Source organism: Halomonas sp. PGE1 (assembly GCF_013000985.1).
GTDB classification, from domain to species: Bacteria; Pseudomonadota; Gammaproteobacteria; order Pseudomonadales; family Halomonadaceae; genus Halomonas; species Halomonas alkalicola.
On the sequence record NZ_CP053032.1, the window covers coordinates 3,659,597 to 3,774,436 of the forward strand.

The 114,840-nt window shown below is 69.0% G+C and carries 92 protein-coding genes, 3 tRNA genes and 4 pseudogenes (2 of these 99 only partly in view); 31 read left to right on the forward strand and 68 right to left on the reverse strand.

Annotation, left to right across the window (positions count from 1 at the left end; translation table 11 throughout):
* Positions 1-1,745 carry the 3' portion of a bifunctional tRNA (5-methylaminomethyl-2-thiouridine)(34)-methyltransferase MnmC2/FAD-dependent 5-carboxymethylaminomethyl-2-thiouridine(34) oxidoreductase MnmC1 gene (gene mnmC / locus HIR79_RS17125; RefSeq protein ID WP_169959272.1) on the forward strand. 271 nt of this gene lie to the left of the window's left edge, so only the last 1,745 of its 2,016 coding nucleotides appear in the window; its start codon lies beyond the left edge, outside the window; it ends in the stop codon at positions 1,743-1,745.
* A gap of 35 nt (positions 1,746-1,780) precedes the next feature.
* Here mnmC and HIR79_RS17130 read toward each other — a convergent pair whose 3' ends face one another.
* The 13 genes from HIR79_RS17130 to ccmA form a co-directional block, all read right to left on the reverse strand.
* On the reverse strand, positions 1,781-2,050 hold the full coding sequence (locus HIR79_RS17130) for a YheU family protein (RefSeq protein ID WP_119021568.1): 270 nt from the start codon (positions 2,048-2,050) through the stop codon (positions 1,781-1,783).
* The gene (ligA, locus tag HIR79_RS17135; protein WP_110068855.1) at positions 2,047-4,122 is read right to left on the reverse strand and encodes an NAD-dependent DNA ligase LigA; all 2,076 of its coding nucleotides are present in this window, start codon (positions 4,120-4,122) and stop codon (positions 2,047-2,049) included. Before ligA ends, HIR79_RS17130 begins: the two co-directional genes overlap by 4 nt.
* Before the next feature lie 142 nt (positions 4,123-4,264).
* The gene (gene zipA / locus HIR79_RS17140) at positions 4,265-6,004 is read right to left on the reverse strand and encodes a cell division protein ZipA (protein ID WP_169959273.1); all 1,740 of its coding nucleotides are present in this window, start codon (positions 6,002-6,004) and stop codon (positions 4,265-4,267) included.
* Between the two features lie 226 nt (positions 6,005-6,230).
* The gene (gene smc, locus HIR79_RS17145; RefSeq protein WP_169959274.1) at positions 6,231-9,716 is read right to left on the reverse strand and encodes a chromosome segregation protein SMC; all 3,486 of its coding nucleotides are present in this window, start codon (positions 9,714-9,716) and stop codon (positions 6,231-6,233) included.
* 19 nt (positions 9,717-9,735) lie between these two features.
* A complete protein-coding gene (ccmI, locus tag HIR79_RS17150; protein WP_169959275.1) occupies positions 9,736-10,986 on the reverse strand; it encodes a c-type cytochrome biogenesis protein CcmI in 1,251 nt (416 codons plus the stop codon).
* A complete protein-coding gene (locus HIR79_RS17155; protein WP_169959276.1) occupies positions 10,983-11,456 on the reverse strand; it encodes a cytochrome c-type biogenesis protein in 474 nt (157 codons plus the stop codon). The genes ccmI and HIR79_RS17155 overlap by 4 nt, the downstream gene beginning before the upstream one ends.
* Entirely contained in the window at positions 11,447-11,980 is a 534-nt protein-coding gene (locus HIR79_RS17160) for a DsbE family thiol:disulfide interchange protein (RefSeq protein WP_169959277.1), read from the reverse strand. The genes HIR79_RS17155 and HIR79_RS17160 overlap by 10 nt, the downstream gene beginning before the upstream one ends.
* Complete coding sequence (locus HIR79_RS17165) at positions 11,977-13,995, reverse strand: heme lyase CcmF/NrfE family subunit (protein ID WP_283241842.1); 2,019 nt, start codon at positions 13,993-13,995, stop codon at positions 11,977-11,979. Before HIR79_RS17165 ends, HIR79_RS17160 begins: the two co-directional genes overlap by 4 nt.
* A gap of 12 nt (positions 13,996-14,007) precedes the next feature.
* Positions 14,008-14,529 (reverse strand): cytochrome c maturation protein CcmE, encoded by a 522-nt coding sequence (ccmE, locus tag HIR79_RS17170; protein WP_169959644.1) that lies wholly within the window; start codon positions 14,527-14,529, stop codon positions 14,008-14,010.
* Position 14,530: 1 nt separating this feature from the next.
* Positions 14,531-14,770 (reverse strand): heme exporter protein CcmD, encoded by a 240-nt coding sequence (gene ccmD / locus HIR79_RS17175; protein WP_169959278.1) that lies wholly within the window; start codon positions 14,768-14,770, stop codon positions 14,531-14,533.
* A complete protein-coding gene (locus tag HIR79_RS17180) occupies positions 14,770-15,510 on the reverse strand; it encodes a heme ABC transporter permease (RefSeq protein WP_169959279.1) in 741 nt (246 codons plus the stop codon). The genes ccmD and HIR79_RS17180 overlap by 1 nt, the downstream gene beginning before the upstream one ends.
* A gap of 14 nt (positions 15,511-15,524) precedes the next feature.
* The gene (gene ccmB, locus HIR79_RS17185; protein ID WP_169959280.1) at positions 15,525-16,268 is read right to left on the reverse strand and encodes a heme exporter protein CcmB; all 744 of its coding nucleotides are present in this window, start codon (positions 16,266-16,268) and stop codon (positions 15,525-15,527) included.
* Positions 16,255-16,902: a cytochrome c biogenesis heme-transporting ATPase CcmA gene (gene ccmA, locus HIR79_RS17190; protein WP_169959281.1), complete on the reverse strand. Its 648-nt coding sequence runs from the start codon at positions 16,900-16,902 to the stop codon at positions 16,255-16,257. The genes ccmB and ccmA overlap by 14 nt, the downstream gene beginning before the upstream one ends.
* Positions 16,903-17,128: 226 nt before the next feature.
* Here ccmA and lexA point away from each other — a divergent pair, with 226 nt between their 5' ends.
* Positions 17,129-17,614: a transcriptional repressor LexA gene (lexA, locus tag HIR79_RS17195; RefSeq protein WP_169959282.1), complete on the forward strand. Its 486-nt coding sequence runs from the start codon at positions 17,129-17,131 to the stop codon at positions 17,612-17,614.
* Positions 17,614-18,231, forward strand: coding sequence for an IMPACT family protein (locus HIR79_RS17200; protein WP_169959283.1), 618 nt, complete (start codon positions 17,614-17,616; stop codon positions 18,229-18,231). The genes lexA and HIR79_RS17200 overlap by 1 nt, the downstream gene beginning before the upstream one ends.
* Before the next feature lie 72 nt (positions 18,232-18,303).
* On the opposite strand, the gene HIR79_RS17205 is transcribed toward HIR79_RS17200, so the two are convergent.
* From HIR79_RS17205 to HIR79_RS17215, 3 genes are read right to left on the reverse strand one after another with little or no spacing between them, the layout of a single operon-like run.
* Positions 18,304-19,626, reverse strand: a complete 1,323-nt coding sequence (locus tag HIR79_RS17205) for a sodium ion-translocating decarboxylase subunit beta (protein ID WP_169959284.1) — start codon at positions 19,624-19,626, stop codon at positions 18,304-18,306.
* Positions 19,627-19,637: 11 nt separating this feature from the next.
* A complete protein-coding gene (gene oadA / locus HIR79_RS17210) occupies positions 19,638-21,461 on the reverse strand; it encodes a sodium-extruding oxaloacetate decarboxylase subunit alpha (protein WP_169959285.1) in 1,824 nt (607 codons plus the stop codon).
* Positions 21,462-21,517: 56 nt separating this feature from the next.
* Complete coding sequence (locus tag HIR79_RS17215) at positions 21,518-21,769, reverse strand: OadG family protein (protein WP_169959286.1); 252 nt, start codon at positions 21,767-21,769, stop codon at positions 21,518-21,520.
* 180 nt (positions 21,770-21,949) lie between these two features.
* On the opposite strand from HIR79_RS17215, the gene HIR79_RS17220 reads away from it, so the two are divergent.
* On the forward strand, positions 21,950-22,909 hold the full coding sequence (locus tag HIR79_RS17220; protein WP_169959287.1) for a tRNA dihydrouridine synthase: 960 nt from the start codon (positions 21,950-21,952) through the stop codon (positions 22,907-22,909).
* A gap of 170 nt (positions 22,910-23,079) precedes the next feature.
* Here the strand turns inward: HIR79_RS17220 and HIR79_RS17225 are convergent.
* From HIR79_RS17225 to HIR79_RS17265, 9 genes are all read right to left on the reverse strand, one after another.
* Positions 23,080-23,156 (reverse strand) — tRNA-Arg (locus HIR79_RS17225).
* 48 nt (positions 23,157-23,204) lie between these two features.
* Positions 23,205-23,281: transfer RNA gene (locus HIR79_RS17230), tRNA-Arg, on the reverse strand.
* A 53-nt stretch (positions 23,282-23,334) separates the two neighbouring features.
* Positions 23,335-23,427: transfer RNA gene (locus HIR79_RS17235), tRNA-Ser, on the reverse strand.
* 80 nt (positions 23,428-23,507) lie between these two features.
* The gene (gene csrA / locus HIR79_RS17240) at positions 23,508-23,705 is read right to left on the reverse strand and encodes a carbon storage regulator CsrA (RefSeq protein WP_119023335.1); all 198 of its coding nucleotides are present in this window, start codon (positions 23,703-23,705) and stop codon (positions 23,508-23,510) included.
* A 196-nt stretch (positions 23,706-23,901) separates the two neighbouring features.
* Complete coding sequence (locus HIR79_RS17245; RefSeq protein WP_169959288.1) at positions 23,902-25,152, reverse strand: aspartate kinase; 1,251 nt, start codon at positions 25,150-25,152, stop codon at positions 23,902-23,904.
* A 106-nt stretch (positions 25,153-25,258) separates the two neighbouring features.
* Positions 25,259-27,871 carry an alanine--tRNA ligase gene (gene alaS / locus HIR79_RS17250; protein WP_169959289.1) on the reverse strand — a complete coding sequence of 871 codons (2,613 nt, stop codon included), beginning with the start codon at positions 27,869-27,871 and terminating at the stop codon, positions 25,259-25,261.
* 134 nt (positions 27,872-28,005) lie between these two features.
* Positions 28,006-28,494: a regulatory protein RecX gene (locus tag HIR79_RS17255; protein ID WP_169959290.1), complete on the reverse strand. Its 489-nt coding sequence runs from the start codon at positions 28,492-28,494 to the stop codon at positions 28,006-28,008.
* Between the two features lie 3 nt (positions 28,495-28,497).
* A complete protein-coding gene (recA, locus tag HIR79_RS17260; RefSeq protein ID WP_169959291.1) occupies positions 28,498-29,559 on the reverse strand; it encodes a recombinase RecA in 1,062 nt (353 codons plus the stop codon).
* Positions 29,560-29,666: 107 nt separating this feature from the next.
* On the reverse strand, positions 29,667-30,179 hold the full coding sequence (locus tag HIR79_RS17265) for a CinA family protein (RefSeq protein ID WP_169959292.1): 513 nt from the start codon (positions 30,177-30,179) through the stop codon (positions 29,667-29,669).
* Positions 30,180-30,285: 106 nt separating this feature from the next.
* Between HIR79_RS17265 and mutS the strand changes: the two genes are divergently transcribed.
* Positions 30,286-32,868, forward strand: a complete 2,583-nt coding sequence (gene mutS, locus HIR79_RS17270; protein ID WP_169959293.1) for a DNA mismatch repair protein MutS — start codon at positions 30,286-30,288, stop codon at positions 32,866-32,868.
* Positions 32,869-33,191: 323 nt separating this feature from the next.
* Positions 33,192-33,515, forward strand: a complete 324-nt coding sequence (fdxA, locus tag HIR79_RS17275; protein ID WP_102627034.1) for a ferredoxin FdxA — start codon at positions 33,192-33,194, stop codon at positions 33,513-33,515.
* A gap of 507 nt (positions 33,516-34,022) precedes the next feature.
* Here fdxA and eno read toward each other — a convergent pair.
* The 12 genes from eno to pilM form a co-directional block, all read right to left on the reverse strand.
* Positions 34,023-35,315 (reverse strand): phosphopyruvate hydratase, encoded by a 1,293-nt coding sequence (eno, locus tag HIR79_RS17280; RefSeq protein ID WP_110068885.1) that lies wholly within the window; start codon positions 35,313-35,315, stop codon positions 34,023-34,025.
* 33 nt (positions 35,316-35,348) lie between these two features.
* Complete coding sequence (kdsA, locus tag HIR79_RS17285; protein ID WP_169959294.1) at positions 35,349-36,200, reverse strand: 3-deoxy-8-phosphooctulonate synthase; 852 nt, start codon at positions 36,198-36,200, stop codon at positions 35,349-35,351.
* Between the two features lie 4 nt (positions 36,201-36,204).
* Positions 36,205-37,860, reverse strand: a complete 1,656-nt coding sequence (gene pyrG / locus HIR79_RS17290; protein WP_169959295.1) for a CTP synthase — start codon at positions 37,858-37,860, stop codon at positions 36,205-36,207.
* Positions 37,861-38,162: 302 nt separating this feature from the next.
* Entirely contained in the window at positions 38,163-39,581 is a 1,419-nt protein-coding gene (locus HIR79_RS17295; protein ID WP_169959296.1) for a glutamate synthase small subunit GltD family protein, read from the reverse strand.
* Between the two features lie 103 nt (positions 39,582-39,684).
* Positions 39,685-44,136: a glutamate synthase large subunit gene (gene gltB / locus HIR79_RS17300; RefSeq protein WP_169959297.1), complete on the reverse strand. Its 4,452-nt coding sequence runs from the start codon at positions 44,134-44,136 to the stop codon at positions 39,685-39,687.
* A gap of 457 nt (positions 44,137-44,593) precedes the next feature.
* On the reverse strand, positions 44,594-45,700 hold the full coding sequence (gene aroB, locus HIR79_RS17305; RefSeq protein ID WP_169959298.1) for a 3-dehydroquinate synthase: 1,107 nt from the start codon (positions 45,698-45,700) through the stop codon (positions 44,594-44,596).
* A 5-nt stretch (positions 45,701-45,705) separates the two neighbouring features.
* The gene (gene aroK / locus HIR79_RS17310) at positions 45,706-46,248 is read right to left on the reverse strand and encodes a shikimate kinase AroK (protein ID WP_169959299.1); all 543 of its coding nucleotides are present in this window, start codon (positions 46,246-46,248) and stop codon (positions 45,706-45,708) included.
* Positions 46,248-48,329, reverse strand: a complete 2,082-nt coding sequence (locus HIR79_RS17315; protein ID WP_249322200.1) for a type IV pilus secretin PilQ — start codon at positions 48,327-48,329, stop codon at positions 46,248-46,250. Before HIR79_RS17315 ends, aroK begins: the two co-directional genes overlap by 1 nt.
* 99 nt (positions 48,330-48,428) lie before the next feature.
* Entirely contained in the window at positions 48,429-48,959 is a 531-nt protein-coding gene (locus tag HIR79_RS17320; RefSeq protein ID WP_169959301.1) for a pilus assembly protein PilP, read from the reverse strand.
* Positions 48,956-49,579 carry a type IV pilus inner membrane component PilO gene (locus HIR79_RS17325; protein ID WP_110068894.1) on the reverse strand — a complete coding sequence of 208 codons (624 nt, stop codon included), beginning with the start codon at positions 49,577-49,579 and terminating at the stop codon, positions 48,956-48,958. The genes HIR79_RS17320 and HIR79_RS17325 overlap by 4 nt, the downstream gene beginning before the upstream one ends.
* A complete protein-coding gene (locus HIR79_RS17330; protein WP_169959302.1) occupies positions 49,576-50,154 on the reverse strand; it encodes a PilN domain-containing protein in 579 nt (192 codons plus the stop codon). The genes HIR79_RS17325 and HIR79_RS17330 overlap by 4 nt, the downstream gene beginning before the upstream one ends.
* Positions 50,151-51,212: a type IV pilus assembly protein PilM gene (pilM, locus tag HIR79_RS17335; protein WP_169959303.1), complete on the reverse strand. Its 1,062-nt coding sequence runs from the start codon at positions 51,210-51,212 to the stop codon at positions 50,151-50,153. The genes HIR79_RS17330 and pilM overlap by 4 nt, the downstream gene beginning before the upstream one ends.
* A 257-nt stretch (positions 51,213-51,469) precedes the next feature.
* On the opposite strand from pilM, the gene HIR79_RS17340 reads away from it, so the two are divergent.
* Positions 51,470-53,998 (forward strand): penicillin-binding protein 1A, encoded by a 2,529-nt coding sequence (locus tag HIR79_RS17340; RefSeq protein ID WP_169959304.1) that lies wholly within the window; start codon positions 51,470-51,472, stop codon positions 53,996-53,998.
* A gap of 101 nt (positions 53,999-54,099) precedes the next feature.
* Entirely contained in the window at positions 54,100-54,849 is a 750-nt protein-coding gene (locus HIR79_RS17345; protein WP_169959305.1) for a DUF481 domain-containing protein, read from the forward strand.
* A gap of 93 nt (positions 54,850-54,942) precedes the next feature.
* On the opposite strand, the gene HIR79_RS17350 is transcribed toward HIR79_RS17345, so the two are convergent.
* Both HIR79_RS17350 and rpmE read right to left on the reverse strand, forming a co-directional pair.
* Positions 54,943-56,211 carry a malic enzyme-like NAD(P)-binding protein gene (locus HIR79_RS17350; protein WP_169959306.1) on the reverse strand — a complete coding sequence of 423 codons (1,269 nt, stop codon included), beginning with the start codon at positions 56,209-56,211 and terminating at the stop codon, positions 54,943-54,945.
* A gap of 237 nt (positions 56,212-56,448) precedes the next feature.
* Positions 56,449-56,661: a 50S ribosomal protein L31 gene (rpmE, locus tag HIR79_RS17355; protein WP_110068898.1), complete on the reverse strand. Its 213-nt coding sequence runs from the start codon at positions 56,659-56,661 to the stop codon at positions 56,449-56,451.
* Positions 56,662-56,850: 189 nt separating this feature from the next.
* Here rpmE and HIR79_RS17360 point away from each other — a divergent pair.
* The 13 genes and pseudogenes from HIR79_RS17360 to tatC all read left to right on the forward strand — a co-directional run bounded on the left by HIR79_RS17360 (position 56,851) and on the right by tatC (position 69,141).
* A pseudogene (locus HIR79_RS17360) lies at positions 56,851-59,089 on the forward strand (primosomal protein N').
* Positions 59,090-59,244: 155 nt separating this feature from the next.
* A pseudogene (argS, locus tag HIR79_RS17365) lies at positions 59,245-60,931 on the forward strand (arginine--tRNA ligase).
* Between the two features lie 3 nt (positions 60,932-60,934).
* Positions 60,935-61,669 (forward strand): SPOR domain-containing protein, encoded by a 735-nt coding sequence (locus HIR79_RS17370; protein WP_169959307.1) that lies wholly within the window; start codon positions 60,935-60,937, stop codon positions 61,667-61,669.
* A gap of 204 nt (positions 61,670-61,873) precedes the next feature.
* The gene (gene hslV, locus HIR79_RS17375; protein ID WP_119022368.1) at positions 61,874-62,392 is read left to right on the forward strand and encodes an ATP-dependent protease subunit HslV; all 519 of its coding nucleotides are present in this window, start codon (positions 61,874-61,876) and stop codon (positions 62,390-62,392) included.
* 11 nt (positions 62,393-62,403) lie between these two features.
* The gene (hslU, locus tag HIR79_RS17380; protein WP_119022369.1) at positions 62,404-63,726 is read left to right on the forward strand and encodes an ATP-dependent protease ATPase subunit HslU; all 1,323 of its coding nucleotides are present in this window, start codon (positions 62,404-62,406) and stop codon (positions 63,724-63,726) included.
* Complete coding sequence (locus HIR79_RS17385; protein ID WP_169959308.1) at positions 63,723-64,106, forward strand: gamma-butyrobetaine hydroxylase family protein; 384 nt, start codon at positions 63,723-63,725, stop codon at positions 64,104-64,106. Before hslU ends, HIR79_RS17385 begins: the two co-directional genes overlap by 4 nt.
* Positions 64,107-64,199: 93 nt before the next feature.
* On the forward strand, positions 64,200-64,967 hold the full coding sequence (gene ubiE / locus HIR79_RS17390; protein ID WP_119022371.1) for a bifunctional demethylmenaquinone methyltransferase/2-methoxy-6-polyprenyl-1,4-benzoquinol methylase UbiE: 768 nt from the start codon (positions 64,200-64,202) through the stop codon (positions 64,965-64,967).
* A 7-nt stretch (positions 64,968-64,974) separates the two neighbouring features.
* The gene (locus tag HIR79_RS17395) at positions 64,975-65,625 is read left to right on the forward strand and encodes a ubiquinone biosynthesis accessory factor UbiJ (protein ID WP_119022372.1); all 651 of its coding nucleotides are present in this window, start codon (positions 64,975-64,977) and stop codon (positions 65,623-65,625) included.
* Positions 65,625-67,247 carry a ubiquinone biosynthesis regulatory protein kinase UbiB gene (ubiB, locus tag HIR79_RS17400; RefSeq protein ID WP_169959645.1) on the forward strand — a complete coding sequence of 541 codons (1,623 nt, stop codon included), beginning with the start codon at positions 65,625-65,627 and terminating at the stop codon, positions 67,245-67,247. Before HIR79_RS17395 ends, ubiB begins: the two co-directional genes overlap by 1 nt.
* 33 nt (positions 67,248-67,280) lie before the next feature.
* The gene (locus HIR79_RS17405) at positions 67,281-67,616 is read left to right on the forward strand and encodes a phosphoribosyl-ATP diphosphatase (protein ID WP_169959309.1); all 336 of its coding nucleotides are present in this window, start codon (positions 67,281-67,283) and stop codon (positions 67,614-67,616) included.
* Positions 67,617-67,666: 50 nt separating this feature from the next.
* Positions 67,667-67,927 (forward strand): Sec-independent protein translocase subunit TatA, encoded by a 261-nt coding sequence (tatA, locus tag HIR79_RS17410; protein WP_119022374.1) that lies wholly within the window; start codon positions 67,667-67,669, stop codon positions 67,925-67,927.
* Between the two features lie 6 nt (positions 67,928-67,933).
* On the forward strand, positions 67,934-68,374 hold the full coding sequence (gene tatB, locus HIR79_RS17415; protein WP_169959310.1) for a Sec-independent protein translocase protein TatB: 441 nt from the start codon (positions 67,934-67,936) through the stop codon (positions 68,372-68,374).
* Positions 68,371-69,141, forward strand: a complete 771-nt coding sequence (tatC, locus tag HIR79_RS17420) for a twin-arginine translocase subunit TatC (RefSeq protein ID WP_169959311.1) — start codon at positions 68,371-68,373, stop codon at positions 69,139-69,141. Before tatB ends, tatC begins: the two co-directional genes overlap by 4 nt.
* Positions 69,142-69,250: 109 nt before the next feature.
* Here the strand turns inward: tatC and elbB are convergent, their stop codons facing one another.
* A complete protein-coding gene (gene elbB / locus HIR79_RS17425; RefSeq protein WP_169959312.1) occupies positions 69,251-69,913 on the reverse strand; it encodes an isoprenoid biosynthesis glyoxalase ElbB in 663 nt (220 codons plus the stop codon).
* Between the two features lie 220 nt (positions 69,914-70,133).
* Between elbB and hemB the strand changes: the two genes are divergently transcribed.
* The gene (gene hemB, locus HIR79_RS17430) at positions 70,134-71,132 is read left to right on the forward strand and encodes a porphobilinogen synthase (RefSeq protein WP_502708680.1); all 999 of its coding nucleotides are present in this window, start codon (positions 70,134-70,136) and stop codon (positions 71,130-71,132) included.
* A gap of 43 nt (positions 71,133-71,175) precedes the next feature.
* Positions 71,176-73,386: a polyphosphate kinase 1 gene (gene ppk1 / locus HIR79_RS17435; protein ID WP_169959314.1), complete on the forward strand. Its 2,211-nt coding sequence runs from the start codon at positions 71,176-71,178 to the stop codon at positions 73,384-73,386.
* 50 nt (positions 73,387-73,436) lie between these two features.
* On the opposite strand, the gene HIR79_RS17440 is transcribed toward ppk1, so the two are convergent.
* From HIR79_RS17440 to rho, 10 genes and pseudogenes are all read right to left on the reverse strand, one after another.
* The gene (locus tag HIR79_RS17440; RefSeq protein ID WP_119022380.1) at positions 73,437-73,949 is read right to left on the reverse strand and encodes a DUF3087 family protein; all 513 of its coding nucleotides are present in this window, start codon (positions 73,947-73,949) and stop codon (positions 73,437-73,439) included.
* A gap of 420 nt (positions 73,950-74,369) precedes the next feature.
* Positions 74,370-75,371 (reverse strand): annotated as a pseudogene (locus HIR79_RS17445) (IS110 family RNA-guided transposase); the annotation flags it as partial.
* Between the two features lie 9 nt (positions 75,372-75,380).
* Positions 75,381-76,829: an IS66 family transposase gene (gene tnpC / locus HIR79_RS17450; protein ID WP_154487592.1), complete on the reverse strand. Its 1,449-nt coding sequence runs from the start codon at positions 76,827-76,829 to the stop codon at positions 75,381-75,383.
* 309 nt (positions 76,830-77,138) lie between these two features.
* Complete coding sequence (locus tag HIR79_RS17455; protein WP_169959646.1) at positions 77,139-78,188, reverse strand: 3-deoxy-7-phosphoheptulonate synthase; 1,050 nt, start codon at positions 78,186-78,188, stop codon at positions 77,139-77,141.
* A 367-nt stretch (positions 78,189-78,555) separates the two neighbouring features.
* A complete protein-coding gene (locus tag HIR79_RS17460) occupies positions 78,556-78,696 on the reverse strand; it encodes a hypothetical protein (protein ID WP_169959315.1) in 141 nt (46 codons plus the stop codon).
* A gap of 71 nt (positions 78,697-78,767) precedes the next feature.
* Positions 78,768-78,896, reverse strand: coding sequence for a hypothetical protein (locus HIR79_RS18720; RefSeq protein WP_276110390.1), 129 nt, complete (start codon positions 78,894-78,896; stop codon positions 78,768-78,770).
* 58 nt (positions 78,897-78,954) lie between these two features.
* Entirely contained in the window at positions 78,955-79,668 is a 714-nt protein-coding gene (gene folM / locus HIR79_RS17465; RefSeq protein ID WP_169959316.1) for a dihydromonapterin reductase, read from the reverse strand.
* Complete coding sequence (locus tag HIR79_RS17470; RefSeq protein WP_169959317.1) at positions 79,665-80,444, reverse strand: NAD(P)H-flavin reductase; 780 nt, start codon at positions 80,442-80,444, stop codon at positions 79,665-79,667. The genes folM and HIR79_RS17470 overlap by 4 nt, the downstream gene beginning before the upstream one ends.
* An 18-nt stretch (positions 80,445-80,462) precedes the next feature.
* On the reverse strand, positions 80,463-81,950 hold the full coding sequence (gene ubiD / locus HIR79_RS17475; RefSeq protein ID WP_169959318.1) for a 4-hydroxy-3-polyprenylbenzoate decarboxylase: 1,488 nt from the start codon (positions 81,948-81,950) through the stop codon (positions 80,463-80,465).
* Positions 81,951-82,164: 214 nt separating this feature from the next.
* Entirely contained in the window at positions 82,165-83,424 is a 1,260-nt protein-coding gene (gene rho / locus HIR79_RS17480; RefSeq protein WP_169959319.1) for a transcription termination factor Rho, read from the reverse strand.
* Between the two features lie 422 nt (positions 83,425-83,846).
* On the opposite strand from rho, the gene ppx reads away from it, so the two are divergent.
* Positions 83,847-85,361 (forward strand): exopolyphosphatase, encoded by a 1,515-nt coding sequence (ppx, locus tag HIR79_RS17485; RefSeq protein ID WP_169959320.1) that lies wholly within the window; start codon positions 83,847-83,849, stop codon positions 85,359-85,361.
* Between the two features lie 30 nt (positions 85,362-85,391).
* On the opposite strand, the gene tilS is transcribed toward ppx, so the two are convergent.
* The 18 genes and pseudogenes from tilS to rpsB all read right to left on the reverse strand — a co-directional run bounded on the left by tilS (position 85,392) and on the right by rpsB (position 106,610).
* Positions 85,392-86,684 (reverse strand): tRNA lysidine(34) synthetase TilS, encoded by a 1,293-nt coding sequence (gene tilS / locus HIR79_RS17490; protein WP_169959321.1) that lies wholly within the window; start codon positions 86,682-86,684, stop codon positions 85,392-85,394.
* Positions 86,685-86,824: 140 nt separating this feature from the next.
* Positions 86,825-87,778: an acetyl-CoA carboxylase carboxyl transferase subunit alpha gene (gene accA / locus HIR79_RS17495; protein ID WP_169959322.1), complete on the reverse strand. Its 954-nt coding sequence runs from the start codon at positions 87,776-87,778 to the stop codon at positions 86,825-86,827.
* A 285-nt stretch (positions 87,779-88,063) separates the two neighbouring features.
* Positions 88,064-91,570 (reverse strand): DNA polymerase III subunit alpha, encoded by a 3,507-nt coding sequence (dnaE, locus tag HIR79_RS17500; RefSeq protein ID WP_169959323.1) that lies wholly within the window; start codon positions 91,568-91,570, stop codon positions 88,064-88,066.
* A 203-nt stretch (positions 91,571-91,773) separates the two neighbouring features.
* Positions 91,774-92,400 (reverse strand): ribonuclease HII, encoded by a 627-nt coding sequence (rnhB, locus tag HIR79_RS17505; protein ID WP_169959324.1) that lies wholly within the window; start codon positions 92,398-92,400, stop codon positions 91,774-91,776.
* Positions 92,397-93,611, reverse strand: a complete 1,215-nt coding sequence (lpxB, locus tag HIR79_RS17510) for a lipid-A-disaccharide synthase (protein ID WP_169959325.1) — start codon at positions 93,609-93,611, stop codon at positions 92,397-92,399. Before lpxB ends, rnhB begins: the two co-directional genes overlap by 4 nt.
* Positions 93,612-93,613: 2 nt before the next feature.
* Positions 93,614-94,381: an acyl-ACP--UDP-N-acetylglucosamine O-acyltransferase gene (gene lpxA / locus HIR79_RS17515; RefSeq protein WP_169959326.1), complete on the reverse strand. Its 768-nt coding sequence runs from the start codon at positions 94,379-94,381 to the stop codon at positions 93,614-93,616.
* Entirely contained in the window at positions 94,378-94,821 is a 444-nt protein-coding gene (gene fabZ, locus HIR79_RS17520; RefSeq protein WP_169959327.1) for a 3-hydroxyacyl-ACP dehydratase FabZ, read from the reverse strand. Before fabZ ends, lpxA begins: the two co-directional genes overlap by 4 nt.
* A gap of 105 nt (positions 94,822-94,926) precedes the next feature.
* On the reverse strand, positions 94,927-95,964 hold the full coding sequence (lpxD, locus tag HIR79_RS17525; protein ID WP_169959328.1) for a UDP-3-O-(3-hydroxymyristoyl)glucosamine N-acyltransferase: 1,038 nt from the start codon (positions 95,962-95,964) through the stop codon (positions 94,927-94,929).
* A 23-nt stretch (positions 95,965-95,987) separates the two neighbouring features.
* Positions 95,988-96,470, reverse strand: coding sequence for an OmpH/Skp family outer membrane protein (locus tag HIR79_RS17530; RefSeq protein WP_169959329.1), 483 nt, complete (start codon positions 96,468-96,470; stop codon positions 95,988-95,990).
* 60 nt (positions 96,471-96,530) lie between these two features.
* Positions 96,531-98,870 (reverse strand): outer membrane protein assembly factor BamA, encoded by a 2,340-nt coding sequence (gene bamA, locus HIR79_RS17535; protein WP_249322201.1) that lies wholly within the window; start codon positions 98,868-98,870, stop codon positions 96,531-96,533.
* 258 nt (positions 98,871-99,128) lie between these two features.
* Complete coding sequence (gene rseP, locus HIR79_RS17540) at positions 99,129-100,487, reverse strand: RIP metalloprotease RseP (RefSeq protein ID WP_169959330.1); 1,359 nt, start codon at positions 100,485-100,487, stop codon at positions 99,129-99,131.
* 40 nt (positions 100,488-100,527) lie between these two features.
* Positions 100,528-101,734 (reverse strand): annotated as a pseudogene (ispC, locus tag HIR79_RS17545) (1-deoxy-D-xylulose-5-phosphate reductoisomerase).
* A gap of 1 nt (position 101,735) precedes the next feature.
* Positions 101,736-102,536: a phosphatidate cytidylyltransferase gene (locus HIR79_RS17550; RefSeq protein WP_169959331.1), complete on the reverse strand. Its 801-nt coding sequence runs from the start codon at positions 102,534-102,536 to the stop codon at positions 101,736-101,738.
* Positions 102,529-103,317: a polyprenyl diphosphate synthase gene (gene uppS, locus HIR79_RS17555; protein ID WP_283241843.1), complete on the reverse strand. Its 789-nt coding sequence runs from the start codon at positions 103,315-103,317 to the stop codon at positions 102,529-102,531. The genes HIR79_RS17550 and uppS overlap by 8 nt, the downstream gene beginning before the upstream one ends.
* 66 nt (positions 103,318-103,383) lie before the next feature.
* On the reverse strand, positions 103,384-103,941 hold the full coding sequence (gene frr, locus HIR79_RS17560; RefSeq protein ID WP_110068933.1) for a ribosome recycling factor: 558 nt from the start codon (positions 103,939-103,941) through the stop codon (positions 103,384-103,386).
* Between the two features lie 4 nt (positions 103,942-103,945).
* On the reverse strand, positions 103,946-104,707 hold the full coding sequence (pyrH, locus tag HIR79_RS17565; protein ID WP_169959333.1) for a UMP kinase: 762 nt from the start codon (positions 104,705-104,707) through the stop codon (positions 103,946-103,948).
* Positions 104,708-104,817: 110 nt separating this feature from the next.
* A complete protein-coding gene (gene tsf, locus HIR79_RS17570; RefSeq protein WP_110068935.1) occupies positions 104,818-105,687 on the reverse strand; it encodes a translation elongation factor Ts in 870 nt (289 codons plus the stop codon).
* Between the two features lie 176 nt (positions 105,688-105,863).
* The gene (gene rpsB / locus HIR79_RS17575) at positions 105,864-106,610 is read right to left on the reverse strand and encodes a 30S ribosomal protein S2 (RefSeq protein WP_169959334.1); all 747 of its coding nucleotides are present in this window, start codon (positions 106,608-106,610) and stop codon (positions 105,864-105,866) included.
* Between the two features lie 298 nt (positions 106,611-106,908).
* On the opposite strand from rpsB, the gene map reads away from it, so the two are divergent.
* The 7 genes from map to HIR79_RS17610 all read left to right on the forward strand — a co-directional run.
* Entirely contained in the window at positions 106,909-107,700 is a 792-nt protein-coding gene (map, locus tag HIR79_RS17580) for a type I methionyl aminopeptidase (RefSeq protein WP_169959335.1), read from the forward strand.
* Between the two features lie 4 nt (positions 107,701-107,704).
* On the forward strand, positions 107,705-110,389 hold the full coding sequence (locus HIR79_RS17585) for a [protein-PII] uridylyltransferase (RefSeq protein ID WP_169959336.1): 2,685 nt from the start codon (positions 107,705-107,707) through the stop codon (positions 110,387-110,389).
* A 330-nt stretch (positions 110,390-110,719) separates the two neighbouring features.
* Entirely contained in the window at positions 110,720-111,937 is a 1,218-nt protein-coding gene (gene dapC / locus HIR79_RS17590; RefSeq protein ID WP_169959337.1) for a succinyldiaminopimelate transaminase, read from the forward strand.
* The gene (locus HIR79_RS17595) at positions 111,937-112,281 is read left to right on the forward strand and encodes an arsenate reductase (RefSeq protein ID WP_169959338.1); all 345 of its coding nucleotides are present in this window, start codon (positions 111,937-111,939) and stop codon (positions 112,279-112,281) included. The genes dapC and HIR79_RS17595 overlap by 1 nt, the downstream gene beginning before the upstream one ends.
* Before the next feature lie 78 nt (positions 112,282-112,359).
* Positions 112,360-113,385 carry a 2,3,4,5-tetrahydropyridine-2,6-dicarboxylate N-succinyltransferase gene (dapD, locus tag HIR79_RS17600; RefSeq protein WP_169959339.1) on the forward strand — a complete coding sequence of 342 codons (1,026 nt, stop codon included), beginning with the start codon at positions 112,360-112,362 and terminating at the stop codon, positions 113,383-113,385.
* The gene (gene dapE / locus HIR79_RS17605; RefSeq protein WP_169959340.1) at positions 113,372-114,544 is read left to right on the forward strand and encodes a succinyl-diaminopimelate desuccinylase; all 1,173 of its coding nucleotides are present in this window, start codon (positions 113,372-113,374) and stop codon (positions 114,542-114,544) included. Before dapD ends, dapE begins: the two co-directional genes overlap by 14 nt.
* A gap of 7 nt (positions 114,545-114,551) precedes the next feature.
* Positions 114,552-114,840 carry the 5' portion of a hypothetical protein gene (locus tag HIR79_RS17610; protein WP_169959341.1) on the forward strand. Its footprint extends 113 nt past the window's final position, so only the first 289 of its 402 coding nucleotides appear in the window; its start codon is at positions 114,552-114,554; its stop codon lies off the right edge, out of view.

The following is a 114,840-nucleotide window of genomic DNA, read 5'->3' on the forward strand; positions in this document are numbered from 1 at the left end:
CCTGCTTCGACGCCCATGCCCCGGCGCAGGCGCGGCTGCACCTGGTCTCCACCGAGAAGTTTCCGCTCTCCCGCGAGGACCTGGCCCGGGCGCTGGCCAGCTGGCCCGACCTGGCCCACCGCGCCGAGGCGCTGCTGGCCCAGTGGCCCGAGCCGGTGGCGGGCGTCCACCGGCTGTGGCTCGACCCGCGGGTCACCCTGGACCTGCACTTCGGCGACGCCGCCGAGCGCCTCGCCCTGCTCGATGGCCGGGTCGACGCCTGGTTCCTGGACGGCTTCGCGCCCGCGAAGAACCCCCAGATGTGGCAGCCCGAGCTGTTCGCGGCCATGGCCGCCCGCTCGCGCCCCGGCACCACCTTCGCCACCTTCACCTGCGCCGGGGTGGTCAAGCGTGGCCTGGCGGCGGCGGGCTTCGCCTGGCGCAAGGTGCCGGGGTTCGGGCGCAAGCGCGAGATGCTGGCCGGCGATATCACAAGCCCCCCCGAGGATCCCCGCCGCACCCGCGCCTCCTGGTTCACGCCGCCTGCGGCTCGGCCGCCGCGTCATGTGGCGGTGATCGGCGCCGGCATCGCCGGCGCCAGCGTGGCCGCCGCCCTGTCGCGGCGCGGCATCGAGGTCACCCTCATCGACCGCTTCGACCGGGCGACCCTGGGCGAGACCCACCTGCAGGGGGCGCTCTACGTCAAGCTGGCCGTGGAGACCAACCTCCAGAGCCGGGTCTACCTGGCCGGGCTGCTCCACAGCCGGCGCTGGCTGGCGTGGCTCGACCCGGACCAGCGCCTGTGGCGCCCCACCGGCGTGCTGCAGCTGGCGCTGAGCGAGAAGGAGCAGGCACGCCAGGCGCGCTTCCTGGCGGGACACCCCCTGCCGGAGAGCGTGGTGCGCGGCCTCGACGCCGAGGCGGCCAGCGCCGTCGCCGGCGTCAGGGTCACCGCCCCCGCGCTCGACTACCCGAATGCCGCCTGGGTCCGCCCCCTGGAGCTCTGCGTTCGCCTCGCGGCAAGCCCGGGCGTGCGCTTCCGCCAGGGCGAGGTCAGGGCCCTGCAGGCGGAGGACGACGGCTGGGCGCTGACCCTGGCCGACGGCGAGCGCCTCGCGGCCGACCAGGTGGTGGTCGCCGGGGCCAGCGAGGCCGCCGCCTTCGCCCAGACCGCCGGCCTGCCGCTGCAGCCGGTACGCGGACAGGTCAGCCAGCTCGCCCTGCCCGAGGGCGCCCCCGCCCTGGAGCGGGTGGTGTGCGCCGGCGGCTATGTGCCGCCCGCGGCGGACGGGGTGCTCAATTTCGGCGCCACCTTCGGCCCCGGCGAGACCGACCCCACCGAACGCGAAGCCGACCACGCGGCCAACCTGGCCGAGCTCGCCCGCGGCCTGCCCGATTTCGTGGCGGGCCTGCGCGCCGCCGGCGCCGACCTCGCGCCCGAGCGCCTCACCGGCCGGGTGGGCGTGCGGGCGGCGAGCCCGGACAAGTCACCCTACGCCGGCCCGGTGCCCGACGCCGAGGCGTGGCGGGAGGCCTACGCCGTGCTGGCCAAGGACGCCACTCGCGTCCCCGATGTCCACGGGCGCCACCATGCCGGCCTGTGGATCAGCAGCGCCCACGGCTCCCGGGGGCTCGCCAGCGCCCCGCTCTGCTCGGAGCTCATCGCCTCGCGGCTCTGCGACGAGCCGCTGCCCCTGGAGCAGCCGCTCGCCGACCACCTGCACCCCGGCCGGCGGCTGATCCGCGACATCATCCAGGGGAAGTAAGCGAGAGGCGTCGGGAACGGCTCGTGGAGGGGGCTCTACCCCTCCTCCTCGTCATCGGCCAGGTCCCGCCCAAAGGCCCGCCACTGGGCCAGGGTCATCACCTCGGTGGTCTCGGTCTGCAGGTCGTGGGCGATGATCAGCTCGTCGCGCTCGAGCTGGCGCCGGAGCTCCCCCACCCAGCCGCGCATCCCCTCGCCGGTATCGCTGGTGTCATAGCCCTGGCGGGTGACGAAGACCTCCAGCAGCGCCTCCAGGGTCTCGGCGGGCAGCATGCGGTAAGGCACCTCGATAAAGCGTCCGCTCATGCTTCGCCCTCCTCGTCGCTACCCTGGTGGCTGTCGCGTTCGCCGGCCTCCCAGGCGGCCAGCCGCTCGAGGAAGGCCGCCTCGTCGAGCACCGGCACGCCGAGCTGCATCGCCTTCTCCAGCTTGCTGCCGGCGGCCTCCCCGGCCACCAGACCCGCGGTCTTCTTGGAGACGCTGCCGGCCACCTTGGCGCCCAGCGCCTGCAGCCGCGCCTTGCCCTCGTCGCGGGTCATGCTCGCCAGGGTGCCGGTCAGCACCCAGGTCTGGCCGGCCAGCGGCTGCGGCCGTTCGCCCACCGCCTCCTCCTCCCAGCGCAGGCCGCAGGCGATCAGGTCGTCGACGGTCTCGCGGTTGTGGGGCTGACGGAAGAAGGTATGCACGTGGGCGGCGACGATGGGGCCCACGTCCTCCACTGCCTCGAGATCGGCCTGCTCGGCGCTCATCAGCGCCTCCAGGGTGCCGAAGTGGCGCGCCAGGTTGGCCGCCGTCGCCTCGCCCACCTCGCGGATCCCCAGGGCATAGATGAAACGCGCCAGGGTAGTGGCCCGGGCCTTGGCCAGGGCCGCCACCAGGTTCTCCGAGGACTTCGTCCCCATGCGCGGCAGCTCCGCCAGGCGCTCGGCCTCCAGGCGGAAGAGATCCGCCGGGGTGGTGACCCAGTCGCGCTCGACCAGCGCCTCGATCAGCTTCTCGCCGAGCCCGTCGATATCCAGCGCCCGGCGCGAGGCGAAATGCTTGAGCGCCTCCTTGCGCTGGGCGGCGCAGTAGAGTCCGCCGGAGCAGCGTGCCACCACCTCGCCCTCGAGGCGCTCGATCTCGGCATCGCACACCGGGCAGCGCTCGGGAAAGACGATCTCCCGGGCATCGGAGGGCCGCAGCTCCTTCATTACCCGCACCACCTGGGGAATCACGTCGCCGGCGCGGCGAATGGCCACGGTGTCGCCGATCATGACGCCGAGCCGGGCGATCTCGTCGGCATTGTGCAGGGTGGCGTTGGAGACGGTGACCCCGGCCACCGACACCGGCTCGAGGCGGGCCACCGGGGTGATGGCGCCGGTGCGTCCCACCTGGAACTCCACGTCGTTGAGCCGGGTGGTCTGCTCCTGGGCGGGAAACTTGAAGGCGATGGCCCAGCGCGGCGCCCGGGCCACGAAGCCCAGTTCGCGCTGCAGGCGCAGGTCGTCGACCTTGATCACCACGCCGTCGATGTCGTAGCCCAGCCCGTCGCGCTTCTCGCCGAGGCGCCGACAGTAGTCGATGATCCCGCCCGCGCCCCTGACCACCTCAAGCTCCCGGCTGGTGCGAAAGCCGAAGTCGCCGAGGTGGGCCATCAGCGCGCTGTGGGTGGCATCCCCCTGGGGCGGTTCGATGCGTGCCACCTGGTAGGCGCTGAAGGTCAGCGGGCGGGTGGCGGTGACCCTGGGGTCGAGCTGGCGCAGGCTGCCGGCGGCGGCGTTGCGGGGGTTGGCGAAGACCTTGGCCTCCTCGGCCCGGGCCCGGGCATTCATCGCCTCGAAGCTGGCGTGATCGATGGTCACCTCGCCGCGCACCTCGAGCAGGGCCGGGGGAGCGTCGCCGCGCAGCCGCAGCGGGATGGAGCGCAGGGTGCGCAGGTTGGAGGTGATGCCCTCGCCGGTGCGGCCATCACCGCGGGTGGCCCCGGTGATCAGCACGCCCTCCTCGTAGACCAGGGAGACGGCGGCACCGTCGAGCTTCGGCTCGCAGCAGAAGGCGATCGCGTCGCCCTCCACCTCCAGCCGCTCCGCCACCCGGGCAACGAAGGCGGCCAGTTCCTCCTCGCTGAAGGCGTTGTCCAGCGACAGCATCGGCACCGCGTGCTCGATCTCGGGAAATCCCGCGTCCGGCGGCGCCCCGACCCGCTGGGTGGGCGAGTCCGGGGTCACCAGCGCCGGATGAGCCGCCTCGAGCTCCTGCAGGCGCCGCAGCCGGCGGTCATAGTCGGCGTCGGTGAGGCTCGGGTCATCGAGCACGTAGTAGCGATGGTTGGCGTCATCGAGTTCGGCGCGCAGGCGCGCCACCTCGTCGAGAAGCGACTGATCGGCGTTGGTCATGGAAAGCGGTGTCTCGATGGTTGGCAGGGCGTCGAGGCGGATGGCCCGCAGCGGGAAGCAATCAAGGCCTGCAAGCTTACCAAAGCAACACCCCCCGGTGGGATGCCGGGGGGTGTCGATGGGGCCTGGCCGATGCCGCTGGTCAGTTCACCTGATAGCGGTGCAGGCGATGGCGGCGCACGAACTCCTGCACGCGCTGACGGGCGAAGCCGACGGTCTGGGCGGTCATCACGCTGTGATTCTCGTCCTTCAGCTCGCCGCCCAGATGACGCACGATCACCATGGCGGTCTCCACCATGGCCTCGAAGGCGGCCGAGGGGTCGTCGGCACCGGGCAGCGGCATAAGCAGGGTGATGCCCGGGGTGCGGAACTCATCCATGGCCTTGATGGGGAAGCTGCCCGGCTTGACCACATTGACCATGGAGAACTGCAGGCGGCTCTCCGGGTCCTCGGTCTCGAAGCGGTGGAAGACTCCCATGTCGCGGTCATAGCGCAGGCCACAGGCCAGCATCAGATCCAGCAGGGCGGCGCCGGAGAAGCCTTCCTCATCACGCGACATCACGCTGATGACGATCAGCTCGCTGGCGGCGCTCAGGGTCTCCCTGGCATGCTCGGCGCTGACATCGTGGCGGAGCGCCTTCTCCAGCACCGGGTGCACGCGCACCTTGTCGCTATTGAGCGCAGGCGCCAGGTCGGGTTCGGGCTCACGGAAGTCATCCGCCTGGGCAGTGTCGTACTCGTACTCGACGTCGGCGGGCTCGGTGCGGCGGGCGCGGGGCGGGGCGAAGAGCGGGTCGTTGTCGTCGGCCTCGGCGATGGCCTGGGCCTCGAGGCGACGGCGCTCGGCCTCCCGTGCCGCCCGCTCCGCTTCGGCCTGCTCCCGAGCCAGGCGCTGACGCTCGGCGTCGAGGGCGGCCTTCTCGGCCTTCTCCTTCTCGCGACGCGCCTTCTCCAGGCGCTTCTGCTCCCGGCGCTCGGCCAGGGTCTTCTGCAGGGAGGCCCCGAAGCGCTGGACGGAGGCGCCCACGCGTCTGGAGCCGCTCTTCAGGGAGTCCCCCATGCCTTCCAGGTCCACCAGCCGGTAGCGTTCGTCATCCTGCGGATGGCCGTCATGATCGTCGGGATCGGCGGCCAGGGGCTCGTCGGTGTCGACCGCCAGGACGGCGTCATCGTCCAGGGCAGAGAGGCCCGGCTCGCGGCGCTCGGCCTGAACGGGCTCTGCTTCAACGGACTCGGCCTGAGCGGGCTCTGCCTTGACGGTCTCAGCCTGAGCGGGCTCGGCCTGAACGGATTCGGTCTTGGCGGGCTCGGGCTGAACGGCATCCGGCGGTGCGGATTCGGCCTGAACGGGTTCAACCGGTGCCGCCGCGGCTGGCTCGGCCGATGCGACCGAGGCCGCGGCCCCGGCAACCGGCTCGTCCTTCCTGGCCTTGGTGACCTTGACCTTGGCGGCCTTGGCATCGGCGGCCTTGGCATCGGCAGCCTTGGCATCGGCAGGCGTGTCGGCAACCCCTTCGCCGACGCCGAGCCCGGGCTCGCGCTTCGCGGCCGGCGCCTCGCCATCGCTACGGAAGGCCTCGGCCTTGCGGCGGAAACTGGCCAGCACGCGGGATGGGCCAGGATGTTCCTGGCGCTCCAGCTTGGGCTTGGGCTGCACCTGGCTGTAGTCCGCGGGCCTGACGACTCGCGCCCCTCCATTGGGCAATTCCCAGTTGATCTCGGCCTCGCGGGCCTGCTCGTCGGGGTCGGTGCCGCGAGTCTCTTCCGCTACCTCATCGAGGCGGGGAACTCGCCGCTGGCGCTGAAGGCGACGCACCCCATCCACCACGATGAGGGTCACCAGCGCCAACCCCAGGATGATCAGCCACTCTCTAAGTTCCATGGGTCGTCAGCCTTTCGCTTAGGCGCCATGCCTGATGGTTGTCCGTCCATAGCATAGCGCGATCGCCAAAAAAGGGGCCACTTTTTTTATTTGTCAACCCTCCGGGTTTTCCTGCCCTGAGTCGACGATGCCCCACGCAATCGCCCTTCGATGATCCCCTCGCATCCATGCAATGCAGCATTACCACTCTCCTTGTTACCCCTTTTATTACTCGGCATCAAGCCCGTCAGGCTTCGGCCAGGGCGGCGGCTTCCTCGACATCCACCGATACCAGCCGCGATACCCCCGGTTCCTGCATGGTGACACCCATCAGTCGATCGCCGGCTTCCATGGCGATCTTGTTGTGGGTGATATAGATGAACTGGACGCTCTCCGACATCTCCTTCACCAGCTTCGCATAGCGACCCACGTTGGCGTCATCCAGCGGCGCATCCACTTCGTCCAGCATGCAGAAGGGGGCCGGGTTGAGCTGGAAGATGGCGAAGACAAGCGACAGGGCGGTCAGCGCCTTTTCGCCACCGGAGAGCAGGTGAATGGTGCTGTTCTTCTTGCCAGGCGGGCGCGCCATGATGGCGACCCCGGTCTCCAGCAAATCCTCCCCGGTCAGGGTCAACCATGCGGTTCCGCCGCCGAAGACCCGGGGGAAAAGCGACTGCAGGCCGGCGTTGACCCGCTCGAAGGTGTCGCGGAAACGGGCCCGGGTTTCCTGGTCGATGCGCCGGATCGCCCGGTCGAGGGTCTCCAGCGCCTCGCTGAGCTCGGCATGCTGGGCCTCCAGGTAGTCGCGGCGTTCGGCCTGCTGGTCATACTCCTCGATGGCCGCGAGGTTGATGGCGCCGAGGCGGCGGATGCGCTCGCCGAGCTCCTCCAGGCGGGTCTGCCAGGCGGACTCGGTGGCGTTGGGGTCGAGCCCCTCGGCCAGCTCGCGCTCCTCGAGGCCCAGTTCGCGCAGCTGCTCGTCCTGGGTCTCGGCCTTGAGGTGCAGGGCCTGAACCTGCATGCGCGCCTCCTGGAGGCGTTCGCGAATGCCCTCCAGGCGGCGCTCATGGCCCTGGCGCGCCTGCTCGTCCTCGCGCAGGCGCTCCACCAGCTCGGCGGAGCGGGCACGCACCGCGTTGAGGGCGCGCTCCTCGCGCTCGCGGCGGTCGAGCAGCTCGTCGAGGCGTTCGCGGCGCTCCTCCTCCGGCTCGCGCAGCAGCTCGCGCTCCTCCTCGAGCTCCTCGCGGCGCCCCTGCAGGCGTTCACGGGCCTCGGCGGCGCGCCCCTGCTGTTCGGCGAGGCCGGTGCGCTCGGCGGCCAGGCGCTCCTGCTCAAGGGCCAGGCGCTGCAGCTGTTCGGCCAGGGGGCGCTGGCGGGCCCGCAGCGAGGCGAGCCGCTCTCGGGCGGCCTGCCGCTCGCGCTCGAGCCGCTCGCGGCGCTCGGCGCCCTCCTCGAGCCGCGTCATGGCCTGCTGCCAGCGGTCGCGCGCCTCCTCGATGTCGAGCCGCGCCTCCTCACGCGCCTCGGCGAGGCCAGCGAGCTCCTCGGCCAGTTCGGCGGCGCGGCCCTCCAGGTGCTCCAGGCGGCTGGCCAGCCCGCTCTGCTGCACCGCCAGCTGCTGGCGCTGCTGATCCAGGTCGCGCTCCTCGAGGCGGCACGCCTCCAGGTCCCGCTCGGCCTGCTCGGCGCGTTCCAGCTGCTCGGCCAGCCGCAGCTCCTGCGCCTCCAGGCGAGACTCGACGGCCGCGAAGGCGGCCTCGGCCTCGGCCTGGCGGCGACGGCTCACCAGCAGGGCATCGGGGCCATCGCCCAGCCCGCGATGGCGCATCCAGCCCGCGCCCAGCCAGAGGCCGTCGGGGGTGATCAGGCTCTCGCCGGGAGCGAGGGTCTCGCGCTCGGCCCAGGCGGCCTCGCGGCTCTCGACGCAGCGGATGGTCGCCAGCCAGCGGGCGGCGGCGCCCGCGCCCCGGACGCGGCTCGCCAGGGTGCCGGCGGGCGCCTCGCTCTCGCGCGCCTCGACCAGCCCCAGCTCCGCCGGAGGCGCCGTCAGGGCGGCGGGGTCCAGGGAGGCCAGTCGGGCCCGCAGCCAGGGCGCCAGCACCCAGGACACCGCGGCCTCCCAGCCGTCATCGACCGAGAGGCACTCGCCGAGGCGCGGAGCCTCGGCGAGGCCCAGCCCGGCCAGGTAGGCATCCAGCGCCTCGTCGTGATCGGCCAGCCCGGCCTGGATCAGCGCCTCCAGGGAGGCGAGCTCCCCCTGCAGTTCGCTGCGGCGCTGACGCTGCTCCTCGCGGGCGGCCTCGCTGTCGCGGGCGGCCTCCCGGGCCGCGTCGCGGACCTGCTGCAGGCTCTCGCGGCGCGCCTCCAGGGACTCGCGCCTGAGCTCCAGCTCGGCCAGCCGCTCGGCGAGCTCGGCCTGCTGCTCGGTCAGCGCCGCGATGTCGGGCAGCTCCGCCTGCTGCTGGCGGCGGCGCTGTTCATCGGCGCCGAGGCGCTCCAGGCGTGACTCCTGCTCGCGCAGGCGATCCTGGCCGCGTTCGGCCTCGCGACTCGCCTCGCGCCACTGCTCACTGAAGGCCTCCCAGGCGGCGTCGGCCTCCTCCGCCTCGGGCTCAGCCTCCTCGAGGGCCGCCTCCAGCTCCTCGAGCTGCTCGGCCAGGGCCTCGCGCTCCGGGGTGAGGGTCTCCAGGCGCTCCTCCAGGCGCGCCAGCCGCTCGCCGTCGTCCTCGCCCAGGCGCGCCAGCTCCCGGAGGTCGCGGTGGGCGGCCTCCAGGTCGCGGGCCAGCTGGGCATCGCGGGCGCGGGCATGCTCGAGATCCTGCTCCAGCCTGGCGATGGCGGTGGTGGTCTCGAAGAAGCGCGACTGCTCGGCGTCGAGCTCGGCGGCCAGGCGGTCGTGGTCGACCCGGGCCTCCTCGAGACGGGTCTCGCACTGGCGCAGCCCCAGCACCTCGCGCTCCACCGCGGTCTCGAGCTCGCCGACGCGGCTCTCCTCCTCGCCCTGGCGGGCGCGCAGGGCCCGGGCGCGCAGCAGTGCCAGCTCACCCTTGACCCGATGCTCCTCGTTCTTGAGCTGCTGGTAGCGGCGCGCGGCCTCGGCCTGGCGCCGGAGGCGCTCGAGCTGCTTGTCGAGCTCCTCGCGGATATCCTCCAGGCGATCCAGGTTCTCCTGGGTGCGGCGCATGCGGCTCTCGGTCTCGCGGCGGCGCTCCTTGTACTTGGAGATGCCGGCGGCCTCCTCCAGGGTGGCGCGCAGCTCCTCGGGGCGCGCCTCGATCAGGCGCGAGATCATGCCCTGGCCGATGATGGCGTAGGAGCGCGGGCCGAGGCCGGTACCGAGGAAGAGGTCGGCGATGTCGCGGCGGCGACACTTCTGGCCGTTGAAGAAGTAGGAGGACTGGGCGTCGCGGGTCACCACCCGCTTGACGGCGATCTCGGCGTACTGGGCGTAGATACCGCCCATGGCGCCGTCACGGTTGTCGAAGAGCAGCTCGATGGCGGCCTGCCCCACCGGCTTGCGGCCGGTGGAGCCGTTGAAGATGACGTCGGTCATCGACTCGCCGCGCAGGGTCTTGGCGGAGGACTCCCCCATGACCCAGCGCACCGCGTCGATGATGTTGGACTTGCCACAGCCGTTGGGCCCGACGATGGCGGTCATGTTGCCATCGAAGGGCACCGTGACCGGGTCGACGAAGGACTTGAAGCCAACCAGGCGGATCGACTTGAGGCGCATCGGCGACTATCCGCCGAGGCTAGTCGAAGACACGGTCGACCACCACCTCGACGGGCTCGCCGTCGGTGGCGCCCACCGGCACCCCCTCCAGATCGCCGAACAGGTCGCCGGCCTGGGGGGCCGCGTCGCCGCTGGCCGAGACGCGCACCATCAGCCGCGCCTCGCGCACCTGGGCGAGGCTCGCCTCCGGCGACATGGCATGGCGCTCGTCGAGGACCACCTCGGTGGGCAGCTCGCTGACCGGGAAGCGGGCCACGGCCAGGGGCGCCAGCTCGCCCTCCATGTCGCGCGCCACCACGAACACCGTGGCCTGCTCGCCCAGGCGCCCCTCGAGGGCCTCATCCAGGCTCACCCGGACGCGGATGCCATCCCCCTGGGCCTCGCCCATGGTCGGCTCCCGGGCCTCGGGCTCGACGCCCAGCCGCTCCTGAGCGACGCGGATGCCTTCCCGCAGCGCCTGGCCGGAGGAGGCATCCGACATGCCCGCGATGGCGCGCCGCCAGTAGTCGATGGCGCCCTCGTAGTCGCTGCGGTCGAAGGCCTCGATGCCCAGCACCCCGAGCACCGTGGGCTGGCTGGAGTCGCGCTCCAGGGTCTCGTCCACCAGCGCCTGCACCCGGGGGGTCAGCTGGCGGTCGGCGACGAAGAACTCGATCTGGGCCAGCTGGCCAAGCAGCGAGGGATGGCGCCCTTCGAGCTCGATCAGCCGCTCCAGGGCGTGGATCGCCTCGCGGCCCTGGCCCATGTCCCGATAGAGCGGGAACAGCGAGGACCAGACGTTGGGGTTGCCGGGCTGGCGCACGGCCTGCTCCTCGAGGCGTTCGACCAGCATCTCGATGGAGCCATCGGGGTGGTTCTGCACCTCCTGCTGCAGCGCGAGCAGGGTGAGGTCGCCCTCGGCCCCCTCGCGCTGGTACCAGAGCACGCTGGCTGCCACCACCAGCACCATCACGATCGGCACGACCAGGCGGCCGGAGGCGGAGGCCTTGAGCGGCGCCCGCTTAAGGCCCTCGGTGTCCTCAAGCAGGCCGCGCTCGAGCTCCAGGCGATCCTCCTCGAAGCGGGCCTGGTCGATATCGCCACGCTCGAGGGCCGCCTCCAGCGACGCCAGGCGCCGCTGGAAGATCGCCACGTTCTGCTCCGCGGTACGGTCGTTGATCTCGTGGTCGCGCTGAGCGTCATGCACGGCACGCGCCCGGCGCAGCGGAGCGACCAGCAGCCAGAGTGCCGGCAGCAGCAGGACGGCGAAGGCAATCCATAACAGGGTCATTCGGTTCTCTCGCGGTTGATCAGGGCTTGCAGGCGGGCACGCTCCTCGGCAGAGAGCGCCTGCGCGGAGGCGTTCTGGCGGGACCGCACGATCAGCACCACCAGCAGGGCAGCGAGCAGCACCAGGCCGGCCGGCAGCCCCCAAAGCAGGAAGGTGCGGCCCTCCAGGCGCGGGTTGTAGAGCACGTAGTCACCGAAACGCTGCACCATGTGGTCGCGGATCTCGATGTCGGAAATGCCTTCATGCAGCAGCAGGTAGACGCGGTCACGCATGTCGCCGGAGACCGGTGCATCGGAGTCGTTGATCGCCTGGTTCTCGCAGGTGGGGCAGCGCAGCGAGGCCGTCAGGCTTCGGTAGCGCTGCTCCAGCACCGGGTCGTCGAACTCGCGCACCTCGATGGCCCCGGCCTGGGCCAGGCCGGCCACCAGCAGCAGGGCGAGCGTCGTGATCAGGTTTCGCATCAGCGCCATCTTTCCACCTCCGGCAGGATCTTTTCGCGCACCTCGCCCGGCGAGATGTAGCCCACGTGGTGATAGCGAATCACCCCGTCGGCATCCACCAGGAAGGACTCCGGCGCACCGAACACGCCGAGCTCGAAGCCCAGCTCGTTGTCCGGGTCGAAGATATTGATCTCGAAAGGATTACCGAACTCCTCGAGGAAGCCGAGGCCCTTCTCGCGGGTGTCCTTCCAGCTGATGCCGACCATGCGGACATCGTGGCGATGGGAGAGGTCGAGCAGCTGCGGCATCTCGCGCTTGCACTCCGGACACCACTCGCCCCAGACGTTGACCAGGGTGAGCTCGCCGGTAGTCAGCAGCGAGCGATCCACCCGGCGCTCCGGGTCCTCCAGGGTGGGGAGGTCGAACTCCGGGAAGTCACGGGCCATCAGCGCCGATTCCCGGTGGAAGGGGTTCAGCGAGAGCCCCTGGTAGAGGAACAGCGACAGCGCCAGGAAGCCAACCAGCGGCAGCAGCAGCAGCAGGCGACGATTCATGCAGTCGCCTCCTTGCCGGGGGCACCCGAGGCGGCCTTGAGCGCGGCCTCCTCGGGATCCGGCGCGGTGGCCAGGCGGCGGTAGCGCTTGTCGGCCACGGCCAGTACGCCGCCGATGGACATCAGCAGGCCGCCCAGCCACAGCCAGCGCACGAAGGGCTTGTACTGCACCCGCATGGCCCAGCTGCCGTCGCCCAGGTCCTCGCCCATGGCGACGTAGAGGTCGCGGAACAGGCCGGGGCGCAGTGCCACCTGGGTCATCGGCATGCCGGTGGCGATGTAGAGGCGCTTCTCGGGATTCATGGTGAAGCTGCGCTCACGGTCGCCACGCTGCACCTCGATCACCGCGCGGTCGGCCAGGAAATTGGGGCCGCGACGATCGGTGAGCTCGATCATGGTGAAGGTGTAGCCGGCGACCTGGACGCTGTCGCCCGGCCCCATGCGCACATTGCGCTCGATGTTGTAGTTGGAGACGATCGCCACGCCGACGATGGTCACCGCCACGCCCAGGTGGCCGAGCTGCATGCCCCAGTAGGCCAGCGACAGCTTCTTGAGCCCCGCTCCGAGGGAGCTGGCGTGGCGGGTCTTGTCATAGAGATCGCGAAGCATGGGCAGCACGATCCACAGCGCGGCGATCAGGCCGATGGCCACCGGCGCGCTCCAGCGCTCGGCGAAGATCAGCGGCAGCGCCGCCCCCAGCACCACGGCCACCGCGGCGGAGAGCCACAGCCGCTGGATCAGCAGGCTCGGCGCGGTGTCCTTCCAGCGGGCGATCGGCCCGAGCCCCATGAACACGCACATGATCAGGGTCAGCGGCACGAACAGCGCATTGAAGTAGGGAGGCCCCACGCTGATCTTGCCCAGGTCCAGGGCATCCAGGATCAGCGGATAGACGGTGCCCATCAGCACGGTGATGGTGATGATCACCAGCATCAGGTTGTTGATCAGCAGCAGGGCATCCCGGGAGAGCCAGCCGAAGCCCACCTTGTGGCTGACCCGCGGGGCGCGCAGCGCGAAGATCAGCAGCGACAGGCCCACGGTGATCCCCAGCAGCATCAGGATGAAGAAGCCGCGGGAGGGGTCATTGGCGAAGGCGTGCACCGAGGTGAGCACCCCGGAGCGCACCAGGAAGGTGCCGAGCAGCGACAGCGAGAAGGTGGAGATCGCCAGCAGCAGGGTCCAGCTCTTGAAGGCGCCGCGCTTCTCGGTGACCGCCAGGGAGTGCATCAGGGCGGTGCCGGTCAGCCAGGGCAGCAGGGAGGCGTTCTCCACCGGATCCCAGAACCACCAGCCGCCCCAGCCCAGCTCGTAGTAGGCCCACCAGCTGCCCAGCGCGATGCCCACGGTGAGGAAGGCCCAGGCCAGGTTGGTCCAGGGGCGCGCCCAGCGCGCCCAGGCGGCATCCAGGCGCCCGCCCAGCAGGGCGGCGATGGCGAAGGCGAAGACCACCGAGAAGCCCACATAGCCCATGTAGAGCATCGGCGGATGCAGGATCAGGCCGATGTCCTGGAGCAGCGGATTGAGGTCCGCGCCGTCCGCCGGCATGTGCGGCAGGATCCGCTCGAAGGGGTTGGAGGTGACCAGGATAAAGAGCAGGAAGCCCACGCAGACCAGGCCCATCACGCCCATCACCCGGGCGACCATGTCGCGGGGCAGCTCCCGGGAGTAGCGCGCGGCGAAGTAGCCCCAGCCGGCCAGCATCAGGCTCCACAGCAGCACCGAGCCCTCGTGGTTGCCCCACACCGCGCTGAACTTGTAGTACCAGGGCAGCATGGAGTTGGAGTTGTTGGCCACGTTCATCACGCTGAAGTCGTCCAGCATGTAGCTCGTGGTCAGGCAGGCATAGGCGATGGCCACGAACAGAAACTGACCGGCCGCCATGGGCCGGGCATAGGCCATCCACAGCGGGCGACGGGTCGCCGCACCGGCCAGGGGCATCACCGCCTGCACCATCGCCAGCAGCAGGGCGATGACCAGGGCGTAGTGGCCGATCTCGGGAATCATCTTGGTCAGCATGGGCACTCCTGATCAGTACGAGCTGCTGGTGGCGCCGTCGCCGTTGGCTTCCTCGGCCTCCAGGCGCTTGGCCACCTCGGCGGCCTTCTGCTGGAAGTCCTCGGGCTTGTAGCCGGCGTCCACCAGCGCCTGGGCTACCTCGGGCGGCATGTAGTTCTCGTCGTGGCGCGCCAGCACCTGGTCGGCCTTGAGGTAGCCCTCGTGCTGCAGCTGGCCGACCACCACCACGCCCTGCCCTTCCCGGAACAGGTCGGGCAGGATACCGCTGTAGTGCACGCGCAGGTCGTCCACATAGTCGGTCACGTAAAATTCCACGTCCAGGCTGTCGGGGTTGCGTACTACCGTCCCCTCCTTGACCATGCCGCCGGCGCGGATCTGGCGCTCGAAGGGCGCCTCGCCGGCGGCAATCTGGATAGGGCTGAAGAAGAGGTTGATGTTGGCGCGCAGGGCATAGAGGGTCAGGCCCACGGCCACGGACGCCAGGGCGATCAGGCCCAGGATCACGTAGAGCTTCTGCTTGCGCTTCGGTGTCAGGCTAAGTGTCATGGCGATTACCACCCGTGTGATGTGAAACTCCAGCCATCTCGTTCTGGTTGGCACCCAGGCGCTCCTCGCGCCGCACCCGGCGCTGCAGGTTGCGCAGCAGCTGGCGACGCTCGGCGCGGGCGTGCAGGACGATCGCCACCAGCAGTGCGCCGGTCACGCCCCAGGCGGCCCAGACGTAGGGGGCATGGCCCCCCATGGCAATAAATTCGTTGAAGGATTCGAAGGCCATCAGCGTTCCTCCCCGGCCAGGTCACGCACCCAGCGCTTGTTGGACTCGCGGCGCAGGATCTCGCTGCGGGTGCGCATCAGGGTCAGGGCAATGAAGAAGCTGTAGAAGCCCAGCACCATGATCAGCAGCGGCGCCCACATCTCCATCGGCATGCCGACGCGCCCGGTGATGGTGAAGGTGGCCGGCTGGTGCAGGGTGTACCACCAGTCCACCGAGTACTTGATGATCGGGATGTTGATCACCCCCACCATGGCCAGCACCGAGGCGGCCCGGGAGGCGCTGTCGCGGCTCGTGAAGGCGCCGCGCAGGGCGATCACCCCCAGGTAGAGGAAGAGCAGGATCAGCATCGAGGTCAGGCGGGCGTCCCACATCCACCAGGTGCCCCAGGTGGGCACGCCCCACACCGCGCCGGAGAAGAGCGACACGAAGGTCATGGCCGCGCCCAGCGGTGCCATCATGGCGGCGGCCATGTCGGCCACCTTGATCTTCCAGACCATGTAGACCAGGCCACACACCGCCATGCTGACGAAGATGGACTGGGCCAGGAAGGCCGACGGCACATGCACGTAGATGATGCGGAAGCTGTTGCCCTGCTGGTAGTCGGCGGGGGCAAAGGCCAGGCCCCAGACGGTGCCGACCAGGATCAGCGCGGCCGCGGCGAGCCAGAAGAACGGCTGCAGCCTGGCCCCGATGGCGTAGAACCACTTGGGGGAACGCAACTTGTTAATAAAGGCCCACATGCTTCTTCCACCTCTCAACCGTTGATGCTGATACGCAGTGACGCCGCGATGGCCCAGGGGGCCAGCATCAGCGCCAGGGCCAGCAGGGCGCCCAGGATTGCCAGATGGGCGACGGCTCCGTCGCCGAGGATTGCCGCCTGTACCGCACCGGCGCCGAAGATCAGCACCGGGATATAGAGCGGCAGCACCAGCAGCGACAGCAGCACGCCGCCGCGGGAGAGCCCCACGGTCAGCGCCGCGCCGATGGCGCCGATCAGGCTCAGGCTGGCCGTGCCAAGCGCCAGCGAGAACGCCAGTGTCAGGTAGCTGCCGGCCGGCAGCGACAGCATGATCCCCAGCACCGGCGCCATCAGCGCCAGGGGCAGGCCGGTCAGCAGCCAGTGCACCGCCACCTTGGCCAGCGCCAGCATCGGCAGCGGCTGCGGCGTCAGCAGCAGCTGCTCGAGGGAACCGTCGTCGTAGTCACCGCGGAACAGGCTGTCCAGGGAGAGCAGCGCCGCCAGCAGCGCCGCCACCCACAGCAGGCCCGGGGCGATGGTGGCCAGCAGCTGCGGATCCGGCGAGATGCCGATCGGAAACAGGGTGATCACCAGCGCGAAGAACACCAGCGGGTTGAGCACCTCGCTGCGCCGGCGCATCAGCAGGACCAGGTCACGGCGTAGGGTCGCCCAGAGTGCGACCCCCAGGCCGCCGCCAGGTTCCCCGTGCCGTGACTCGCGGCTCTCGGCGGCCGCCAGCCGGGTCTCAGAGCCCGCCATGCGGCTGCCCTCCTCTGCCCAGGTGCACACGGCGCAGCTCGGCGGTCTGCCGGAGCTCATGGTGGGTGGTGACCAGCACGCAGCCGCCGGCGCGGGCATGCACGATCAGCCGCTCCTCCAGCGCTGTCACCCCGTCGCGGTCGATGGCGGTGAAGGGCTCGTCCAGTACCCACAGCGGGCGCGGCGTCAGCTCCAGGCGCGCCAGCGCCACCCGACGCTGCTGCCCGGCGGAAAGCTGCCCGGCGGGCACGTCCTCGAAGCCCACCAGCCCCACCGACTCCAGAGCGGCCAGGCGCGCCGCCTCGTTGCCGCGCTCGCCAGCCAGGGCCTGGTACCAGGTCAGGTTCTCCAGCGGCGTCAGGGCCCCCTTCACCCCCGGGGCATGGCCCAGGTAGAGCAGGCTCTCGAGAAAGGCCTGGCGCGATTCACGCATCGGCGCGCCGTTCCAGTAAAGCTCGCCCTGATAGTCGGCGAGCTGGCCGGAGAGGATCTTGAGCAGCGTGGTCTTGCCGCTGCCGTTGGGGCCTTCGATGCGAACGATCTCGCCCGCGTGGATATCCAGATCGAGATCCTCGAAGAGCCAGCGATCATCCCGCTCACAGGCCAGCTTTCGGGCTTGCAGGCTCAGGGTCAAGGCACACTCCGGGATGGGTAATTTGGCTCGAGACTCTACACGGAAAGCGGTTTTGCTGCCAGATTACCGCCTGCGTCAGCCGGTCGCGGTTGACCGGTGTCAAGCCTTCCGCCGCTAGCCGAATTTCCTTCCCCTTGCGAACTGACCCGCCGCTGCTATGCTGTTCACGTACTGTATATCCCGACAGTATGCAGCCCCCAGGGGCTGCCGACAGGAGACAGCCACCATGCCAGAGTTCCAGACCCGCTTCCTGCTTCGCCGCCCCAACCTCCCCCTGGCCGAGGCCTGGGCCCTTCTCGATGGCCCGGAGCCGGCCATCGACGACCTCGTCGAGATCCCCCTGCTCGGCAACGTCTCGGCGGGGCTGCCCATCGAGGCCTGTGCGGATGCCGCCACCATCCGCGTACCCAGCTGCATGATACGCCGCAACACCTACGCCCTTCGGGTACGCGGCGACTCCATGATCGATTGCAACATCTTCGACGGGGATGTGATCATCATCGAGCGTCAGGAGAGCGCGGAGAACGGCGAAACCGCCGTGGTGATGATCAACAATCAGGAGGTCACCCTGAAGAAGCTCTATATCGACCGCGCCGGCGTGCGCCTGCAGCCGGCCAACGAGCGCATGGCGCCGATCTTCCTGAAGAACAGCGACATCCAGGTGCTGGGGCTGGTGATGGGCGTCGTGCGCCAGGAGGAACTGGCCGCCTGATGCGCTACCCCGTCCCCGACCTGCCCGGCGGCACCTGGCAGGAGAGCGAGCTGGAGGTGGAGAGGAGCCGCTTCCTTACCTGGCTGTGCCACGCCCCCGACGCAGCCGCCTTCGAGGCGCTGCTGGTCGAGGCCCGGAGGCGCCACCCTGCGGCGAGCCATCACTGCAGCGCCTTCATCGCCGGCCCGCCCGGCGAGCAGGCCGCCATCGGCTTCTCCGACGACGGCGAACCCGGCGGCACCGCCGGGCGCCCCATGTATCAGGTACTGCAGGGCTCGGGGCTCGGCCAGGTGGGCTGCGTGGTGACCCGTTACTTCGGAGGCACCAAGCTGGGCACCGGCGGCCTGGCCCGCGCCTATGCACAGGCCGTGACCCAGGGCCTGGAGAGCCTGCCTCACCGCCAGGTAGTGGAGCGCACGCCACGTCGGCTGCAGGTGGCCTTCGCCGGCGAGGCCGAGGCCCGCAGCTGGCTGGCCAGCCGGGAGATCCCCGTGGAAGCCGCCGACTACGCCGCCGACGGCGTGGTGCTGACCGTGGGCTGGCCCAGCGACACCCCCATCGACCTCGGCGAGCTCGAATCGCGACTGCGCGGGCGGCTCACTCTGCTGGAGAGCTGACGCCCCCCTCGCGTACCCACCGCGCAAACGGCGCCCCGCGGGGCGCCGTTTGCGTGACGGTACCGACGAGCCTCAGCCCAGGTACTTGATCATCACCCCCGCGGCCACCGCCGAGCCGATGACGCCGGCCACGTTGGGCCCCATGGCGTGCATCAGCAGGAAGTTGTGCGGGTTGGACTCCAGCCCCACCTTGTTGGCCACCCTGGCTGCCATGGGCACCGCGGAGACGCCGGCGGCGCCGATCAGCGGGTTGATCGGCATCTTGCTCATCACGTTCATCAGCTTGGCCATCAGGATGCCGGCGGCGGTGCCGATGGCGAAGGCCACCATGCCCAGCGCCATGATCCCCAGGGTCTCCAGGGCCAGGAAGCTCTCGGCCATCAGCCGCGAGCCCACGGCCAGGCCCAGCACGATGGTGACGATGTTGATCAGGGCGTTCTGGGCGGTGTCGGTCAGGCGCTCGACCACGCCGCACTCGCGCATCAGGTTGCCGAAGCAGAACATCCCCAAGAGCGGCGCGGCGTCCGGCAGGAACAGCGCCACCAGCATCAGCAGGGCCAGCGGGAAGACGATCTTCTCGAGCTTCGACACCGGACGCAGCTGCGTCATGGTGATCTCGCGCTCCTTCTTGCTGGTCAGTAGCTTCATGATCGGCGGCTGGATCATCGGCACCAGCGCCATGTAGGCGTAGGCGGCCACGGCGATGGCGCCCAGCAGCTCCGGGGCCAGTACGCTCGACACGTAGATCGAGGTGGGACCGTCGGCGCCGCCGATGATGCCGATGGCGGCGGCCTGCTCGATGGAGAAGTCCATCCAGCCCAGGGCCGACAGGCCCACCGCCCCGAACACCGTGGCGAAGATGCCGAACTGCGCCGCCGCGCCCAGGAACAGGGTGCGCGGGTTGGCCAAGAGCGGCCCGAAGTCGGTCATCGCCCCCACGCCCATGAAGATCAGCAGCGGGGCGATGCCCGAGGCGACCGCGACCTGGTAGAAGGTGTAGAGCAGGCCGTCGCCGTAGCCGACGTTCATGGCCACGTCCTTGGCGGCACGCAGCTGGTCCGGCGAGGCGCCGTTGTCGACCAGCGCCTTGAGGGTGGCCCGCCAGGCCTCCTCGCCGGCCAGCGGGTCCAGGGTCGCCCCCAGCGCCATGGCCATCTGGTGGAGCACCGCGGGGCGCGCCACCTCGATGGCCTGGTCCAGGGCCGAGATGGCCAGGCCCGCCTCGGGAATGTTGGCCAGGATGCCGGCGAAGCCGATCGGCACCAGCAGCAGCGGCTCGAACTTCTTGGCGATGGCGAGATACAGCAGCCCCAGCCCGACCAGGATCATCACGGCCTGGCCCGGGGTCAGGTTATAGGCCCCCGAGCCATACCATAGGGTTACCAGCTTATCCATGGTGAGGCCCCTTAGAGCTCGATGAGGACGTCACCGACGGCGACGCTGTCGCCCTCGCCGACCTTGACCGCGGAGACGGTACCGGCGCTCGCCGCACGCACCTCGGTTTCCATCTTCATGGCCTCGAGGATGATCACCACGTCGCCCTCCTTGACCGCATCGCCCGGGCGCACGTTGACCTTGAAGATGTTGCCGGCCAGCGGCGCGCTGATCACTTCACCGGTGGAGGCCGGCGCGGCCTCGGCGGCGGGCTGGGCGGCAGCGCCCTGCGCCTGAACGTCGGCGATCTCGCCGCCCTCGGCGACCTCGACCACGTAGGCCTTGCCGTTGACCTTGACGGTGTAGGTCTCTGGGCCGGCCGGCGCGCCTGCGCTGACGGCAGGCGACTTGGCCTGCGGCGAAGCGGCCGGCAGGTTGGCGCTCGCGTCGGGCGCCTGGGGCGCCGGCTCGAAGGCGTCGGGGTTGTCGCGGTTCTTGAGGAACTTCAGGCCGATCTGCGGGAAGAGCGCATAGGTGAGCACGTCATCGATCTCGCGCTCGCCCTCGGCCAGGCGGATGCCGTCGGCCTTGGCCTTCGCCTTGAGCTCCTTGGTCAGCGCATCCATCTCCGCCTCGAGCAGGTCGGCGGGGCGGCAGGTGATGGGCGCCTTGCCCTCCAGCACGCGGGCCTGCAGCTCCTTGTTGAAGGGGGCAGGCGCGGCGCCATACTCGCCCTTGAGCAGCGCCTGGACCTCCTTGGAGATCGACTTGTAGCGCTCTCCCATCATCACGTTCATCACCGCCTGGGTGCCGACGATCTGGGAGGTGGGGGTGACCAGCGGGATGAAGCCCAGGTCCTCGCGCACCCTGGGGATCTCCTGGAGCACGTCGTCGAGCTTGTCGCCGGCGCCCTGCTCCTTGAGCTGGCCTTCCATATTGGTGAGCATGCCGCCCGGCACCTGGGCGATCAGGATGCGCGAGTCGATGCCCTTGAGTGAGCCCTCGAAGGCGGCGTACTTCTTGCGCACCTCGCGGAAGTAGGCGGCGATCTCCTCGAGCAGCTCGAGGTCCAGGCCGGTGTCGCGCTCGGTGCCCTGGAGGATCGCCACCACGGATTCGGTGGGGCTGTGGCCGTAGGTCATCGACATCGACGAGATGGCGGTGTCGACGTTGTCGATGCCCGCCTCGGCGGCCTTGACGATGGTCGATGTGGAGAGGCCGGTGGTGGCGTGGCACTGCATGTGGATCGGGATGTCCACCGCGGCCTTGAGCTTGGTGACCAGCTCATAGGCGTCATAGGGCTTGAGCAGGCCGGCCATGTCCTTGATGCACAGGGAATCGGCGCCCATGGCGGCGATGGTCTTGCCGAGCTCGACCCAGCCGTCCAGGGTGTGCACCGGGCTCACCGTGTAGGAGAGGGTGCCCTGGGCGTGGCCCTCGACGTTGCGCACCGCCTGGATGGCGCGCTCCAGGTTGCGCGGGTCGTTCATGGCATCGAAGACGCGGAAGACGTCGACGCCGTTGGTCTTGGCGCGCTCGACGAATCGGTCCACCACGTCGTCGCCGTAGTGGCGATAGCCGAGCAGGTTCTGACCCCGCAGCAGCATCTGCTGGGGGGTGTTGGGCATGGCCGCCTTGAGCTCGCGGATACGCTCCCAGGGATCCTCGCCCAGGTAGCGGATGCAGGCGTCGAAGGTGGCCCCGCCCCAGGACTCCAGCGACCAGAAGCCGACGCGGTCGAGCTTCTCGGCGATGGGCAGCATGTCATCGAGGCGCAGGCGGGTGGCGAACAGCGACTGGTGGGCGTCACGCAGGACGACGTCGGTGATACCGAGCGGGCGAGCGGTGTCAGTCATTGGCTTGACCTTGTCGTAATAGTGAAGGGAACGTCGGGAAAGCGGGGAAGCCGGCGTCAGCGGCGATGGCGCTGACGGTAGCGATGCAGGGCGGCGCCGATCACCGCCATCAGCTCGTCATCCTGGCGGGCGGGTGCCGGCGAGCGCGCGGGCGTGGCGGCGGGCGCGGGCGGCTCGGGGGCGAAGCGCCGGATCACCAGCGACATCAGGGTGGTCACGATCACCAGAACGGTAAGAAAAACAAAAACGAAGCCCATGCCGAGCCCCATCAGGGCCAGGCCCTCCTCCAGCAGTTCCACATCCTGCATGCCGTGCCTCCGTATCAATCGTCAGCCACCGTGCCGCCAACACTCAGCAAGATAGCGTCTTGCGCAAATTTTCCGATGGTATAACCTGCCACACTCCCGTCAGATTGCAATGAGGGCATGGTGGAAGTCAGCGTTGTTAATTTACTACAAGACTGTAGCGGACGGCTCGGACTGGCGCCCATGGAAGGCGTCATCGACGCCCATACCCGTGACCTGCTGACCCGCCAGCCGGGCTTCGACTGGACGGTCACCGAGTTCGTGCGCGTCGTCGATGCCCGGCTGCCGCCGCGGGTCTTCCACAAGCACTGCCCGGAGCTGCTCGGCCCCAGCGTCACGACCCCGAGCCGGATACCGGTCCATCTTCAGCTGCTGGGCTCCGACCCCGCGACCCTGGCCGCCAACGCCTCCCAGGCGCTGAGCCTCGGCGCCGTGAGCCTCGACCTGAACTTCGGCTGCCCGGCCAAGCTGGTCAACCGCCACGACGGTGGCGCCTCGCTGCTGCGCGACCCGCGCCGCGTCTATGCCGCCGTGGCCGCCGTGAACGATGCCGTGGGCCACGCGATCCCGGTCACCGCCAAGGTCCGCCTGGGCTTCGCCGACAGGCGCCTGGCGCTGGCCTGCGCCCTGGCCGCCGAGGCCGGCGGCGCGCGCCAGTTGGTCGTCCACGCCCGTACCCGCAACGAAGGCTATCGGCCCCCGGCCCACTGGGAGTGGATCGGGCGCATCCGCTCTCGCCTGTCGATCCCGGTCGTCGCCAATGGCGACATCTGGACCCTCGAGGACTACTGGCGCGCCCGCACCCTCTCGGGCTGCCGCGACGTGATGATCGGCCGCGGCGCCCTGGCCGACCCCTGGCTGGCCCCGCGCATCCGCCACTGGCAGCTCACCGGCGAGCGCCTGCCGGCGACGCCCTGGTCGGCGCGGGCCGAGATCCTGACCCGCTTCGCCGAGCTTCGGCGCAGCACGCTTCCCGAGCGGGTCGTGGCCTCCCTGATCAAGCAATGGCTGAATCACATGCGCGTCAGGGACCCGGAGGCCGCCCGCCGCTTCGAGCGCCTCAAGCGGATCAATGACCTGGAGGCTCTGCTGGAGGGGCTGGCGACTCGGGAGGAAGCCGCAGGTGCCGCGGCAGGCGCATAAGCCGTAAACAAGCCATAAACCATAAAAAAGAGGCGCACGTCGCAATGGCGACGGCGCCTCAAACGATCGCGGAGTCACGCTCGAACTCGGGCGACTCCGGCTAGCAGAAAACGAAGGGGGCGACCCCGGAAAGCAGAAGACCCGCCCTCCTGAGAGGACGGGTCCAGATCTGGCGCGCCCGGGAGGATTCGAACCTCCGACCACCTGATTCGTAGTCAGGTACTCTATCCAGCTGAGCTACGGGCGCGTGGTGCGATGATTAGCGTGATCGCCATCACGTGGAAATGTTCTGAAGTGGCGCGCCCGGGAGGATTCGAACCTCCGACCACCTGATTCGTAGTCAGGTACTCTATCCAGCTGAGCTACGGGCGCCCTGTCTTCAATAGTGTCGACCCTATGATTGCGAGACCTGAGCCTTGCGGTCATGGCGGAGAGGGAGGGATTCGAACCCTCGATGAGGCTATAAACCCCATACTCCCTTAGCAGGGGAGCGCCTTCAGCCACTCGGCCACCTCTCCCTCATCGACACGGGGCGTATCCTACCGTTTATGAAGCGCTTTGTCCAGCGACGCCTGTTTCTTTTTTCATGGGCGCGGGATCAGTCGTCGTGGCCGGAGGCGGCCTCCTCGCCCTTCTCGCGCTGGATGCGCTGGTAGATCTCCTCGCGGTGCACGGCGACGTCCTTGGGGGCATTGACGCCAATCCGGACCTGATTCCCCTTGACGCCCAGCACCGTCACGGTGATGTCGTCTCCGATCATCAGGGTCTCGCCGACTCGGCGGGTCAGGATGAGCATGGCTGATCTCCTTCTCAGGCTTGTTCTGAAACTCGGCGGCGGCATGTTCGCCGCGGGAAGCACACCGAGTCATTATGTGGCACAGCGTCGTCCGTGACCAATTCGGCAGCCGATGACACCTGACCTCCCCGCTGAAGGGAAGCCCCGTCACGGGCCTCCCTGTCAGCGTAGAAGGTGTCGGTCGCCCGGGGCAGCCTTATTCGCTCTCGATATCGCTCTTGTCGAGGCCGAAGGCGGTATGCAGGGCGCGCACGGCGAGCTCCATCTGCTTCTCGTCGATCACCACGGAGATCTTGATCTCGGAGGTGGAGACCATGCGGATATTGATGCTCTCGTCGGCCAGCACCCGGAACATCTTGGAGGCCACGCCGGCGTGGGAGCGCATGCCGACACCCACCAGGGAGACCTTGGCGATGTTCTCGTCGCCGCGCACCTCACCGCCGCCCAGATCGGGGATCACCTGCTCCTCGAGGATCCGCAAGGTCTTCTTGTAGTCGCCCTTGGCCACGGTGAAGGTGAAGTCGGTGTAGTCACCGGCCGGCGCCACGTTCTGGACGATCATGTCCACTTCGATGTTGGCATCGGCGATCGGGCCCAGGATGCGCGAGGCGACGCCCGGCACGTCCGGGGTGTTGAGCAGGGTCAGCTTGGCCTCGTTGGCGGTGAAGGCGATACCGGAGATCAGCGGTTCTTCCATGGAGTCCTCGTCTTGGTCGGAGTCTGCAACGATCAGGGTGCCGGGGCCATCCTCGAAGCTGGAGAGCACGCGCAGCGGCACGTTGTACTTGCCGGCGAATTCGACGGAGCGAATCTGCAGCACCTTGGAGCCTAGGCTGGCCAGTTCCAGCATCTCCTCCACGGTGATGGAGTCCAGGCGCCGGGCCTTGCTGCAGACCCGCGGGTCGGTGGTGTAGACGCCGTCGACGTCGGTATAGATCTGGCACTCATCCGCCTTCAGCGCGGCCGCCAGGGCCACACCGGTGGTATCGGAGCCGCCGCGGCCGAGGGTGGTGATGTTGCCCTCTTCATCCACGCCCTGGAAGCCGGCGACCACCACCACCTTGCCCTCGTCCAGGTCGTCCTGGATCTCGTCGGTCTCGATGCGCTGGATGCGCGCCTTGGTGTGGGAGCTGTCGGTGAGGATGCCCACCTGGGAACCCGTGTAGGAGGTGGCCGGCACGCCCAGCTTGTGCAGCGCCATGGCCAGCAGCGAGATGGTGACCTGCTCGCCGGTGGAGACCAGCATGTCCATCTCGCGCGGCGTCGGCTCGTCGTTGATCTCGTTGGCCATGCCGATCAGGCGGTTGGTCTCGCCGCTCATGGCGGAGACCACGACCACGACCTGATGGCCGTTGTCGCGGAACCCCTTGACCTTCTCGGCCACGGCCTTGATGCGCTCCACGGAGCCCACCGAGGTGCCGCCGAATTTCTGTACGTATAGTGCCATATGCCAGTTTTCCCTCGTGAGTCGAGCGCCAGGGGCGCCCGGATGAGTGAAAGGTGAATCCCTGCAAACAGGGCCGGTACCTTGCGGTCACCGGCCCTGTCGATCGTTACTGGAGGCGCGACTCCACCCAGGCGGGCACGCCCGCCAGGGCCCCCGGCAGGGCGGCGACATCGCTGCCCCCGGCCTGGGCCATGTCGGCGCGGCCGCCGCCCTTGCCGCCCACCTGGGAGGCCACGTGGTTGACCAGCTCGCCCGCCTTGACCCGGCCGGTGAGGTCATCGGTGACACCGGCAATCAGGCTCACCTTGCCGGCGGCCTGGTCCGCCACGCCGAGCACCACGATGCCGGAGCCCAGCTTGTTCTTGAGCTGGTCGAGGACGTTGCGCAGCTCCTTGGCGGAGACCCCCTCCAGGCGGGTCGCCAGCACCTTGACCCCGGCGACCTCGGTGGCCTGGCTCAGCATGTCGCTGCCGGCGGCGCTGGCCAGCTTGGCCTTGAGCCGCTCGAGCTCCTTCTCCAGGCTGCGGTTGCGCTCCACCAGCGACTCGACGCGCTCCTCGACCTGCTCGGGCTTCGCCTTGAGGCGCTCGCCGATGCGGGTCAGGCGCGCCTCCTGTTCGTGGAACCAGGCCAGCGCCCCCTCGCCGGTGATCGCCTCGATGCGACGCACCCCGCTGGCGATGCCCTGCTCGCTGACGATATGGAAGCAGCCGATGTCGCCGCTGCGCGCCACGTGAGTGCCGCCGCACAGCTCGATGGAGAAGTCGTCGGCGCCGATGGTCAGCACCCGCACGTTGTCCGCGTACTTGGCCTCGAACAGCGCCGCCGCCCCCTTGGCCTTGGCCTGGTCGAGGGTCATCTGCTCGATCTGCGTGGCCGCGTTGGCCAGCACCTGCTCGTTGACCAGGCGCTCCACCTCGGCCAGCTGCTCCGCGCTCATCGGCTCGAAGTGGCTGAAGTCGAAGCGCAGGCGCTCCGGGGTCACCAGCGAGCCCTTCTGGGCCACGTGGTCGCCCAGCACCAGGCGCAGCGCCTTGTGCATCAGGTGGGTGGCGGAGTGGTTGCGGATGGTGGCGGTACGCAGCTCGGCGTTGACCTCGGGACGCACCTCGGCGCCCACGGCGAGCGCGCCCTCGAGCAGCACACCGTGGTGCAGGTGGTGGCCGGACTGCTTCTGGGTGTCGGTGACCAGGAAGCGGCTGCCATCGGCGAGGTGCAGGTAGCCGGTGTCGCCCACCTGGCCGCCGGACTCCCCGTAGAAGGGGGTGCGGTCGAGCACCACGATGCCGCGCTGCTCGGGCGCGAGGCCCTCCAGGGCATTGCCCTCGCGGTCGACGATGGCGGTGACGGTGGCGCGATCCTCGAGCCGGTCGTAGCCGGTGAAGGTGGTCTCGCCCTCGAGGTCGAGCGCCGCCCCGTAGTCGGCGCCGAACTGGCTGGCCGCCCGGGCGCGCTCGCGCTGGGCCTCCAGGGCTCGCTCGAAGCCGATCTCGTCGAGGGTCACGCCGCGCTCGCGGCAGACGTCGGCGGTCAGGTCATAGGGGAAGCCGTAGGTGTCGTAGAGCTTGAACACCGTCTCGCCGGGCAGCACCTCGCCGTCGAGGCCGGCCAGCGCCTCCTCGAGCAGGCCCATGCCGTGCTCCAGGGTGCGGGCGAACTGCTCCTCTTCCTTGAGCAGCACGCGCTCGATCTGGTGGCGCGCCTCGCGCAGCTCGGGGTAGGCGTCGCCCATCTCGACGTCCAGTGCCCCCACCAGCTTGTGGAAGAAGTTGCCCTGGGCGCCCAGCTTGTGGCCGTGACGGATGGCGCGGCGGATGATCCGGCGCAGCACGTAGCCACGCCCCTCGTTGGAGGGCAGCACGCCGTCGGCGATCAGGAAGGCGCAGGAGCGGATATGGTCGGCGATCACCCGCAGCGAGGGGTTGCGGGTGTCGGCATGGCCGGTGTGGCGGGCCGCCGAGGCCAGCAGGTTCTGGAACAGGTCGATCTCGTAGTTGGAGTGCACGCCCTGCATCACCGCGGCGATGCGCTCGAGGCCCATGCCGGTGTCGATGGAGGGCTTGGGCAGCGGATGCAGGGTGCCCGCGGCGTCGCGCTCGAACTGCATGAAGACCAGGTTCCAGATCTCGATGTAGCGGTCACCGTCCTCCTCGGGGCTGCCGGGAGGCCCGCCCCACACCTCGGGGCCGTGATCGTAGAAGATCTCGGAGCTGGGGCCGCAGGGACCGGTATCGCCCATCTGCCAGAAGTTGTCCTCGTCGAGCTTCGAGAAGCGTGCCGGGTCGATGCCCATCTCCTCCTTCCAGATCGCCTCGGCCTCGTCGTCGCTGATGTGGACCGTCACCCAAAGCTTCTCCTTGGGCAGGCCCAGGGTCTCGGTGAGGAAGGTCCAGGCGAAGCGGATGGCGTCGCGCTTGAAGTAGTCGCCGAAGCTGAAGTTGCCCAGCATCTCGAAGAAGGTGTGGTGGCGGGCGGTGTAACCGACGTTGTCCAGGTCGTTGTGCTTGCCGCCGGCGCGCACGCAGCGCTGGGACGAGGCCGCCCGCACGTAGGGGCGCGGGTCACGGCCCAGGAAGACGTCCTTGAACGGCACCATGCCGGCATTGGTGAACAGCAGGGTCGGGTCGTTGCCCGGCACCAGGGAGCTGGAGGGCACGACGGTGTGGCCGTGCTCCTCGAAGTAACTCAGGAAGGCCTGTCTGATGTCTGCGCTTTTCATGGGGTATCCGTGGCGATGGGCAGGGTGACCGTCGGCAACGAGGCCACCCGGGGCGTTCGCAAAGGGAGACATTATAGCGCAGCTGTCAAGGGACTGAAGAGGCAGCACCCGCAAGAACGGGGCGGATCCTGCCATTAGTCGAGATCCGGTGCCGAGTCCCAGGCGTGATCCAGGGCGTGACGCACCTGCTCGAAGTCGAAGCCGCGACCGGCCAGGAAGCGCTCGCGCCGGGCGCGCTCGCGGGGGGTGTCGCCGGGGCCGGAGAAGCGCCGGGCGAGGGTCTCGCAGGCCAGGGCGAACCAGTCGACCCCGCCCTGCCCCTCCTGCTCGCTGAAGGCGCTGCGCACCAGCTCCCGCTCGATGCCGCGCTGCGAGAGCGCCTGGCGGATCTTCAGCGGGCCCTGGCCGCGCAGGATGCGCGAGCGCAGGAAGCTCTCGGCGAAGCGGGCGTCGGACTGCAGGCCCTGCGCCTCGAGGGCATCGAGGCACTCGCCGATGGCCGCCGGCTCGTGCCCCTTGGCCGCGAGCCGGGTGGCCAGCTCGGCGCGGGAGTACTCGCGCCGGGCCAGCAGGCGGATCGCATTGTCACGTGGCGTGGCGTCGGAATCGGCCTGAGCGAACATGGCTTACAGCAGGTCGTCCTCGCGGCCGGCCTCGGCCGCCGCGGGCTCCTCGGCTTCCTCCCTGCGGGCCGGAGCAGCGAGCAGCTGGGCGCGGATCTGGCTCTCGATCTCCTCCATGATGGCCGGGTTGTCCTCGAGGAACTGGGCGGCGTTGGCCTTGCCCTGGCCGATCTTGTTGCCCTGGTAGCTGTACCAGGCGCCGGCCTTGTCGACCAGGCTGCACTGCACGCCCAGGTCGATCACCTCACCGGCGTGGTAGATGCCCTTGCCGTAGAGGATCTGGAACTCGGCCTGGCGGAACGGCGGAGCCACCTTGTTCTTGACCACCTTGACCCGGGTCTCGTTGCCGGTGACCTCGTCGCCCTGCTTCACCGAGCCGGTGCGACGGATATCCAGGCGCACGCTGGCGTAGAACTTCAGGGCGTTGCCGCCGGTGGTGGTCTCGGGGCTGCCGAACATCACGCCGATCTTCATGCGGATCTGGTTGATGAACACCACCAGGCAGTTGGCGTTCTTGATGTGGCCGGTGATCTTGCGCAGGGCCTGGGACATCAGGCGCGCCTGCAGGCCGACGTGGGAGTCACCCATCTCGCCCTCGATCTCGGCCCGCGGGGTGAGTGCGGCCACCGAGTCGATGATGATCACGTCGACGCCGCCGGAACGCACCAGCATGTCGCAGATCTCGAGGGCCTGCTCGCCGGTGTCGGGCTGGGAAACCAGCAGGTCATCGAGGTTGACGCCGAGCTTCTCGGCGTAGCTCGGGTCCAGGGCGTGCTCGGCGTCGATGAAGGCGCACACCTTGCCCTGCTTCTGGGCCTGGGCGATCACCGAGAGGGTCAGGGTGGTCTTGCCCGAGGACTCCGGGCCGAAGATCTCCACCACGCGGCCGAAGGGCAGGCCGCCGATGCCCAGTGCGATGTCGAGCCCCAGGGAACCGGTGGACACCGACGGCATGACCACCCGCGGGGCATCGCCGAGGCGCATCACGGTGCCCTTGCCGAACTGGCGCTCGATCTGGGAAAGCGCGGCGCTCAGCGCCTTGGAGCGGTTGTCATCCTGAGCCATGTCGGATCTCCTGGTCGAGGTGTCTGAATACTGTATGACTGGACAGTAGTATGGCGAAAAAGGGTGGGCAGGACCAGTGCAAATTCGGCCCGGATACGGGGCGGGGCTCAGCGAGCCTCGAGGCGACGGACCAGACCCACCAGGGCCTCGCGCACCGCCTGCTCGCGCACCGCACGGCGATCACCGGGATAACGATGGCACTCGGCGCTGGCGCCCCCGGCATCGCCCCAGGCCAGCCATACGGTGCCCACCGGCTTCGCGTCGCTGCCGCCCCCGGGGCCGGCCACGCCGCTGATCGCCACGCCGAGGCCGGCGCCGCTGTCGCGACAGGCGCCGACCACCATGGCCTCCACCACCTCGCGGCTCACCGCCCCATGGGCCTCGAGCAGCGCCTCGGGAACGCCCAGCAAGCGGGACTTGGCGGCGTTGGAGTAGGTCACATAGCCGGTCTCGAACCAGTCGGAGCTGCCGGCCACCGCGGTAATGGCGCTGGCCACCCCGCCGCCGGTGCAGGACTCGGCGGCGGTGATCGTCACGCCCCGCTCTCGACAGAGCCGGCCGAGGCGCTCGGCCAGGGTGATGAGGTCGAGGTTGGCCAGGCTGGCGGCGGAACGGGGCATGGGGCGGTCTCCTGAGTCATCTGCAATCGCTCCTGACGGAGCCGATGCCTGGACGGTAGAATACTGGCTTTTGCCAGCGAGTGCAGAGCCTCAACAGGGAGCTCCGATGTCACAGGCCGCAAGCCCCTCTCATACGCCGATGATGGTCCAGTACCTGAAGATCAAGCGCGAACACCCGGACGTGCTGCTCTTCTACCGCATGGGCGACTTCTACGAGCTCTTCTTCGACGACGCCCGGCGCGCCGCGGCGCTGCTCGACATCACCCTGACCCAGCGCGGCCAGTCGGCCGGCAAGCCGATCCCCATGGCCGGGGTCCCCTACCACAGCGCCGAGGGGTACCTCGCGCGCCTGGTGGCGGCCGGCGAGTCGGTGGCGATCTGCGAGCAGGTCGGCGACCCGGCCACCAGCAAGGGGCCGGTGGAGCGGCGCGTGGTGCGCATCGTCACCCCCGGCACCCTCTACGACGAGGCGCTGCTCGACGCCCGCCGCGACAACCTGCTGGTGGCCGTGCACGCCGCCGGCGAGCGCATGGGCCTCGCCTGGCTGGAGCTCTCCAGCGGGCGCTTCAGCGTGCTGGAGGTCGAGGGTGAAGGCGAGATGCTGGCCGAGCTCCAGCGCCTCGACCCCGCCGAGCTGCTGGTGGCCGAGAGCCAGGCCCTGCCCCCCGCCCTGGAGGGCCGGCGCGGCCTGCGCCGCCAGGGCGACTGGCTGTTCGACCTGGAGAGCGCCACCCGCCTGCTGTGCGACCAGTTCCGGGTCCAGGACCTGCGCGGCTTCGGCTGCGCCCATCTCACCGCGGCCCTCACCGCCGCCGGCGTGCTGATCGAGTACGCCCGGGACACCCAGCGCTCGGGCCTGCCCCATGTCACCGCCATCGGCGTGGAGAGCCGCGACGACGCCGTGGTGATCGACGCCGCCAGCCGCCGCAACCTGGAGATCGACATCAACCTCGGGGGCAGCGGCGACAACACCCTGGCCAGCGTGCTCGACACCACCGCGACGGCCATGGGCTCGCGGCTGCTCAAGCGCTGGCTCAACCGCCCGCTGCGCGACCGCGAGCGGGTGCAGGCCCGCCAGGCCGCGGTGGCGCTGCTGCTCGAGGCCGAGGGGTTCGTGGCGCTGCGCGAGTCGCTCAAGGCGATCGGCGACGTGGAGCGCATCCTGGCCCGGGTCGCCCTCTACAGCGCCCGCCCGCGGGACCTGGCCCGGCTGCGCGATGCCTTCAACGCCCTGCCGGCACTGGAGCAATCGCTTGCCGACTATCCCGAGGGCACGGCGCTTGACGAGCTCCGGCGCCATATCCGCCCCTACCCGGCGCTCGCCGATACCCTGACCCGCGCCCTGATCGAGAACCCGCCGGTGGTGATCCGCGACGGCGGGGTGATCGCCGAGGGCTTCGACGCCGAGCTCGACGAACACCGCGGCCTGGCCGAGCATGCCGGCGACTACCTGGTGAGGCTGGAGACCCGGGAGCGCGAGCGCACCGGCCTGCCCGGCCTCAAGGTGGGCTACAACCGGGTCCACGGCTACTACATCGAGATCCCCCGCGCCCAGGCCAGGGACGTCCCGGCGGACTACGTGCGCCGCCAGACCCTGAAGAACGCCGAGCGCTTCATCATCCCCGAGCTCAAGGAGTTCGAGGACAAGGCGCTGTCGGCGAAGTCCCGGGCACTCGCCCGGGAGAAGCTGCTCTACGACGGCCTGCTCGACACCCTCAACGCCGAGCTCGACGCCCTGCAGGCCAGCGGCCGCGCACTGGCCGCCCTGGACGTGCTGTGCGCCTTCGCCGAGCGCGCCCAGGCGCTGGACTTCGTGCGGCCGCAGCTGGCCGAGACCCCCGGCATCGCCATCCGGGGCGGCCGCCACCCGGTGGTGGAGCAGGTCTCCGACGCCCCCTTCGTGCCCAACGACCTGGTGATGGGCGACGACCGCCGCATGCTGGTGATCACCGGCCCCAACATGGGGGGCAAGTCCACCTTCATGCGCCAGGCGGCGCTGATCGTGCTGCTCGCCCATACCGGCAGCTTCGTGCCGGCGGACGCCGCCGAGATCGGCCCGGTGGATCGCATCTTCACCCGCATCGGCTCCTCGGACGACCTGGCCGGCGGGCGCTCCACCTTCATGGTGGAGATGACCGAGACCGCCAACATCCTGCACAACGCCACCGACGAAAGCCTGGTGCTGATGGACGAGATCGGCCGCGGCACCAGTACCTTCGACGGCCTCTCGCTGGCCTGGGCCAGCGCCGAGCAGCTGACGCGTACCCGCGCCTTCACCCTCTTCGCCACCCACTACTTCGAGATGACCGCCCTGCCCGAACAGGCCGAAGGGGTGGCCAACGTGCACCTGACGGCCGCCGAGCACCGTGACGGCATCGTCTTCATGCACCGCGTGGAGGAGGGCCCGGCGAGCCAGAGTTACGGCCTGCAGGTGGCCCAGCTCGCCGGCGTGCCCCAGGGGGTGATCGCCCGGGCCCGGGAGAAGCTCGCCCAGCTGGAGCAGCAGGAGGTGGACCAGGGTAGCCGGACCGCGCAGCGCCTCGGTGACCGTCCCCCGATGCCGCAGCAGAACGACCTCTTCGCCAGCGCCCCCCACCCGCTGGTGGAAGAGCTCGGCGGCCTGGCCCTGGATGACCTGACGCCGCGCCAGGCCCTGGCGCTGCTCTACCGCTGGCGGGAGTCATTGTAAGGTGCACGGAGTTACCAAGCCGTGTCAGCGAAAGGCGCCGGAGACAGGTCGGAGAGGGGGTCCGAGGACCAGGGATGGCCGAGGTAGCGTACAGGGAGGTATTCATAGCGCCCCCGAACAGGCCTGTCGCCGGAACAGCCTTGAGCGATCCAGCCATCTGCGATGGTCCTGAACATGCCGTCCTTCGTCTTGCTAGGCCAGGGGGCCGCGACTAGAATGGTCTGATTCACCGCCGCCTTAGCATAAGAAACACGGCTTTTATAACCGTTTTATCAACTATCCACAGTGGCCGTGCGACGCCGGCCCGAGGAAGGGAGAGTGGCATGACATTCGTCGTCACCGAGAACTGCATCAAGTGCAAGTACACCGACTGTGTCGAGGTGTGCCCGGTGGACTGTTTCTATGAAGGCCCCAACTTCCTGGTGATCCACCCCGACGAGTGCATCGACTGCGCCCTGTGCGAGCCGGAGTGTCCCGCCGAGGCGATCTTCTCGGAAGACGAGTTGCCAGAGGGCCAGGAGCCGTTCATCGAGATCAATGCCGAGCTCGCCGAGGTATGGCCCAACATCAGCGAGAAGAAGGACCCGCTGCCCGACGCCGAGGAGTGGGACGGCAAGCCGGGCAAGCTCGAGCAGTTGGAGCGCTGAGAGCGTCGCCTGCCTCGCACGCGGGCGCCAGCACGCAAAAAGGAACGCCGAATGTCTCGCGACATTCGGCGTTCCTGTTCCTGCCTGCCATGCTGGAGAACACCGGCAAAAAAGGCGGCCCGCAGGCCGCCCGCTCCAAGCTGTTCCTTGAGCGGCTCCCTCCGCCCGACTCCCGTGATGCCTTCCCTGCCCGGAAGCAGCCTCCTGCCGCACCTGGCGCATCACTCAGCATCCCGTTGCATCCTGCCGGGAGCAGCACTGCTGCCCCCTTGTCCCGAGTTCATTGTGGCAGAGCTGCATTGCAACACAAGCGCGACCATCGGCGACCGACCTCGACCGGCGTGTTGGTCCAGCAGCGGGCCCTCAAGAAAAAGATCTTCAATAACATATGATTAAAAAAAGACCGACGCCAACGGCATCGGTCTTCCCGCCGAACTCGAGCAAATCTCTTCGCCAAATTGTCAGCGATTTCCTACACGGGCTCCCGCCTCAAGCAACAGTGTTCGCTTACTGCCCCTTGATGGCCGAGAGGCCCGGGTAGCGGGCGCGCTCGCCCAGCTCGTTCTCGATCACCAGCAGGCGGTTGTACTTGGCCACGCGGTCGGAGCGGCACAGCGAGCCGGTCTTGATCTGGCCGGCACAGGTGCCCACGGCGAGATCGGCGATGGTGGTGTCCTCGGTCTCGCCGCTGCGGTGGGAGATCACCGCGGTGAAGCCCGCGTCCTGAGCCATCTTGATGGCATCCAAGGTCTCGGAGAGCGAGCCGATCTGGTTGAACTTGATCAGGATGGAGTTGCCGATCTGCTCGTCGATGCCGCGCTTGAGGATCCTGGTGTTGGTGACGAAGAGGTCGTCGCCTACCAGCTGCACGCGGTCGCCCAACTTGTCGGTCAGCACCTTCCAGCCGGCCCAGTCGGACTCATCGAGGCCATCCTCGATGGAGACGATGGGGTAGTCGTCGCACAGGCCGGCCAGGTAGTCGGCGAAACCGGCGGCGTCATACTGCTTGCCCTCGCCGGCCAGGTCGTACTGGCCATCCTTGAAGAATTCGGAGGCGGCGCAGTCCAGCGCCAGGGTCACGTCGCTGCCCAGCCGGTAGCCGGCGTCCGATACCGCCTGCTTGATCACCGCCAGTGCCTCGGCGTTGGACTCGAGGTTCGGGGCGAAGCCGCCCTCGTCGCCCACCGAGGTGGAGAGCCCCTTCGCGGAGAGCACCTTCTTCAGGGCGTGGAAGATCTCGGCGCCCATGCGCAGGCCTTCGCGGAAGTTGGGGGCGCCCACCGGCTGCACCATGAACTCCTGGATGTCGACGTTGTTGTCGGCATGCTCGCCGCCGTTGAGGATGTTCATCATCGGCACCGGCATGCTGTACTGGCCCGGCTGGCCGTAGAGCTCGGCGATATGGGCGTAGAGCGGCATGCCCTTGGCGTCGGCCGCGGCCTTGGCAGCGGCAAGCGACACGGCCAGGATGGCGTTGGCGCCAAGCTTGGCCTTGTTGTCGGTGCCGTCGAGGGCCAGCATGGCGTCATCCAGGCCGCGCTGATCGCGGGCATCCATGCCGACCAGGCACTCGCGAATGGCACCGTTGACCGCCTCGACCGCCTTCAGCACGCCCTTGCCCAGGTAGCGGCTCTTGTCGCCGTCACGCAGCTCCAGGGCCTCGCGGGAGCCGGTGGAGGCGCCGCTGGGCGCGCAGGCCACGCCCACGGCACCGCTCTCCAGACGCACCTCGGCCTGGACGGTGGGGTTGCCGCGGGAATCGAGCACCTCGAGGGCGCGAATGTCGACGATCTTGGTCATGCGAGTTTCCTCAGTTGTGTCAGCGATGGAACATTATTGGATGTCGAGGGGCGCGAAGCCCTTCACCAGCTCATCGATGGCCTTGAGCTGGGCCAGGAAGGGCTCGAGCTGGGCCAGCGGCAGCGCGCAGGGGCCGTCGCAGAGGGCGGCGTCGGGGTCCGGGTGGGCCTCCAGGAAGAGGCCGGCGAGCCCTACGGCCACCCCGGCACGCGCGAGCTCGGCCACCTGGGCACGACGCCCGTCGGCGCTGTCGGCGCGCCCACCGGGGCGCTGCAGCGAATGGGTCACGTCGAAGAACACCGGGCGGCCGGTCTGCTTCATCTCGCCGAAGCCGAGCATGTCCACCACCAGGTTGTTGTAGCCGAAGCTCGAGCCGCGCTCGCAGAGGATCACCCGGTCGTTGCCGGCCTCCTCGCACTTGCGAATGATGTGGCGCATCTCGTGGGGCGCCAGGAACTGCGGCTTCTTGATGTTGATCACCGCCCCGGTGCGCGCCATGGCGACGACCAGGTCGGTCTGGCGCGCCAGGAAGGCGGGCAGCTGGATAATGTCGGCGACCTCGGCCACGGGGGCGGCCTGCCAGGGCTCATGGACGTCGGTGATGATCGGCACGCCGAAGCGCGCCTTCACCTCGGCCAGGATCTCGAGCCCCTTCTCCAGGCCCGGGCCCCGGTAGGAGTGGATGGAGCTGCGATTGGCCTTGTCGAAGCTCGCCTTGAAGACGTAGGGCATGCCGAGGCGTCCGGTCACCTCGACGTAGGTCTGGGCCACTTCGAGAGCCAGCTCGCGGGACTCCAGCACGTTCATGCCGCCGAACAGCATCAGCGGCAACGAATTGCCGGCCTCGAGGCCGGCAATGGAGACATGACGCTCGGGTGCGCTCATCCCGTTACTCCTGGTGGGAGGACTGCGCGCGGGTGCGCGCCGCCTTGTGCTCCAGCGCCGCGTTGACGAAGCCGGTGAACAGCGGGTGGCCGTCGCGGGGGGTGGAGGTGAACTCCGGGTGGAACTGGCAGGCCACGTACCAGGGGTGGTCGGGCAGCTCGACCATCTCCACCAGGGAGTTGTCGACGCTCTTGCCGGAGACCACCAGGCCCGCCTGCTCGAGCTCCTCGATGAACTGGTTGTTGACCTCGTAGCGGTGACGGTGACGCTCGACGATCTCGTCATTGCCGTAGGCCTCGCGGGCCTTGCTGCCAACCTTGAGACGGCACACCTGGCCGCCCAGGCGCATGGTGCCGCCGAGGTCGGAGGCGGCGTCACGCAGCTCGATCTTGCCCTCGGGGGTGATCCACTCGGTGATAAGGCCCACCACCGGATGCTGGGTGTCGTGGGTGAACTCGGTGGAGTCGGCGTCATCCCAGCCGGCCACGTTGCGGGCGAATTCGATCACCGCCACCTGCATGCCGAGGCAGATGCCGAGATAGGGAATGCCGTTCTCGCGGGCATAGCGGGCCGTGGCGATCTTGCCCTCCACGCCGCGCTCGCCGAAGCCGCCCGGCACCAGGATGGCGTCCTTGCCGGCGAGGCGCTCGGTGCCGTGGCGCTCGATGTCCTCGGAGTCGATGTAGTCGACGTTGATCTTGACCCGGGTCTGGATGCCGGCGTGGATCAGCGCCTCGTTGAGCGACTTGTAGGCGTCGAGCAGCTCCATGTACTTGCCGACCATAGCGATATTGATCGACTTCAGCGGGTTGAGCTTGGCGTCGAGAACCTTGATCCACTCGTTGAGGTCGGCCTCGTCGGCCGTGAGCCGCAGCTTGTCGCAGACGATCTCGTCCAGGCCGTGCTCGTGGAGCATGATCGGGATGCGGTAGATGGTGTCGGCATCCTGCAGCGGGATGACCGCCCGCTCCTCCACGTTGGTGAAGAGCGCGATCTTGCGGCGCTCGCTCTCCTCGAGCTCCACCTCACTGCGGCAGATCAGGATGTCCGGCTGGATACCGATGGAGCGCAGCTCCTTGACGCTGTGCTGGGTCGGCTTGGTCTTGGTCTCGCCGGCGGTCTTGATATAGGGCACCAGGGTCAGGTGCATGAAGATCGCCCGGTTGGCCCCCAGCTCGCTTCTGATCTGGCGAATGGACTCCAGGAAGGGCAGCGACTCGATATCGCCCACGGTGCCGCCGATCTCCACCAGCGCCACGTCGAAGCCCTCTCCCCCCTCGTAGACCCGGCGCTTGATCTCGTCGGTGATGTGCGGGATCACCTGGACGGTACCGCCCAGGTAGTCGCCGCGGCGCTCCTTGCGCAGCACGTGCTCGTAGACCCGACCGGTGGTGAAGTTGTTGCGCTGGGTCATCTTGGTGCGGATGAAGCGCTCGTAGTGGCCCAGGTCGAGATCGGTCTCCGCGCCATCCTCGGTGACGAATACCTCGCCGTGCTGGAAGGGGCTCATGGTGCCCGGGTCCACGTTGATGTACGGGTCGAGCTTGAGCATGGTGACCTTGAGGCCGCGCGCCTCGAGAATCGCCGCCAGCGAGGCCGACGCGATGCCCTTGCCGAGAGAGGACACAACGCCGCCGGTCACGAAGATATATCGTGTCATGGAGAACCTGTCGAAACGTGATCATGAGGCTCGGCAGGAAGCCGCGCCAGGATGGGACGACAGACTAGCAGAACACGACCAATGGCTCAATTTCAGCGCCGAGCAGCATGGCCCATACGCTGCAGGCGACTGGTGGGAGACCGGCTCCGCCGAGCGAATGGCGCCGCAGGCGCCCCTGCAGTGTTGTTGCGTTAGCGCATACCGCAGAGGAGCCCTTCGGTCTCCATTCGCCGGGCAGAGCCCAGCTCCCACAGTAAGTTATCAGCCGCAACTGAGATTCTCGCGAGTTTGCGACGCGGCGCTTACACCCCCAGGTAGTCCAGGATGCCCTCGGCGGCCTGGCGGCCCTCGTGGATGGCGGTGACCACCAGGTCGGAGCCGCGCACCATGTCGCCACCGGCGAAGACCTTCGCGTGGCTGGTCTGGAAGCGGAACTGGCCCTGCTCCGGCGCCTTGACCCTATCGCGCTCATCCACCTCGATGCCATGGTCGGCGAACCAGGCGGGCGGGTCCGGCTGGAAGCCGAAGGCGATGACCACCGCGTCGGCCGGAATCACCTCCTCGGAGCCCGGCACCACCTCGGGGCGGCGGCGGCCGTTCTCGTCTGGCTCGCCAAGGCGGGTGCGCACCACCTTGACCCCCTCCACCTTGCCCTCGCCCACCACCGCCACCGGCTGGCGGTTGAACAGGAACTCCACGCCCTCCTCGCGGGCGTTGGCCACCTCGCGGCGCGAGCCCGGCATGTTCTCCTCATCGCGGCGATAGGCGCAGGTCACGCCGCTGGCGCCCTGGCGGATGGCGGTGCGGTTGCAGTCCATGGCGGTGTCGCCGCCGCCCAGCACTACCACGCGCTGGCCCTTGAAGGAGATGTACTCGCCGGGGTCCTTCTCGAAGCCCAGGCAGTGATTGACGTTGGCGATCAGGTAGTCGAGCGCCTTGTGCACCCCGGGCAGGTTCTCGCCGGGGAAGCCGCCCTCCATGTACTTGTAGGTGCCCATGCCCATGAAGACGGCATCATACTGCTCGAGCAGCTGGTCCATGGTGATGTCGCGGCCGATCTCCACGTTGAGGCGGAACTCCACGCCCATCTCCTCGAATACCGCCCGACGACGCTCCATCACGCTCTTCTCGAGCTTGAACTCGGGGATGCCGAAGGTCAGCAGGCCGCCGATCTCCGGATTGCGATCGAACACCACCGGCTTGACCCCGTTGCGCGCCAGGATGTCGGCGCAGCCCAGGCCCGCCGGCCCGGCGCCGATCACCGCGACCTTTCGATCGGTCCAGGTCACCTGGGACATGTCCGGGCGCCAGCCCATGGCGAAGGCGGTATCGGTGATGTACTTCTCCACCGAGCCGATGGTCACCGCACCGAAGCCGTCGTTGAGGGTGCAGTCGCCCTCGCAGAGGCGGTCCTGGGGGCAGACCCGGCCGCACACCTCAGGCAGCGAGTTGGTCTTGTGGGAGAGCTCCGCGGCCTCGAGGATGTTGCCCTCGGCCACCAGCTGCAGCCAGTTGGGGATGTAGTTGTGGACCGGGCACTTCCACTCGCAGTAGGGGTTGCCGCAGTGCAGGCAGCGATGCGCCTGGCTGGCCGCCTCCTGGGGCTTGAAGGGCTCGTAGATCTCGGCGAACTCCCGCGAGCGGGTGCGGGCGTCCTTCTTCTGCGGGTCCTGACGACCCACGTCGATGAACTGGAAGTCGTTGCTCAGACGGTTGGCCATGTCGATTCTCCTGGAAGTCCTGTTGGTCACCCCGGCCGGACCCTGGGCCCGGCGGGGCGAATCACCTGTTGTCGAGGGCGTTATTCCGGCTGACGCCGCCTCTCTACTCCGGCTGACGCCGGGATTGGGCCAACAGGCTGTTCAGGCTTGCCGCCTTGGGCTTCACCAGCCAGAAGTGGCGGATGAAGTCGCTGAAGTCGTCGAGGATGGCGCGGCCGCGGGCCGAGCCGGTCTCGTCGACGAACTCCTCGATCACCTCGCGCAGGTGGCGGCGATAGGCTTCCATGGTCTCCGTGTTGACGCGGTGGATCTCCACCAGCTCGTGGTTGTACTTGTCGACGAAGGTACGGTCCTCGTCGAGCACGTAGGCGAAGCCGCCGGTCATGCCCGCGCCGAAGTTGACGCCGGTCTCGCCGAGCACCGCCACCAGGCCGCCGGTCATGTACTCGCAGCAGTGGTCGCCGGCGCCCTCGATCACCGCGTGGGCGCCGGAGTTGCGCACCCCGAAGCGCTCGCCGGCGGTGCCCGCGGCGAACAGCTTGCCGCCGGTGGCGCCATACAGGCAGGTGTTGCCGATGATCGCCGTCTTGTGGCTCTCGAAGCGGCTGGCCTTGGGCGGGGTGATCACCACCTTGCCGCCGTTCATGCCCTTGCCGACGTAGTCGTTGGCGTCCCCTTCCAGATAGAGGTTGAGACCGCGGGCGTTCCAGACGCCGAAGCTCTGGCCCGCCACGCCGATGAAGCGCGCGGTGACCGGCGCCTCCTCGAGCCCCGCCTCGCCGTAGCGCTTGGCGATGGCCCCGGAGGTGAGCGCCCCCACGCTGCGGTCGCAGTTGGTGATGGTGAAGGAGAAGTCGCCGCCGGACTTCGCCTCGATGGCGTCCGCCAGCGCCGCCAGCACCTCCTGGTTCTTGGCACCCGGGTCGTGGGGTACGTTGCGGCTCACCTGGCAGAACTGCGGGGCCTCGGCCGGCACGAAGTCGTTGCCCAGCAGCGGGGTCAGGTCGAGCCTGCGCTGGGAGGCGGTGACGCCCTCCAGCACCTCGAGTAGGTCGGTGCGGCCGATCAGGTCGGTGAGCTTTCGCACGCCCAGCATGGCCATCAGCTCACGCACCTCCTCGGCGATGAAGCGGAAGTAGTGCTTGACCATGTCCACGGTGCCGCGGAAGTGCTCGCCGCGCAGGAAGTCGTTCTGGGTGGCCACGCCGGTGGCGCAGTTGTTCAGGTGGCAGATGCGCAGGTACTTGCAGCCCAGCGCCACCATGGGCGCGGTGCCGAAGCCGAAGCTCTCGGCGCCGAGGATCGCCGCCTTGACCACGTCGAGGCCGGTCTTCAGGCCGCCGTCGGTCTGCAGGCGGATCTTGTCGCGCAGGCCGTTGATGCGCAGCGCCTGGTGCACCTCGGGCAGGCCCAGCTCCCAGGGGGAACCGGCGTGCTTGATGGAGGTGATGGGGCTCGCCGCGGTGCCGCCGTCGTAGCCGGAGACGGTGATCAGGTCGGCGTAGGCCTTGGCCACGCCGGTGGCGATGGTGCCGATGCCGGGCTCGGAGACCAGCTTCACCGAGACCTGGGCCTCCGGGTTGACCTGCTTCAAGTCGAAGATCAGCTGCGCCAGGTCCTCGATGGAGTAGATGTCATGGTGCGGCGGCGGCGAGATCAGGGTCACGCCGGGCACGGAGTAGCGCAGCCGGGCGATCAGGTCGTTGACCTTGCCGCCGGGCAGCTGGCCGCCCTCGCCGGGCTTGGCGCCCTGGGCCACCTTGATCTGCAGCACCTCGGCGTTGACCAGGTAGGCCGGGGTGACGCCAAAGCGCCCGGAGGCGATCTGCTTGATCTTGGAGGAGCGGATGGTGCCGTAGCGGGCCGGATCCTCGCCGCCCTCGCCGGAGTTGGAGCGCCCGCCCGCCTCGTTCATGGCCTGAGCCAGGGCCTCGTGAGCCTCCGGCGACAGCGCGCCCAGCGACATGCCAGCGCTGTCGAAGCGCGGGATCAGGTCCTCGACTGCCTCCACCTCCTCCAGAGACAGCGGTTCGGCGGCCGGCTTCAGCTTGAGCAGGTCGCGGATGGTGGCCGGCGGACGCTCGTTGACCAGGGAGGCAAACTTCTTCCACTTGGCGTAGTCGCCCTCCTGCACCGCCTCCTGCAGCGCCTTGACCACGTCGGGGTTGTAGGCGTGGTACTCATGGCCGTGCACATACTTGACCAGGCCACCCTGGGAGATCCCCTTGCGCGGCGTCCAGGCATCGCGGGCCAGCCACTCCTGCTGCAGCTGCAGCTCGGCGAAGCCGGTGCCCTGGATGCGCGAGGCCATGCCGGTGAAGCACAGCTCCATCACCTCGTCGGCCAGTCCCACCGCCTCGAACAGCTGGGAGCCGCGGTAGGAGGCGAGCGTCGAGATGCCCATCTTGGAGAGGATCTTGTAGAGCCCCTTCTGCAGGCCCTTGCGGTAGTTCTCGCGGGCGTCGGCCGGGTTGCCGGTGAGCTCGCCGGTGCGCTGCATGTCGGCCATCACCTGGTAGGCGAGCCACGGGAAGACCGCGGTGGCGCCCACACCGAACAGCACCGCCATCTGGTGGGCGTCGCGGGCATAGCCGGTCTCCACCACGATGTTGGCCCGCGGGCGCAGTGCCAGGCGACTGAGGTGGTGGTGGACGGCCCCCACGGCCAGGGCCGCGTGGATCGGCAGCTCGCCCCGCTCGAGGTCGGCATCCGACAGCACCAGCACCACCTTGCCATCGTGCACGGCCGCCTCGGCCTGGCGGCAGAGCTCGCGAATCGCCGCCTGCAGCCCCATTGCCTCGGGGTCGTAGGCCATGCGCAGCCGATGGGGCGCGAAGGTCGGGTCATCCTGCTCCACCAGGGCGGTGAACTTGCGCGGCGAGAGCACCGGGGTGGTCAGGATAATGCGGTGGGCATGCTCCGGCGTCGCCTTGAAGACGTTGAGCTCGGCGCCGATGCAGGTCTCCAGCGACATCACGATCGCCTCGCGCAGCGGGTCGATGGCAGGGTTGGTGACCTGGGCAAACTTCTGGCGGAAGTAGTCGGTCAGCAGGCGCTGCTTGCCGGAGAGCACCGCCATGGGCGTATCGTCCCCCATGGAGCCCACCGCCTCCTGGCCGCTCTCGGCCAGGGGACGCAGCAGCTGGTCGCGCTCCTCGAAGCTCACCTGGAACATCTTCTGAGCGACATTGAGGGCGTCGGTATCCATGTTGTGGAAGCTGGCCAGCTCGGTCAGCGCCGACTCCAGGTAGTGGGCCTCCTGCTTCAGCCAGCGCTTGTAGGGGTAGGCCGACTTGAGGCGCTCGTCGATGTCGCCGGTGTGCAGCACCTCGCCGGTCTCGGTGTCCACGGCCAGTATCTGGCCGGGGCCCACGCGCCCCTTGGCCACCACGTCCTCGGGCTTGTAGTCGTAGGTGCCGATCTCGGAGGCCAGGGTGATGAAACCGTTCTTGGTGATCACCCAGCGAGCCGGACGCAGGCCGTTGCGGTCCAGCATGCAGAGCGCCTGGCGGCCGTCGGTCATCACCACGCCGGCGGGGCCGTCCCAGGGCTCCATGTGCATGGAGTTGTACTCGTAGAAGGCGCGCAGGTCGCCGTCCATCAGCTCCACGTTCTGCCAGGCGGGGGGCACCATCAGGCGTACGGCGCGGTGCAGCTCCATGCCGCCCGTCAGCAGCACTTCCAGCATGTTGTCCATGCTCGAGGAGTCGGAGCCCGTGGTGTTGACGATCTCGTCGAGCTCGGCGATCTCGGGCAGCCGCTCACAGACGAAGTTCTCCTTGCGGGAGTTGGCCCAGCCGCGGTTGGCCTCGATGGTGTTGATCTCGCCGTTGTGGGCCAGCAGGCGGAAGGGCTGGGCCAGGGGCCAGCGCGGCGCGGTGTTGGTGGAGAAGCGCTGGTGGAAGACGCAGATCGCGGTCTCCAGACGCTCGTCGCCGAGGTCCCGGTAGAAGGCCGGCAGGTCCACCGGCATCACCAGGCCCTTGTAGGAGATCACCTGCTCGGAGAGCGAGCAGACGTAGAACTCGGACTCGCTGCGCAGGGCCTGCTCGGCCAGGCGGCGGCCCATGAAGAGGTCGACCTCGAAGGTCTCGACGCTGCCGTTCTTGCCCGGCTCCACGAAGAGGTGGCGGATCCTCGGCAGGCACGCCAGCGCCATGGGGCCACAGACGCTCGGGTCCACCGGCACGTCGCGCCAGCCGCGGATCACCAGGCCGCGGGCGCGCAACTCGCCCTCGAGGGTATCGCACGCCTTGGCGGCACGTGCGTCATCGTCGGGCAGGAAGACCGCCCCCACCGCGAAGCGCTCACCCAGGTCGACACCGAGAGCTTCCTGCGCGATCTGGCGCATAAAGGCCTCGGGCATCTTGAGCAGCAGGCCGCAGCCGTCGCCAGTCTTGCCGTCGGCGGCGATGCCGCCACGGTGGGTCATGCAGGTGAGCGACTCGATGGCGGTGCGCAGCAGCTGATGGCTGGCGCGCCCTTCCATGTGGGCGATCAGGCCGAACCCGCAGTTGTCGCGGAACTCGCCGGGCTGATGGAGACCTCTGTTCATTGGCGTGCCTCGGATAAAGGTGATTTCTTTTGCAGCTCTACCGTGATATTTTACTAGGTTTTTATTTTTTCACGTCACGCCCCGCAAGGCGTCAGGCTGCACGACAAAAGGCCGCCCAGCATAGACACTCCGCCGGGAAACGCGCAACGCCAGTAGTGAAGCATCAATCAAAAAACACCTGAAAATCCGCGACTTGCAGAATCCCTCCGGACGAAAAAAGCCTGTCCCTCAATGACTTGCAGAACACATAGACGAATCTTCAACGATTGAATGCCGATACTAGACTTTAGTCTAACATACCCCTGAAACCCCATGCTGATAGCGCATAAGTCATGCGGATTCTCGGCATGACCCTCGCCGGCGCCCCATGCCGCCCGGCAGAGCCCCCACCAACGACGACGCCCGCACAACAGGGGTGCGGGCGTCGAGATCGGGTGCCAACGGCGTCGGAGGCGGATCAGCCGCGGGGAAATGCCTCGATCAGCGCCTCCAGCAGCTCGGCCGGGGTCTCGTCGAAGAGGCAGGCATCCCCCAGCGTGCGCAGCAGGATCAGACGCAGGCGGCTGTCGACGTTCTTCTTATCGAGCCGCATGCGGACCAGGAAGTCCTCCACCGACATGTCGGCAGGCGCGGCCAGCGGCAGCCCGGCGGCCCCGATGATGGCCCTGGTGCGCGCCACCTCGGCCTCGGAGAGCCAGCCCAGCCGCGCCGAGAGCTCGGCGGCCATCAGCATGCCGGCCCCCACCGCCTCGCCGTGCAACCAGACCCCGTAGCCCTGGTGCGCCTCGATGGCGTGCCCGAAGGTGTGCCCCAGGTTGAGCAGCGCCCGGACCCCCTGCTCGGTCTCGTCCTCGGCGACGATCTCGGCCTTGAGCGCACAGCTGCGCTCGATGGCACGGGTCAGCGCCGATGCCTCCAGGGCCCGCAGGGCGGGCATCTCGGCCTCCAGCCAGGCCAGGAAGTCGGCATCGCGGATCAGCCCGTACTTGATCACCTCGGCGAGCCCCGCGGAGAGCTCACGGGGCGGCAGGGTGGCCAGGGTGTCGGTGTCGATCAGCACGGCACGGGGCTGCCAGAAGGCGCCGATCATGTTCTTGCCCAACGGATGGTTGACCCCGGTCTTGCCGCCCACCGAGGAGTCCACCTGGGAGAGCAGGGTCGTCGGCACCTGGATGAAGGCCACCCCGCGCTGATAGCAGGCGGCTGCATAGCCGACCATGTCGCCGATCACCCCGCCGCCCAGGGCGATCAGGGTACAGCGGCGATTGAAGCCCGCCTCCAGCAGGGCATCCCAGATGCGCGACACGCTGGCCAGGGTCTTGGTGGCCTCGCCGTCGGGCAGCACCAGCTCCCGCACCTCGACACCTGCCGGCAGCGAGGCCCGGCAGCGCTCCAGGTAGAGCGGTGCCACTACCTCGTTGGTGACGATCATCACCTGGCGGCCGGCCAGCCAGGGCGCCAGCGCACCGGGCTCACCCAGCAGGCCGGGACCGATATGGATGGGATAGCTGCGTTCGCCCAGCGCCACCTCGAGGGTGCGCGGGCCTGTCAGAGTCTCGCTCATGGGCCTCATGCCTTGCATTGCAGGGGGTCGACCAGCCGGGTGACGCGCCTGACGATATCGTTGACCACGGCCCGGGGGCCACGGCGGTCGGTACGCACGGTGACGTCGGCGGTGGCTCGATAGAGGGGGTCGCGCACGCCGAACATCTCGCGCAGCACCGCCTCCCTGTCCGGCCGCTGGAGCAGCGGCCGGTTGCGGTCCTTGGCGGTGCGCTTGAGCTGCTGCTCGACGGTGGTGTAGAGATAGATCACGGTGCCGCGCTCGCGCAGCATGCGGCGGTTCTCCTCGCGCAGCACGGCGCCGCCACCGGTGGCGATCACCACCCCCTCGAGCCGGGTCAGCTCATCGATCATCTGGGTCTCGCGGTCGCGGAAGCCGAGTTCCCCCTCCACGTCGAAGATCCAGGGGATATCGGCGCCGCAGCGGTCCTGGATCTCGTGGTCGGTATCGAAGAAGTCGCGAGAAAGTTCGGCCGCCAAGAGGCGGCCGATGGTGCTCTTGCCGGCCCCCATGGGGCCGATCAGTATCAGGTTGGGTAGTGCCTGCATCAGCGAAGGGCCACGCCGTCGTCCAGTATCCGGGGAGTAATGAATACCAGCAACTCTACCTTCTCGTTGGTCTGTTGGGTATAGCGGAAGAGATGTCGAATCACCGGCAGGTCGCCCAGGAAGGGGGTCTTCACCATATTACGCAACTCCTCGGTCTGCAGGATCCCGCCCAGCACCACCGTCTCGCCGTTATCGACCAGCACCTGGGTCTCGAGCTCATTCTTGTTGATCGGCGGCTCCTCGCCCGGGTTGAACTCGCCGAAGGTGTCGTTGGTGATGGCCACGTCCATGATGATGCGATTGTCCGGGGTGATCTGCGGCGTCACCTCCAGCGACAGCACCGCCTCCTTGAAGTCCACCGCGGCCGCGCCGCTGGCGGAGGCCTCGCGGTAGGCGCGCTCCTGGCCCTGCTTGATCACCGCGGTGCGCTGGTTGGCGGTGATAATCCGCGGCTGGGAGATGGTATAGCTGCGCCCCTCGCTCTCCAGGGCGCGCAGTTCCAGGTCGAGCAGCACGTCACCGGAGAGATAGCCGAAGGCGAAGCTAGTCGCCCCTCCAACGCCGCGCGCAGTGGAACCAAAGTCCACGGCCAGGCCGCCCAATCCAATGGGGGCGCCAGTGGAAGCAGATGTCTCACGGCTAGTGTTACCGTCCCTATCGACACCAAGGTTAAAGCGACTTCCTCCACCTGAGACACCCCAGTTGACCCCCAGCTCGCGGGTGGCGCTGTCGCTGGCGATAACGATGCGCGCCTCGATCTGCACCTGGCGCACGGCCACGTCGAGGCGGTCCAGGGTGCGCATGATCTCGTCGATCTGGTCGGCGGTGTCCTGGATCAGCAGGGTGTTGGTGCGCTGATCCACCGCCACCCGGCCGCGCTCGGTCAAAAGCCCGAACCCTTCGCCGCCGCGCAGCAGCGCCGCCAGGTCGGAGGCGCGCGCATAGCGCACCTGCACATACTCGGTGGTGAGCGGCGCCAACACCTCCATCTGCTCGCGGGCCTGCAGCTCCTGGCGCTCGATATTGGCCAGCTCGCTGGCCGGGGCCACCACGATGACGTTACCCTCCTGGCGGCTGGCCAGGCCGTGGCTCTTGAGCACCAGGTCCAGCGCCTGGTCCCAGGGCACGTCCTCGAGGTTCAGGGTCACCCGACCCTGGACGCTGTCGCTGGCCACCAGGTTGAGTCCGGTGAAGTCGGCGATGATCGCCAGCACCGAACGCACCTCGATGTCCTGGAAGTTGAGGGTGATGCGCTCGCCGGTGTAGGGGAACTGCTCGCGGACCCGCTGCTCGCGCTGCTGCTGGGTGACCGGCTGGGCCTCGATGGTGAGCTGGCGGCCGCTCTGGGTGGAGACCATGGCGAACTCGCCGGCCCCCTCGATATCGAGGGTCACGCCATCTCGGCCGACCCGCGGGGTGACGCGGCGCAGCGGGGTGCCGAAGTCGCTGACGTCATAGACCTGATCCAGGGAGGCCGGCAGGTCCACGCCGCGCAGGTCGGCGGTGATGCGGTTTCGCCCGCTCTCGCGCACCCGGGCATCGACCCCGGCACGGTCGAAGGTGACCACCAGGCGGCCGGCGCCGCCCTCGCCGCGGCGGAAGTCGATGTTCTCGACGCTGGGACCGCTGGCCACCGACCGGCTGGGGGCCGGCTCGCTGGGGGCCGACGCCGGTGCCGGCGCCGCTGCCTGTGCCACGCCGGTATCGGCCGCGCCGCCACCGATGGCCAGGCGCAGGCGATTGCCCTGCTCGCGGGTGTTGTAGGGCAGCGGCCCCTCGAGATCGAACACCAGGCGGGTGCGGGAGCCGGCCTCCAGCGCCGTGACCTGCCGCACGCCACCGATCCCCAGGGCGTAGCTGCGCTGGTCGAGGCGGTTGGCGGTCTCCATCAGGTCGATGGTGAGCCGCGCCGGGTCGTCCAGGCGGTAGCCGCGCACCTCGGGCACCGGGCCGGCGAACTGGAGGTCGACCTCCAGCTCGCCCCCGCCGCCCTGCCGGAAGTCGAGCCCCTCCAGGGAGGAGGCGGCCAGGGCGCCGGCGGAGAGCGCCAGCAGCAAGAGTGTCGCGAATCCACGCTTCATGATCGGTAGCATTGTTCCCTTCCCCCGCTTGTCGCCCATCCCTGCCGGTGGGCGGCGAATCGCTTGCCTGGTGGTTTATCCGGATCTCGTTATCAGGATCTAGTCGTTGAGCGTCATCTGCGTCGTGCGCTCGATCCAGCCACCTCGCCCGGTGGGCACCACCTCGATCAGCTGCACCGAGGAGGAGGTGATGCTGACGATGCGCCCGAAATCACTGCCCAGGTAATTGCCCACGCGCAGCCGGTGCACCGTGCCGCTCGGCGCCCGGACCAGCGCCGAGGGCTGCCCGCCATGAGTCAAGGTGCCGACCAGGTCGAGCTGACCGAGGCCATAGGCCTCAAGGGGCTCCCGCGGCCGAGTCAGGTCTGGCGCCAGCTCCTCGGAACCGCGCGGCGGCTGCTCCGTTTCAGGCAGCCTGGCGATGAACGGACTGCGCCGATCGGCCTCGTCGTAGGGCAGCGCCTCATAGTCGGGAATATCGGGCAGCTCCACCCGCGGGGTCGCACCGGGGTTGCTGCGGATCTCGGCCAGCTCGCGGTCGAGCATGCCGAGCTGAGGGTCGGAACATCCCGAAAGCCCCAGCAGCAGCGCGGCCGCCAGTGCCGCCGAAAGACGGTTGGCTCGGCTCATGGCGCCCCCTCCTCGCTCTGGCGGTAACTGTAGGTCCGCGCCAGCAGGGAGAGCCTGAGCCGCTGGCCGCTGCCCCCCTCCGGCGACAGGGTCATGTCGTGCAGGGTGACGATGCGCGGCAGTGCCGCCACGCCGGCCAGGAAGGTAGCGATGCGGTGGTAGTCGCCCTGCACCTGGATATCGAAGGGCTGCTCGATATAGTGCTCCCGGGTGACCGTGCCGCGCAGGCGGATGGAGTCGATGGCGAGCTGATTGTCGATGGCGGTCTCGCTGATGTTGTCGATCAGCGAGGGCACCTCGGCGCCGGTGGGCAGCATCTCGCGCAGTTCGCTCATGCGCGCCTCGAGGACGCCCATCTGTTCGCGCATCGCCTCGAGATTCGCCGCCTGGGCCGCCTTGCTGCGGTAGTCACGGATCAGCTGCGCCTCCTGGCCACGCACCCGTTCGAGCTCCTCCTTGGCGGGGGCCGCCAGGTACCAGTGCATGCCGTAGAAGGTCGCGCCCAGCAGCAGCAGGCAGCAGAGCAGCTGCAGCGACCAGGGCCAGACGCCGGCCTCCTTGATGTCCAGTTCACGCCAGTCCAGCTCGCGCAGGCGACGCACCTCTCCCTTGAGACTCATGACCCCTCCTCCGCCGACGCCTGATTCGCCGCCGCCCGGGGCAGCTGCTGGCTCATGCTCAGGCTGAAGCGACGCCGCTCACCGCCCCCCTCGGCCTCCACCTCGGAGAGCACTGGCTCGGTGAAGGAGGCGGCCGCCGCCAGCGCACGCAGCTGGTCGGAGACCTGGCGGTTGTTCTCGGCCAGGCCGGCCAGCCGCAGGCTGTCACCCTGGCGGGTGAGCTGGGTGTAGTGGACGCCGTCCACCAGGCTTGAGGTCAGGTCGCTCAGGACATGGACGGTCTGGGTGCGACCCATCTGCAGCTCGGTGAACACCCGCACCTGCTCGAGCATCTGCTCGCGGATCGCCTCCAGCTCGCTGATCTCGCGGATCGCCGAGTCGAGCTGGCGACTCTGGGCCTGGATATGGGCATTGCGCTGCTGCTGGGCCTGGGCTTCCTGCTCGTAGTGCCAGGTCAGGCCGTAGCCGCCCCCGAGGCCGAGCAGGGCGGCCAGCCCCAGCGTCACGAAGAAGCGCTTGCTGCGACGGGCTCGGCGCTCTTCGCGCCAGGGCAGCAGGTTGATCTCGATGGTCATGGGCGGGACCTCATTGCCAGGCCGCAGGCGGCAAGCAGCGCCGGAGCATCACCGGAGAGCGTCTGGACGTCGATGCGGCCGTTGACCTTCATGCGCGCCAGGGGATTGGCGATGGAGACCTCCATGCCGCTCTCCTGGGCCAGTCGCTCGGCCAGGCCGGGCAGCATGCTGGTGCCGCCGGCCAGCACCATGCGACGCACCTCCTGCTTGCGACCGGCGGTGTAGTAGAGCTGCAGGGAGCGCCCGACCTGCTGCACCAGGGTATCCAGGAAGGGGCCGAGCACGCTGCGCGGATAGTCCTCGGGCAGGCCGCCGCGCTTCTTGGCCAGGCCCGCCTCGTCGAGGCTCAGGCCGTAGCGGTTGCGGATCTCCTCGGTGAGCTGGCGACCACCGAATACGGTGTCGCGGCTGTAGACCACACGCCCCTCGCGCAGCACGTGAAAGGTGTTCATGGTGGCGCCGATATCCACCAGGGCCACGCAGTCCTCCTCGCCGGAGGAGGCGGGCAGCTGATGGCGCACCTCGGTGAAGGCGCGCTCCATGGCGAAGGTCTCGACATCCACCGCCTCGGGGGTCAGCCCCGCCTGCAGCACGGCGTCGGTCAGCTGGCTGACATCCTGCTGCCGACAGGCCACCAGCAGCACGTCCTGCTGGTCGGCGTAGCGGGCGTTGAGGCCCAGGCGCTGGAAGTCGAAGGCGACCTCACTGAACGGAAAGGGGATGTGCTTGTCTGAATCGAGCTGAATGCGCGCTTCAATTTCATCGTCGCTGAGCGAGGCCGGCAGGGTGAGCGTCTTGGTGATGGCCGCGCTGGCGGGCACCGCGACCACGGCGCGGCGGGAGTGCGGCTTCGCCTGCTGGACCGCCCGGGAGAGGGCATCGACCACCTCCCCCATGTCCTGAATGCGACGCTCGACCACCGCGCCCTCGCGCAGAGGCCGCACCGCGTAGCTCTCGACCTGGTAGCTGGCGCCAGCACGCCTGAGTTCCACGAGCTTGACGGTTGCCGAGGTGATATCGACACCGATCAGTCCCTTGCTGGATGCCCTGAATCGCATCTCGGTCCGCCCCTGCTGATCCATGCGGATGACCGCTTGTTATTTCGCTCACTCCTCACGGCAGGAGGAGTCTGAGCCCCGGGGACTGGCCCCTGTAAGCAGAGGTTACATGATATTGCCGAATCTCACACGGCTAACCGCAAACCTGCACCCTCAACGCTGGTGACCCCGCGCCTGGATTCCTATAATGGCGTCTCAGTCGCCCCGACCCATCCCCTTCGCGACGCTCCAGTTCCCTGCACGGATACCACCTTTTCATGACGTTTATCAGAACCCTGTGCTTTTCCCTGGTCTGGCTGCTGGTGTCCCTCACCGCGGCCGTGACCCTGGGCGTGGTGGGCGCCGCGCTCTACTTTGCCCCCGGACTGCCCGATGTGCGCCAGCTCCAGGACTTCGAGCTGCACTCCCCGCTGCGCATCTTCACCCGCGACGGCAAGCTGATCGGCGAGTTTGGCGAGGAGCGTCGCATGCCGGTGGAGTTCGACGAGATCCCCGAGGACTTCATCCAGGCGCTGCTGGCCGCCGAGGACGCCAACTTCTTCGAGCACCGCGGCGTCGACCCCAGGGGCCTGGCGCGCGCCGCCGTGGAGCTCGCCTCCAGCGGCGGCGAGATCCAATCGGGCGGTTCCACCATCACCATGCAGGTGGCGCGCAACTACCTGCTGACCCTGGACCGCACCTTCACCCGCAAGATCCGCGAGATCCTGCTGGCCCTGCAGATGGAGCAGGTGCTCACCAAGGAGGAGATCTTCGAGCTCTACGTCAACAAGATCTTCCTCGGCAACCGCGCCTATGGCATCGCCGCCGCCGCGGAGACCTACTACAACCGCCCGCTCGGCGAGCTGACCCTGGCCGAGAAGGCGATGATTGCCGGCCTGCCCAAGGCGCCGTCGGCCTTCAATCCCCTGGCCAACCCGGAGCGCTCGCTGATCCGCCGCAACTGGATCCTCTACCGCATGCGCCAGCTGGGCCATATCGACCAGGCCGCCTACGATGAGGCGGTCCAGGCGCCGATCACCGCCCGCCGCTACGTGGCCCAGACCGAGGTGGACGCCGACTACGTGGCGGAGATGGCCCGCCAGTTCGCCGTGGAGCGCTTCGGCGAGGAGGCCTACACCGGCGGCTACCGCATCCACACCACCCTGGACGGCGAGCTGCAGCCCTTCGCCCGCCGCGCCCTGGCCGACGGCCTGATCGCCTACGACACCCGCCACGGGTGGCGCGGCGCCGAGCAGCGCGACCTTCCCGCGAGCCTCGTGGAGGCCCAGGCGCGCACCGACCGTCGCGGCCTGGAGGAGGAGCTCGACGAGTCCCCCGAGATCCTGGAGACCGCCCAGCGCGCCGCCGAGCGCAGCCAGACCGAGATCGAGGGCATCGAGGGCGATGTCAGCAACTGGGTTCAGGTGCTGGAGCGCACCGCTGGCCTCGGCCCGCTGCAGCCGGCCATCGTGGTGGAGAGCAGCGGCCGTGAGATGCGCGTGCTGACCCGCGGCGGCGAAGTGCGCACCATCGCCTGGGACGGGCTCTCCTGGGCGCGGGCCTACCGCAGCCCGCGGGCCCGCGGCCCCGAGCCCGGCTCCGCCGCCGAGATCGCCAGCCGCGGCGACCTGGTCCGCGTGCTGGAGCGCGAGGACGGCAGCCTGCGCCTGGCCCAGCGCCCGGACGCCGAAGGCTCCCTGGTGGTGATGCACCCCGACACCGGCGCCATCCTGGCGCTGCAGGGCGGCTTCAGCTTCCAGGCCAGCAAGTTCAACCGCGCCGTACAGGCACAGCGCCAGTCGGGCTCGATCTTCAAGCCGTTCATCTACCTGGCGGCCCTGGACAGCGGCCTGATGACCGCGGCCAGCGTGGTCAACGATGCCCCGGTGGTGGTCCAGGACGGCAGCAGCGAGCTGTGGCGGCCGGTCAATGCCAGCGGCGACTTCCTCGGCCCGACCCGCCTGCGGGTGGCGCTCGCCCGTTCGCGCAACCTGGTGACCATCCGGGTGCTGCAGGAGGTGGGGCTCGATGCCACCATCGACTTCCTGGAGGGCTTCGGCTTCGCCAGCTCACGCCTGCCCCGGGGGCTCTCCCTGGCGCTGGGCAGCGCCGACCTGACCCCGCTGGAGATGACCAACGCCTATGCGGTGCTGGCCAACGGCGGCTACCAGGTCGCTCCCTGGTTCATCGAACGTGTCACCCGCGGCGACGACGAGCGGCTGATCGAGGAGGCCACCCCCATGGTGGTGTGCCGCGAGTGCTCCAACGGCCAGACCGAGGTGGAGATCGACGGCCGGCTCCACCCGGTGGCACCGCGCGTGGTCGACCCGATGTCCGCCTACATCCTGACCGACATGCTGCGCGACGTGATCGACAGCGGCACCGGCCGCGCCGCCCAGTCGCTGGGCCGTGGCGATATCGTCGGCAAGACCGGCACCACCAACAACCAGCGCGACGCCTGGTTCGCCGGCTACAACGCCGACCTGGTGGCCACCGTGTGGCTGGGCAAGGACAACAACGAGACCACCGCCGAGTACGGCGCCAACGCCGCCCTGCCGATCTGGATCGACTTCATGGGCGCCGCCCTGGAGGGCCGTCCCGAGGCGAAGCATCCGCGGCCCGCCAGCCTGGTCACCGCCCGGGTCGACCCGGACAGCGGCCGCCTGCTGCCCGACGGCCAGGGCGGCGGCATCAGCGAGCTCTTCCACCCGGATCACCTGCCCAGCTTCCAGCCGCAGCGCGTCGAGCGCGAAGTGGAGCAGCACAGCGGCTCCCAGGGCACCGGCGCCTACGAGGCGATCTTCTAGTTAGTGCTGCCTGCCGGGGCGGCAAGGATGCCGCCCCGCCCTCTCACGCACCCCGCTTCCACGCCCGCTGGGATTCACTCACCGGACATCTGGGGATGCCCATGCCACACCTTGCCAGCCGCCTGCTGATCCTGGCGCTGGGGCTTGCCGCCAGCGGCACCACCCTCGCCAGCCCCTTCTACGCCCCGCCCTCCACCGGCGAGAAGCCCCATGGCTTCAGCGGTGAGGCCGAGCTCGGCTACACCCACCTCGCCGGCAATACCGACAGCCAGACGCTGATCGGCAAGAGCCAATTGACCTGGCTGCGCGATCGCTGGACCCACCTGCTGCGCGGCGAGGTGCGCCACGTCTCCCGGGACGGCGAGGCCAGCGCCGAACAGTATCGCCTGACCGGGCGCGAACGCTACGACCTGGAGGGCCCCCACTACCTGTTCGGCTTCGCGCGCTGGGAGAAGGATCGCTTCAGCGGCTACGACCAGCAGCTGGCCGCCATCGCCGGCTACGGCCGCGACCTGATCGAGGGCGAGCGCCATCGGCTCTCGCTGGAGGCCGGCCCCGGCTATCGCCGCGACCGCATCGATACCGAGCCCGACGCCTCCCTCGCCGTGGCCTACGGAGCCCTGGACTGGCACCTCGAGGCCACCGAAACCACCACCCTCAAGCAGGAGCTGTCGGTGGAGGCCACCGACGACAACACCACCTCGCGCTCGCTCTCCTCGCTGACCGCGCGGCTCAACTCGCGCCTGGCGCTGCGCCTCTCCCACGAGATCAAGCGCAACTCCCAGCCCCCGGAAGGCGCCGAGGCTCGCACCGACCACACCACCAGCGCCTCGCTGCTCTACAGCTGGTAGGCGCCAGCACCGTTACCGACACCCAGACACGACGACGCCGGCCCGAGGGCCGGCGTCGCGGAGGCTGATGAGCCGTACGTTACACGCCGTACGTTACACGCCGTAAACGTCGTCCACGCTCTTCAGCGGATAGTGGGAGGGGTAGGGCCGACGCGCCACGCCGGAATCCACCGCCGCCTGGGCTACCGCAGAGGTGATCCGCTCCAGCAGGCGCACATCCACCGGGGTGGGGATGATGTACTCGCGGCCGAAGCTCATCTCGCTCTTCTCGTAGGCATCCAGCACCTCCTGGGGCACCGGCTCGCGGGCCAGGTCCTTCAGGGCGTGAACCGCGGCCACCTTCATCTCCTCGTTGATGCGGGTGGCACGCACGTCCAGGGCACCGCGGAAGATGAAGGGGAAGCCCAGTACGTTGTTGACCTGGTTCGGGTAGTCCGAGCGGCCGGTGGCCATGATCACGTCGGGGCGCACTTCGCGGGCCAGGTCGGGGTGGATCTCCGGGTCCGGGTTGGTGCAGGCGAAGACCACCGGGTTGGGCGCCATCTTGCGGATGTGGTCGGCGCTCATCAGGCCGGGGCCGGAGAGTCCGACGAAGACGTCTGCGCCATCGATGGCGTCATCCAGGGTGCGCTTGTCGGTGTCAACGGCGAACATCGCCTTGTAGGGGTTGAGATCCTCGCGACCGGTGTGGATCACGCCCTTGCGGTCGAGCATCACGAGGTTCTCGGCACGCGCACCGCAGGCCACCAGCAGCTTCATGCAGGCAATGGCCGCAGCGCCGGCACCCATGCAGACGATGCTGGCGTCCTCGAGGCGCTTGCCGGCGATCTCCAGGGCGTTGAGCATGCCCGCCGCGGTCACGATGGCGGTACCGTGCTGGTCATCGTGGAAGACCGGGATGCTGCACTGCTCGATCAGCGCCTGCTCGATCTCGAAGCACTCCGGCGCCTTGATATCCTCGAGGTTGATGCCGCCCCAGGTATCGGCGATGCGCGCCACGGTGTCGATGAAGGCCTGGGGGCTCTCGGAGTTGACCTCAATGTCCACGGAGTTGATGCCGGCAAAGCGCTTGAACAGCACGCCCTTGCCCTCCATGACCGGCTTGCTGGCCAGGGCGCCCAGATTGCCCAGCCCCAGGATGGCGCTGCCATCGGAGATCACCGCCACCAGGTTGCCCTTGCCGGTGTAGCGGTAGGCGTTCTCGGGGTCGCGAGCGATCTCGCGGCACGGCTCGGCCACGCCCGGGCTGTAGGCCAGGGCGAGGTCCTTGGCGGTAGCGGTGGGCTTGGTCAGCTCGATGGAGAGCTTTCCGGGGATGGGCTTGGCGTGATAGTCCAGCGCGGCCTGTCTTGCATCACTCATAGAGGGTGGGTTCCGGTCAGGGTGAAATCGTCCGTCCACGATATAGAAAAACTTTCCACCGCTCAAGTCTCGCGACTTTCTCGCCTTTTGTACGCTCGTTTGACGCCGATGGCAGCCATTTGCTGCAACTTATGCCTGGCGAGCCAGCCATAAGCCATCCCTTATCACAGCGCCCAGCATGAAAAAAACCCGCCACGATGGGCGGGTTTTTCGACGGTCCGGGGAACGTCTGGGCGATCAGCGCTTGATCGCGGCACCGAAACGCTTATTGAAGCGCTCGACGCGACCACCAGTGGTCGCCTGCTTCTGCTTGCCGGTGTAGAAGGGGTGGCACTGGGAGCAGACGTCCAGGGAGAAGTCGTGGCCGGAGGTGGAGCCCACCTGGAAGCTGGCGCCACAGGAGCAGGTCGCGTTGACCGTCTTGTATTCGGGATGGATACCTTGTTTCATCTTGAGCCTCGTTGAGCTGCATGCCGCCACCTGATCTGCTGCCAGGCACCGCATACGGGTTGTCTATCGGTCGCGCTGACTGATGGTCACGAAAACCGCAAGCGCGAGTGCAAACCGGTCGTTCCGCCCTGGCCGAACTCGACAGGCAGGGAGGCGCAGTATTCTAGCAGAGCCTATCCCGGAGGCCAATTGCCCATCTCGACTCCGCCCCCGCGCGTGCTGGGCGTCGCGGTTCCCTCGCCGCTGCGCAGACTGTTCGACTATCGCCCTGCCGGTGCGCCGCCGCCCGGCGGCTGGGCCCCGGGGCTGCGCGTGAGGGTGCCCTTCGGGCGGCGCGAGGTGGTCGGCGTGGTGATGGAGTGCCGCGAGCGCAGCGAGCTGCCGCTGGCCGAGCTCAGGCCCGTCGCCGCCTGCCTGGACGCCGTTCCCCTGCCCGCCGACTGGCTCTGGCTGTGCCGCTTCACCGCCCGCTATTACCAGCACTCCCTGGGGGGACACCCTGCACCAGGCCATGCCGGTGCTGCTGCGCCAGGGCCGCGCCCTGGAGGGGCGCACCCGAGAGCGCTGGCAGCTCACCGCCGCGGGCCGTGACGCGCCCGCCGAGACCCTGTCCCGCGCCCCGCGCCAGGCCGAGCTGCTGGCGATGCTCGCCCAGCATCCCCACGGCCTGGCCGCCCAGGCGATCCTGGCCCAGTCGTTTTCCCGCGACCAGCTCAGGGCCCTGGCCGCCAAGGGGCTGGTGGCGTCCCGCGAGGAGCCGCTCACCGCTCGCTCCCGGCCAGATGCCGATCAGCTGCTGGCGGAGCCCGCCCTGCCCCTCAACCGCGAGCAGGCCACGGCGCTGGCCGCCCTGCACGAGCGCCTGGAGGCCTATCACCCCTGCCTGCTGGAGGGGGTCACCGGCAGCGGCAAGACCGAGGTCTACCTGCAGCTGATCGAGGCGGTGGTGGGGCGCGGGCGCCAGGCGCTGGTGCTGGTGCCGGAGATCGGCCTCACTCCCCAGACCCTGGCCCGCTTCCGCAAGCGCTTCCGGGTGCCGGTGGTGGCCCTGCACTCCGGCCTCACCGACCACGAGCGGCTGGACGCCTGGGAAGCCGCCGCCAGCGGCCGCGCGCCCATCGTGATCGGCACCCGCTCGGCGATCTTCACCCCGCTGGCGCGTCCCGGCGCCATCATCGTCGACGAGGAGCACGACGGCTCCTACAAGCAGCAGGACGGCCTGCGCTACCACGCCCGGGACCTGGCGGTGGCCCGCGCCCACCATCACGGCATCCCGCTGCTGCTCGGCAGTGCCACCCCTTCGCTTGAGAGCCTGGCCAAGGCGCGCAGCGGCGAGTGGCGCCATCTGCCGCTGACCCGCCGCGCCACCCGCCATGCCCCCGCCCGGCTGGAGCTGATCGACCTGCGCGGCCGGCCCCGCCAGGGCGGCCTGATCCCGCCAGTGCTCGACGCCATCCGCGAGACCCTGGGCGCCGGTCACCAGGTGCTGGTGTTCATCAACCGCCGCGGCTTCGCGCCGACCCTGGCCTGCCACGCCTGCGGCTGGCTGGCCGAGTGCGACGCCTGCGACGCCCGCATGACCCTGCACCGCCAGCCGCCGCTGCTCGCCTGCCACCACTGCGACCGCCGCCAGGCGCTTCCGGAGAGCTGCCCGCAGTGCGGCAGCATCGACCTGCGCCCCCTGGGCAGCGGCACCGAACGCACCGAGGAGACCCTGACCGGGCTCTTCCCGAAGGTACCGGTGCACCGCATCGACCGCGACAGCACCCGCCGCCGCGACGCCTTCGAGCAGGCGCTGGCCGAGGTGCGCCGAGGCGAGCCCTGCCTGCTGGTGGGCACCCAGATGCTGGCCAAGGGCCACCACCTGCCCCACGTCACCCTGGTGGTGGTGGTCAACGCCGACGCCGGCCTCTATGCCAGCGATTTTCGCGCCCTGGAGCAGAGTGCCCAGCTGCTGGTGCAGGTGGCCGGCCGCGCCGGCCGCGCCGCCCACCCCGGCCGGGTGCTGGTACAGACCATGCACCCGGATGACCCCCACCTGCGCCTGCTGGCCGAGCGGGGCTACGCCGCCCTGGCCGAGCAGCTGCTCGCGGAGCGCCGCGCCGCCGCCCTGCCCCCCTTCCGCTTCCTGGCGCTGCTGCGCCTGGAGAGCGCCAGGGAAGAGGCCGCCGGCGAGCTCGCCCGGCGCGCCGCCGCCGCGCTGCGCGGCTGGCTGGCCGAGCGCGAGCTCGCGGTGGAGTGCCTCGGCCCGGTGCCGGCCCCCATGGAGCGCCGCCAGGGGCGCTACCACCTGCAGGTGATGCTCAGCGCCGAACGGCGCAGCGCCCTCCACGAGGCCTGCGCCTGGCTGACCGCCTGGCTGGAGGCCGCGCCCGAGGCGCGCCGCACCCGCTGGTCGCTGGATATCGACCCCCAGACGCTCAGCTGACGCCCGCCCTTTAAAGCCGCGCCACAATTGCCGATAATGGCCGGCCGTGCCCGCTCCGGGCTCCGCTTCCATGCCCGCGCCGCGGGCGAGCGCCTCGTTAGCGCCGGTTCATCGGCCGCTCGCCCCGCTCGACGCCACAGGACATCCGACGCTCCATGAAAGAGACCATCGTTTCGCTGCTCGAAGGCGCCCTCGACACCCTCCGGCAGCAGGGCGTGCTGCCCGCCGACCTCGCCCCGCCCATCAAGGTCGACCCGACCCGGGACAAGGCCCACGGCGACTACGCCACCAATCTCGCGCTGATGCTGGCCAAGCCCGCCGGCAGGAAGCCCCGGGAGCTGGCCGAGGCCCTGATCGCCGCCCTCCCCGAGAGCGACGCCATCCGCCAGGTGGAGATCGCCGGCCCCGGCTTCGTCAACTTCTTCGCCGCCACCGACGCCGCCGCCCAGGTGGTGCGCCAGGTGCTGGACGCCGGCGACGCCTACGGCCGCAGCCTGATCGGGCAGGGCGCCAAGGTGCAGGTGGAGTTCGTCTCCGCCAACCCCACCGGGCCGCTGCACGTGGGCCACGGACGCGGCGCGGCCATCGGCGACTGCATCTGCCGCCTGCTCGAGGCCACCGGCTACGACGTCACCCGCGAGTTCTACTACAACGACGCCGGCGCCCAGATCGGCAACCTGGCGCTCTCGGTGCAGGCCCGCGTCAAGGGGCTCGACCCCCGACCACGAGAGCTGGCCCGCCGACGGCTACCGGGGCGGCTACATCATCGATGTGGCCAACAGCTACCTGGCCGGCGAGACCGTCCACGCCGACGACCGCCACGTCACCGGCAAGGGCGACCCGGACGACCTCGAAGCGATCCAGGAGTTCGCCGTGGCCTACCTGCGCCGCGAGCAGGACCTCGACCTCAAGGCCTTCGGGGTGCACTTCGACGTCTACTTCCTGGAGTCCTCGCTCTACCGCGACGGCAAGGTGGAGGCCGCCGTCGAGCGCCTGGTGGCGAACGGCCACACTTATGAGCAGGACGGCGCCCTGTGGCTGCGCACCACCGCCTTCGGCGATGACAAGGACCGGGTGATGCGCAAGAGCGACGGGCAGTACACCTACTTCCTGCCGGACGTCGCCTACCACCTCGACAAGTGGCAGCGCGGCTTCACCACCGTGGTCAACGAGCAGGGGGCCGACCACCACTCCACCGTGACCCGGGTCCGCGCCGGCCTGCAGGCGCTGGAGGCCGGCATTCCCCAGGGCTGGCCCGACTACGTGCTGCACCAGATGGTGATGGTCACCCGCTCCGGCGTGGAGGTGAAGCTCTCCAAGCGCGCCGGCAGCTACGTCACCGTCCGCGACCTGATCGACGAGGTGGGTCGCGACGCCACCCGCTTCTTCCTGGCCGCTCGTCGGGCCGACTCCCAGCTCACCTTCGACATCGACCTGGCGCGCTCCCAGTCCAACGACAACCCGGTCTACTACGTGCAGTACGCCCACGCCCGGGTGTGCAGCGTGATGCGTCGCGCCGAGGCCGACGGCCTGGCCTTCGACCACGCCCAGGCGATGGCCAGCCTGGGCCGACTCGAGGAGGCCCAGGAGAAGGCGCTGATGAACCGCCTGGCCCGCTACCCCGAGGTCATCGAGCACGCCGCCGCCAACCGGGAGCCCCAGCAGGTCGCCCAGTACCTGCTGGACCTGGCCGCCGACTTCCATACCTGCTACAACGCGGTGAAGGTGATGGTCGAGGATGACGCCCTGCGCAACGCTCGCCTGGCCCTGGGCCTGGCGACCCGCCAGGTACTGCGCAACGGCCTGGACCTGATGGGAGTCAGCGCCCCCGAGGAGATGTAACCCATGGCGACCCGCAAGCAGACGCCGCCGAAGCGTCGAGGCGCCACCAGCAGTCGCCGCCAGGCCAGCAGGCCGCGCCGCGAGTGGCGCCTGCCCGGCTGGGTATGGGGCCTGGCCGGTCTGGTGGGCGGCTTCCTGCTCTCCCAGCACCAGCACGGGGTGGCGCCCTGGCAGGTCGAGGATTCGCCCCTGGCCACGGTGCTGCCGCGCAGCGCCCCGCCGGAGCCCGAGGCCGCGGCACCGGCGAAGCCCAGCGAGCCGCGCATGCCCACCTTCGAGTTCTACACCCTGCTGCCGGAGTCCGAGGTGATCGCCCCGCGCGGCGAGATGCCCTCCTCCACGGCGCGCCCGCCGGCGCCGCCTCCCGTCGAGGAGACGGCCGCCGCCGAGCCCGGCGGCGACCCCATTGCCCAGGTGATCGCCGCCAACCTGGCCGCCGACCGCAGCGAGGAAGCGAGCCCGGCCGCCGAGCCAGCCCCCCAGGCCGCCGCCAGCAACGGCCACCGCTACATGCTGCAGGCCGCCTCCTTCCGCGAGTCCGGCGACGCCCAGCAGCTGCAGCGCCGCCTGCGCGACTTCGGCCTGCTGGCCCAGGTCAGCGAGGTCAAGGCCTCCGGCGGCGAGACCTGGCACCGCGTCCAGGTCGGCCCCTACGACGACAACCGCGAGCTCAGCCGCGCCCAGGACCTGATGGTCACCCAGGGCATCGAGCCGCTGCTGATCCGGCTCCAGAACTAGCGGCTCCAGAACTATCCGCCCCGGAGCCAGGCCAGCGCCGATTCAGGGCCGCGCTCGCGCCCTGAGTCGGCGACGCCCCTGACGTCTTGAATTCAGGGCTCATCGCCCGCACCTCTCCCTTCAGCCTATTCGCGGCGCCCGGGTCACCCCCGCGGCGCCGAAAGTCATCGGGAGCCCTCTGCTCCCCCAAGGAGACACACCTCCATGACCACGATCGTATCCGTGCGCCGCGGTGACCAGGTGGCGCTGGCCGGCGACGGCCAGGTGTCGCTGGGCAACACCGTGATGAAGGGCAACGCCAGCAAGGTCCGCCGCCTCTACCGCGGCGAGGTGCTGGCAGGCTTCGCCGGCGGGACCGCCGACGCCTTCACCCTCTTCGAGCGCTTCGAGGCGCAGCTGGAGAAGTACCAGGGCAATCTGGTCAAGGCCGCCGTGGAGCTGGCCAAGGACTGGCGCACCGACCGCGCCCTGCGCCGCCTGGAGGCGCTGCTGGCCGTGGCCAACAAGGACGCCTCGCTGATCATCACCGGCAACGGCGACGTGGTGGAACCCGAGCGCGGCATCATCGCCATCGGCTCCGGCGGCAACTTCGCCCTGGCCGCGGCCCGGGCGCTGCTCGAGAACACCGACCTCTCGGCCAAGGAGATCACCGAGAAGTCGCTGGCGATCGCCGGTGACATCTGCGTGTTCACCAACCACCACGTCACCCTCGAAACGCTCTGAAGGCTGCCCCCATGACCCAGATGACCCCCCGCGAGATCGTCCACGCCCTGGACCAGTACATCATCGGCCAGCAGGACGCCAAGCGCGCCGTGGCCATCGCCCTGCGCAACCGCTGGCGCCGCATGCAGCTCGACGCCGACCTGCGCCAGGAGGTGACCCCCAAGAACATCCTGATGATCGGCCCCACCGGGGTGGGCAAGACCGAGATCGCAAGGCGCCTGGCCAAGCTGGCCCGCGCCCCCTTCATCAAGGTGGAGGCCACCAAGTTCACCGAGGTGGGCTACGTGGGCCGCGACGTGGACTCCATCATCCGCGACCTGACCGAGGCCGCCATCAAGCTGGTGCGCGAGCAGGCCAAGGAGGAGGTGGGCCACCGTGCCGAGGACGCCGCCGAGGACCGCATCCTCGACGCCCTGCTGCCGCCGCCCCGCGGCCAGGAGGACGCGCCCCGCCAGGACGGCGGGACCCGCCAGATCTTTCGCAAGAAGCTGCGCGAGGGTCAGCTCGACGACAAGGAGATCGACATCGAGCTGACCCAGCAGGGCCCCGGCATCGACATCATGACCCCGCCGGGCATGGAGGAGATGACCCAGCAGCTGCAGAGCCTCTTCTCCGGCATGGGCAAGCAGAAGAGCGAGACCCGCCGGGTCACGGTGAAGGACGCCTTCGCCCTGCTGCGCGACGAGGAGGCCAGCAAGCTGGTCAATGAGGAGGAGATCAAGAGCCGCGCCATCGAGGCGGTGGAGCAGCACGGCATCGTCTTCCTCGACGAGATCGACAAGGTGGCCAAGGGCAGCGGCCAGTCCAGCGGCGGCGAGGTCTCCCGGGAGGGGGTGCAGCGCGACCTGCTGCCGCTGATCGAGGGCTCCACGGTCTCCACCAAGTACGGCATGGTGAAGACCGACCACATCCTGTTCATCGCCTCCGGCGCCTTCCACCTGTCGCGCCCCTCGGACCTGATTCCCGAGCTGCAGGGTCGCCTGCCGATCCGCGTGGAGCTCAACGCCCTGACCCCGGAGGACTTCAAGCGCATCCTCACCGAGCCCTCCGCGGCGCTCACCAAGCAGTACCAGGCGCTGCTGGCCACCGAGGGCCTCGAGATCGAGTTCACCGCCGACGGCATCGAGCGCATCGCCGAGATCGCCTGGCGGGTCAACGAGGGCACCGAGAACATCGGCGCGCGCCGACTGCACACGGTGATGGAACGCCTGCTGGAGGAAGCCTCCTACAAGGGCAGCGACATCGGCAGCCCGCTGACCATCGACGCCGCCTACGTGGACTCCCAGCTCGGCGAGCTGGCCATGGACGAGGACCTGTCGCGGTATATCCTATGAGCGCCCCGATTCCGACCCGAGTGCACTATCACCGCAAGGCTCAGGAACTCGAGCTCGGCTATGCCGATGGCAAAAGCTATCGGCTGCCCATCGAGTACCTGCGGGTCTTCTCCCCCTCCGCCGAAGTGCGCGGCCACGGCCGCGGCCAGGAAACCCTGCAGGTCGGCAAGAAGTTCGTCGGCCTCAAGGACATCACCCCCGCCGGCCGCTACGCCCTCAAGCTGCACTTCGACGACGGCCACGACAGCGGCCTCTACAGCTGGGACTACCTGTGGTGGCTGATCGAGCAGCGCGAGGCCAACTGGGCGGACTACCTACAGCGCCTGGAGGACGCCGGCGCCAGCCGCGAGCCGCTGGGCATCGAAATCAGGCAGCTCTAACCCCCGTCAAGACAATCGCCATCGCGGGACGCTACAATGTCGCCCATTCGAGGCAGCGGCCTCTCCCATGCAGCGATTCGGGAGCCCCATCGCATGAGCGCCAACCCCAGCTCCAGGGACAAGCAGACCACCCACTTCGGCTACCAGGAAGTGCCCGTCGAGGAGAAGGCCACCCGGGTGGCCGATGTCTTCCACTCCGTGGCCGCCCGCTACGACGTCATGAACGACCTGATGTCCTTCGGCATCCACCGCCTGTGGAAGCGCCTGACCATCGAGCGCGCCGGGGTGCGCCCGGGCCACAGCGTGCTCGATATCGCCGGCGGCACCGGCGACCTGACCCTCAAGTTCTCGCGCCTGGTGGGACCCCGCGGGCGCGTGGTGCTGGCCGACATCAACGAGTCCATGCTGCGCGTGGGCCGCGACAAGCTCCTCGATCGCGGCGTAGGCGGCAACGTCGAATACGTCCAGGCCAACGCCGAGTGCCTGCCCTTCCCGGACAACACCTTCGACTGCATCACCATCGCCTTCGGCCTGCGCAACGTCACCGACAAGGACGCCGCCCTGCGCTCCATGGCCCGGGTGCTCAAGCCCGGCGGACGCCTGCTGGTGCTGGAGTTCTCCAAGCCGCCCAGCGCCCTGCTCTCGAAGGTCTATGACGAGTACTCCTTCCGGCTGCTGCCGAAGATCGGCGAGGTGGTCGCCAACGATGCCGACAGCTATCGCTACCTCGCCGAATCGATCCGCATGCACCCCGACCAGGAGACCCTCAAGGGGATGATGGAGGCGGCCGGCCTGGAGCGCGTCGAGTACACCAACCTCACCGGGGGCATCGTCGCCCTGCACCGCGGCATAAAGCTCTGAGGTGGGCATGGCGTTGACCCCGACCCTGCTGCTGGCCGGCCTGGAGCGCACCCTCAATACCCTGCTCGCCCGCGACCCGGCGGCCCCCTCGCGGCTTGCCCGGCTCGCCGGCCAGCGGCTGCTGCTGCGCCTGGAGAACCCCGAGCTGGCCCTGGCGATCCACTACCATGCCCACGGCCTCGACCTGCTGCGCCCGGACGACGCCGACGAGACGGCCTTCGACGCCGTGGTGGAGCTGGACGCCGAGACCGCAGGCGCCCTGCTCGGTGGCGCCTCCCTGGAGCGGCTGATGTTCCAGGGGAGGCTGGCGGTGCGCGGGCGTATCCCGCTGCTGGAGGCCACCCGCGACCTGCTGCTCGACCTCGACCCGGACTGGGAGGGCGAACTGGCCCGCTGGCTGGGCGATGTGCCCGCCAACAGCCTCGCCGAGGGGTTGCGCCGCCTGGGCCGCTTCGGGCTGCGCACCCGGGAGGAGTTCTGTGCCGACCTCTCCGAATACCTGGTGGAGGAGGCGCGCTGGCTGCCCGGCCGCCCACAGCTGGAGGTGCTGCGCGACCACCTCACCGAGCTGGAGATCGCCACCGACCGCCTGGAGGCACGCCTGGCGCGCCTGCACCGCCGCCTGGCGGCGCAGCAGGCCGAGCGGGTGACGCCATGATGCTGCTGCGGCTGCTGCGCATCCTCTGGGTGATCACTCGCTATCGGCTGGACACCCTGATTCCCCTGGAACGGCTGCCCTGGGCGCTGCGCACTCTCTTCAGGCTCTCGCCGCTGCGCCTGGTGCCCATCGGCGAGCGCTCTCGCGGTGCGCGCCTGCGCCTGGCGCTGGAATCGCTGGGCCCCATCTTCGTCAAGTTCGGCCAGGTGCTCTCCACCCGCCGCGACCTGCTGCCGGCAGACATCGCCGACGAGATGAAGCGCCTGCAGGACCAGGTGCCCCCCTTCCCCGGCGACCAGGCGCTGGCCGTGGTGGAGGAGGAGCTCGGCATGACCGTGGCGCTGGCCTTCGCCCGCTTCGACGCCGAGCCGCTGGCCTCGGCGTCCATCGCCCAGGTGCATGGCGCGCGCCTGCACAGCGGCGAGGAGGTGGTGGTCAAGATCATCCGCCCCGGCATCGACCGGGTGATGCGCCAGGACATGGCGCTGATGTACCGCTTCGCCCGGCTGCTGACCCTGGTCCCCGAGGCGCGCCGCCTGCGCCCGGTGGAGGTGGTGCGCGACTACGAGGCGACGCTGTTCGACGAGCTCGACCTGCACAAGGAGGCCGCCAACACCTCCCAGCTCAAGCGCAACTTCAAGAACTCGCCACTGCTCTACGTGCCGGCGATCCACTGGGAGCTGACCCGCCAGCGCGTCATGGTGCAGGAGCGCATCTACGGCGTTCCGGTGGCCGACATCGCCGCCCTCGAGGCCCAGGAGACCGACCTCAAGCGGCTCGCCGAGCGCGGCGTGGAGATCTTCTTCACCCAGGTGTTCCGCGACAACTTCTTCCACGCCGACATGCACCCCGGCAACATCTTCGTCGCCCGGGAGCATCCCCACGACCCCCAGTACATCGCCATCGACTGCGGCATCGTCGGCAGTCTGACCCGCGAGGACCAGGACTACCTGGCCCGCAACCTGCTGGCCTTCTTCCACCAGGACTACTACGAGGTGGCCGCCCTGCACATCGAGTCGGGCTGGGTCGGCGAGAACACCCGAGCCAACGAGTTCGCCGCGGCGATCCGCACGGTGTGCGAGCCGATCCTCGAGAAGCCTCTCAAGGACATCTCCTTCGGCCAGGTGCTGCTGGGCCTGTTCCAGACCGCGCGGCGCTTCGACATGGAGGTGCAGCCCCAGCTGGTGCTGCTGCAGAAGACCCTGCTCAACATCGAGGGGCTGGGCCGCCAGCTCTACCCCGACCTGGACCTCTGGAAGACCGCCAAGCCCTTCCTGGAGCAGTGGATGAAGGAGCGCGCCGGCACCCGGGGCTTCTGGGAGTCTCTCAAGCGCCAGGCGCCCGAGCTGACCCGCCAGCTGCCCGAACTGCCGGTGCTGGCCCACCAGGCGCTCTCCCAGATGGACCAGGAGAAGCGCCAGCGCCGCCGCCAGGGCGAGGCATTGGGAGGCATCCGCCAGCAGCTGATTCGCGAGGGCCGGCGCGGCCGCCGCCTGCGCCTGGGGCTCCTGCTGGTGGCCCTGGCGCTCGCCTGGCAGCCGCTTAGCCAGTGGGCCGCCGGCCAGCCCTGGCCCGCCCTGGCCGCCGCCATCCTCGGCCTGGCCCTGCTGGCCTGGCACTGACTCCCCTCCACCCACGTCACGGAACCTTCATCCATGAGCGATATTCTCGAGCGCCTGCAAGCTGTCCTGGATCAACGCCGCCAGGGGGATCCGCAGGATTCCTACGTCGCCGCCTTGCATCACAAGGGCCTGAACAAGATACTCGAGAAGGTCGGCGAGGAAGCCACCGAGACCCTGCTGGCCGCCAAGGATGCGGAGCGTGGAGGCGAGGCCGAGCGTGAGGCGTTGATCGCCGAGACGGCCGACCTGTGGTTTCATAGCCTGGTGATGCTGTCGCACCTCGACCTCGACCACCGCGCCGTGCTCGACGAGCTGGGCCGCCGCTTCGGCGTCTCCGGCCACGACGAGAAGGCCGCCAGGCAGCAATAGATTCTTACGGCTCCCGGACAGGCCGGGGCCCCGTTCCAGAGGAAGCACACATGTTAGGTGGTATCAGTATCTGGCAGCTGCTGATCGTACTCGGCATCATCATCCTGATCTTCGGCACCAAGAAGCTGCGCAACGTCGGCAGCGACCTGGGTGGCGCCGTGAAGGGCTTCAAGAAGGCCATGCACGAGGAGGAGAAGGGCGAGGAGAAGGACGACGCCCAGACCCAGGCCCGCGTGGACCACAAGGAAGAGACCAACACCTACGACGTCCAGGCCGAGCGCAAGCCCGAGGAACAGGAAGAGCGCAAGTAAGCCGCCATGTTTGACATCGGCTTTCTCGAACTCATGATCATCGGCGTGGTCGGCCTGCTGGTGCTGGGCCCGGAGCGGCTGCCCAAGGCGGCGCGCACGGCGGGGCTATGGATCGGCAAGATCAAGCGCACCGTCTCCGGCATGCAGCGCGAGATCAGCGCCCAGCTCGAGGCGGAGGAGCTGCGCCAGAAGCTCAACGAGCAGCAGAAGAAGCTCGACGAGAGCGTGCGCCAGGTCCAGCGCGACGTGGAGAGCCTCGCCGAGCCCGACCGCCCTGCCGAGAGCAAGCCGGACCAGGCCCCCGCGCCCAGCGCCGAGCAGCGCCTGGACGACGCCCTGGCCCGCGCCCGCCGCGACGGCGCCGGCAGCCAGGGGCCGGCTGACGATGCGCGCCCCGATGAACGCCCCGAGCCCACCGCCGCCGACAAGGACGCTTCCTCCCGATGAGCAAGACCGGTGACAGCCCGGAACAGCACCAGGCCACCCTGATCGAGCACCTGATCGAACTGCGCTCGCGACTGCTGCGCAGCGTGGTGGCGATCCTGGTGATCTTCCTGGGCCTCTACGCCTTCGCCAACGACATCTACACCTTCGTGGCCCAGCCGCTGATGGCGCTGCTGCCGGAAGGCTCGCAGATGATCGCCACCGAGGTGGCCTCGCCCTTCCTGGCGCCCTTCAAGCTGACCCTGGTGGTGGCGGTGTTCATCGCCGTACCCTATGTGCTGCACCAGGCGTGGGCCTTCGTGGCCCCGGGGCTCTACGACAACGAGAAGGCCCTGGCGCTGCCGATCCTGGCCTCCAGCGTGCTGCTGTTCTACGCCGGGGCGGCCTTCGCCTACTACGTGGTCTTCCCGCTGCTGTTCCAGTTCTTCACCCAGACGGGGCCTGAGAACGTGGCGGTGATGACCGACATCAACGCCTACCTCAACTTCGTGCTCAAGCTGTTCTTCGCCTTCGGGGTGGCCTTCGAGATCCCCATCGCCACCTTCCTGCTGATCGCCTCAGGGGTCACCACGGTGGAGAGCCTGTCGAAGAAGCGCCCCTACATCATCCTCGGCTGCTTCGTGGTGGGCATGCTGCTCACCCCCCCGGACGTAATCTCCCAGACCCTGCTGGCGGTGCCCATGTACCTGCTCTACGAGGTGGGCCTGCTGTTCGGGCGCCTGCCACGCCGCAAGAAGCAGCGGCGCGCGGCGGAGGAAGACGAGGCCTGAGCGGCAAGGCATCCGTCTGGCCCTGCCCAAAAGTGAACCCCGCAGGCGTGAGCCTGCGGGGTTCTTGGTTTCCGGACGCCTGCGGCTCGGGGAGCCTGCCGCTTGCGGCTCAGCGATCCATCAGCTCGTCGATGCGGTCGACCAGCTTGAAGATGCCGGTGGCCGCCTCGCTGATGCGGGTCGCCAGCATGTAGGCCGGGGTGGTGACCACGCGGTTCTCGAAGTCCACCACGATCTCCTCCACGCCGCAGGTGCGGTGCAGCCCGCCCATGGCGCTGATGGCGCCGGAGACACCCGGGTCGTGGCCGATGGTCACGGCGATGCCATTGCCCAGCAGCTTCGGCACCATCACCGGCGCGATGCACATCAGGCCGATCGGCTTGCGGGCGTCAAAGAAGCCGGCCAGGGCCTCCCGGAGCTCGCCCAGTACCTCCATGTCGGCCCCCGCCTCGGCGAAGCTCGACAGGTTCTTGGCCGCCCCGAAGCCGCCGGGCAGGATTACCGCGTCGAAGTCGTCGGCGGCCAGCTCCGCGAGCGGCGAGATCTCGCCGCGGGCCAGACGCGCCGACTCCGTCAGCACATTGCGCGTCTCGCCCTCGGCCACCTCACCGCTGCGATGGTCGATCACGTGGTGCTGCTCGATGTCCGGGGCGAAGCAGCGATAGCCGATGCCCAGCTGGTCGAGCCGCAGCAGGGTCAGGGTGGTCTCGTAGATCTCGGAGCCGTCGAAGACACCGCAGCCCGAGAGAATCACCGCCACCTGTTTGCTCATGCCTGTCTCCTTGCAGGGGTCACCCGCCGGCAGGCGGGCCCGATAATCGAACCCCACACTCTAGAGCGAACGTCCGGGTGCGACAAGGCGAGACTTTCGGCGCACCGGCGCGCTGATATACTCGGAGTCAGCCGCAGCGCCACTGTCACCCAACCGTCATCCTGCGTCGCCACAATGCCGTCTGGCCGGCGACCCACGCTGGAGAATCGCCTTGAGCTTCATGACCACCCGCCAGTTTCCCGCTACCCGCTTGCGCCGCATGCGCCGCGACGACTTCTCGCGTCGGCTGATGCGCGAGCACACCCTGACACCGGCCGACCTGATCTGGCCGGTGTTCGTGCTGGAGGGCGAGAACCAGCGCGAGGCCGTGCCCTCGATGCCCGGCGTCGAGCGCCTGTCGCTGGACCTCTTGATCGAGGAGGCCCGCGAGGCCTTCGCGCTGGGCATTCCCGCCCTGGCGCTGTTTCCGGTGATCGACCCGGCCCTGAAGAGCGAGCTGGCCGAGGAGGCCTACAGCGCCAACGGCCTGGTGCAGCGCAGCGTGCGCGCCCTCAAGGAGGCCCTGCCCGAGCTCGGCATCATCACCGACGTGGCCCTGGACCCCTACACCAGCCACGGCCAGGACGGCATCATCGACGAGCAGGGCTATGTGCTGAACGACCGCACCGTGGAGACCCTGCTCAAGCAGGCGCTCTCCCACGCCGAGGCCGGCGCCGACGTGGTGGCCCCCTCGGACATGATGGACGGCCGCATCGGCGAGATCCGCCGGGTGCTGGAGCAGGAGCACCTGGTCAACACCCGCATCATGGCCTACAGCGCCAAGTACGCCTCGCGCTACTACGGCCCCTTCCGCGATGCGGTGGGCTCCTCCGCCAACCTCGGAAAGGCCGACAAGAGCACCTACCAGATGGATCCTGCCAACGGCGACGAGGCGCTCCATGAGGTGGCACTCGACCTGGCCGAGGGCGCCGACATGGTGATGATCAAGCCCGGCATGCCCTATCTCGACGTGGTGCGTCGGGTCAAGGATGAGCTCAAGGTGCCCACCTTCGCCTACCAGGTGAGCGGCGAATACGCCATGCACATGGCCGCCTTCGAGAACGGCTGGCTGGATGCCGACAGCGTGATCCTCGAGTCGCTGACCTGCTTCAAGCGCGCCGGTGCGGACGGCGTGCTGACCTACTTTGCCAAGCGGGCCGCCCGCCTGCTCGCCCAGTGATGGAGGGGGCTCGGCCCCTTCCTGGACCCCGAGAGAGTTGCCCATGGAAGACCGTAGCCCCGAATCCGCCCCCCCTGTCGCCGGGCCCGCCGAGGCCTCGAGCGAGGAGGCCCTGCCCGAGCCGCCGGCTCCGCGCCTCAACCAGACCCGCACCGGCATCAAGCCCAAGGCGCTGCCGGAGGCGGAGGCGGACCTGGCCGACCCCAGCCTCTACTTCAACCGCGAGCTCTCGCATCTGCAGTTCAACATGCGGGTCCTGGAGCAGGCCCTGGACGAGTCGCATCCGCTGCTCAATCGGCTGATGTTCCTGCTGATCTTCTCCTCCAACCTGGACGAGTTCTTCGAGATCCGGGTGGCCGGCCTGAAGCACCGGGTGGCCCTGGGCGACGACAGCACCGGCATCGACGGCCGCTCGCCGCAGTCGGTGCTCGGCGAGATCTCGCAGATCGCCCATGAGCAGATCGAGCGCCAGTACCGCATCCTCAACGAGGCCCTGCTGCCGGCGCTGGAGGAGCGGGGCCTGCGCTTCCGGCGGCGCAGCGACTGGACCGAGGCCCAGTGCGCCTGGGTGCGCGACTACTTCGATGAGGAGATCATGCCGGTCATCAGCCCGATCGGGCTGGACCCCTCCCACCCCTTCCCGCGGCTGGTCAACAAGAGCCTCAACTTCATCGTCCAGCTCGAGGGCAAGGACGCCTTCGGCCGCGAGGGGGGGCTCGCCATCCTGCCGGCCCCGCGCTCGCTGCCACGGGTGATCGCCCTGCCTGCCGAGCTGTGCGAGGAGGGCTTCAACGAGGCCGTCTTCCTCTCCTCCATGATCCACGCCCACGCCGAGGAGCTCTTCCCGGGCATGAGGGTGCGCGGCTGCTACCAGTTCCGGCTGACCCGCAACGCCGACATGACGGTGGACCCGGAGGAGGTCTCGGACCTCGCCTCGGCGCTGCGCGGCGAGCTGCTGGCACGGCGCTACGGCAGCGGCGTGCGCTTGGAGGTGGTAGACACCTGCCCGGACGAGCTGGCGGACTTCCTGCTCAGGGAGTTCGCGCTCTCCGAGCAGGACCTCTACCGGGTCAACGGGCCGGTCAACCTGACCCGCATGATGGCGCTGCTGGGGGACCTGGATCGCCCGGAGCTCTTCTACCGTCCCTTCTCCCCGGGGCTGCCCAAGAACTTCAAGAAGGAGGGCAGCCTGTTCGATGCCATCGCCGCCGGCGACATCCTGCTCCACCACCCCTTCCAGGCCTTCTCGCCGGTGGAGGAGCTGCTCGCCGAGGCGGCCCGGGACCCCTCGGTGCTGGCGATCAAGCAGACCCTCTACCGCACCGGCGCCGACTCCCCCATCGTCACCTCGCTGGTGGAGGCGGCGCGTGGCGGCAAGGAGGTGACCGTGGTCATCGAGCTGCGCGCCCGCTTCGACGAGGCGGACAACCTGGCGCTCGCCTCACGCCTCCAGGAGGCCGGCGCCATCGTCATCTACGGGGTGATGGCCTACAAGACCCACGCCAAGATGATGCATATCGTGCGGCGCGAGAAGGGGCGGCTGCGCTACTACGTGCACCTCGGCACCGGCAACTACCATTCGAAGACGGCCAGGCTCTATACCGACTACAGCCTGCTCACCGCCGACGAGGCGCTGTGCGAGGACGTCCACCAGGTGTTCCAGCAGCTCTCGGGGATGGGGCGTGCCCGGCATATCGAGACCCTGCTGCACGCGCCCTTCACGCTCCACGAGGGCATGGTGGCGATGATCGACCGCGAGGCGGAGCACGCCCGCAAGGGGCACCGCGCCCACCTGATCATCAAGTGCAACTCGCTGACCGAGCCCAAGCTGATCCAGGCGCTCTACCGCGCCTCCCGCGCCGGGGTGGAGTGCGACCTGATCATCCGCGGCATGTGCTGCCTGCGGCCCGGAATTCCCGGCGTCTCGGAGAATATCCGGGTGCGCTCGATCATCGGCCGCTTCCTGGAGCACACCCGGGTGTTCTACTTCCAGAATCACGGCAAGGCCGAGGTGTGGGCGTCCAGCGCCGATTTCATGAGCCGCAACATGTTCCACCGGGTGGAGACCTGCTTCCCGCTGCGCGACAGGAAGCTGGCCGCCCGGGTCCGCAAGGACCTCGAGACCTACCTGGTGGACAACTGCCAGAGCTGGCGGCTGCAGCCCGACGGCAGCTACGTCAAGCAGACCCCCGGCGACGCCGCGCCGATCAGCGCCCAGGAGACGCTGCTCTACGCCTACGCCGCCAAGGCCTGAGGGGCGTGCCGCCGCGCCGATAGTGCGACTGCAGAGGCTTGGGGAGGGAGTCAGCCGCGCTTGAAGGCGGCCAGGTCCTCGGGGTCGAAGCCGTCGACCCGCTCGGGCAGGCCGCGCTCCTGGCGGGCCAGGCGCACCCGCTGGCGCTCGGCGAGCAGCTCGGCATCGTCATCCAGGGTGCGCCCGTTGAGCTCGGCGAGCTGGGCCATGCCCTGGTGATAGAAGGTGAGAAGGGTGAGGGCCGTGCCGTTGCCCTCCTCCACGCCGCGGCGCAGCGCGGGGAGATAGGCGCTGACCCGGGAGAGATGGTGCTTGAGCTGCCAGACGTAGCGCATCTCGGTCATCCAGGGGCGCTCGCGCAGCACCGCGAAGGTCAGGCTGGTGGCCACCAGGCCCAGCAGCACCCCCAGCGCGTTGAGCCAGAAGCCGCCATCGAAGGCCGCCTGCAGCAGCTGGGCAAAGACCAGTCCGAAGACGATCAGCTGGCCGGCCATGGCCAGGCTGATCATCTTCGCCTTGCGCCGGTAGGTCTCGGGAGCGTGGGTTTCGAACCGGAATGACATGGGGCCTCCAGGGTGGCGAGTCTAAAACGGGGTGATTATCCCGACTCCCTCCCCTGGGGTACAGGGCTAACCCGGTGGCCAGTACCACGGAGCTGCTCCGGCGGCAGGCCTGTTCGGGGGCGCTGTGAACCCCTCCCTGGGCGTATATGGAGTCCTCCCCGTTTGCAAGCACGAGGCACGATGGTCGGTAGGTACGACTGCACACGTATTTCCGGTCTCAGTAATGATGCTCTCATGAACATCGGACCTTGATGGGCTATCCGCACGTCAGCTCCCAATCGCTACCTCGAGCTCAAAAGGCTCAGCGTCCAGAAGGGGTTGTCTGACGTCGGTTCGACCTGTTCGCCATCCTGCAGCATGCTCAGCAATCGTGGTGGACGGTGCTCAATATTATATTAACGTGCTAAATCCAATGGTTTTTCATGCCGAAAGCCGGGACGCCAGCGACGCATCATAGGCGCTCTCATGGCGGGTTACCGCCCAGGCGATACGTGCCGTCTTGTTGGCCAGTGCGACGACCGCCACATTGGCATGTTTGTGCTCGGCCAGGTGCCTGACCCACTGGCTCAGGCCGTCGTCCTTGGTACCCACATGCCGGAGCACCGATCGCGCACCATGCACCAGTAGCTTGCGCAGGTAACTGTCGCCGCGTTTGCTGATGCCCAGCAGGCGGTCTCGCCCCCCGGTGCTGTGTTGTCGAGGCGTCAAGCCGAGCGAGGCGGCAAAATCTCGCCCGCGCCGAAAGCTCTTGCCATCGCCGAGGGCGCCGGCCAGCGCGGTGGCGGTCAGTGGACCGATACCCTGCAGCGTCATCAGCCGCTTGGCCACGGGGTCTGCCTTGGCCTGTCGCTCGAGGCTCGCCGTGACCGTCGCGATGCGCTCATCCAGGTGTCGCAGATCCTCGGCAAGGCCGGCAAGCAGGACACGAAAGGCATCCGTCAGCCCGTTGTCTGCCTCTTCCAGCCAGCGAGGCAGGGCGGCACGCAACTGACCGATACCCACCGGAGCGACCAGGCCATACTCCCCCACCAGCCCACGTATCTGATTGGCCTTGGCCGTGCGCTGCCGTACCAGCTCTTCACGAATGCGGTGTGCCGCCTGGGTATCCTGCTGAGCGACGCTCTTGACGGCCACGAAGCGCATGCTGGGCCGCCCCATGGCTTCACAGATCGCTTCGGCGTCGACCCGGTCATTCTTGTTGCTCTTCACGTAGGGCGTCACGAACTGTGCGGCGATCAACTTGACGCGATAGCCTCGCTCCTGCAAGGCCCGCGCCCAGTAGTGAGACGAGGCACAGGCTTCCATGCCGATTTCGGCTCCCGCCGGCACCCGCTTGCTGACCTCATCCAGCCATTTTTCGCGGGTGTACTTACCTTGCCACTGCACCTGATCATGGCGATCGACGCCGTGGACATGAAAAACAGACTGTAACTATTCAGCACCGGTTGGCTGAGTCGGGGCTTCTTGCTGCATGAAGGCTGGCACCTCCCCCGCAAACAGTTGCTCCAGTGCGGTATGCGCCGCTACCCCTTGCTTGACGGCGGTCGAGAGAAAGCTACGCATGCGGCAGAAGATCTCAGCACCCTCCCAGGAGCGGAAACAGCCCGAGATTTTCTGCTGGACCTTGGTCATTCGCAGATCGCGCTCCCCCTGGTTGTTGGTGAAGGGAGCGGCAGGGTCGTCGAGGAAGCGCAACACGTCGTCCTCGTACGCCTGGAGGCGTTCCAGGAGGTTGCGCGGCTTGGTGCGCTTGGCCCGGCCTCGCGTTCCAGGTGGCGGTTTCACCGGCGGGGGGCACTCGGCGTCCCCTTTCGCCAGGCAATCTCGATAGCGCTGCCGCCAGGCTCGGGTCTCATCGGCCGAGAGGCAGCCGTCGGCCACCTCCACGGCGCGATGCATCTCCAACAACAGGTCATGCAAGGCCTTGGCCCATGCCTGGCCATCGTTCTCCCAGGCCGCTGTCAGCTCCCGAAGGTGGTGCGCATTACAGAGCGCGTGCCGGCAATCCGGATAGCGGTAGTAGGGCTTCCAGTGATCATGCACCAGCACGCCACGCACGAAGGGCAATACGCCGATGGCGTCCATCGCTTCCTGGCCGCGCTTGGGGTGCGGGGCCAACCAGGTCAGGGCCTCGTTGGAGGCGCTGTGTAGCCAGTAGCGTTTGCCACCGACCTGCATTCCGGTTTCATCGGCATGGACGGTGGCTGCTTCACGTAGCGCCGGGATCACCCACTCGGCGAACGCCTCGGCCCGCTGGTAGGCCTCCTGGTTGAAGGCGAACAGGGTGCCGGTGCTCAGCGACAGGCCGCACTGCGAGGTGAGCAACTCGCGGATACGCGCATAGGGCAACAGCTGATACTGGGAGAGATAGACGACATGCGCCTTGAGGCGAGGGCCATACTGGATGGGGCGAGTCACGCCCTCGGGGAATGGCGCCACGTAGCGTTGCCCCTGATCATCTTCGAGGACCTCAGCCTGATATTCGGTGACCACGGCCTGGATTACGATGTCCTGCACTTGGCGCGTTTCGACGCCGACCGGGCGGTAAGAACGCCCCTTGGGGAGTTGCCGACGATCGACACGGAGCTTGACCACCTCGTCGGGGTCCGTCACCGGCGCCAACGTCTTACCCTCATGCCCTGGCTGTCCGCCGGGGCGCCGCTCGCCTTTGGCGCGCGAGCGGCGCTGGCGATTGGGATCCTGGGACGGTGGCTTGCTGCTGTTGCGGCTACTGGTGGCCAGGCGATCGGCCATGAGCTTGACCAGCAGCATCAGCACATCGATGGCGGCACGCAGCGACGGCGAGACCGTCTGGTCTTCCTTGAGCTGCTGCCGGACCCGCTCCAGGGCCTCGTCGACGTTGATATCGCTGATGGTCATATCACCGCATAGGTGTGCCGAATGATGCTGTGCACTATGCCAGAAAAATCAGCTGGTTGGCGATATCCCATCCGCAGCCACCTGAATAGTTACAACAGACTTTGCGATATCGACGCCGACACGGGTAATGTTCATGACGAGTTCTCCTCACCCTCAGGCTGGTTGGTGTTCCTGCCCACCAGTGTGGCGCAATGACGCCGATATAGGGTGGGGAGGACTCCATCCCATTGCTACCGACGCCATCCCTGGCGTAGGACCCCCTCCAGACCTGCCCCCGGCGCTCCTCACGCCGGCAGTGACTGTGCTGTGCTACCGCAGCCGGTCGGCGGCGCTGAGCAGCAGGTGCTCGGTGGTCTCCCAGCCGATGCAGGCATCGGTGACCGAGACGCCGTGGCGCAGCCGGCCGGGTGACAGCGCCTGCTTGCCCTCGTGCAGGTGGCTCTCGATCATCAGCCCGGCCAGGGCGCTCTCCCCCGCCAGGCGCTGGGCCAGCACATCGAGCAGCACCTCGCTCTGGCGACGGTGGTCCTTGCGGGCATTGGCGTGGCTGCAGTCCACCATCAGCCGCGGCGTCAGGCCGGCCTCCTCCAGCGCGCGGCGTGCCGCCTTCACGTGGGCGGCCTGGTAGTTGGGCTCGCCGTGGCCGCCGCGCAGCACCAGGTGTGTGTGGGCGTTGCCGGCGGTCTCGCGCACCACCGGGCGGCCGTCCGGGTCGAGGCCGAAGTGCTGGTGCGGGTGGGCGGCGGCGCGCATCGCATCCAGGGCCACGCCGATGTCGCCGCCGGTGGCGTTCTTGAAGCCGACCACGGCGTCGAGGCCGCTGGCCAGCTCGCGGTGCAGCTGGGACTCGGTGGTACGCGCGCCGATCGCCACCCAGGCCAGCAGGTCCTCCAGGTAGGGGGCCAGCATCGGCTGCAGCAGCTCGGTGGCCACCGGCAGGCCCAGCTCGGCCACCTCCCGCATCAGCCGCCGGGATACCTCGAGGCCGCGTGCCATGTCGCCTGAACCATCCAGGTCGGGGTCATAGGCGAGCCCCTTCCAGCCCACGGTGGTGCGTGGCTTCTCCACATAGACCCGCATCACCAGCAGCAGGCGATCCGCCACCCGCGGGGCCAGCTCGGCCAGGCGCCGGGCGTACTCGAGCGCCGCCTCCGGGTCGTGGACGGAACAGGGGCCAACCACCACCAGCAGGCGGTCGTCGCGGCCGGCGAGGATATCCCGGATCGCACGGCGCTGAGCCTCGACCCGCCGGGCAAGCTCGGGGGTCAGGGGCAGTTCGCGGCGCAGCTCGCCAGGGGTGGGCAGTGGGCGGGCCGGCTGAGCGGCGGAACGGGCGTTGGCATCGGGTTGCGCCGCCATCGGGGCAGGGCGGGCGGTGTCATCGAGGGCAGCGGCGGCAAGGGAAGCGTTCATGGGGCATCAACTCCGGGTAGCGGTCATACATCGTGTCGGTCGGGTGCCACCGATGGTGCTACGGTCGGAGGTGGCGCAGTGGCACGACCGCAGCTCGCTAAATCGCCAATCGCCGTAATAGCCGGTAACGCCGGTCAGCGGGCGAATGGCGAAAGCGATGGGTGCGATCATGGTGCCTCTCCTCTCTGTCATCTTGATGTCCGGGTGAATCGACTGCCCCAGAACGCAAAACCCCCGGGGCGGGTGGCCTTCCGGGGGTTCTGTCGGGAGGCGACCCTGGTGGGGCGTGCCTCCCGGCGATGTCGTCTGCTGCTCAGGACATGGCCGCCGGCACACCGGTCATAAAATAGCCATACCAGTAACCCCGGCCGCGCGTCGCCGAATCGAGCCCACGCGCAGCGGCGCCGGCAGAAGCGGCGAGGCGGCGGTGCATGTCGATGGCGGGTGCGGTCATGGTCATCTCCTGAGTACTCCTTCATCGTGCCCCATCGTCGCCGGGCTGGCAAGGGCGCGAAGTGGCGCGGTTCAGCCGGCGACGACCTGATACCAGCCGACGGTGGCCGGCAGTGCGCTCATGCTCACCAGCACGATCAGGCCCAGGGCCACGGCCAGAAAGCCGGAGTCATCCTTGAAGTTCTCGTCATGTCCCGCCATCTGTCACTCCTTCTTCGAGGGTGGTCTTTGTCAAGGGAGGTGTGTTGCCGGCAATAGTCTAGCGAAGATGCCGCCCGCCATCGACCGGCAGGGTGACGCCGGTGACGTAGCGGTTGTCGAGCAGGTAGCGCAGGCTCTGGTAGATCACCCCCGGGCCCGGGACCATCTGCATGGCGGACTTGGCGCGGGCCTTCTCGGCATAGGCCTCGTCGTCGCCCTCGTTGAGCATGATCAGCGCCGGCGCGATGGCGTTGACCTGAATCGTCGGGGCATACAGGGCGGCGAACGACAGGGTCAGGTTGTCGAGCCCTGCCTTGGTGGCGGCGTAGGCGGCGTGCTTCTTCGAGCCCTTCTGCACCACGTAGTCGGTCATGTGCACGATATCCCGCTGGGGCTCGCTGCAGCGCTCCAGGAGCTCGCGTGCGTGCAGGTTGATCAGGTAGGGCGCCAGCATATGGATGCGGAAGAGCCGCTCGAAGGTGGCGCCGGCCTCGGGGCCGGTGGAGTCCGGCGCCCAGTCACTGGCGTTGTGGACGATGGCCCGCAGCGAGCTCGTTTCGGTCTTGAGGCGCGCGAGGAAGTCCAGGATGCCCGCCTCGGTGGAGAAATCGGCCGGCAGGGTGACGATGCCGCGGCTGCGCAGCGCCGCAAGCTCCGGCCGCTCGCGGCGATAGCTGATGATCACCGGGTGGCCGTCGTCCACCAGGCGCTCGGCGCAGTGGCGGCCCAGGCGCTGGGCGCCGCCGGTGATCAGGATCGGCGAGGCGCTCATCCGCGCGCCTCCTTGATCAGGCTGCCGGTGACCGGGATCAGCGGGTCGCGGGGCGCATAGGCGAAGACGTCGGAGAAGATCCGCGAGGGCGAGAGCCCAAGCGAGGCCAGCACGTCGACGCAGGCGTAGACCATGCCCGGCGAGCCGGAGAGGTAGACATCCTGGCCCGAGACGTCGTCGAGCGCCGCGGCCAGGGCCTGGTCGATGCGTCCGCGATGGCCGACCACCCGCTCGCCGCTCCAGGGCTCCTCCGGCGAGAGCTCGGTCACCGGGTGGAAGCAGAAGCCGGGGTGGGCCTCGGCCCACTCCCGGGGGAGCCGCTCCAGGTAGAGCTGGCGGCGCTCCCGGGCGGCCCACCACAGATCGATCTGCCGCTCGGGGTTGGCCGCAAGCGCCGCCTCGACAATCGCCTTCATCTGGGAGAAGCCGGTGCCCGCGGCGATCAGCAGCAGCGGGCGGGTACTGTCCGGGTCGAGCACGCAGTCGCCGCCGGGCAGCCTCAGGGTCAGCCGGCGGGCCACCTGGACCAGGTCGCGCATGCGCGCGGAATTCTCGCGCTCCGGCCAGTGCTGGATATGCAGCTCGATCACGCCGTCGCCGCCGTGGGCGTTGGCGATGGAGAAGGGTACCCAGGTCTCGTCGTCCAGCTTGAGCTCCAGGTACTGGCCCGGCGCATGGGCCACCGCCTCGGGGCGGCCCTCCAGCTGCACCCGGAAGACGTCCGGGGTGAGGTCCTCGACCTCGTCGACCAGGCAGGTCAGGGTCCTTGGCGTCATGAATGCCTCATGCGGTTGTCAGGGGGTCGTGTTGTCGGGGAGCTCGATGCCCAGCTCGTTCCAGCGCTCGCTGACGCGGGCCTTGACGGCCTCGTCCATGACGATGGGCACCCCCCACTCGCGGTCGGTCTCGCCGGGCCACTTGCTGGTGGCATCCAGGCCCATCTTGGAACCGAGGCCGGAGACCGGCGAGGCGAAGTCCAGGTAGTCGATGGGGGTGTTCTCCACCATCACGGTGTCCCGGGCCGGGTCCATGCGGGTGGTGATGGCCCAGATCACGTCCTCCCAGTCCCGGGCGCTGACGTCGTCGTCGAGCACCACCACGAACTTGGTGTACATGAACTGGCGCAGGAAGCTCCACACGCCCATCATCACCCGCTTGGCGTGGCCCGGGTACTGCTTCTTCATGGTCACCACCGCCATGCGGTAGGAGCAGCCCTCCGGCGGCAGGTAGAAGTCGACGATCTCCGGAAACTGGCGGCGCAGGATCGGCACGAACACCTCGTTGAGCGCCAGCCCAAGGATCGCCGGCTCGTCGGGCGGCCGGCCGGTGTAGGTGGAGTGATAGATGGCATCGCGGCGCATGGTCATACGCGTCACCGTGAAGACCGGGAAGGTATCCACCTCGTTGTAGTAGCCGGTATGGTCGCCGTAGGGGCCCTCGGGGGCCATGTCATCCGGGTAGATGAACCCCTCCAGGATGATCTCCGCCGAGGCCGGCACGTCCAGGTCGGCGTGGCCGCACTTGACCAGCTCGGTGCGCGAGCCGCGCAGCAGCCCGGCGAAGGCGTACTCGGAGAGCGAATCCGGCACCGGGGTCACCGCGCCGAGGATGGTCGCCGGGTCGGCGCCCAGCGCCACCGCCACCGGGAAGGGCTCGCCGGGGTGGGCCTTCTGGAACTCCAGGAAGTCCAGCGCCCCGCCGCGGTGGGAGAGCCAGCGCATGATCAGCCGGTTCTTCGACAGCTTCTGCTGGCGGTAGATGCCGAGGTTCTGGCGCTTCTTGTGGGGCCCGCGGGTGATCACCAGCGGCCAGGTGACCAGGGGCGCGGCGTCGCCGGGCCAGCAGTGCTGGATCGGCAGGCGGTCGAGGTCGACCTCGTCGCCCTCGTACACCTTTTCCTGCACCGGCGCCGAGCGGACCTTCTTCGGCCCCATGCTCATCACCTGCTTGAAGATCGGCAGCTTGTCCCAGGCGTCGCGAAAGCCCTTGGGGGGCTCAGGCTCCTTGAGGAAGGCGAGCAGCTCGCCCACCTCGCGCAGGGCGGCCACGGAGTCCTGGCCCATGCCGAGGGCGACCCGCTTCGGCGTGCCGAAGAGGTTGCCGAGCAGCGGCATGTCGTGCCCCTTGACGTTCTCGAACAGCAGCGCCGGACCACCGGCGCGCAGGGTGCGATCGCAGATCTCGGTGATCTCGAGGTAGGGGTCCACCTCGGCGGTGATGCGCTGGAGCTCGCCCCGGGCCTCCAGGGCGCTGATGAATTCCCGCAGGTCCTTGTACTTCATTCGGTTTTCCCGGTTGCAGTACGACGAAAGGGGCAGCATAGCATGCCCCTTGAATACGTCTGCTGAGTTGCCAGGATAAGCGGCGCCGGGGACAGGCCGAAGAGGGGGTCCTATGCCAGGGATGGCATCGGTAGCGCCCAGGGAGGGGTTCACAGCGCCCCCTCGCAGGCCTGTCGCCGGGTCAGCCGCGCAGTGGCATTCCCGGCAGTCGCGGTCAGCGGCGCTTCATGGCCTCGAAGAACTCGATGTTTGTCTTGGTATCCTTGAGGCGGTCGATCAGGAACTCGGTGGCCGCGGTGTCATCCATGGGGTTGAGCAGCTTGCGCAGGATCCACATGCGCTGCATCTCGTCCTCGGAGGCGAGCAGGTCCTCGCGGCGGGTACCGGAGCGGCGGATGTTGATGGCCGGGTAGACGCGACGCTCGGCCAGCTTGCGGTCCAGGTGCGCCTCCATGTTGCCGGTGCCTTTGAACTCCTCAAAGATCACCTCGTCCATCTTGGAGCCGGTGTCCACCAGCGCCGTGGCGATGATGGTCAGGCTGCCGCCCTCCTCGATGTTGCGCGCCGCGCCGAAGAAGCGCTTGGGCTTCTCCAGGGCGTGGGCGTCCACGCCGCCGGTCAGCACCTTACCGGAGCTCGGCACCACGGTGTTGTAGGCGCGTGCCAGGCGGGTGATGGAGTCGAGCAGGATCACCACGTCCTTCTTGTGTTCCACCAGGCGCTTGGCCTTCTCGATCACCATCTCGGCCACCTGCACGTGGCGGGCCGGCGGCTCGTCGAAGGTCGAGGCCACCACCTCGCCGCGCACGGTGCGCGACATCTCCGTCACCTCTTCCGGGCGCTCGTCGATCAGCAGGACGATCAGATGGCACTCGGGGTTGTTGCGGGTGATGGAGGTGGCGATGTTCTGCAGCATCAGCGTCTTGCCCGCCTTGGGCGGGGAGACCAGCAGGCCGCGCTGGCCCTTGCCGATGGGCGCCGTGAGATCGATGATCCGCGCCGTCAGATCCTCGGTGGAGCCGTTACCGATCTCCATGCGCAGCCGCTCCTGGGGGAACAGCGGCGTGAGGTTCTCGAAGAGGATCTTGTGCTTGGCGTTCTCAGGCTTGTCGAAGTTGATCTCGCTGACCTTGAGCAGGGCAAAGTAGCGTTCGCCCTCCTTGGGGGGGCGGATCCTGCCGGAGATGGAGTCGCCCTTGCGCAGGTTGAAGCGACGGATCTGGGAGGGCGACACATAGATGTCGTCGGGCCCGGCCAGATAGGAGCTGTCGGCACTGCGCAGGAAGCCGAACCCATCCTGAAGGATCTCCAGCACACCATCGCCATAGATCGGCTCACCGCTCTTGGCATGCTTCTTGAGGATGGCGAAGATGATGTCCTGCTTGCGGGAGCGCGCCAGGTTGTCGATGCCCATCTCGCGGGCGATCTCCAGGAGATCCGGCACTGACTTTTGCTTGAGGTCGGTAAGATTCATCGGTGTGTTCAGAGATAGCTCGTGGAAGCCGGGCGTCGATGCGCCGCGTTTGGCGGGAGGCGAGACGATAACGCCGCGTGGGGTGCGTTCAGAGCCCGGAGAGGCTGCCACTCGTCACATTGGATCCCGATGGCCATGGGAGAGGCAACCGCAGGGGGCGCCGGCCGAGGGAGTCGAGGGAGCAGATTCGGTTTCGCCTGACCAGCGGCTACGGCGGGGCCGGCTATCGCTGGACATTGTGGGCTGACTGACGACTTGAAGTTGACCGAGACGGGATCGCCGCAGGACGGTCGGAAAGCATTCGGAACAGGCGAACGACACGATACTAGACAAGGGCCCTTGGGAACGCAAGCCCCGTGGCGATTGACAGGGCGGGGGTCGCGCCGCACCCTTTCTCCCTCAGCCAACCTCAGGGACTCACCATGACCTCGCCAGCGGAGCCGGCCCAGCCCCCCACCCGACGCCTCGCCGCCATCGATCTCGGCTCCAACAGCTTTCACCTGCTGGTCGCCAACTATCAGGACGAGCGGCTGCAGGTCGTGGCGCGACAGGGAGAGAAGGTGCAGCTGGCCGCGGGCCTCGACGACGAGGGCCTGCTCGACGAGGCCACCATGCAGCGCGCCCTGGACTGCCTGGCCCGCTTCGCCCCCTTCGTGGACGACATCGCCCCGGGACAGCTGCGGGTGGTGGGCACCAATGCGCTGAGGGATGCGGCCAACAGCCAGTCGCTGATCGAGCGCGCCGAGGCCCTGCTGGGCTGCCCCATCGAGATCATCGCCGGCCGCGAGGAGGCACGCCTGATCTACCTGGGCGCCGCCCATGCCCTGGCCGAGGAGGGGCGCCGGCTGATCGTCGACATCGGCGGCGGCTCCACCGAGTTCATCATCGGCGAGCGCTTCGAGCCGCTGGCCCTGGAGAGCCTGCGCATGGGCTGCGTGACCTTCAGCCGGCGCTTCTTCGACAACGGCGAGATCTCCGACAAGCGCATGCGCCGCGCAGAGCTTGCCGCCCTCTCGGAGCTCGCCAATATCCGCCGGCAGTACCGCGAACTGGGCTGGGAAGATCCGGTGGGGTCCAGCGGCACCATCAAGGCGGCCGCTGCGGTGCTGCATGCCGCCGGAGAGGCGCCGGAAGGGGTGATCACCCGGGAGGGGCTGGCCGCCCTGCGCGAGCGGCTGATCAAGTGCCGGCGCCTGGATCGGGTCGCCATGGAGGGGCTCAAGCCCGATCGCGCCCGAGTCTTTCCCGCCGGCATCGCGGTGCTCGGCGCCGTCTTCGAGGCCTTCGGCCTCGAGCAGATGCGCTATGCCGACGGCGCCCTGCGCGAGGGGGTGCTCTACGACATGGCCGGGCGCAACAGCCCGGAGGATTCGAGGCTCAAGAGCCTGGAGCTGCTCGAGCGCCGCTACGGGGTGGATGAGCGCCAGGCCAGCAACGTGGCCGCCAGCGCCGCGGCGCTGTTCGACCAGGTGCGCGACGCCTGGGGCCTGGACGACGACCAGGCGCGCTTCCTGAGCTGGGCCGCCCGCCTCCACGAGATCGGCCTGGCGATCTCCCACAGCCAGTTCCATCGTCACGGGGCCTACCTGCTGGAACACTCCGACCTGGCCGGTTTCTCGCGCCCGGAGCAGCGCCTGCTGGCCTTCCTGGTGCGCGCCCACCGCCGCAAGTTTCCGCTCAAGGAGTGGCAGGCCCTGCCCGCCTCCGTCCAACCTTCCCACGCGCGCCTTGCCCGCCTGCTGCGCCTGGCGGTGCTGCTCAATCACAGCCGGCCGGAACAGCCGCCCGGCACCCCGCGCCTCTCGACCGACGGCGAGGCATTGCGCCTGTGGCTGGAACCCGGCGAGGACCCCATGCTGCTGGTCACCGACCTCGAGCAGGAGTGCGTCTACCAGCAGGCGGCCGGCTTCGGCCTGGAGCTGCTGCCGGCCAGCTGAGCGCCGATCAGGCCACCACGGGAGGGGCCTTCACGGCGACGCACGCCACCCCGCCGCCACCGCCAGCCAGCGCTCGCCCACCGGGTCGAGCAGCGCCACCACCGTCTCGGCCCCGCCCCTGTCGAGATGCCACACCACCAGCAGCCGCTGGCGCTCCCAGGGCGGCACCGCCCGCTCCTGCAGCAGCCGCTTGAGGTCCCGGGAGCCGCGACCGGCCAGGCGCAGCCGCTCACCGCCGCGCCGCGGGCTCAGGCGCAGCCCGCCACCCACCCTGGCCGCCTCCGGCCACAGCCGCACGTCACACTCCCCCAGCGGCGTCGACAGCGGCGCATCGCCGCCCCACGCCCCCTGCCAGCTTGCCGGCAGGGCGGGCAGCGGCGCCATCAGGTGGAGCACGCCGCGCCACAGGCGCGCCTCGCCGCCCGGCCAGGCCACCCGCGCCTCGGCGTCGCTGCGCGCGTCCAGCTGATCGAGCAGCGTCGCCAGGCGCGCCGCCGGCGGTGCCGGCAGGGCCAGTCGCGCGCAGGCATGACGCACCAGCAGCCGCTGGCGGGCGGGGGTGAGCGCCACCAGCCGCGACACCGGCAGCCGGGCAGGCTCACCGCCGAGGCGCTCGAGGTCGAGCTCGGCCAGCTCGCCGAGCAGCCCCTCGGCCTCACCGGCCAGGGCCGCGCTGCGCGCCAGCGCCGCGGCAGCGTGGGGCCAGCGCGCCGTCAGCGCGGGCAGCACCGTGCGGCGCAGGAGGTTGCGATCGAGCCCCTCGTCGGCGTTGGAGGGGTCCTCCACCCAGGCCAGCCCCAGGCGAGCCGCCTCGGCCTCGATAGATGCCCGGGAGGCCGCCAGCAGCGGCCGCGCAAGCGCCCTGCCCCGCCAGGCCCGCAGCGGCGGCATGCCGGCCAGCCCACGCACGCCGCTGCCGCGCAACGCGGCGAGCAGGAAGGTCTCGGCCTGGTCGTCGCGGTGCTGGGCCAGCCACAGGGTCTCGCCGACGGCGACGCGACGGGCGAAGGCGGCGTAACGCGCCTCCCGGGCCGCCCCCTCCAGCCCCTGCCCCGCGGCGAGTTCGACCGCGACCCGCTCGACGAAGAGCGGCATGCCCAGGTGCGAGCAGAGCCGCCGACAGTGGCGCTCGAAATCGTCGGCCGCGGCCTGCAGGCCATGGTGCACGTGGAGGGCACGCAGCGGGCGGGGATGGCGCCGGCACGCCTCGGCGGCGAGCGTCAGCAGCAGCGCGGAGTCGAGCCCGCCGGAGAGGGCCACCCAGACGCAACACCCCGGCGGGGTCTGGGCCAGGGCATTATCGATCAGAGGCTGAAGGGACATGGATAACCCTCTAACCCAGAGGGCCCGCTTCGAGCGATGGCCAGACAAGGCAAAAGTCGGCGAGAAAGCGGAGTTTACTTTAGTAAATGAGCATTTCGAGCCGATTTTTAACGCCGTATGGCCGAGCGCAGAAAGGGCCGTTAAGCCGGGGCGCCGTAGCTCATCAGGCGCTCATAGCGGCGCGCCAGCAGCGCATCGGTATCCATCGCCTCGAGGCGCTCGAGGCTGGCCAGCAGCGCCTCCCTGACCCGCTCGGCGGTGGTGACCGGCTGGCGGTGGGCGCCGCCCAGCGGCTCCTCGATCAGGGTATCCACGAAGCCGAGCTCACGGAGGCGCTCGGCGGTGACGCCCATGGCCTGGGCGGCGTCGGAGGCCTTGTCGGCACTGCGCCACAGGATGGAGGCGCAGCCCTCGGGGGAGATCACCGAGTAGGTGGAGTACTGCAGCATGGCCAGCTCGTCACAGACGCCGATGGCCAGGGCCCCGCCGGAGCCGCCCTCGCCCACCACGGTGGCGATGATCGGCGTACGCAGGCGCGACATCACCGCCAGGTTGTAGGCGATGGCCTCGGACTGGCCGCGCTCCTCGGCATCGATGCCGGGATAGGCGCCGGGAGTGTCGATGAAGGTGAGCACCGGCATCTTGAACCGCTCGGCCATCTCCATCAGGCGGCACGCCTTGCGATAGCCCTCGGGGCGCGGCATGCCGAAGTTGCGGCGGACCTTCTCCTTCACGTCGCGGCCCTTCTGGTGGCCGATCACCATCACCGGACGGTCGTCGAGGCGCGCCACGCCGCCGACGATGGCGGCATCATCGGCGAAGTGGCGGTCACCGTGAAGCTCGTCGAAGTCGGTGAAGACGTGCTCCAGGTAGTCCAGGGTGTAGGGGCGCTGGGGATGGCGGGAGAGCTGCGAGACCTGCCAGGGGGTGAGGTCCTTGAAGATGGACTCGGTGAGCTTGCGGCTCTTCTCCTGGAGGCGCTCGATCTCGTCGCTGAGGTTGAGCTGGCTGTCATTGCCGACCAGGCGCAGCTCCTCGATCTTGGCCTGGAGCTCGGCGATGGGCTGTTCGAAGTCGAGATAGTTGGGATTCATTGGCGAGTGGCCTTGTGGTGTTTCACCGCCGGCCCCCGTGGCGGGCAGCGGCGCGAAAAATGAAGTGGCTGGCATTATCGCACCCTCAACGAGCGGCGCAAGGCGGCGCAGGCTGGAGCGACTTCGCTGAGGGGCGCCGGGGACAGGCCTGGAGGGGGTCCTACGCCAGGGATGGCGTCGGTAGCGCCCAGGGAGGGGTTCACAGCGCCCCCGATCAGGCCTGTCGCCGGGTCAGCCCCGACTCTTGCCGTAGAGGACCAAGAGGAGGCAAGCCCTGCCCCATGCTCAGCGGTACTTGAGCCGCACGCCGTCCTGGCCCTGCACCTCGCGCAGGCGGATCAGCAGCTCGTCGGTGGGCGAGACCTTCCAGGCGGCGTCGAGCTCCAGCCAGCCGGCGGCCTCGGCGTTGCGGTAGCGCAGTCGCACCGGCAGGCCCTCGGCGTCGCGATGGGGGTCGAGGCTCGCCCGCAGGGAGTCCACCAGCCGGCCGTTGATGGCCGCGCCGTCCAGGGAGAGCTCCACCGCCTGGCCGTAGCGGGTGCGCGCCGCCACCATGGGGGTGATCTCCTTGCCGCGCAGGCGCAGCCCGCCGGAGTAGTCGTCGGAGGAGACCTCCCCCTCGACGATCAGCACCTGGTCGGGTTCGAGCTGGCCGCGCAGCTGGTCATAGAGCTCGCCGAACAGCGACGCCTCGATGCGCCCGGTGCGGTCGTCCAGGGTCAGGAAGGCCATGGTGTCGCCGCGCTTGGACTTCATGGTGCGCACCCCCACCACCAGGCCGGCGACCCGCTGAGGCTCACGCGACGGCTTGAGGTCGCTGATGCGCGTCGAGACGAAGCGCTCGAGCTCCTTCTCGTACTCGTCGATGGGGTGACCGGTGAGGTAGAGCCCCAGGGTCTCCTTCTCGCCGGCCAAGCGCTCCTTGTCGGTCCACTCGCGCACCCGACGATACTCGGCGTAGACGTCGCCGCCCTGGGCCTCCTCGTCGGCGAAGGCCTCGCCGAACATGTCGACCATGCCCAGGTTCTGGTTGGTCTGGGTCTGGGCGGCGGCCTTGAGGGCGTCATCCAGCGCCGCGGCCAGCACGGCGCGGTTGGGGCCGAGGCTGTCCAGGGCGCCGGAGCGGATCAGCGCCTCCAGGGTGCGCTTGTTCATGCGCTTGGGGTCGACGCGGCGGCAGAAGTCGAAGAGATCCTTGAAGGGCCCCTCGGCCTCGCGGGCCTCGACGATGGCGCCGATGGGCCCCTCGCCCACGCCGCGGATGGCGCCGAGGCCGTAGACCACCCGGGCCTCGTCATCCACGGTGAACTTGTAGCCGCCGACGTTGACGTCCGGCGGAGTCACGGTGAGCCCAAGGTTGCGGCACTCCTCGATCAGCGGCACCACCTTGTCGAGGTTGTCCATCTCGGTGGAGATCACCGCTGCCATGAACGGGCCAGGGTAATGAGCTTTTAACCAGGCCGTTTGATACGAGACCAGCGCATAGGCCGCCGAGTGAGACTTGTTGAAGCCGTAGCCGGCGAACTTCTCCACCAGGTCGAAGATGTTGCCGGCGAGCTCCTTGTCGATGCCGTTGGCCGCACACCCCTCCATGAAGCCGGCGCGCTGCTTGGCCATCTCCTCGGGCTTCTTCTTGCCCATGGCGCGGCGCAGCATGTCGGCCTGGCCTAGGGTGTAGCCCGCCAGCACCTGGGCGATCTGCATCACCTGCTCCTGATAGAGGATGATGCCGTAGGTGGGCTCCAGCACCGGCTTGAGCCACTCGTGCTGGTAGTCCGGGTGCGGGTAGGAGATCTCGGACCGGCCGTGCTTGCGGTTGATGAAGTCGTCCACCATGCCCGACTGCAGCGGGCCGGGGCGGAACAGGGCCACCAGGGCGATCATGTCGTCCAGGGAGTCGGGCAGGAGGCGCTTGATCAGCTCCTTCATGCCGCGGGATTCGAGCTGGAACACCGCCGTGGTCTCGGCGCGCTTGAGCATCTCGAAGGTGGGGCCGTCATCCAGCGGGATGCTGTCGATATTCAGCGGCCCCTGCCCCTCCACCGCGCGCACCTTGTCGACCATCTCCAGCGCCCAGTCGATGATGGTCAGGGTGCGCAGGCCCAGGAAGTCGAACTTGACGAGCCCGGCCTCCTCGATGTCGTTCTTGTCGAACTGCACGACGAGCCCCGCGCCCTCCTCGTCGCACAGCAGCGGCGAGAAGTCGGTGAGCTTGGTGGGGGCGATCACCACGCCGCCGGCGTGCTTGCCGGTGCCGCGGGTGATGCCCTCGAGCTTGAGCGCCATCTCCCAGATCTCGGCGGCCTCGTCGTCGGCCTCGACGAACTCCTTCAGCGCCGGCTCCGCCTCGATCGCCTTGGCGAGCGTCATGCCCACCTCGAAGGGGATCAGCTTGGAGAGCTTGTCGCCCAGCGAGTAGGGGCGCCCCTGGGCCCGGGCCACGTCGCGCACCACCGCCTTGGCGGCCATGGTGCCGAAGGTGACGATCTGCGACACGGCGTTGCGGCCGTAGCGGTCGGCCACGTACTCGATGACCCGGTCGCGCTTCTCCATGCAGAAGTCGACGTCGAAGTCGGGCATCGAGACCCGCTCGGGGTTGAGGAAGCGCTCGAAGAGCAGGTCGTAGCCGATGGGGTCGAGGTCGGTGATCTTCTGGGCGTAAGCCACCAGAGAGCCGGCGCCGGAGCCCCGCCCGGGGCCCACCGGGACGTCGTTGTCCTTGGCCCACTGGATGAAGTCCATCACGATCAGGAAGTAGCCGGGGAACCCCATCTGGATGATGACGTCGAGCTCGAAGTCGAGCCGCTCCCGGTAGCGCTGGTCGATCTCGGCGTACTCGGCGCCGTCGCGGGGGTAGCGCTCGGCGGGGAACAGGAAGTCGAGGCGCTCGGTGAGACCGTCGTGGGAGACCTTGCGGAAGAACTCGTCCTGGGTCATCCCCTCGGGGATCTCGAACTCCGGCAGGAAGATCTCGCCCAGGCGCACGTCCACGCTGCAGCGCGCGGCGATCATCACGCTGTTCTCGAGCGCCTCTGGGATGTCCGAAAAGAGCTCGGCCATCTCCTCGGGGCTCTTGAGGTACTGCTCCTCGGTGTACTTGCGCTCGCGGCGCGGGTCGTCGAGCGCCCGGCCCTCGCCGATGGCGACCCGGGTCTCGTGGGCCCAGAAGTCCTCCTTCTCGAGGAAGCGCACGTCGTTGGTGGCCACCACCGGGGTGCCGCTCTCCACGGCCAGCGCCACCGAGAGGTGCAGGCACTCCTCCTCCAGGGGGCGGCCCGTGCGGGTCAGCTCCAGGTAGAAGCGCCCGGGGAAGGCGGCGTTCCACTCCTCGAGCAGCGCGCGGGCCTCGTCGCCATGGTCGCTGAGCAGGTAGCGCCCCACCTCGCCGTCGCGCCCGCCGGAGAGGGCGATCAGCCCCTCGCTCTGGGCCAGCACCCACTCCCGCTTGAGCTCGGCGCGCCCCAGCCGCTGCCCCTCCATCCAGCCCCGGGAGATCAGCTCCGTGAGGTTGCGATAGCCCGTGTCGTTCATGGCCAGCAGGGTGAGCCGGTAGGGGTGCTCCTCGTCATGGGGATTGGCGAGCCAGAGGTCGGCGCCGATGATCGGCTTGAGCCCCGCGCCCTGGGCGCCCTTGTAGAACTTCACCAGGCCGAAGAGGTTGGCCTCGTCGGTGACCGCCAGCGCCGGCATGCCCTGCTCCGCTGCGGCCTTGACCAGCGGCTTGAGGCGCACCAGGCCGTCGACCAGGGAGTATTCGGTGTGGACGCGGAGATGAACGAAGGGCGTGGTCATAGGGGGCTCGGGGCTTGGCGGTGAATAGTCATTGCAGGAAGCGCGAGGCTATCCCGGCATTATCGCTCGGAGCTGACCCGGCGACAGGTCTATGCGGGGGCGCTGTGAATACCTCCCTGTACGCTACTTTTGCCATCCATGGCAAAAGACCCCCGCGACGACCTATCCCCGGCGCTCCTCGCTCTCGATGGCGACTCGCTGGCCTAGAACAGCGCCAGCTGGCGCTTGACCGGGGCGAAGGAGCGGCGGTGCTCCGGCAGCGCGCCGAAGCGCTCCAGGGCGGCCAGGTGCTCCCGGGTCGGGTAGCCCTTGTGGCGGGCGAAGCCGTAGTCGGGATGCCGGGCGTCGAGGGCCCGCATCTGGGCATCCCGGGCCACCTTGGCGAGTATCGAGGCGGCGGCGATGGCGGGGTGGCGGGCGTCCCCCTTGACCACCGCCTGTCCCGGCAGATGATGCCCGGGCAGGCGATTGCCGTCCACCAGCAGGTACTCCGCCGCCGGGCTCAGGGCATCGATGGCCCGGCGCATGGCCAGGTGGGTGGCATGATAGATATTGAGCGCATCCACCTCGGCGGGGCTGGCCTCGGCCACGGCGAAGGCCAGGGCCCTCTCGCGGATCTCGACGTCCAGGGCCTCGCGGCGCCGGGCGGAGAGCGCCTTGGAGTCGGTGAGCCCCTCGATCGGGCGCGCCGGGTCGAGGATCACCGCGGCGGCCACCACCGCCCCCACCAGGGGCCCGCGGCCCACCTCATCGACGCCGGCCAGGCGCTCGCCGCGGTAGTCCACCACCAGCGGGGGCAGCTCGGCGGCCTTGCCCCTTGCCGAGGTCACGATGCCGCCTCCCCGGCCCGCTCCGGGGCGACGCTCTCGGGCAGCGGTTCGCCCGCCACCAGCGCCTCGATGGCCTCCGCGGCGCGGCGGCTGGCGTCGCGCTGCAGGCCTGCGTGCATCGCGGCGAAGCGCGCCTCCAGGGCGGCGCGCCCCGGGGCGTCGTCGAGCAGCGCGCCGAGCCGGGCGGCGATCGCCTCGGGGCTCGCCGCCTCCTGGATCAGCTCCGGCACCAGGCTCTCCCGGGCGATCAGGTTGGGCAGCGAGATCCATTCGGTCTTGACCAGACGCCGGGCGAGCCAGTGGGTCGCCGGCGCCATCCGATAGGCCACCAGCATCGGGCGGTGGCAGAGCATCGCCTCGAGCGCCGCGGTGCCGGAGGCGAGCAGCACGGCGTCACTGGCCACCATCGCCTCCCGGGCCTGGCCGTCGAGCAGGGTCAGCCGCTCGGCAAGCCCGGGGTGGCCGGCCAGCAGCGCCGCGAGCTCCTCACGGCGCCTTGGCGTGGCCGCCGGCACCACCAGGTGCAGGCCCGGGCGCGCCGCACAGAGCCGTTCGGCGGCGGCGAGAAAGGTCTCGCCGAGAAAGCGGATCTCGTTGGCCCGGGAGCCGGGCAGCAGCGCCAGCACCTCGCCCTCGCCGGGCAGGCCCAGGGCGGTGCGCATGGCAGTCCGGTCGTTCTCGAGCGGCAGCTCGTCGGCCAGCGGGTGGCCGACGAAGGCCACCGGCACCCGGTGGCGGGCGTAGAAGGCTGCCTCGAAGGGCAGGAAGGTGAGCATGGCATCCACAGACTTCGCGATGCCCTTGACCCGCCCCTGGCGCCAGGCCCACACGGAGGGGCTGACGTAGTGGGCGGTGATCAGGCCCGCCTCGCGCAGCTGCCGCTCCAGGCCCAGGTTGAAGTCCGGGGCGTCGATGCCGACCATGATGTCCGGCTGCCAGGCCAGGGCATCGGCCCTGAGGGTGCGACGCACCCGGATCAGCCCGGGCAGGTGCTTGAGCACCTCGACGAGCCCCATCACCGAGAGAGTCTCCAGGGGGAAGCGGCTGTCGATCCCCTCGCGGATCATGCGCGGGCCGCCGATGCCGCGGAACTCGACGCCGGGATGGCGGGCCCTGAGGGCGCGCATCAGCCCGGCACCGAGGATGTCGCCGGAGAGCTCACCGGCGACCAGATAGACTCGCCGCACCGCCTGCCGCTCGGCCGTGGCCATGATCAGCGGATGATGCCGCGGGTCGACGCCTCGATGGAGGCGGCAAAGGTCTCGGTCTCGGCCAGGGCGAAGCGCGTGCGGATCTCGGCCAGCGCCTGCTCGACGGTGAGCCCCTGGCGATAGACCAGCTTGTAGGCCTCGCCGAGGGCCCGGAGGGCCTCCTTCGAGAAGCCGCGACGCTTGAGACCCACCAGGTTGAGGCCATGGACCTGGGCCGGGCTGCCGTTGATCATCACGTAGGCCGGGGTGTCCTTGGTGATGATGGAGCCGCCGCCGGCCATGGCGTGGGTGCCGAAGTGGCAGAACTGGTGCACCGCGGAGAGCCCGCCGAGGATGGCGAAGTCCCCGAGCTTCACGTGGCCCGCCAGGGTCACCTGGTTGGCCAGGATGCAGTCGTTGCCGATCACGCAGTCGTGGCCCACGTGCACATAGGCCATGAAGAGGTTGCGCGAGCCGATGGTGGTCTCGCCGCGGTCCTGGACGGTGCCGCGATGCAAGGTCACCCCCTCGCGGATCACGTTGTCATCGCCCATCACCAGCCGGGTGGGCTCGCCGGCATACTTCTTGTCCTGGCAGTCCTCACCCACCGAGGCGAACTGGAAGATGCGCGTGCGCGCCCCCAGCACCGTGGGCCCCTTGATCACCACATGGGGGCCGATCCGGCTGCCGGGGCCGATCTCCACGTCGGGCCCGATCACCGTGAAGGGGCCGACCTCGACGTCATCGGCGAGGCGCGCGGCGGGGTCGACGAGGGCAGTGGGGTGAATCAAGCGACCTTCCTCTCGGCACAGATGATCTCGGCCTCGCAGGCCAGCTCGCCGTCGACGGTGGCCTTGCAGGCAAACTTCCAGATGCCACGCTTCTCGCGGATCACATCGGCGCGCAGCTGCAGCCGGTCACCGGGCATCACCGGGCGCTTGAAGCGCACGTTGTCGCTGCCCACCAGGTAGTAGACATAGCCATCGGCGGGCAGCTTGTTGACGGTCTTGAAGCCGAGGATGCCACAGGCCTGGGCCAGCGCCTCCACCACCAGCACGCCGGGCATGATGGGGTGATGGGGAAAGTGCCCATTGAAGAACGGCTCGTTGATGCTGACATTCTTGTAGGCGACGATGGATTCGCCGAGGCTCAGCTCGGTGACCCTGTCCACCAGCAGAAAAGGATAGCGGTGGGGCAGATAGTCTCGAATTTCGTTGATGTCCATTACCATCGTCACAACCTCTGAAGTATCGGGAGCCCCGCCGTCCCGGCGGGTGCGAGCCGACGGCGCGGGCCGTCGGGCAGGCGGGGGATTATAGCGCCCCGGGCGCGACCCTCAACCGTCGCGCCCCTTCTCGAGCCGCGAGAGCCGCTTGGCGATGTCGTCGAGCTGCTTGAAGCGCACCGCGTTCTTGCGCCACTGGGCGTTCTTCATGGCGCCGGTACCGGAGGAGTAGACCCCGGGCTCGGTGATGGAGTTGGTCACCAGGCTCATGCCGGTGACCTGGACCCCGTCGCAGATCGTCAGATGGCCGGAGAGCCCCACGCCACCGCCCAGCATGCAGTGCTTCCCGACCCGGGTGGAGCCGGCGATGCCCACGCAGCCGGCCAGGGCGCTGTGGTCGCCGATCTGCACGTTGTGGGCGATCTGCACCTGGCTGTCGATCTTGACGTCGTGGCCGATGACGGTGTCGCCGAGGGCGCCGCGGTCGATGCTCGAACAGCTGCCCACCTCGACGTCATCGCCCAGTACGACGCCGCCGAGCTGGGCGATCTTGTGCCAGCGCGCCCCGTCGTGGGCGAAGCCGAAGCCGTCGCCGCCGATCACGCAGCCGCTGTGCAGGATGGCGCGCTGGCCCACCACCACGCCGTGGCAGACGGTGGCGTTGGCGTGGAGCCGGGAGCCGGCGCCGATGACGCTGTCGGCCCCCACCACGGCGCCGGGGCCGACGATCACGTCGTCGCCCAGGGTCACGCCCGCCTCGATCACGGCATTGGGGCCGATCTCGACCCGCTCACCGAGACGCGCGGCGGGGTCCACCGACGCCGAGGGGTGCACGCCGGCGGGCGGGCGCCCCGCCAGGGGATCGAAGAGGCGCGACAGCGCCGCATAGCCCAGATAGGGGTTGTCGAGCTCGAGGCGCGCCGTGGGACAGGTCTCGCCATGCTGCGGATGGAGCAGCACGGCCGCGGCCCGGGTATCCGGCAGGTCCTTGAGATAGGCGCGGTTGGCCAGGAAGGCCACCTGGTCCGGGCCGGCCTCCCTGAGGGTGGCCAGCCCGCTGACCCGGCGGTCGGCGTCACCGACCAGCCGGGCGCCCAGGCGCTCGGCGATGTCGGCAAGGGTGAGGGTCGGGGTGTCGCGTCGGGTCATGGCTTGGGTCCGCTGGTGCCGGCTCAGAACAGGGAGTTGAGGATCTGGGTCACTTCGCCGGTCAGGTCGGGCAGATCCTGGTTGGCGTGCAGCACGCCCTGGGGCTCGACGAGGACGTCGATGCCGTGGCGAGCGATCACCTGCTCGACGGCCTGCTCGAGCCGCGACTCGGCATCGCTCAGGAAGCGCTGCTCGGCCTCCTGCTGGGCCTGCATGATCTCGCCGACCAGGCGGTTGAGCTCGGACGCCTTGCGGTTGGCCTCCTGGCGCTCGCTGTCGCTGAGGCTGCTGGCACGCTGCTGCAGCTGGGAGAGCTCCTGGTCGAGCGCCTGGGCCTGGCGCTGCTGGCTGCCGATACGGCTCTCCAGCTCGCTCATGGAACGCTGGGCGGCATCGGTCTGCATCAGCGCCCGGCGCCAGTCCAGCACGGCCACCTCGGCGGCCTGGGCCGGCAGGGCCAGGGCGGCCAGCAGGAGAAGGCTCAGGGCAGCGGTCAATCTACGCATGTCGAACTCCTTGACGGGCCGCCGCCTGGCGGCCCGGCGTTGCTCAGGGGCTGGCCGGAATCAGAAGGTCTGACCCAGCGAGAACTGGAAGAACTGGGTGTCGTCGCCGCTCTCGTCGTTGAGCGGCTCGGCGATGCTGAAGGTGAGCGGGCCCACCGGCGTCAGCCAGGAGAGCCCCACGCCGACGCTGTAGCGCAGGTCGCCCAGGTCCACCCCGGAGCTGCAGTTCGAGGTGCCGGTCTCGGTGGCATAGCAGTCGGTGAGGAAGGTGTTGCCCGCGTCCAGGAACAGCGAGGTCTGCAGGGAACGGCGATCCTCGATGAAGGGCAGCGGGAAGAGCAGCTCGGCGCTGCCCTGCATCAGCACGTTGCCGCCCAGGGTGCGATCGCGTCCGCCGGATTCCGGCGGCGTGGTGCGCTGGCCCAGGGTGTTGGCGGTGAAGCCGCGCACCGAGCCGAGGCCACCGGCGTAGAAGTTCTCGTAGAAGGGGTAGGGGTCGTTGCCGACCACGTCGGCATAGCCCACCTCGCCGCTGAACTTCAGCGCCCAGTCGTGGTTGTCGTTGAGCGGGAAGAGCTGGCGGGCCTGGGCGCGCAGCTTGTAGTACTCGGCGTCGCTGCCGGGCACCGCGGTCTCCAGCGACAGGCGCTGGTAGTTGCCGGCGGTGGGCATGATGCCGCGGTTGAGGTTGTTGCGGGTCCAGCTGGCCGTCAGCTTCAGGCTCTGGGCATCGGCCCCCTGCTCGTCGACGTAGCGGGTGATCTCCTGGGCGGTATCGCGATAGGTCTTGACCGTCAGGTCCTCCACCGCGGCGCCGAAGTTGAGACGGGTGATCTCGTTGATCGGGTAGCCGAAGTTGATCCCCGCACCGTAGGCGTCGGTGGAGTAGGTGGAGATGTCGGAGTCCTCGTAGTCGGTCTCGCGGTAGTAGAGGTTGTAGCCGCGAGAGATGCCGTCGAGGGTCCAGTAGGGGTCGGTGAAACCGAAGTTGACGCTGGTGAAGGTGTCGCTGCGCTGGGCGCCGACGTTCACCCGGTTGCCGGTCCCCAGGAAGTTGGTCTGGGAGAGGCCCACGCCGTAGATGACGCCGGCGCTCTGGGAGAAGCCGACGCTGGCGGAGATCGAGCCGGAGGGCTGCTCCTCCACGGTGTAGGTGACGTCGAGCTTGTCGGGCTCACCGGCCACGGGCCGGGTCTCCACGTCCACCTGGCGGAAGAAGCCGAGGCGCTCGAGGCGCTGGCGGGACTGGGTGATCGACTGAGTCGAGGCCGGCGCCCCCTCCAGCTGGATCATCTCCCGGCGCAGCACCTCGTCCTGGGTGGTGGTGTTGCCGATGAACTCGATGCGGCGCACATAGGCGCGGCGCCCGGCATCGACCCGGAACGCCAGGTCCACGGTGTCGTCCGACGCGGAGACCTCGGGGATGCCATCGACGCTGGCGAAGGCGAAACCCTCGGCGCCGAGGCGTGCGCGCAGCGCCTCGGAGGAGGCGGTCACGTCGCTGCGCGAGAAGACCTGGCCCGGCGCCACCTCGAGCAGCTCGCGGGCCTCGCGCTCGCTGATCTGCAGGTCGCCCACGAAGCGCACGTCGCCGATGCGGTACTGGCGGCCCTCGTCGACGTTGACGGTGATGAAGATCTGCGACTTGTCCGGGCTGATCGAGACCTGGGTCGACTCGACGTTGAAGTTGACGTAGCCGCGGTCCAGGTAGAAGGAGCGCAGGCGCTCGAGATCGCCGGCCAGCGCCTCGCGGGAGTACTCGTCCCGGGAGAACCAGCCGAAGATGCGGCCAGGGCGGTCGTTGAGCTCGAAGACGTCGCGCAGGGTGTCGTCGTCGAAGGCGCGGTTGCCGACGAGGTTGATCTGGCGGATGCGCGCCACGGCGCCCTCGTTGATCTCCACGTCGACCTGCACGCGGCCCTCGTCGATCTCGCGCACGCTGGTCTCGATGGTGGCGCTGTAGCGCCCCTGCCCCTGGTAGACGCCCTCCAGCTCGCGCTGGATCTCCTCCAGGGTGGAGAGCTGCAGCACCTCGCCCTCGGCGAGGCCGGCCTGGCGCAGGCCCTGGCGCAGCTCATCGTCACCGATGCGGCGGTTGCCGCTGATATTGAGACGGCTGATGGTGGGTCGCTCCACCACCTGGATGATCAGCACGTCGCCGTCCCGGGCGAGGCTGATATCCTCGAACAGGCCGGTGGCAAACAGGCTGCGGGTCGCCTCGGCCAGCTCGCGGTCATCGACGCGGTCGCGAGCGCTGACGGGAAAGGCGTTGAAGACGGAGGCGGCGGAGACTCGCTGCAGGCCTTCCACACGAATGTCCGAAACCTCGAAGGGTTGGGCCTGGGCCGTCCCGGCCCCGACGAGCAGCAGTGCCGCCAGTCCGATGGTCTTGATTCTCATGCAGTCGATTCGCTCGCGTTGATCTGCCAAACCTGTCCAGACAGGCACCTTATACATTTGTGCGGCTCGCTGACAAGGCGATTGCCACAGAGCAATCGCCGCTGCCATGCGCAAGGGGCGCAGGGGACAAGCCGAAGAGGGGGTCCGTGGACCAGGGATGGTCTAGGTAGCCCCCAGGGAGGGGTTCATGGCGCCCCCTCACAGGCTTGTCGCCGGATCAGCCCCGGCGAGCAGGCAGTAGCTCGTTCGGGCCTTGCGTCACCAGAGCCGCATCAGATCGAAATAGATCGCCATCAGCATCAGGGTCCCCACCAGCGCCAGGCCGATGCGCAGGCCGATTGCCTGGGCCTGCTCGGAGACCGGGCGGCCACGCACCACCTCCACGAAATAGTAGAGCAGGTGGCCGCCGTCGAGCACCGGGATCGGCAGCAGGTTGAGCACCGCCAGGCTGATGGAGAGATAGGCCAGGAAGCTGACGAAGCTCTCGAGCCCCGCCCGGGCCGAATCGCCCGAAATCTGGGCAATGGTGATCGGGCCCGAGAGGTTGGAGGGCGAGATCAACCCCACCAGCATCTTGCGGATGGCATCCAGGGTCAGCAGGGTCATCTCGCCGGTGCGGGATACCGCCTCGCCCACTGCGGCCACGGGGCCGTAGCGGATCTCGCGGCGGTACTCCTCGGGCCACGCCACCGGCGCCACGCCGGCGCCGATGTAGCCGATGGTCACGCCTTCCTCCAGAGTGTTGCTGCCGGGGGTGATGGCAAGGCTCAGCCGCTCGCCGTCGCGCGCCACCTCGAGGGTCAGCGCCTCGCCGGGGCTTGCCCGCACGATGTCGACGAAATGCATCCAGTCGTCGACCGCGGTGCCATCCACCGCCAGGATCTCGTCGCCGGCCTGGAGGCCGGCGGCGTCGGCCGCCTCCCCGGGCATCAGCTGGCCCAGCACCGCCGGGAAGGGCGGGCGCCAGGGGGTCACGCCGAGGCTCGGCAGCGGCTGGGGCGGGTCCTGGCGCACCAGCCAGTTCTCGACCGGCAGGCGATACTCGCGGGGCTCGGCGGTGGCGTCGCTGCGGGCGTCGACGGTGAGCTCGCCGCTCATGCCGATGGCGGCCACCAGCTTGAGGTTGATCTCGTCCCAGCCGCGCACCGCCTCGCCGCGCACCGCGACGATCTCCTGGCCGGCGACGAGGCCGCCGCGCTCCGCCGGCGACCCCGGCTCGACGCTGCCGATCACCGGCGCCACCGTGGTGGTGCCGGCCACGAACAGCGCCCAGTAGGCGACGATGGCGAGCAGGAAGTTGGCCAGGGGGCCGGCAGCGACGATGGCGATCCGCTGCCATACCGTCTTGCGGTTGAAGGCCTGGCCGAGCTCGTCCTCGGGCACCGGCGCCTCGCGCTCGTCGAGCATCTTGACGTAGCCGCCCAGCGGGATGGCGGCCACGGCGAACTCGGTGCCATGGCGGTCGACGCGGGACCAGATCGGCGTGCCGAAGCCCACCGAGAAGCGCAGCACCCGGACGCCACAGCGCCTGGCCACCCAGAAGTGGCCGAACTCGTGGAAGGTGATCAACAGGCCCAGCACCACGATGACGGCCAGGATGTTCTGGATCAGGCCCAAGTCGCTCTCCTCCTGGAATCGGGTTGGAATGGCATCGGTGTCAGCGGTTCGCCAGCCGGGTCACGGCGGCACGCCGCGCGCGGGCATCGGCGTCCAGTACGGTCTCGAGGTCGCGCACGGCCTGGACCGGCTCGGCATCGCGCACCCGGGCCACCAGCTCGGCGATGCCGGTGAAGCCGAGGCGACCCGCCAGGAAGGCCTCCACCGCCACCTCGTTGGCCGCATTGAGCACCGCCGGCGCCGTCCCCCCCCGCGGCCATGGCCTCGCGAGCCAGGCGCAGGCAGGGGAAGGCGGCCTCGTCCGGCGCCTCGAAGTCGAGCCGGGCGACCCGGAAGAGGTCCAGCGCCTCGACGCCGGCCTCGATGCGCTCCGGCCAGGCCAGCCCGTAGGCGATGGGGGTGCGCATGTCGGGGTTGCCCAACTGGGCGATCACCGAGCCATCGCTGTAGGCGGCCATGGAGTGGATCACGCTCTGGGGGTGCACCACCACCTGCACCTGCTCCGGCCGGGCGTCGAACAGCCAGCACGCCTCGATCAGCTCCAGCCCCTTGTTCATCAGGGTGGCGCTGTCCACCGAGATCTTGCGGCCCATGGACCAGTTGGGGTGGGCGCAGGCCTGTTCGGGCGTCACCTCGGCCAGCCGCTCGGGCGACCAGCCGCGGAAGGGGCCGCCGGAGGCGGTCAGCAGCAGCTGGGTAACGCCGTGGCGGGCGAGCCCCCCGCGATGCTCCACGGGTAGACACTGGTAGATGGCATTGTGTTCGGAATCGATGGGCAGAAGGGTCGCGCCGCTCGTCGCCACCGCCTCCATGAAGAGCGCCCCGGACATCACCAGGGCCTCCTTGTTGGCCAGCAGCACCCGCTTGCCGGCATGCACCGCGGCAAGCGTGGGCAGGAGGCCCGCGGCGCCGACGATGGCCGACATCACCACATCCACCTCGCGCGCCTCGGCCACCGCCACCAGGGCCGCCGGGCCGGACTCGACCTCGGTCGCCACGCCGGCCTCGGCAAGGCGCGCCCGCAGCCAGGCGGCGTCGCGCTCGTCGCCGAGCACCGCTACCGCGGGCCGGTGGAAGAGGCAGAGCGCCAGCAGGGGCTCCCGGGAGCGGTGGGCGGTCAGCGCATGGACACGATAGCGCTCGGGGTGGCGGGCGATCACGTCCAGGGTGCTGGTGCCGATGGAGCCGGTGGCCCCCAGCACGGTGACTGCCTGGCGGCGCCAGGCGCCGCGCTCTGCTGCGGCCACCCTAGAGCACCCCGAGCATCAGCAGGGCGAAGAGGGGCAGCGCCGCGGTGAGGCTGTCGATGCGGTCGAGCACGCCGCCATGGCCCGGCAGCAGCTGGCTGGAGTCCTTGATGCCGCGAAAGCGCTTGAGCATGCTCTCGAGCAGGTCGCCCAGCACCGAGACCAGGGTCACCACCAGGGTCGCCAGCAGCAGGGCCAGCCCGCCGCCGAGGCCGAGCCCCTGCCAGGCGGCGAAGATCAGGGCAAGCGCGGCGGTGGCGACGAGGCCGCCGGCCACCCCTTCCCAGCTCTTGCCCGGGCTCACCCTGGGCGCCAGCTTGCGCCGCCCGAAGGCGCGGCCGGCGAAGTAGGCGCCGATATCGGCACACCACACCAGCAGCAGCACAAAGAGCAGCCAGACCGCGCCGGTATCGCGCAGCACGTTCAGCCCCACCCAGGCGGGGAGCAGCACCCAGACTCCCATGGCAAGGCGCCGCGTGGACGACTGCCACTGCCCGCCGCGTGCGGGGTAGTGAACCACCCAGTAGAGATTGGCCAGCCAGCCGGCCACGCCCAGCCACAGCGGCCAGGCCATCAGGGCCCCACCGCTGAGCCAGAGCATCAGCATCGCCATGCCCAGCACGCCTACCAGCATCAGCCGGTTGTCGGGCCGGCGGATGCCCGCCAGGTTGGTCCATTCCCAGCCGGCCAGCAGCACGATGGCCGCCGTGAAGAGGGCGAAGAACCCGCCGGACAGGCCAAACAGGCCCGCCAGCATCAGCGGCGCCAGCCAGGCCGCGGTGATGATGCGCTGTCTAAGCACCTTGTTGCGCCTCGATCTGTTCGTCGGTCATGCCGAAGCGCCGCTGGCGCCGCTGGAAGTCCTCCAGCGCCAGGTCGAAGGCGTCGGCGTCGAAGTCGGGCCACAGGCGTGGCGTGAAGTGGAGCTCGGCGTAGGCCAGCTCCCAGAGAATGAAGTTGGAGATGCGCTGCTCGCCGCTGGTGCGGATGCAGAGATCCACCGGCGCCACCCCGGCCAGGCTCAGTTGGGAAGCGAAGGCGGCCTCGTCGATGGCCTCGGGATCCATCTCGCCGGCGGCCACCCGCTCGGCGAGGCGGCGCGCCGCCCGGGTCAGGTCCCACTGGCCGCCATAGTTGGCGGCGATCACCAGGTGCAGCCGGGTGTTGTCGCGGGTCTTGGCCTCGGCCCGGGCGATGTGCTTCTGGATCGAGTCCGAGAAGGCCGAGAGATCACCGATCACCGAGAGCCGGATGCCGTTCTGGTGAAGCTTGCTGACCTCGCGCTTCAGCGCCAGCAGGAACAGCTCCATCAGGGCGCTGACCTCGGCCCGGGGACGCTTCCAGTTCTCGCTGGAGAAGGCGAACAGGGTGAGGGTCTCGACCCCGCGCTCGGCGGCACGCCGGATGGTGGCGCGCACCGCCTCCACGCCGGCATGGTGACCGCGCACGCCGGAGAGGCCGCGCGCCCGCGCCCAGCGGTTGTTGCCGTCCATGATGATCGCCACATGGCGTGGCAGCGGGCCCCCCGGGGTGGCAGGCGTGCCCTCCGTGGCGCTGGAATCTGGGGTGAGCGGTGACGTCATGGGGTCTCGCATCGGGGAGTGGGTAGCGAAGGCAGGAGGCCGCCCTCCTGGCGGCCCCGGACTTGCTCAGATCTGCATCAGATCGTGTTCCTTCAGCTCCAGCGTCTTGTCGATCTCGGCGATGTACTTGTCGGTCAGCTTCTGGATCGCGTCCTCGGCCTGGCGCTGCTCGTCCTCGGTGATCTCCTTCTCCTTGAGCAGGGACTTGAAGTCACCGTTGGCATCGCGGCGCACGTTGCGCACCGCCACCCGGGCGTGCTCGGCCTCGGAGCGCGCCTGCTTGATGTAGCCCTTGCGGGTCTCCTCGGTGAGCATCGGCATCGGCACGCGGATGTTGTTGCCGGCGGTCGAGGGATTCAGGCCGAGATCGGCGGCCATGATGGCCTTCTCGACCTTGGGCACCATGCTCTGCTCCCAGGGCACCACCGAGAGGGTACGGGCGTCCTCGATGTTGATGTTGGCCACCTGGTTGAGCGGCACCTGGCTGCCGTAATACTCCACGGTCACCGCGTCCAGGATGCTGGAGTGGGCGCGCCCGGTACGGATCTTGTTCAGGTTGCCATGCAGCGCTTCCACGCTCTTCTTCATGCGGGATTCTGCATCTTTCTTGATGTCATTGATCACGGTGTCAACCTCTGTCTATCAGCGTGCCTTCCTCGCCGCCCACCACCAGGTTGAGCAGGGCGCCCGGCTTGTTCATGTTGAAGACGCGGACCGGCATGTCATGGTCACGCACCAGGCAGATAGCGGTCAAATCCATGATGCCGAGCTTCTGGTCCAGGGCATCGTCATAGCTGAGCTGGTCGTACTTGATCGCATCAGCGTGCTTGACCGGGTCCTTGTCGTAGACTCCGTCCACCTTGGTGGCCTTGACCACCACGTCGGCGTCGATCTCGATCCCGCGCAGGCAGGCCGCGGAATCGGTGGTAAAGAAGGGATTGCCGGTACCGGCGGAGAACAGTACCACATCCCCGGAGGTGAGATAGCGGATGGCGGTACGGCGGTCATAGTGCTCCACCACGCCGCTCATGGGGATCGCGGACATCACCCGGGAGCGGATATTGGAACGCTCCAGGGCGTCGCGCATGGCCAGGGCGTTCATCACCGTGGCCAGCATGCCCATATGGTCACCGGTCACCCGATCCATGCCGGCCTCGTTCAGGGCGGCACCGCGGAACAGGTTGCCGCCGCCGATCACGATGCCGACCTGCACCCCGATCCCCACCAGCTGGCCGATCTCGAGGGCCATGCGGTCCAGCACCTTGGGGTCGATGCCGAAATCGTGCTCGCCCATCAGCGCCTCGCCGGAGAGCTTGAGCAGGATTCGCTTGTACTTCGACTTGTCGGTGCGGGCCTTGGGTGAGGTCTCGACGTGATCGGATGGGGACATGGCATCTCTCCTGGGGCATCAGCATTGGCATGGGGGCGGCCGGTGCACCGGCCGGATACGCGATGGCGTGCGCTCGCGCGCACGCCATCATCCTGCAGGAACCTCTGACCTCAGCTGCGCTTGGCCTGTTCCATCACTTCCTTGGCGAAGTCGACCTCTTCCTTCTCGATGCCCTCGCCCACTTCGAAGCGGGTGAAACCGAGGACCTCGCCGCCGGCCGCCTTGGCGAACTGGGCAACGCTCTGGTCCGGGTTCTTGACGAAGGGCTGCTCGGTCAGGCTGTTCTCGGCCAGGTACTTCTTCAGGCGGCCCTGGACCATCTTCTCGGCGATCTCGGCGGGCTTGCCGGCCATGTCGGGCTGGGCGAGGATGATGTCCTTCTCCTTGTCCAGCTGCTCCTGGGGCATGTCCTCGGGGCGCGCGACGGCCGGGTTGATGGCGGCGACGTGCATCGCGATGTCCTTGGCCACTTCGGCGTTGCCGCCCTTGAGCACGGTCAGCACGCCGATGCGGCCGCCGTGGACGTATTCGCCCACCAGGCCACCCTCGAGGGCGTCGACCACGACGCAGCGACGCACGCCGATGTTCTCGCCGATCTTCTGGACCAGCTGCTCGCGAGCGGCTTCCAGATCGCCGGCCATCACGGCGGCCACGTCTTCGTTCTTGGCGGCGAAGAAGGCGTCGGCGACCTTGTCGGCGAAGGCCTTGAAGTTGTCGTCACGGGCGACGAAGTCGGTCTCGGAGTTGATCTCGACCATCACGCCGTAGCTGCCATCCTCGGCCACGCGGGTCACCACGGTGCCCTCGGCGGCGGTGCGGCTGGCCTTCTTTGCGGCCTTGAGGCCGGAGCTCTTGCGCAGGTTCTCGATGGCGACCTCGATGTCACCGCCGGCCTCGGTGAGGGCCTTCTTGCACTCCATCATGCCGAGTCCGGTACGCTCGCGCAGTTCCTTGACCTGGGAGGCGCTGATAGCTGCCATGGGGTTCACCTCTGAATCTGTGTGTCAACGGAGAGCGGACCCGTCGCTGTGACGGATCCGGCGAATGCTGAGAAAAAAGGGGGCCGCGGCCCCCTTCTCGTCTGTCCGGCTGCCGTGGCATCGACCACCGAGGCATCAACCACCGTGGCGACGGCCACCGAACAGACTAGCCGCGATCACTCGGCGGCGCTGTCGCTTTCCTGGACCACCTCGTCGGTGACCTCGACGAACTCGTCGGGACGACCTTCCTTCGCACGGGTGCAGGCGTCGGCGATGGCCTTGACGTAGATCTGGATGGCGCGGATAGAGTCATCGTTGCCGGGGATCACGTAGTCGACGCCGTCCGGATCGGAGTTGGTATCCACCACGCCGATGACCGGGATGCCGAGCTTGTTCGCCTCGTTGATGGCGATGCGCTCGTGGTCTACGTCGATCACGAACAGGGCGTCGGGCAGGCCACCCATCTCCTTGATACCGCCGATGGAACGCTCGAGCTTGTCCTGCTCGCGGGTCGCCATCAGGACTTCCTTCTTGGTCAGCTTCTCGAAGGTGCCGTCCTCGCGCATGGTCTCGAGGTCGCGCAGACGCTTGATGGACTGACGGATGGTCTTGTAGTTGGTCAGCATGCCGCCCAGCCAGCGGTGGTTGACATAGGGCTGACCGGCGCGCTTGGCCTCTTCCTTGATGATCTTGCTGGCGCTGCGCTTGGTACCGACGAACATGACCTTGTTGTTGGACGCGGCCATCTTCTCGACCACATCGATGGCCTCGTTCAGGGCCGGCAGGGTATGCTCGAGGTTAATGATGTGGATCTTGTTGCGGGCACCAAAGATGAACTTGCTCATCTTCGGGTTCCAGTACTTGGTCTGGTGACCGAAGTGAGCGCCTGCCTTGAGCAGGTCACGCATATTGACGTGTGCCATGGATGACTCCTGGAAAATCGGGTTAGGCCTCCACGCACCCCATGGATCCGACCGCCGAAGCCCTCTGGAGGAGCCGCGACAGCACCCGGGACCATGTGCCGGTGCATGTGTGTTTTCAAGGCGTTACATTGATATACACCCACCCTGCCACCACACCGCGCATACCCTTCACGGCGACACCTCGACGTGCGCGGACGGGAAAGGACGGGCGATTGCAGGAAGGCGCGCAGCTTTATACCATGGATCATCCGCAAGTTGAAGTCGCCCGGGCGACCCCACCCCCCACCCTCGAGATTCCATGAACGTACCCATCAAGACGCCCGACGAGATCGAGAAGATGCGCGAGGCGGGCCGTCAGGCCGCCAGCGTGCTGGAGATGATCACCCCCTTCGTCGCGGCCGGCATCACCACCGGCGAGATCGACCGCCGCTGCCACGACTATATCGTCGACGTGCTCGGCTCCACCCCGGCCCCGCTCGATTACCACGGCTTCCCCAAGTCGGTCTGTACCTCCATCAACCACGTGGTGTGCCACGGCATTCCCGACGACGGCAAGGCCCTGAAGAAGGGCGACATCATGAACCTGGATGTCACCGTCAGGACCGCCGACGGCTACCACGGCGACTCCAGCGTGATGTTCGTGATCGGCGAGACCATCCAGGGCGAACGGCTGTGCCGGGTCACCCAGGAGTGCCTCTACCGCAGCATCGCCCTGGTGCGCCCGGGCGTGCACCTCTCCGAGCTGGCCCGCGCCATCCAGAGCCACGCCGAGGCCAGCGGCTACTCGGTGGTGCGCGACTTCTGTGGCCACGGCATCGGCGCCGGCTTCCACGAGGAGCCCCAGGTGCTGCATTACGACGGCTATGCCCCCGAGGCGGACATCGCCCTCGAAGCCGGCATGTGCTTCACCATCGAGCCGATGATCAACGTCGGCGACTCCCGCACCAAGGTGCTGCGCGACGGCTGGACCGCGGTGACCAAGGACCGCAGCCTCTCCGCCCAGTGGGAGCACACCCTGCTGGTGACCGAGACCGGCGTCGAGGTGCTCACCGCACGCCGCGACGAAGACCTCTCCTTCCTGGAGCGCTGAGCCGATGCTGCTCCACCACTTCCGCTTCGCCCCCGACGAGAGCCTGTTCGATAGCGACGCCTTCCGCGCCGAGCTCGCCGGCAGCCGCTCGCCCATCGCCCCCTTCAAGGCGGCGCTGCGCGAGATCCAGGCGCGACTCGACGGGCGCTTCCGGAACGGCGCCGACATCCGCGACCTGATCCACGGTCGCGCCTGGTGCCTCGACCGGCTGCTGGCGGTAGCCTGGGAGCAGCATGAGTGGCCCGCGGGCGAGGGGCTCGCGCTGCTCGCCGTGGGCGGCTACGGCCGCGGCGAGCTGCACCCCCACTCCGACGTCGACCTGCTGCTGCTGCTCGAGAAGGACGACGACGCGCCCTACCGGGAGACGCTCACCGCCTTCGTCACCTTCCTGTGGGACATCGGCCTGGAGATCGGCCACAGCGTGCGCTCGCTCTCCGACTGCGAGCGCGAGGCAAAGGCCGACGTCACGGTGATCACCAACCTGCTGGAGAGCCGCACCATCGCCGGCCCCGAGCGGCTGCGCGAGGCGATGAAGGCGCGCCTCGCCCCCGACCGGCTATGGCCCGCCGACCGTTTCTTCGAGGCCAAGTGGCAGGAGCAGATCAGCCGCCACCATCGCTTCAACAACTCCGAGTACCACCTGGAGCCCAACCTCAAGAGCTCCCCCGGGGGCCTGCGCGACATCCAGATGATCGGCTGGGTGGCCAAGCGCCACTTCGGCAGCCAGCGCTACGAGGACCTGGTCGCCAACGGGTTCATGAACGACGCCGAACTGCGCATCCTCAGCCAGGGCCAGGCCTTCCTGTGGCAGGTCCGCTACGCCCTGCACATGCTCACCGGCCGCGCCGAGGACCGCCTGCAGTTCGACCACCAGCGCACCATCGCCGAGCTGTTCGGCTTCCGCGACACCCCGGAGCGGCTGGCCGTCGAGCAGTTCATGAAGCGCTACTACCGCCACGTGACGGCCCTGGCCGGCCTCAACGACATGCTGCTGCAGCACTTCGACGAGGCGATCCTGCACGCCGGCGAGGAGCTCGAGACCACCCCGCTCAACGACCGCTTCGAGATCCGCGGCGGCTACATCCAGGCGCGCTCGCGCACCGTCTTTCGCGACCGGCCCGCGGCGCTGCTGGAGCTCTTCCTGCTGATGGCCGAGCACCCCGAGATCGAGGGGGTGCGCGCCGACACCATCCGCCTGATCCGCGACCACCGCCACCTGATCGACGACCTCTACCGCGACGACGTGCGCCACCAGAGCCTGTTCATGGCGCTGCTGCGCTCCGGCGGCAACGTGGCGCGCCAGCTCAGGCGCATGAACCGCTACGGGGTGCTCGGCAAGTACCTGCCGGAGTTCGGCCGCGCCGTGGGCCTGATGCAGCACGACCTCTTCCACATCTATACCGTGGACGCCCACACCCTGCGCCTGCTGAAGTTCATCCACGGCTTCCGCAAGCCCGAGGCCCGCGAGACCTTCCCGGTGGCCGCCAACGTCGTCCATCAGCTGCCCAAGCTGGAGCTGCTGTGGATCGCCGGGCTCTACCACGACATCGGCAAGGGGCGCGGCGGCGACCACTCGCTCCTCGGTGCCCGGGACGTCGAGGTCTTCGCCGAGCGCCACGGCCTCTCGACCCGCGACACCCGCCTGGTGAGCTGGCTGGTGGAGCACCACCTGACGATGTCGATGGTGGCCCAGAAGCGTGACACCACCGACCCCGACGTGATCGCCGATTTCGCCCGCCTGGTAGGCGACGAGACCCGCCTCGACTACCTCTATGTGCTCACCGTGGCCGACATCAACGCCACCAACCCGACGCTGTGGAACGGCTGGCGCGCCTCGCTGCTGCGCCAGCTCCACGCCGAGACCAAGCGCGCCCTGCGCCGCGGGCTCGAGAACCCCCTGGAGCGCAATGACTGGGTCAACGAGACCCGCGACGAGGCGCTCTCGCTGCTCGCCGCGGTGGGGGCCGACATGGCAAGCGTACAGCGCCTGTGGGAGTCGCTGGGCGAGGAGTACTTCCTGCAGTACGCCCCCAGCGAGATCGCCTGGCAGACCCAGGGCATCCTCGCCCACGGCGGCAGCTCGCTGCCGCTGATCCTGATCAGCGCCCCGGCCGAGGACATGGCCGAGGGCGGCACCAAGGTGTTCATCCACACCCGCTCGGTGGACGACCTGTTCGCCGCCACCGCCGCCGCCCTCGACCAGCTCGGCCTATCGATCCACGACGCCCGCATCGCCACCTCCAGCAGCGACTGGACGCTCAACACCTTCATCGTGCTGGACGACCAGGGCCAGGCGATCCGCGACCCGGCGCGCATCGAGGAGATCCAGGCCCACCTGGTGGAGGAGCTCGACGACCCGGACGACTACCCCGAGATCGTCACCCGCCACACCCCGCGCCAGCTGCGCCACTTCCGGGTGCCCACCGAGGTGATCATCGAGCAGGACCCCGCCAACGAGCGCACCCTGCTGGAGCTGATCGCCCCGGACCGCCCCGGCCTGCTGGCCCGGGTGGGGCGCATCTTCATGGAGCAGGACATCGCCCTCTCCGCGGCCAAGATCGCCACCCTGGGCGAGAAGGTGGAGGACGTCTTCTTCATCACCGACAAGGCCGGCCGGCCCCTCACCGACCCGGAGCGCCAGGCGCGCCTGCGCGAGCGGCTGGTGGAGGTGCTGGATGTCTCCGGCTAGGCCCGAGACGGCAGAGTAGCGAGGAGCGCCGGGGACAGGTCATTCGCACTACCTGATAGCGAGAGGCGCCGGGGACAGGTCGTAGAGGGGGTCCTACGCCAGGGATGGCGTCGGTAGCGTACAGGGACGTATTCACAGCGCCCCCTCATAGACCTGTCGCCGGAACAGCCTTGAGCGATGCTGCCATTTGCATCAGCCCCCGGTCATGGCTTCGCGTTTGAGGCCTTCCCCGGCCTTCCCTATAATCGAGCCCCTTCCGACCACGTCGCTCGATAACGACTCACATAACGACGCCCGAGGCCACGGCCGGCGAGGCGCGCCTGGATACCCATGAACCCCGATCTCGACGCCCTCAAGCCCTACCCCTTCGAGAAGCTCGCCGCCCTCAAGGCCGGCGTGACGCCCCCCGAGGGGCTGGCCCACGTGCCGCTGACCATCGGCGAACCCCAGCACGCCCCCTACCCCGCGGCGCTGGCCACCCTGGTCGAGCACCAGGCCGAGTTCGCCCGCTACCCGGCCACCGCGGGACTGCCCGAGCTGCGCGAGGCGATCGGCGGCTGGGCCACGCGGCGCTTCGGGCTCGCGGGGCTCGACCCCGAGCGCCAGGTGCTGCCGGTCAACGGCACCCGGGAGGCGATCTTCGCCTTCGTCCAGGCCGCACTCGACCGCACCCGCCCGGCCCGGGTGGCGATGCCCAACCCCTTCTACCAGATCTACGAGGGGGCCACCCTGCTCGCCGGCGGCGAGCCGCTCTACCTCGACTGCACCGCCGAGAGCGGCTTTCGCCCCGACTTCGATGCCGTGCCCGCCAAGATCTGGCGCGAGGTGCAGATCCTCTTTCTCTGCTCGCCGGGCAACCCCACCGGGGCGGTGACGCCGCTGGCCGAGTTCCAGAAGCTGATCGCGCTGGCCGACGAGCATGACTTTATCATCGCCTCGGACGAGTGCTACTCGGAGCTGTACCTGGACGAGACCGCCCCGCCGCCGGGGCTGCTGGAGGCCTGCGCGGCGCTCGGCCGCCACGACTACCGGCGCTGCCTGGTGTTCCACTCGCTCTCCAAGCGCTCCAACCTGCCGGGGCTGCGCTCCGGCTTTGTGGCCGGCGACGCCGAGCTGATCGCTCCCTTCAAGCGCTACCGGACCTACCACGGCTGCGCCATGGCCCTGCCGGTGCAGCGCGCCTCGATCACCGCCTGGAACGACGAGGCCCACGTGCGCGCCAACCGCGACGCCTACCGCGAGAAGTTCGCCGCGGTGACCGAGATCCTCGCCCCGGTGATGGGGTTCCCCGCCCCGGAGGCGAGCTTCTACCTGTGGCCGGCGGTGCCCGGCGGCGACGACGAGGCCTTCACCCGGGCGCTCTACGCCGAGGAGCACGTCAGCGTGCTGCCCGGTAGCTATATGGGTCGTCCCGCTACCGACGACGGGATGGGTCGTCCAGGCACCAACCCCGGCAGCGGCAGGGTCCGTCTGGCGCTGGTGGCCGAGGTCGACGCCACGGTCGAGGCGGCCCGGCGGATTCGCCGATTCATCGAGAGGAGAGGCTGATGTTCACCCTGTACGGCATCAAGAACTGCGATACCTGCCGCCGCGCCCGCAAGGCGATGGACGGCTCCGGCATCCCCTACCAGTTCCACGACCTGCGCGAGGATGGCCTCTCCGCGGCCCTGCTCGAACACCTGCTCGAGAAGGTGCCGGTGGTCGAGGCTCTCAACAAGCGCAGCACCACCTGGCGCAATCTCCCGGACGAGCAGAAGCAGGGGGTGGACGCCAACAGCGCCCGCGAGCTGCTGCTCGCCAACCCCACCCTGCTCAAGCGCCCGCTGCTCGACACCGGCGACGAGATCCTCGTCGGCTACCGCGACGGCGACTACGACGACCTGCAGGGCTAGGTCACCCGATTACGGCAGGCCGCCAAGACGCTGGCGGCCTGCCCCCACAACACACGCCACCTCCACAAGGACACAGACATGCTCAGCTTTGCACTCGGTATCGGCACCCAGAACACTCAGGGCGACTGGCTGGAAGTCTACTACCCGGCCCCCCTGCTCAACCCCGACGCCAGCCTGGTGGCGGCCGCCACCAAGGTGCTCGACGCCCCCGCCGGCAACGCCGCGGTGAGCTTCCTGCCCGAGCAGTGCGCCGACCTGGCCGCCGCCCTGCGCGAGGCCGGCCACGCCGACCAGGCGGAGCTGGCCGAATCGCTTGCCGCCAGCACCCGCCCGCTGGTGGCCATGTTCCTGGAGAAGGACGGCGCCCCCGAGTCGGCCCCGGAGGTCTACCTCAAGCTGCACCTGCTCTCCCATCGCCTGGTCAAGCCCCATGGCCTCGACCTCACCGGCATGTTCGGCCTGCTGCGCAACGTGGCCTGGACCAGCGAAGGCCCCATCGACATCGAGGAGCTGCCCGCCCGCCGCCTCAAGGCGCGCCTGGCCGGTCGCACCCTCTCGGTGGACTGCGTCGACAAGTTCCCGAAGATGACCGACTACGTGGTGCCGGGCGGCGTGCGCATCGCCGACACCGCCCGGGTGCGCCTGGGCGCCTACCTGGGCGAGGGCACCACCGTGATGCACGAGGGCTTCGTCAACTTCAACGCCGGCACCGAAGGCCCCGGCATGATCGAAGGCCGCATCTCCGCCGGCGTGATGGTCGGCAAGGGCTCGGACCTCGGCGGCGGCTGCTCCACCATGGGCACCCTCTCCGGCGGCGGCAACATCGTCATCAAGGTGGGCGAGGGCTGCCTGATCGGCGCCAATGCCGGCATCGGCATCCCCCTGGGCGACCGCTGCACCGTGGAGGCGGGCCTCTACCTCACCGCCGGCGCCAAGGTCACCCTGCTCGACGACCAGGGCCAGGAGGTTCGGACCGTGGCCGCCCGCGAGCTGGCCGGCCAGGATGACCTGCTGCTGCGTCGCAACTCCCAGAACGGCCGCATCGAGTGCCTGACCAACAAGAGCGCCATCGCGCTCAACGAGGCACTGCATGCCCATAACTGATCCGGCCGGCCTCTCGCCCACCCTGCAGCTCGCCTTCGAGCTGATCCGGCGCCCCTCGGTGACGCCGGATGACCTGGGCTGCCAGGCACTGATGATCGAGCGCCTCGCGGCGCTCGGCTTCCGCATCGAGCGGCTGCCCTTCGGCGACGTGGAGAACTTCTGGGCCACCCGCGGCCACCACGGCCCGCTGCTGGCCTTCGCCGGCCACACCGACGTGGTACCCAGCGGCCCCCACACCCGCTGGGACTATCCGCCCTTCGAGCCCTGCATCGACGACGACGGCATGCTGCGCGGCCGCGGCGCCGCCGACATGAAGGGCAGCCTCGCTGCCATGGTCACCGCCGTGGAGCGCTTCGTGGCGGCCCATCCGGAGCATCACGGCCAGATCGGTTTTCTGATCACCTCCGACGAGGAGGGGCCCGCGGTGGACGGCACCCGTGCGGTGGTGGAGCACCTGCGCGAGCGCCACGAGCGGCTCGACTACTGCATCGTCGGCGAGCCCTCCTCCACCGCCCGGCTGGGCGACGTGATCAAGAACGGCCGGCGCGGGTCGCTGGGCGGCGTGCTGCATATCAAGGGGGTGCAGGGCCATGTGGCCTACCCGCACCTGGCACGCAACCCCATCCACCAGGCGATGCCGGCCCTGGACGCCCTGACCCGGGAGCACTGGGACAGCGGCAACGGCTTCTTCCCGGCCACCAGCTTCCAGATCTCCAATATCCGCTCCGGCACCGGTGCCACCAACGTCATCCCCGGCGAGGTGGAGGTGGTCTTCAACTTCCGCTTCTCCACCGAACTGACCCACGAGCAGCTGCGCCACCGCACCGCGGCGATCCTCGACGCCCACGGCCTCGACTACCAGCTCGACTGGACCCTGAACGGCGAGCCCTTCCTCACCGCCGAGGGTGAGCTGGTCGAGGCGGCCGTGCTCGGCGTGGAGGAGGTGATGGGGCATCGCCCGGAGCTCTCGACCAGCGGCGGCACCTCGGACGGCCGCTTCATCGCCACCCTGGGCAGCCAGGTGGTGGAACTGGGTCCGCTCAACGCGACCATCCACCAGGTCAATGAGCGCATCCGCGCCGCCGACCTGGACGAGCTGAGCCGGGTCTTTGAAGCGATCCTGAAGCGTCTGTTCATCAACGGCAGCGCCCGACCCTGAGGCCGACATGACATCCGACAGCCAAGCGCGCTATCCCGATATCGAGATCTACCTGGCCCGGCCCTCGGTGGAGGCCATCGGCGAGTGGCTCATCGCCGCCATCGGCGCCGAGCCTCTCTCGCCTGCCGGCAAGGGCAAGTGGCGCACCCGCGGCCAGCACGACGGCGAGGAAGTCCCGGTGCTGCTGGTGGAGAAGGCCGCCGACGGCTTTGCCAGCCTGTGGTTCGACAGCCCCCACACCCCCTGGGAGAGCGATGCGGCCTGCGCACGCGACGCCGCGGCGCAGGTGGGCTGCG

What these genes read in the sequence shown, in the direction of transcription:
- HIR79_RS17130 (WP_119021568.1), bottom strand. Translation starts at nt 2,050, where the DNA reads ATGAGCGGACGCTTTATCGAGGTGCCTTACCGCATGCTGCCCGCCGAG.
- ligA (WP_110068855.1), bottom strand. Translation starts at nt 4,122, where the DNA reads ATGACCAACGCCGATCAGTCGCTTCTCGACGAGGTGGCGCGCCTGCGC.
- zipA (WP_169959273.1), bottom strand. Translation starts at nt 6,004, where the DNA reads ATGGAACTTAGAGAGTGGCTGATCATCCTGGGGTTGGCGCTGGTGACC.
- smc (WP_169959274.1), bottom strand. Translation starts at nt 9,716, where the DNA reads ATGCGCCTCAAGTCGATCCGCCTGGTTGGCTTCAAGTCCTTCGTCGAC.
- ccmI (WP_169959275.1), bottom strand. Translation starts at nt 10,986, where the DNA reads ATGACCCTGTTATGGATTGCCTTCGCCGTCCTGCTGCTGCCGGCACTC.
- HIR79_RS17155 (WP_169959276.1), bottom strand. Translation starts at nt 11,456, where the DNA reads ATGGCGCTGATGCGAAACCTGATCACGACGCTCGCCCTGCTGCTGGTG.
- HIR79_RS17160 (WP_169959277.1), bottom strand. Translation starts at nt 11,980, where the DNA reads ATGAATCGTCGCCTGCTGCTGCTGCTGCCGCTGGTTGGCTTCCTGGCG.
- HIR79_RS17165 (WP_283241842.1), bottom strand. Translation starts at nt 13,995, where the DNA reads ATGCTGACCAAGATGATTCCCGAGATCGGCCACTACGCCCTGGTCATC.
- ccmD (WP_169959278.1), bottom strand. Translation starts at nt 14,770, where the DNA reads ATGGCCTTCGAATCCTTCAACGAATTTATTGCCATGGGGGGCCATGCC.
- HIR79_RS17180 (WP_169959279.1), bottom strand. Translation starts at nt 15,510, where the DNA reads ATGTGGGCCTTTATTAACAAGTTGCGTTCCCCCAAGTGGTTCTACGCC.
- ccmB (WP_169959280.1), bottom strand. Translation starts at nt 16,268, where the DNA reads ATGGCGGGCTCTGAGACCCGGCTGGCGGCCGCCGAGAGCCGCGAGTCA.
- lexA (WP_169959282.1), top strand. Translation starts at nt 17,129, where the DNA reads ATGCCAGAGTTCCAGACCCGCTTCCTGCTTCGCCGCCCCAACCTCCCC.
- HIR79_RS17200 (WP_169959283.1), top strand. Translation starts at nt 17,614, where the DNA reads ATGCGCTACCCCGTCCCCGACCTGCCCGGCGGCACCTGGCAGGAGAGC.
- HIR79_RS17205 (WP_169959284.1), bottom strand. Translation starts at nt 19,626, where the DNA reads ATGGATAAGCTGGTAACCCTATGGTATGGCTCGGGGGCCTATAACCTG.
- oadA (WP_169959285.1), bottom strand. Translation starts at nt 21,461, where the DNA reads ATGACTGACACCGCTCGCCCGCTCGGTATCACCGACGTCGTCCTGCGT.
- HIR79_RS17215 (WP_169959286.1), bottom strand. Translation starts at nt 21,769, where the DNA reads ATGCAGGATGTGGAACTGCTGGAGGAGGGCCTGGCCCTGATGGGGCTC.
- HIR79_RS17220 (WP_169959287.1), top strand. Translation starts at nt 21,950, where the DNA reads ATGGAAGGCGTCATCGACGCCCATACCCGTGACCTGCTGACCCGCCAG.
- csrA (WP_119023335.1), bottom strand. Translation starts at nt 23,705, where the DNA reads ATGCTCATCCTGACCCGCCGAGTCGGCGAGACCCTGATGATCGGAGAC.
- HIR79_RS17245 (WP_169959288.1), bottom strand. Translation starts at nt 25,152, where the DNA reads ATGGCACTATACGTACAGAAATTCGGCGGCACCTCGGTGGGCTCCGTG.
- alaS (WP_169959289.1), bottom strand. Translation starts at nt 27,871, where the DNA reads ATGAAAAGCGCAGACATCAGACAGGCCTTCCTGAGTTACTTCGAGGAG.
- HIR79_RS17255 (WP_169959290.1), bottom strand. Translation starts at nt 28,494, where the DNA reads ATGTTCGCTCAGGCCGATTCCGACGCCACGCCACGTGACAATGCGATC.
- recA (WP_169959291.1), bottom strand. Translation starts at nt 29,559, where the DNA reads ATGGCTCAGGATGACAACCGCTCCAAGGCGCTGAGCGCCGCGCTTTCC.
- HIR79_RS17265 (WP_169959292.1), bottom strand. Translation starts at nt 30,179, where the DNA reads ATGCCCCGTTCCGCCGCCAGCCTGGCCAACCTCGACCTCATCACCCTG.
- mutS (WP_169959293.1), top strand. Translation starts at nt 30,286, where the DNA reads ATGTCACAGGCCGCAAGCCCCTCTCATACGCCGATGATGGTCCAGTAC.
- fdxA (WP_102627034.1), top strand. Translation starts at nt 33,192, where the DNA reads ATGACATTCGTCGTCACCGAGAACTGCATCAAGTGCAAGTACACCGAC.
- eno (WP_110068885.1), bottom strand. Translation starts at nt 35,315, where the DNA reads ATGACCAAGATCGTCGACATTCGCGCCCTCGAGGTGCTCGATTCCCGC.
- kdsA (WP_169959294.1), bottom strand. Translation starts at nt 36,200, where the DNA reads ATGAGCGCACCCGAGCGTCATGTCTCCATTGCCGGCCTCGAGGCCGGC.
- pyrG (WP_169959295.1), bottom strand. Translation starts at nt 37,860, where the DNA reads ATGACACGATATATCTTCGTGACCGGCGGCGTTGTGTCCTCTCTCGGC.
- HIR79_RS17295 (WP_169959296.1), bottom strand. Translation starts at nt 39,581, where the DNA reads ATGGCCAACCGTCTGAGCAACGACTTCCAGTTCATCGACGTGGGTCGT.
- gltB (WP_169959297.1), bottom strand. Translation starts at nt 44,136, where the DNA reads ATGAACAGAGGTCTCCATCAGCCCGGCGAGTTCCGCGACAACTGCGGG.
- aroB (WP_169959298.1), bottom strand. Translation starts at nt 45,700, where the DNA reads ATGAGCGAGACTCTGACAGGCCCGCGCACCCTCGAGGTGGCGCTGGGC.
- aroK (WP_169959299.1), bottom strand. Translation starts at nt 46,248, where the DNA reads ATGCAGGCACTACCCAACCTGATACTGATCGGCCCCATGGGGGCCGGC.
- HIR79_RS17315 (WP_249322200.1), bottom strand. Translation starts at nt 48,329, where the DNA reads ATGAAGCGTGGATTCGCGACACTCTTGCTGCTGGCGCTCTCCGCCGGC.
- HIR79_RS17320 (WP_169959301.1), bottom strand. Translation starts at nt 48,959, where the DNA reads ATGAGCCGAGCCAACCGTCTTTCGGCGGCACTGGCGGCCGCGCTGCTG.
- HIR79_RS17325 (WP_110068894.1), bottom strand. Translation starts at nt 49,579, where the DNA reads ATGAGTCTCAAGGGAGAGGTGCGTCGCCTGCGCGAGCTGGACTGGCGT.
- HIR79_RS17330 (WP_169959302.1), bottom strand. Translation starts at nt 50,154, where the DNA reads ATGACCATCGAGATCAACCTGCTGCCCTGGCGCGAAGAGCGCCGAGCC.
- pilM (WP_169959303.1), bottom strand. Translation starts at nt 51,212, where the DNA reads ATGCGATTCAGGGCATCCAGCAAGGGACTGATCGGTGTCGATATCACC.
- HIR79_RS17340 (WP_169959304.1), top strand. Translation starts at nt 51,470, where the DNA reads ATGACGTTTATCAGAACCCTGTGCTTTTCCCTGGTCTGGCTGCTGGTG.
- HIR79_RS17345 (WP_169959305.1), top strand. Translation starts at nt 54,100, where the DNA reads ATGCCACACCTTGCCAGCCGCCTGCTGATCCTGGCGCTGGGGCTTGCC.
- HIR79_RS17350 (WP_169959306.1), bottom strand. Translation starts at nt 56,211, where the DNA reads ATGAGTGATGCAAGACAGGCCGCGCTGGACTATCACGCCAAGCCCATC.
- rpmE (WP_110068898.1), bottom strand. Translation starts at nt 56,661, where the DNA reads ATGAAACAAGGTATCCATCCCGAATACAAGACGGTCAACGCGACCTGC.
- HIR79_RS17370 (WP_169959307.1), top strand. Translation starts at nt 60,935, where the DNA reads ATGGCGACCCGCAAGCAGACGCCGCCGAAGCGTCGAGGCGCCACCAGC.
- hslV (WP_119022368.1), top strand. Translation starts at nt 61,874, where the DNA reads ATGACCACGATCGTATCCGTGCGCCGCGGTGACCAGGTGGCGCTGGCC.
- hslU (WP_119022369.1), top strand. Translation starts at nt 62,404, where the DNA reads ATGACCCAGATGACCCCCCGCGAGATCGTCCACGCCCTGGACCAGTAC.
- HIR79_RS17385 (WP_169959308.1), top strand. Translation starts at nt 63,723, where the DNA reads ATGAGCGCCCCGATTCCGACCCGAGTGCACTATCACCGCAAGGCTCAG.
- ubiE (WP_119022371.1), top strand. Translation starts at nt 64,200, where the DNA reads ATGAGCGCCAACCCCAGCTCCAGGGACAAGCAGACCACCCACTTCGGC.
- HIR79_RS17395 (WP_119022372.1), top strand. Translation starts at nt 64,975, where the DNA reads ATGGCGTTGACCCCGACCCTGCTGCTGGCCGGCCTGGAGCGCACCCTC.
- ubiB (WP_169959645.1), top strand. Translation starts at nt 65,625, where the DNA reads ATGCTGCTGCGGCTGCTGCGCATCCTCTGGGTGATCACTCGCTATCGG.
- HIR79_RS17405 (WP_169959309.1), top strand. Translation starts at nt 67,281, where the DNA reads ATGAGCGATATTCTCGAGCGCCTGCAAGCTGTCCTGGATCAACGCCGC.
- tatA (WP_119022374.1), top strand. Translation starts at nt 67,667, where the DNA reads ATGTTAGGTGGTATCAGTATCTGGCAGCTGCTGATCGTACTCGGCATC.
- tatB (WP_169959310.1), top strand. Translation starts at nt 67,934, where the DNA reads ATGTTTGACATCGGCTTTCTCGAACTCATGATCATCGGCGTGGTCGGC.
- tatC (WP_169959311.1), top strand. Translation starts at nt 68,371, where the DNA reads ATGAGCAAGACCGGTGACAGCCCGGAACAGCACCAGGCCACCCTGATC.
- elbB (WP_169959312.1), bottom strand. Translation starts at nt 69,913, where the DNA reads ATGAGCAAACAGGTGGCGGTGATTCTCTCGGGCTGCGGTGTCTTCGAC.
- hemB (WP_502708680.1), top strand. Translation starts at nt 70,134, where the DNA reads ATGACCACCCGCCAGTTTCCCGCTACCCGCTTGCGCCGCATGCGCCGC.
- ppk1 (WP_169959314.1), top strand. Translation starts at nt 71,176, where the DNA reads ATGGAAGACCGTAGCCCCGAATCCGCCCCCCCTGTCGCCGGGCCCGCC.
- HIR79_RS17440 (WP_119022380.1), bottom strand. Translation starts at nt 73,949, where the DNA reads ATGTCATTCCGGTTCGAAACCCACGCTCCCGAGACCTACCGGCGCAAG.
- tnpC (WP_154487592.1), bottom strand. Translation starts at nt 76,829, where the DNA reads ATGACCATCAGCGATATCAACGTCGACGAGGCCCTGGAGCGGGTCCGG.
- HIR79_RS17455 (WP_169959646.1), bottom strand. Translation starts at nt 78,188, where the DNA reads ATGGCGGCGCAACCCGATGCCAACGCCCGTTCCGCCGCTCAGCCGGCC.
- HIR79_RS17460 (WP_169959315.1), bottom strand. Translation starts at nt 78,696, where the DNA reads ATGACCGCACCCGCCATCGACATGCACCGCCGCCTCGCCGCTTCTGCC.
- HIR79_RS18720 (WP_276110390.1), bottom strand. Translation starts at nt 78,896, where the DNA reads ATGGCGGGACATGACGAGAACTTCAAGGATGACTCCGGCTTTCTGGCC.
- folM (WP_169959316.1), bottom strand. Translation starts at nt 79,668, where the DNA reads ATGAGCGCCTCGCCGATCCTGATCACCGGCGGCGCCCAGCGCCTGGGC.
- HIR79_RS17470 (WP_169959317.1), bottom strand. Translation starts at nt 80,444, where the DNA reads ATGACGCCAAGGACCCTGACCTGCCTGGTCGACGAGGTCGAGGACCTC.
- ubiD (WP_169959318.1), bottom strand. Translation starts at nt 81,950, where the DNA reads ATGAAGTACAAGGACCTGCGGGAATTCATCAGCGCCCTGGAGGCCCGG.
- rho (WP_169959319.1), bottom strand. Translation starts at nt 83,424, where the DNA reads ATGAATCTTACCGACCTCAAGCAAAAGTCAGTGCCGGATCTCCTGGAG.
- ppx (WP_169959320.1), top strand. Translation starts at nt 83,847, where the DNA reads ATGACCTCGCCAGCGGAGCCGGCCCAGCCCCCCACCCGACGCCTCGCC.
- tilS (WP_169959321.1), bottom strand. Translation starts at nt 86,684, where the DNA reads ATGTCCCTTCAGCCTCTGATCGATAATGCCCTGGCCCAGACCCCGCCG.
- accA (WP_169959322.1), bottom strand. Translation starts at nt 87,778, where the DNA reads ATGAATCCCAACTATCTCGACTTCGAACAGCCCATCGCCGAGCTCCAG.
- dnaE (WP_169959323.1), bottom strand. Translation starts at nt 91,570, where the DNA reads ATGACCACGCCCTTCGTTCATCTCCGCGTCCACACCGAATACTCCCTG.
- lpxB (WP_169959325.1), bottom strand. Translation starts at nt 93,611, where the DNA reads ATGGCCACGGCCGAGCGGCAGGCGGTGCGGCGAGTCTATCTGGTCGCC.
- fabZ (WP_169959327.1), bottom strand. Translation starts at nt 94,821, where the DNA reads ATGGTAATGGACATCAACGAAATTCGAGACTATCTGCCCCACCGCTAT.
- lpxD (WP_169959328.1), bottom strand. Translation starts at nt 95,964, where the DNA reads ATGACCCGACGCGACACCCCGACCCTCACCCTTGCCGACATCGCCGAG.
- HIR79_RS17530 (WP_169959329.1), bottom strand. Translation starts at nt 96,470, where the DNA reads ATGCGTAGATTGACCGCTGCCCTGAGCCTTCTCCTGCTGGCCGCCCTG.
- bamA (WP_249322201.1), bottom strand. Translation starts at nt 98,870, where the DNA reads ATGAGAATCAAGACCATCGGACTGGCGGCACTGCTGCTCGTCGGGGCC.
- uppS (WP_283241843.1), bottom strand. Translation starts at nt 103,317, where the DNA reads ATGACGTCACCGCTCACCCCAGATTCCAGCGCCACGGAGGGCACGCCT.
- pyrH (WP_169959333.1), bottom strand. Translation starts at nt 104,707, where the DNA reads ATGTCCCCATCCGATCACGTCGAGACCTCACCCAAGGCCCGCACCGAC.
- tsf (WP_110068935.1), bottom strand. Translation starts at nt 105,687, where the DNA reads ATGGCAGCTATCAGCGCCTCCCAGGTCAAGGAACTGCGCGAGCGTACC.
- rpsB (WP_169959334.1), bottom strand. Translation starts at nt 106,610, where the DNA reads ATGGCACACGTCAATATGCGTGACCTGCTCAAGGCAGGCGCTCACTTC.
- map (WP_169959335.1), top strand. Translation starts at nt 106,909, where the DNA reads ATGAACGTACCCATCAAGACGCCCGACGAGATCGAGAAGATGCGCGAG.
- HIR79_RS17585 (WP_169959336.1), top strand. Translation starts at nt 107,705, where the DNA reads ATGCTGCTCCACCACTTCCGCTTCGCCCCCGACGAGAGCCTGTTCGAT.
- dapC (WP_169959337.1), top strand. Translation starts at nt 110,720, where the DNA reads ATGAACCCCGATCTCGACGCCCTCAAGCCCTACCCCTTCGAGAAGCTC.
- HIR79_RS17595 (WP_169959338.1), top strand. Translation starts at nt 111,937, where the DNA reads ATGTTCACCCTGTACGGCATCAAGAACTGCGATACCTGCCGCCGCGCC.
- dapD (WP_169959339.1), top strand. Translation starts at nt 112,360, where the DNA reads ATGCTCAGCTTTGCACTCGGTATCGGCACCCAGAACACTCAGGGCGAC.
- dapE (WP_169959340.1), top strand. Translation starts at nt 113,372, where the DNA reads ATGCCCATAACTGATCCGGCCGGCCTCTCGCCCACCCTGCAGCTCGCC.